This window comes from Thermincola ferriacetica (assembly GCF_001263415.1).
GTDB classification, from domain to species: domain Bacteria; phylum Bacillota; class Thermincolia; order Thermincolales; family Thermincolaceae; genus Thermincola; species Thermincola ferriacetica.
Genome location: NZ_LGTE01000013.1, coordinates 1 through 96,627 on the forward strand (window position 1 = coordinate 1; position 96,627 = coordinate 96,627).

Here is a 96,627-nt window from a genome sequence, read left to right on the forward strand (position 1 = left end):
TTCTAATAAGTCAGGCCGCCTCCCGTCCGGACACGCAATCTGCGTTGAGCGCCGGACTTCCCGGCGGCCTTCGCCATCTGCAAACATGCGGGAACTTCCTGCCTGCCCGGCTGCGGTTTTGCGGGCGCAGTCGCTCCCAAACGGTAGCCGGAGAACCCTGCCCACCCCTCCAATTGACTGGCATGGGAATTGGAACGGAGGAATAATTTAAACTTCCCAGCAGGGCACATTATTCTGGAGCGGGGACTTAAATCGTCCTCCGGCCCGCGACCCACGCAGTGGGAGCGGCTGCCGGAGGACGATTTCGTCCGTGAGCGGAAGAATAATGTGCCCTCCATTTCTTGAAAGGTTTATGTACTAACCTGACTGCCGGAGGCATAAGAATTAATTTAGATAAAAAGGGACGACGAGGAGGAAAATTATGAAGGTATACTTTTTCGAGTATTCCAGGATAGTGCGGAAATTGGCCTGGGTAGTGGGATTGTTCCTGGCCTTAACGCTGTTATATAAGTTTGTGCAGTATAATTTTCTGTCTACTGTATCAACTCAGTTCAAGCCTATTTATCAGGGTGATAACGGTAAAAAACAGATTGCTCTGACCTGCAACGTGGTCTGGGGAGAAGAATTTGTACCGGAAATGTTAAAAATACTGGAAAAGAACAAAGTGCACATTACCTTTAACATGGGCGGGCAGTGGGCCGAAAAGTTTCCTGAGCTGACCAGGCAAATAGCGGAGCAGGGGCACGAAATGGGAAACCATGGTTATTCACATCCTCACCCCACTTATCTGTCAAAAAAGCAGAATATCGATGAAATAAAAAAAACCGAAAAGATAATTTATCAACTGACAGGGAAAAAAACGAACCTGTTTGCTCCGCCATATGGGGAATATAACGACATGGTGCTGGAGGCTGCCGGAAGCATTGGCTACAAAACTATTCTCTGGAGTATTGATACTATCGACTGGCAGCGGCCGGCTCCTCAAGTCATTGTAGACCGCGTCATGAGAAAAAGCCATAATGGGGCTATAGTTTTAATGCATCCAACAGCCCCTACTGTAAAAGCTTTGCCTGAAATAATTCGGCGGTTATCGGACGAGGGATATAAATTTGTAACGGTTTCAGAAATTATTGGTATAAAGTAAATGTGGAGGTAATATGAAAAGGTTTCGCGCAGGGATCATTTTTTTCACAATATTTTTGTTAAAAGCGAATACCTGCCTGGCCTGGCAACCGGCTGTTTCGGCCGATGCTGCCGTACTAATGGATGCCAATACCGGTCAGGTATTATATGCCAAAAATGCTCATAAAAGAAGGCCGCCTGCCAGTACAACAAAAATTCTGACCGGCATTCTCGCTTTGGATATGGGAAACCCTGCAGAAACAGTGGTAGTGAGCCCCAGGGCGGCCGCCGTGGGAGAGTCAAGTATCTACCTCTCGGCAGGCGAAAAATTAACCCTGGATGAATTAATTCAGGGAGCTTTAATGAAATCAGGCAATGATGCATGTGCAGCCATTGCAGAACATATAGGCGGCAGCATTGAGATGTTCAGCCAGCTTATGAATTTAAAAGCCAAAATGTTGGGGGCATGGAACTCAAATTTTATTAATCCTCATGGCCTACCAGCTAAAAACCATTATTCTACGGCTTATGATTTGGCTCTCATTGCCAGATATGCTATGCAGAATCAGCGTTTTGCCGAAATAGTAGCCCAGAAAGAAAAAGAGATAGATTGGTATGGGCAGAGTTGGAACAGACATTTGAAGAATACAAATAAGTTATTATGGAGATATATATGGGCTGACGGTATCAAAACCGGCACCACCAAGGCGGCCGGACAGTGCCTTGTATCGTCTGCCAGCAAAGATTGTCGTAAGTTGATTGCTGTCGTTTTAAAAAGCGGTGACCGTTACGGTGATTCTATACAACTTTTTGAATATGGGTTCAATAATTATTATTACCAGCAGGTTGCTGTTGCCGGTGAATATTTTGGTTATGCCGATGTGCAAAACGGTTTATATCCCAAAGTGCAACTGGCTTTTAAATCTGACCTGGGCGTACTTGTACCTAAGGACCGGCCAGGCAGTTTAGAAAAGCGGCTGGTTCTTGAACGGAAACCGCAAGCCCCTGTGAAAGCCGGACAGACTTTGGGCTGGATGGAAGTAAACATTGACAGACAAAGGGTTGGCAGGGTAGAACTGGTTGCCTTAAATGAAGTACCGGAAAATTCACTGAAAAACCGGGTGCTTTCATGGATACAGAAGATTATTGGCTGAAGTCGGCCATAGTTTCGACATTTTAAAAAAAAATTAAAGGAATTTCGCTTGCTTTCGCGAATGTAATTTAGGTATTTTAAAAAGTCTTTTTCCACCTTACCTAAGGAGGATTTTTTAATGTATATTAAAGAACAATTGCCGAACGGTATCAGAGTTGTTACAGAAGAAATACCTCATGTGCGTTCAGTTTCCATAGGACTGTGGGTTGGCGTCGGTTCCCGTGATGAAACAGATGAAAACAGTGGCATTGCTCATTTCATCGAGCACATGATGTTTAAAGGGACCAAGAACAGGTCTGCCAAACAAATAGCTGAGGAACTTGACGCAATAGGCGGCCAGTTAAACGCTTTCACTGCCAAAGAGTATACCTGCTATTATGCCAAGACCCTGGACGAGCATTTTCCCAAATCACTGAATCTGCTGGCAGATATGTTTTTTAATTCTCTTTATGACCCTCAGGAAATAGATAAGGAAAGGAATGTTATTATTGAAGAAATCAATATGTATGAAGATGCTCCCGATGAGTTGATCCACGACCTTTTTGCCAGCACGCTTTGGAACAACCACCCCCTTGGCAGGTCAATAATAGGTACCAGGGAAGTGGTGGAAAAGATAAACCGGGCAGATATAATTTCCTTTTTAAAAACCTTTTATACCCCGGATCAATTGGTCATAGCTGTGGCAGGTAACGTGAAACATGACAGGGTAATGGAACTCATTACTCCTTTATTTGACCGGATGGAAGGAAAGAGCACGGCCCGTAATTATGCAAAGCCGGTCCCTGTATACCAGGTAGCCACGAAGAAAAAAGACACGGAGCAGGTTCACCTGTGTATTGGCGTCCCCGGACTGCCATTGGACCACGAACAGATATATTCCCTCTACGTGCTGAACAGTATTCTGGGCGGAGGGATTAGTTCCCGGCTGTTCCAGGAAATCAGAGAAGAACGAGGATTGGCTTATTCTGTTTATTCTTATCATAATTCCTACAAAGACGCTGGTCTGTTTTCCATTTACACTGGACTGAGTCTGAAAAACATTGGGCCGGTAGTGGAACTGATTTCCAGAGAACTTAAACAGATTAAAGCAGGTAAGGTAACGGAAGAAGAAGTTTTTCGGGCCAAAGAACAACTGAAGGGAAGTCTGTACCTGGGCCTGGAAAACGTTAGCAACAGGATGAGCAGGATAGGAAAATCGGAGTTGTGCCTCGGTCGTATTATTACCCCTGAGGAAGCCGTGGAAAAAATCAACCGTGTCGGGATAAAAGATGTCCAGTTACTGGCTGAACAGCTTTTTGCCTCGGATAAAATGGTATTGACGTCTATTGGCCCCATGGACCATAAAATTGATATTGTACTTTAGTTTTTTGCGGAGGAAATTATGAAAGAAATAAGGCTGGCGATAAAAAGACTGGAGCATGCCCGGGACCTGCCCCTGCCCAGGTATATGACAGAGGGTTCAGCGGGAATGGACTTATATGCGGCTGTTGAGGAAACTCTGGTACTTGAACCAGGGGAAATAAGGCTTATCCCTACGGGCATTGCTATTGAATTACCGCCCGGTTATGAGGCGCAGATCAGACCGCGAAGCGGTTTAGCCTTAAAATACGGCATTTCTTTTGTAAATACTCCCGGAACTATCGATGCTGATTATCGGGGGGAGATAGGGCTCATTATGATTAATTTCGGTAACCGGCCTTTTACCATCAACCGTGGCGACCGGGTTGCCCAAATGGTCATTAATGAAATAGTGAAGGCTCATATAACGGAAGCGGAAGTACTGACTGAAACGGAAAGAAATGCCGGAGGTTTTGGACACACAGGAAAATAATAACGTCATAAATTACCACCCCTCACATATTATTTAGTGGGGGGTGTCCTATTTGATTCAACTGGCTGTTATATTCGGCCTGATAGGGTTATCGGTTTATCAACGGGTTAAGATCAGGGCACAGTCACAAACAGGTATCGGTGAGATTCTCGGAAACAGCAAGGCTTCCATGCTTTCAGAAGCTATCGGTAATCTAATCGCCACAGCCGGTGGAATATACTTGTCATTGATACTGTTGGCGACTTTTCTTGGACTGGAGCTGCCTTCCACGGTGGAATTATACAGTATAAGATTTGAACCGGTAGCCGGCACCTCGTTAATGTTGGCCTTGATACAGCCCTTTATCCAGAGAATCTGGAGTTTGTTATTTAAATAATTATGGGGTGTTAATATGAGGCTTAGTGATTTGGAAGGTAAAGAAATAATAAATATAAACGACGGCTCCAGATTGGGAGTCATCGGCGAAGCTGACTTGATCATTGACCCCCGGACGGGGTTAATTCAGTCAATCATCCTGCCGCAGAAAAATAACCTGATCAGTTTCTGGGTTGATAAGCAGAACATTATTATTCCCTGGGAAGCAGTGAGAAAGATAGGCCAAGAGGTTATTATTGTAGACCTGGACAGCACAGTGCCGAATTTATCGAGCTATTTAGGGTAGGAAGCTTTCTAAAAAGGCAGTCCCAATGTATTACAGGTACAGGGATAGGTTAAACGCCTGTCCCTAGGATTGAAGAGAAAATTTTTCAGAACTGCCTTTGTCAACAGGATGAGGGATAGGTGTTAAATACCTATCCTTTTATCTTTATGAAAGGACTGCCTTTTTAGAGCCGGATCGGGCGCGAAAACTTGAGTATACATTATACCAATCGGCCATAACTTGACATATTCAGCCATTTATAAGAAAATAAAATTTAAGGTATTATGAGGCATTAAAGTTTCAGACCATAAAGGGGTTGGTTTTTATCAACAAAATAAAGGTGGTTGTAAACGGAGCTTGCGGTCGGATGGGCCGGGAGGTTGTAGTAGCTATTCACAAGGAACCGGACATGGAATTGGTCGGTGCCATAGACATACGTAACAATGGTTTTGATATTGGCCCGTTAGTAGGATTGGAACCTACCGGAGTACTGGTAGTCCGCAACCTTAATAAACTGTTACAGGAAACAGATGTAGACGTAGTAGTGGATTTCACCGGACCCGATACTGTATATAAAAATATGAAAACTGTTTTGGAGAACAAGGTAAATTTAGTAGTTGGTACAACGGGAATTTTACCTGAACAGCTTGAGGAAATCAAAAAAATAGCGGAAGCACAGGGGTTAGGCGTACTCATTGCCCCTAATTTTGCCATAGGCGCTGTATTAATGATGAAATTTGCTGCCCAGGCTGCACGATATCTGCCTCATGTGGAGATAATTGAACTTCATCACGACCAGAAACTGGATGCACCCTCAGGGACAGCTTTAAAAACGGCAGAACTAATCCAGCAGAACAGAGCTGTTTTCCGGCAAGGTCATATCAACGAATATGAAAAAATAAGCGGAGTCCGGGGCGGAGAATTTGAAGGTATGAGGATTCACAGCATTCGGCTCCCGGGCTTAATAGCCCACCAGGAAGTTATTTTCGGTGGGTTAGGACAAACCCTGACTATAAGGCATGATTCATTAAACAGGGAATCTTTTATGCCTGGAGTTATTCTTTCCATTAGAAAAGTAATGGATATGAAAGGAGTGATTTACGGCCTGGAAAATTTAATAACAGAATAACCGTAGTCTTTCAGACAAGCACCTCCCCATCGTATGATTCATATATTGAAAGTAGTTGGTCGTACGAAGGAGGTCGTCTACTGCATGTGTTCAGAGCTTAAAGGGATACCCATAGCTGTAATCGGCGGGGATGACAGGGAATTGTATCTTGTTCCCGAATTGCTGAAACTTGGGGCCATTGTGAGGGTTATCGGCTTACCACAATTCGGACAACACTCTATGATTCAGAACTGCGAAAGTTTGCACGAGGCTGTCCGGGATGTAAGGTTTATCATTTTACCCATGCCGGGGATTGACGAAAACGGAAGGGTCAGAGCTCTTTATTCGCCTGTACCGCTGGTTCTCGATGAGAATGTGATGTCCGGCATATCGCCGGAAACCGTTATATTTGTAGGTGTGGCAAAGCCACGACTTAAGGAATTGGCGCAATATCGAAACTTAAAACTGATTGAACTGGCAGACATGGATGAGGTGGCCATTCTAAATTCCATTCCTTCTGCGGAAGGAGCAATTCAGATGGCCATGGAGGAATTGCCGATTACCATCCACGGCAGCCGTTCTGTAGTTTTAGGTTTCGGCAGGACCGGCATGACGTTGGCCCGTGTACTTGCAGCTATGGGGGCAAAAGTAAGTGTAGTGGCACGGAAAGCTTCTGACCGGGCCAGAGCTTATGAAATGGGATTTGAACCCCTGACGTGCCTCCAGCTTGGTGAGTGCCTTGCAGTAGCAGATGTAGTATATAACACAGTTCCGGCGATGGTTTTGGGTAGAGATGTTTTGGAATGTGCCAAACCTGGCCTACTGATTATTGACCTGGCTTCTGCACCTGGCGGGACCGATTTTAGCGCCGCTGAAGAACTGGGTATCAAAGCAATCCTTGCGCCAGGATTACCGGGAAAGGTAGCGCCAAAAACCGCAGGGCTTATTTTGGCTAAGGTTATACCGGATCTCATCAGGCAAGAAATGCTGACTGCTACAAAGGCCTGTAACGGCTCTGGAAATTAGTCGGAGGTGCTAATATGCGTCTGAAAGATAAAAGGATTGGTTTTGCTGTCACAGGTTCTCACTGCACCTTAAAAGAAGCACTGGCACAGGTTGATGTTTTTATAAAAGAAGGAGCCACGGTTGTTCCCATCATTTCCAAAACGGTAGCCGAAGATGACACTAGATTTGGAACGGCTGAGCACTGGAAAGAATTCCTCAGAAAAACATGCCAAAAAGAACCAATAAATTCTATAACCGATGCTGAACCTATAGGTCCCCAAAGACTTCTTGATGTCCTCGTAGTAGCTCCCTGTACAGGTAATACCCTGGCTAAACTGGCTAATGGCATTACCGACGGCCCGGTACTTATGGCCATAAAGGCCCATTTACGTAACCAGCGGCCCGTCGTACTGGCTATAGCAACCAATGACGGATTGGGTATGAATGCCAAAAATATTGGACTTTTGTTAAATATGAAAAACATTTATATGGTACCTTTCGGGCAGGATAATCCGAAGGCGAAGGAGAATTCTTTGGTTGCGCATATGGATTTGTTGCTGGACACAACCCTGGAGGCGCTGAAGGGTAAACAATATCAACCTGTTCTCATAGATTACCTGGATTAAAATGTAAAAGCTTGTGGTGCGGGTGTTAGCCTTAAAATAGATCTTGCAAAAAGACGGAGGGGAAGTTATGAAAAAATTTAACGTAGCAGTTGTAGGCGCCACTGGCGCAGTAGGACAAGAACTTCTTAAAATCCTGGCCGAACGCAATTTTCCGGTAAAAAGCCTGAAACCTCTGGCTACTCAGAGGTCAGCCGGAAAACAGATACCTTTTGGCGGAAATACTTATACTGTTGAAGCTACTACGGCCCAGGCTTTTGACGGCGTTGATATCGCCCTGTTTGCGGGCGGGTCGGCAAGCAAAGAGTTTGCTATTGAAGCCGCCAACCGAGGAGCTGTGGTTGTTGATAACAGCAGCGCCTTCAGAATGGACCCGAAAGTGCCTTTGGTAGTTCCGGAAGTAAACCCTGAAGATGTGAAAAACCATCAGGGGATAATTGCCAACCCGAACTGTTCAACCATTCAAATGGTTGTTGCCTTAAAGCCCATTCATGACGCAGCCAAAATCAAACGGGTTGTCGTATCTACTTACCAGGCTGTGTCGGGCGCCGGTAAAGAAGCCATCGATGAACTTACTGAACAGGTAAAAGAGTTGGCAGAAGGTAAGGAAGTTGTCCCGAAGGTTTTTCCGTACCAAATTGCCTTTAATCTGATTCCCCATATTGATGTGTTTGCTGATATGGATTATACAAAAGAAGAATGGAAAATGGTTAACGAAACCAAAAAGATCATGCATGACGATTCTATTCAAGTAACTGCAACCACGGTACGGGTTCCTGTTTACCGCAGCCACTCTGAATCTGTCAATATAGAAACCGAACGAAAAATTACTGCCGAAGAAGCTAAAAAAGTACTGGCTTCTGCTCCTGGCATAATCGTATTGGATGACCCCCGGGAAAAAAAATATCCCATGCCACTGTTTACTTCTGACCGCGACGAGGTGTTTGTCGGGCGGATAAGAGAAGACAATTCTATAGAAAACGGCTTAAACATGTGGGTTGTAGCAGACCAGTTGAGGAAAGGGGCTGCAACAAACGCTGTCCAGATAGCTGAATTGTTAATCAAATATAACTGCCTGTAAGAGGTGAATGACTTGAAATACCTGGTCCAGAAATTTGGTGGCACATCTCTGGCAAACAGTGAGCTGCGCGAAATGGTGGCGCAAAAAATAATCCGTGCTAAAAACGAAGGTTATAGTCCGGTGGTAGTTGTTTCGGCAATTGGCCGGCAGGGAGACCCCTACGCAACAGATACCCTACTTGAATTTGTGGAAAACATTTCCCCGGATATTCCTCCCCGGGAATTGGATACACTGATGTCCTGCGGTGAAATCATTTCCGGAGTGGCTATGGTTGCCACCTTAAGGGCCAAGGGGTATAATGCCGTATTTCTGACCGGGTCCCAGGCAGGCATAATTACTGACGACTGTTTTACCGACGCTCATATCCAGGAGATAAACCCGGCTTTGATCCACAAGTATGCCCACCAGGATACTATAGTTATTGTAGCAGGTTTTCAAGGAGTGACGAAGGACGGGGATGTCACAACTCTAGGCCGGGGCGGAAGTGACACCACTGCCGCTGCTTTGGGAGTCGCTTTAAATGCGGAAGCTGTTGATATTTATACCGATGTGGACGGTATTATGACAGCTGATCCACGCATAGTGGATGATGCCAAGACTCTCAATGTAGTTACCTATAATGAAATTGTCCAGCTTGCTCATGAGGGGGCCAAAGTAATTCACCCACGGGCAGTGGAAATCGCTATGCAAAAAAATATTCCCTTAAGGGTGAAATGTACTTTTTCCGATGCGCCCGGTACCTTAGTTACTGCCCAAAGCGAAAACGGCCCCATTGAAATACAAAAAGACAAGGTTATAACAGGCATTGCTCATATTCCCAACGTAACCCAACTGAAAATTATTACGGCTAATTACCCGGAAATTGAGGATGCTCACCTGAAGATATTCAAGGCTATGGCTTTGGCCGGTATAAGTGTTGATTTTATTAATGTTTACCCGGAAGAGGTTATTTTTACCGTAAAGGACCAGGTCAGCGCCAAGGCTATAGAGATTCTGCAGAACATGGGGTTTGCCGTGGAGGCAGTTCCCGGTTGCGCCAAGGTATCGGCTGTCGGGGCAGGCATGGCCGGGGTTCCGGGAGTAATGGCCCGCATAGTGGAGGCATTAGCAGAAGAAAAAATTAAGATTTTGCAAACTGCTGACTCTCATTCTACCATCTGGTGTCTGGTAAAACAGGCAGATATGGAAAGAGCGATCCGGGCGTTGCACAAAAAATTTAAGTTAAACGAATAAATAACAGTGGTGTATTTTAAAAAAGTAGGAAGGTGAAAGATTTTGGAGACATTCGGACGGGTTATGACAGCCATGATTACGCCTTTTGACAAGGATCTGGCTGTGAACTTCGGAGAGGTCAGAAAAATTGCCCGGTACCTGGCAGATAACGGTTCCGATGGCATTGTTGTCGCCGGCACAACGGGAGAATCGCCGACCTTGACTAAGGAAGAAAAGCTGCGACTTTTTGAAGTAGTTATGGAGGAAGTAGGAGACAGGGTTACAGTAATCGCCGGAACAGGATCTAATGTTACTGCTGATTCCGTTAAACTGACCAAAGAAGCCGAATCCATAGGTGTTCACGGGGTTATGCTGGTGACCCCTTATTATAATAAGCCCCCGCAAGATTGTCTGTATAACCACTTTAAAACCATTGCTGCGAATACAAGTCTTCCGGTGATGTTATATAATGTTCCCGGGAGGACTGGCTGCAACCTGCTTCCCGATACGGCAGCCAAACTTGCTAAGATAGATAATATAGTTGCTTTAAAAGAGGCCAGCGGTAGTTTGGACCAAGTAGGTGAAATAAGGCGGAAGACCCCTGACAATTTCATGATTTATAGCGGCGATGACGGGTTGACGCTTCCTCTTCTGGCTGTGGGATGTTGCGGTGTGGTAAGTGTAGCAGCTCATGTTGTCGGAAAGGAAATGAATGAGATGATTGCCGCTTTTCAAAGAGGAGATGTAGAAAAAGCCAAAAGTATTCACCTCGATTTATTACCGGTATTCAGAGCCATGTTTATCACCACCAGTCCTATACCGGTAAAGGCAGCCATGAATATGTTGGGCTTTGCCGCCGGCGAACTTCGGCCGCCACTGGGACCTGCGGGTCCTGCTGAAAGCGAGGTCATCAGAAAAACGCTGCTACAGAAGGGTATATTGAAGTAAAAAAAAGCGTACAACAGTGCGCTTTTTTATTTAGGAAATTATGCTTTGATGCAATGGATGCTTTTGTTCATTAAGCCTGTGCTGTCTTTGTATTAAAATACCGGGACAAGGTTATAATATTTGATAGTCTTGGCGGGAATGTTAAGTAAAATTACCTTGTTAGTAATTAGGAAATCAATTATAATATTAACAGGTGTTTATGGTCGGCTGTTATTATTAAAATCTGAATCCAGAACGGGTTGACAACCGGATATTTTCCTCTGCTTCTCCTGGTTTTCTCATGTTTTTTGTTTGATGTTTGCGAACAGGAGGTGTAGAGATGGCCAAAGAATTGAAATTAAATTTGATACCACTAGGTGGTTTAGGTGAAATTGGTAAAAACATGATGGTGGTGAAGTACGGGGAAAATATTTTGGTCATTGATTCAGGTTTAATGTTTCCGGAAGAGGAAATGTTAGGGATTGACGTTGTAATTCCTGATATTACCTACTTGCTTGAGAATAAGGATATTGTTCGGGGAATAGTTCTAACTCATGGACACGAGGATCATATCGGGGCGTTACCCTATATTCTGAAGGATTTAGACGTTCCCGTATACGGTACCAAGTTAACATTGGGACTTTTACAGGGAAAACTGAAGGAAAACAATATGTCTAACTGCGTTACTCTTGTAACGGTTAAACCGCGTGACGTTGTCGATATCGGGCCGTTTAAAGTTGAATTTATAAGAGTTAGCCACAGTATTCCCGATGCAGTGGCTATTGCAATCCACACTCCGGTTGGAACGGTTTTACATACTGGAGACTTTAAACTGGATCAAACACCGGTAGACGGCGATGTAACGGATTTTCACAGGATTGCCGAGCTGGGACAAAAAGGTGTACTCGTACTGCTATCCGACAGTACGAATGTGGAAAGACCGGGTTATACTATGTCAGAGAGAGTAGTAGGCGCTACCTTTGACGAAACCTTCAGGATGGCAAAAGACCGTATAATTATTGCCACCTTTGCATCTAATGTCCACAGGTTGCAGCAAGCCATTTCCACGGCTTATAAATACGGGCGGAAAGTAGCCATAGTCGGCAGAAGTATGCTGAACGTGGTCAGTATAGCCAGTGAATTAGGTTATATTAAATTCCCCGAAGATATTTTAGTTGATTTAGATGAGATCAATCGTTTGCCAAGCAACCAGGTAACTATCCTTACGACCGGCAGTCAGGGTGAACCCATGTCTGCCCTGACCAGGATGGCATTAAATGACCATCGGCAGGTAGAAATTATACCGGGAGATACAGTAATAATCTCAGCCACACCGATTCCGGGAAATGAAAAACTTGTTGCCCGAACCATAGACCACCTTTTTAAACAAGGCGCCAATGTAATATACGAATCTTTTTCCGGCATTCATGTTTCCGGACACCCCAGTCAGGAAGAATTAAAAATGATGATCAACCTGGTAAAACCCAAATTTTTTGTCCCAGTGCATGGAGAATACAGGCATCTGATAAAACATGCGCAGTTGGCCGTGGATATGGGTATTCCCAGTTCAAACGTTTTTGTCGCGGAAAATGGACATGTTTTGGAATTTTCCAGGCATCGCGGCCGGATAAGCGGTAGGGTTACTGCCGGTAAAGTGCTTGTAGACGGTCTCGGGGTGGGGGATGTAGGAAATATAGTGTTACGTGACCGGAAACAACTGTCACAGGACGGTATATTAATTGTCGTTGTGACCATTGAGAAAGAAACGGGGGGAGTAGTTGCCGGCCCGGATATTGTATCCAGGGGCTTTGTTTATGTAAGGGAATCCGAAAAGCTCATGGAAGAAGCCAAGGAAAAAGTAAAACTGGCGCTGGAAAAATGCGAGGAGAAAGGGATTACCGAGTGGGCATCCATTAAGTCCAACGTGCGGGATGCCATCGGTAAATATCTGTACGAGAAAACCAGAAGAAGACCGATGATTTTGCCCATCATCATGGAAGTGTAAAATACGCAGCTTTGTGCTGCGTATTTTTTTTGGGGGTTTAAGCATACTAAAAAGGACAATTAATGCGGGAGCGTGATTGCATGTCTAATCATGACTGGGAAACAAACAGTGAAAGTACAACTATCCCCGATGAACCCTCTGTTTCTCCGGAAACTTTGCCGAATACTTCTCCCCAGTCTCCGCCAAGAACGAGAAAAACGATGGCAGGGACTGTCAAGGGAAATGACATTAACGCCATCAAGGAACTGGGGCAAATAAATGTACCGCAGATGAAAAGCAATATTCATGTGCTGCCCATCGTTGGGCAGGTAGAAGGGCATCTGGTATTGCCGCCGCAAAACAAAGCAACGAAGTATGAACATATTATCCCTCAATTGGTTGCTTTGGAGGAAAACCCCGAAATAGAAGGCGTGCTTGTTGTCTTGAACACTATCGGTGGAGATGTGGAGGCCGGACTGGCTATAGCGGAAATGATTACCAGCATGTCAAAACCTACCGTTTCTCTTGTGCTGGGGGGTGGGCACAGTATAGGAGTACCTATAGCCGTAGCCACAAATTATTCCTTTATCGCCGAAACGGCGGGTATGACCGTGCATCCAATACGATTGACAGGTTTGGTCATAGGGGTACCTCAGACTTATGAATACCTTGATAAGATGCAGGACCGGGTGGTAAATTTTATCATCAAGCATTCGAAAATATCGGAAACCAAGCTGCGGGAACTGATGTTCAGAACAGGGGAATTAGCCAGAGATATCGGCGCTGTATTAATTGGTAAAGACGCCGTGGACGTGGGATTAATAGATGAAGTTGGCGGGGTCTCCCAGGCCATGAATAAGCTGAGGGAATTAATTGAAGCGCGTCGTAATAACCAGGGGAGGCCTCTGCAATGATAATTTATATGCCCTGGCCGGCCCAGGATATATTTAAACAAGATAATGAACAATATAAATATCAGGAGATTGAGGTGCAGGGAACTAAATTGCTTGTTGAACCAATAGCTATGGACCAGTGCAGGGTAGTACGCGTACTAAGCACCGACCCACAGGATTACCTAAAAACCGAATTTCAGCCAGGCAGCGAATTAACCTTTACCCCTGTACTCAAATCATGAGCCGCTGTTTCTTCTCTTGAAGTCCTCATTGTTGACATTGGCAGGGAGCGGAGGAATCCTCTGCTCCTTCTCACCAAATTAATCCTGACAGTACCCTCCGGAAAAACCATTGATGAAATTGATTTAAAACTGTGTTATAATAACATTGTTTGCACAGAATAATAATTTGTCTATAAGGAGATGTAAGCATGACAGTTTTACAGGCTGCTATTCTCGGATTGATTCAGGGGTTAACCGAATTCCTGCCCATCAGCAGTTCCGGGCATTTGGTTTTATTTCAGAGATTCTTTGGGTTATCTAAAGGGGTACTTACCTTTGACGTCTTTGTTCATTTAGGAACTCTTGTAGCGGTATTTGCCGTCTTCTGGCAGGACATCCTGGCTTTACTGAAAAAACCTTGGCAGCGGTTGACCGCCCTAATTATTACAGGCACAATCCCGACAGGCATTATGGGACTGGGCTTGAAAGATTTTTTCGAAAAAATATTTGCTTCCGGCAGTACACTGGGTGTTGAATTTATTGCCACAGGGGTAATCCTCTGGTGGGCAGAATCTATTCGCCAAAGAAATAAAGGGGTTGACCAAATTACATATGCAGATGCAGCTTTTGTCGGATTTATGCAAGGTGTGGCTATTCTTCCGGCAATTTCCAGGTCCGGGCTTACCATAGCCGGGGCATTATTTAGGGGAATAGATAGGGATACAGCTGCCCGGTTTTCTTTTCTGATTTCCATTCCTGCCATATTGGGCGCTGCTCTTGTTGACGGCAAAGATGTTATCCAAGCCGGAACGGTAGGAGTGGGGACCATACCGCTTATAGTGGGCACTGTTGTCTCGGCAGTAGCCGGATACTTTGCGATTAGAATTATGCTTCGTATCTTACGGCAGGGAACCTTGAAGGTTTTTTCTTACTATGTATGGGCTCTGGGCATTTTGGTGATTATCTTGCAACTAACAGGTATTTTGTAAAAATATCATTAATTTTATTTCCGGCCCTTGCTTTGCAAGGGTTTCTTTGTTGATGAAGAACTGAGGCCGGCGGACCTAAGGCCTGAAATTTAACAAAGGAATTTACCGAAAAACGTAGAACATATATTTGGGGAAGGTGAGAAAATGGCCAAAAATAAGGTAGCTGTAAACGAGGAAATAAAATTCGAAATAATGGGTATTTCTTTTCTGGCTTTTTCTGTTCTTTGCCTGGTAAGTCTGTTTTCCAAAACGACCGGAGCCGTGGGTGAGTTTGTTGATATGGCGCTACAGCGGTTGGCCGGTGAAGGCAAGTACATATTTCCTTTTATAGTTGCCTTTTATGGCTTTAAACTAATCAAAGAAAGAAGAAAGACAAAGTTTAGCCACCAGTTACTGGGCGCTGCTGCGCTGCTGGCCATGGTATTGACATTCATACATATCCAGTCGGAAGAAAAAAGCCTTTTTCAGGCCGGTTGGGAAGGGCGCGGCGGCGGTATTATCGGAGGCGCTTTCAGTGCCGTGTTCATTAACCTGTTTGGTAAAACCGGTACATATATAGTATTAATTACCTTGTTTATTATTAATGTGATCCTGATTACCAATATATCGGCAATTACCCTTTTTAAACGTTTTACGGCCAATGTGCTGGCGTTTATGCAGCGGCTTAAGGAAGGCATTGCTGATTTTATTTTTACTGAAGAGGAAGAGGTGGAAGTACCCGACCAATCACCGGTCGGCGAGCCGCAACTGCCTATTTTTGCGAACAAGAAAAAGGCGCCTTTATTTCTGGATAACGGAGTGCTCCAATACGAAGACGGCGTTTCCGGACAGGGCAGGGAAATTAAGTTTGCTGACTATGCAGATGACGGTGATGAACCACAGGTTAATATTTATTCCGAGCCAATTGAAAAACTGGCGGAAAGCGGCAGCGAACTGGCGCGGATTGACGCCATTATTGAAAAAAGAGGGAAAGGGAAAAACAAGGTAAATGCTGAACTGGAAACACCTGAGCTAAAGGTGGGGGGAGGCGGCGAAGACGGGTATAACCTACCTCCTCTAAGCCTATTGACCAAAAATGTAAAACTAAAAAGTACAAGGATGAGTAAGGATATTACCGACAATGTCAGAATTCTGGAAGAAACGTTGGCCAACTTTGGAGTCAAGGCCCGGGTTACACAGGTTTCCAGGGGACCGGCTATTACCAGGTACGAACTGCAGCCAGCGCCGGGCGTGAAAGTAAGCAGAATTGTCAGCTTAGCTGATGATATCGCCCTGAGTATGGCTGCTTCTGATGTCCGTATAGAGGCGCCGATACCAGGCAAAGCGGCGGTAGGGATTGAAGTGCCCAACAAAGAAATATCCATGGTCCATGTACGGGAGCTTTTTGAAAGCCCTGAATTTATGAATTCCTCTTCCAAACTTACTGTTGCATTGGGTAAGGATATAGCCGGCAACACTATTATAGGCGACCTGGCCAGCATGCCGCACCTCCTGATTGCGGGCGCTACCGGGTCAGGAAAAAGCGTTTGTATGAATACTTTAATTGCCAGTATTTTGTATAAGGCCAAACCTAACGAAGTCAAGCTGATTATGATCGACCCTAAAATGGTTGAACTAACTACATATAACGGGATTCCCCACCTGATTGCGCCGGTGGTTACAGAAGCAAAGAAAGCTGCCGGTTCGCTCCGCTGGGTGGTCAGAGAGATGGAGAAGAGGTATGAAAAATTTGCTCAAGCTGGAGTAAAAGATATAAAGAGATATAATAACCTGATTCAGGGTGAAGGTTATGAAGGAGAAAAGGAGCCGTTACCTTTTATTGTAGTAGTCATAGACGAGCTGGCAGATTTAATGATGGTGGCTCCGGCCGATGTGGAAGACGCTATCTGTCGGCTGGCCCAGATGGCCAGGGCTGCGGGCATCCACCTGGTTGTGGCCACCCAGCGCCCGTCGGTTGACGTTATTACGGGCCTAATTAAAGCCAATATTCCTTCCCGTATCGCTTTCGCTGTTTCTTCTTCGACGGATTCCCGGACTATCCTTGATATGAGCGGTGCCGAGAAGCTCCTGGGTAAGGGGGACATGCTGTTTTTCCCTGTTGGGGCACCGAAGCCTGTCAGAGTACAGGGAGCTTACTTATCAGACAAAGAAGTGGAAGCCCTGGTTGATTACCTGAAGAAACAGGGACAGCCGGAGTTTGCCGAAGGTGTTATCCAGAGCGATACCAGCGGCAGTGCACCTAATATGGAGGAGGATGAACTTTTTATTGATGCCGTAAAAGTACTGCTGGAAAGTGGACAGGCTTCTATTTCCATGCTGCAGAGACGTCTGAGAATAGGTTATGCCAGGGCGGCAAGGTTGATCGACATGATGGAAGAACGGGGCATTGTCGGTGGTTATGAAGGGTCCAAGCCCCGAAATATCCTGATTACTATGGAGCAGTTTCAACGCATGTTGGAAAACAAAAAGTCATAATTCACCGGTTCCCTGACAAAGTAAAGATGTGGAGGTTTATAATGGGAAAAAAGATTTGCACTGTATTAGTTTTCACTTTACTGGCGATTTTAATTACCGGTTGTGTCAGAAACGGTGAAAAAATGCCTGCATCGCTGGGAAGCAAGGGAACCCCGAAAAGCTTCAAAGTAGGCGTTGTATTGGGTATGCCCGGCAGGGGAGGCCAGTGGCCTGGAAGTAGTGCCGCAGCCGGTATGAAAAAAGCTGAGGAAGAACTGGGTATTGAATATAAGGTGCTGAACCAGGGCGATTTGGTTGATGATGTGGAGTCCTTGCGTTATTTTGCTGAAAACGAGTACGATCTGGTAATTGCGGTAGGACCGCAGATGGCCAAGTCTTTAAACCAGGTGGCCGAACAGTTCAAAGATATCCGCTTTGTAATAATAGATGATGTGGTAAACCAACCTAATGTAACCAGCGTTATCTTCAATGAAGAGCATGGCGGTTTCCTGGCCGGTGCTGCCGCAGCGAGTCTGACCAAAACAAATCGTGTGGGTTTTATCGGCGGTTCCCAGATGGATGAAGAAGAAACCAGGTATCAGGCAGGGTTTCTGAAAGGAATACAGTATATAAATAGCTCCGAAGGTAAAAGTGTCAAAGCATACGTTTCCTACGCCGGGGTTTTTGCCGATGCCCTGGTAAATCCCGAAAAAGGTAAGCAGCTTGCTTATCTCCAATACAGTAATGGAGCTGATATAATATTCCAGGTGGCAGGGCAGACCGGTAACGGGGTTTACACGGCTGCCAAAGAAGCCAGAAAATTTGTTATCGGCAACGATGCCAAACAGGCGGAAGCAGCCCCCTGGAACAGTTACGGCGTTACGGCTAAGAGGGTAGATTACGCTGTTTACAGCATTGTGAAAGCGGCATATGCCCAAAAACTGAAACCAGGTGTGGTAATTTACGGAATGAATAACCAGGGGATGGATTACGTAAACAGTTCCGCGGTGCCACCGGAAGTAGCCGGTAAGATTAACCTTGTCAAGGCTGGGTTGGCTAAAGGCAGTATTAATTTGGAAAAAATAGTCGTGGCCGGCGATTTACAGTTAAAATTACCAGAGCCGGGCGCTGCACCGCAGAAATTGCCGCCTGTCCAGGGGCAGCCGGGCCTCGGTTCAAGCGGCAATGGTCAAAGCAGGACAAAGGCAAATTCGGGAACGGGTAGGAACCAAAAAACAAAACCGGAAAGGAACGGTGGTAACGGCAGCAATAGCGGTCAGCCTGCCGGAGGTGGCGCTCTTCCAACGGGTCAGAAACAGCCCGTTACTCCCAACCAGAGTCAGACCAGTACTCCCGGCCAGAGTCAGACCGGCACTCCAAACCAGTCCGGAGGGTTAACAGGGGAAGCAAGCCAACCTTCCACCGACAATCAGACCGGTGGAGGAACGGAGGCAGGTATTTATCGATAAGTGGCCAAATATACCAAAGGAGAAAATCATCGGAGGATTGGCATGGGCAAAAGGGTGGAATTACAACATGTTATATTTGCTGTCATCTTCCTGCTATTTGTTATGGTCAATGGGCAGCCTGTCAATGATACGGATTTCTGGTGGCACCTGAAGGCTGGAGAGTATATCTGGCAGACCAAAACAGTTCCCCATGCGGATGTTTTTTCTTATACCATGTCCGACAAACCCTGGATAGCTCATGAGTGGCTGGCGGAGGTTATTTACTACCTCGCGTACAGCCTGGGTAATTTTCGGGGATTATTTGTACTGAATTTATTGTTGCTGGCTTTAACTTATTATTTTTATTATCAATTGCTGCAGTTGAGAACGGGAAAAAACTCTATCCTTTCGGCTTTGCTCATGCTGGCAGGGGCCTTTTTTACCTATTTCTTCTGGGGTTTTCGACCTCACATGTTCCTGCACCTGTTATTTGTTATCTTTCTTTATGTTATGGAATGTTTTTACCGGAACAGGGATTACCTTTGGATATTGCCTTTGCTTATTATCGCCTGGGTTAACCTGCACGGTTCTTTTATCATGGGGCCGGTAATTATAGGCTTGTACCTGATTAGCGGGATTTTTGCGATTCAATTGCCTACCCTTGTTAATAGATTATGGACACCGGCCCAAAAAAGAAAACTTCTGGCTGTTTTATTAATGTCGTTTTTAGCTACCCTTATTAACCCCAATTCGTACCACATGCTGTTCTATCCGTTACAAACAGTAAATAGTGATTTTATTGTAAACCAGATAAATGAATGGGCTTCGCCTGATTTTCATGAACCATATTTCATGGTTTATCTGGGTTACGTTCTGGCGGGTTTCGCGCTCATGGGCCTGGGGCAAAGGAAACACAGGGCGGTAGACCTCCTGTTGGTGGGTACATTTTTCCTTATGAGCCTGTATGCCGTTCGCCACATTGCTCTTTTTGTTTACGGCGCCGGGCCTGTGTTTGGTTACTATCTGGCCGCTTTGCTGCCGAAAAATTCGCTATATAAACATGAACATATTTTTAACGGAGTTTCGGCTGTAAAACATTTGTTAAACGGAGTTTTGGTCGTAGGGACGTTAATTGCAGCATTCCTGGTGTGGCCGCCGGAAGTACCTTTGGAAAAACATGTTGAAGCGCGGGTTTTGCCTGTTGGCGCTGTCAACTACATGAAACAACACCGCCTCTATGGGAAAGTTTTGAATGATTACAACTGGGGTGGGTATATTCTCTGGACTCTTTATCCTGATGTTCGCGTTATGATCGATGGACGAACAGATTTATATGCGGCAAAGGTATTTCCCGATTATCTGAAAATCGCTAATTTGCTGCCCCAAACTCCGCAATTACTGCAAAAATACTATCCCGATGCCATCATCATCAGGGAAGGAACTTCGCTGGATGCCTATTTAAGCAAATATCGTCACTGGCAAAAGGTATATGCCGATGAAACGGCCGTAATCTACACCCCGGTTGTAAAGGGGAGACATGGGACATGAGCTGGATTAAAAAGTTGCAGATACAGCATGTGGCCCTTATTGCCTTGCTGATAATGTTTATCGTTGGGCATGCCAAACCTATTGCCGACCCCGACGTTTGGTGGCATTTAAAAACAGGGTTAGATATCATCGACACGGGCCAAGTACCCCGTGAGGACAGGTATACTTTTTCCAATATGGGACATGAATGGATAGCCCACGAATGGCTGGCCGAGGTTATTTATGCTTTTCTATATAAAGCCGGCGGTTATCACGGGCTGGTCGTAATAAATATAATTGTGCTCGGTCTAATTTCAACGATGGCTTTCCATGTGTGTTACCGGCGAACAAAGGGCAACCTTACCTGGAGTGTTATTGCCGTCCTTTTCATCGCCGTTATCCTTTCGAATTTTTGGACCTTCAGGCCACATATGTTCGGGTACCTGTTTTTTACCGCCTATCTGTTTATTCTATACCAATATGAAAAAGGGCAGGATTACCTGATATTCTTGCCGTTACTAATGCTGCTCTGGGTTAATTCCCACGGTTCCTACATCATCGGAATAATTCTCATGGGTTTTCACCTGGTGGCCCACCTGGTAGACTTCCATTTAGGCAGGTATCGAGGGAAAAAATGGCCTGCCGGAAAAAGAAAAAAGTTTTTGTTTGTATTGGGGACAGTAGTGCTAGCCACTTTGCTAAACCCCAATACTTACCATATATGGCTCTATCCTTTTACTACCGTTGACGCAAAAATGATAGTGGAAAATATCGAGGAATGGATGGCCCCCAATTTTCACCATATCCGTTTTCAGGTGTTTGCTCTGCTGTTGGCAGGGGTCATTTTCAGTCTGCTGTTATCCTCGAAGAAAATTTCTGTAAACGACGGAGTTTACCTGCTTGCTTTTACGGCGTTGACCATGTTCGGCGGGCGCAACATGGCCCTCTTTGCTTTGGCTTGTTTTCCTATAGGGGTAGAGCATGCTTCTGAAATATGGCCTTTCGAGGGACTGAAGACGGTGAAATTTGCCGCTTTAAACTGGGTCCTGGTGGCTGTATTGCTGGTGGTGGGTATTCTTAATTGGCCTGTTTTTGCCTCCATCGAAGATTATGGCGACCCGCTGGAATATCCTGTCGGGGCGGTGGAATTTATCATCCAACATCAGTTAAATGGCCGAATTTTTAACGACTATAACTGGGGCGGATACATACTATGGAAGTGTTTTCCGGAAAACCGGCCCTTTGTTGACGGCCGGACCGATATTTTCGTGGACAGGGTTTTACCCGATTACGTGAAAATAATTGAGGCCCGCCAGGGAGCCTATGAAACACTTATGGATTACGACCCGGATTATATTCTCGTTCCGCCTGATGTTCCACTCAATACCCTGCTGAAGGATAAAGAGGATTGGCGGCTTATTTATCATGACCCGGTAGCAAATCTATTTGCGCAAGGGAGATGAGGTTTTGGAAGTAGGTATTAACCTGCGGGAAAAGTTTTTTTCCTGGCGCACCCTGGCATCATTTGGCTTGGCTTTTGCACTTATTTACCTCATGGTCACCAGGATGGAGCCTGACAGGGTATGGTCGGCCCTGAAAAACACGCAACCTGGCTGGTATGCAACAGCTTTTCTGGTGTATTATACCGCATTTCCCTTAAGGGCATTGCGGTTTCGGTTGATGTTGAAAAATAACGGCCTTGCAACCAAAACGCCGGACTTATTGAATATTATACTTATATCCTGGTTTGCTAATTGTTTGGTACCTGCCAAGATCGGAGATTTGTACAGAGGATACCTGGTTAAAGTACGGTACTGCTTGTCTTTACCGAAAACCATAGGCGTTATTTTCGTGGAAAGGGTTTATGACCTGTTTATTTTGTACCTGCTCATCGGCGCTACCGGGATTGCGAGTTTTCAGGGCCGTATTCCTGGCAAGCTGATGCTTGTTATGGAAACAGGCTTTATCGTGATATTAATTTTGATAATCCTTACCTTTGGTTTAAAACGTTTCGGTCAACGGGTGGCAAGGTTGCTGCCGGTTAAGTTTGCCGAATTGTACAGCAAGTTTCATACGGGAGCTGTGGATTCTTTGCAAGACCATGGCCCGGTAGCCCTGTTCACCGTTGGCATTTGGTTGTTAGAAGGGATGAGTTTTTTCTTTGTCTGCCGAGCTATGGGCCTGGGCATACCCACCGTTACAGTGGTGTTTATAGCGTTGGTGTCGGCGCTGATGACGGCGCTGCCTGTTACCCCTGCGGGTCTGGGCCTCGTGGAAGCCACCAAGGTGGGCGTACTTTTGTTCTTTGGACAACCTGAGGGTGTGGCAGTTACGGCGGCTATACTGGATAGGATAATCAACTACTGGAGCCTGTTAGTGCTGGGGTTTGCTGTTTACCTGAAAACGGGCAGGACATGCAAAAGGGGAGGGGTTACCGGTGAAGGCGCTGGTTGTGATACCGACTTACAATGAAAAAGAGAACATAGCAAAACTAATCGGCGAATTGATGAAGGTTAACGGGGAGTTGGAAGTACTGGTCGTAGACGACGGTTCTCCTGACGGCACCGGCGAAATTGTCCGGGCCCTGGCCAGGGAAAATGAACGGGTCCATGTCATACATCGCCCGGGCAAGATGGGGCTGGGTACCGCCTACATTGCGGGGTTTCGTTACGCTTTGAGCCGGTCTGATATCGAATGCATTCTGGAAATGGATGCCGATTTTTCACACCAGCCAAAGTATATCAAGGATTTTCTGCGAGAGATAAAGGAACATGACGTGGTTTTGGGGTCGCGTTATATTCCGGGTGGCGGGGTGGAAAACTGGGGCTGGCCGCGGCGACTCCTGAGCAAGGGTGGCAGTTTGTTTGCGAGGCTTGTCCTGGGTTTGCCGTACCGCGACTGCACAGGCGGGTTTCGTTGTTACAGGCGGCAGGTTCTGGAACAAATTGACCTGAATACCATTACTTCTGAAGGTTTCGGCTTCCAGGTGGAAATGCTTTATGCTTGCCACCAAAACAAATTCCGCATCAAAGAAATTCCGATTATTTTTCCGGACCGCCGGGAAGGAACCTCTAAAATATCCAGAAAAATTGTGCTTGAGGCTTTTTGCATGGTGTTAAAACTGCGTGTCTTGCACAAACAGTCCTTTCGGAAGACTTTGCCGGAATCGCCGGTTCAGGCAAGGGGGAAATAAATTCGGATGATGAAACAGTTTTCTGTACATATTGTTCCCTATTTGGTAACCGCTCTTAGCCTGACGGCGAAGTTTTTGTACTTGAATTGGGTTACAGGTTCTTACGTGGACATACCCTGGACAATTTCCCTGGGAACTTTATTGATGTTAACCGCCCCCAGCATTGCCTTAAATTCGGGGAAGCGGTTGTGGGTATTAATTGTTTTTGATTTGATTATCTCTGTTGTATTGTTTGCTGATATTCTTTATTACCGTTACTACGGCGATATAATTTCAGCGCCGGTGTTGGTTCAGATAGGTTTGGTGGGGCCGGTGCTGAGTTCAGTGATAGGTCTCATAAAGTTTTCTGATTTGTTGTTATTTCTTGACTTAGCGATTTTTTTGCCGTTTTTTGGCCTAATTTCCACAGGTGCTGATAATAAATCCTGCCGAGATATCTGTATGAGGACTGTAGCGGCTGTTGCCGTGATGTCAATCGGTTATTCAGTCATTTTTTTCTCCGGGAATAAGTTTGATGCCAATAACAGATTGCAGGTAATCAATCGGGCCGGCTTGCTTTATTACCATTTCGCGGATATCAGCAATTACTTGGATGGAGTGGTGTTGGGTGAAGAACCCATGCAAAAAGGCGACATGGCCATGATTGAGAAAAGGTTTGCCGGGAGGAAAATGACAGAGGGAAGACTTACCGGTTATGCCAAAGGAGCCAATGTGTTGGTATTGCAGGTGGAAGCCCTGCAAAGCTTTGTTCTGAACCTTAACATCAACGGTCAGGAAATCACGCCAAATCTCAATAAACTGATGAAAGAAAGCCTGTATTTTCCCAACTTCTACAGCCAAACCGCCCAGGGCAACACTTCAGATGCCGAATTTCTGGCCAATGTATCTCTTTATCCTCTGCAGAAAGGGTCAGTATATTTTTTGTATACTAAAAACGACTACCGGTCATTACCCCAGGTTTTGCGGGAAATGGGTTATTCAACACTGGTAATGCATGCCAACGAACCGGAGTACTGGAACAGGAAATACATGTATCCTTCACTTCATTTTGCTACCTTTTACAGTGGAGAAAGTTACCTTTTAGACGAAAAAATCGGTCTGGGGTTGGGCGACAGATCGTTTTTGCATCAATCGGTAGAAAAGATCAAGCAAGCCAGACAGCCTTTTTACAGTTATTTGATTACCCTGACAAGCCATTTTCCATATAATTTTCCCGACAAATTAAAGGTATTAAATCTTTCTCCCTATGAAGGGACAATGGCAGCGAACTATCTTCATGCCATTCATTATGTCGACCAGGCTATTGGTTCTTTTCTGGCTGAAATGCGAGAACAGGGCCTGTTGGACAAGACCCTGGTAGTCATCTTTGGGGACCATTTTGCTTTGCCTGAAAACGAACTGGCCCGATTTGGCAAACTGCCGGATGTGAAACAGGCTTTGCAGGTTGAAAAAAACCGGGTTCCTTTAATTATCCGGGTTCCCGGGGGAAAACAGGCTGGAGTAATAAATACCCCCGGGGGCCAAATAGATATATTTCCCACACTGGCTAACCTTTTGAATCTCAACCCCGGTGACTTACTTACAATGGGGCGTGACCTGGTCAATGCCAGGGAGGGGTTTGTAGTGTTTCGTGACGGTTCTTATATAGATAAAACTAATAACTACCACAATATAGCGAAAGAACCTCAAACTCCTGAAGCTGCGTTGGCTCTGCAGGAACTTCGGATCTCCGACCTGCTAATCAGGTACAACCTGACTGACCGGTTGCTGAACAAAAAGGGTGTCAGGCCTTCAAATCGGTGAAACCATGACGAGAGAAGTGGAAACATGAAGGAAATGAGAGCTAAAATCCTATTGTTTGTGTTTTGCGTTTTGCTGGGCTGTGTTATATTATTTTTCGGTTCTAAGCAGGAGGCTGTTCAGTGGGATTTTAATACTTACTACTATGCGGGAAAAGCCTGGTCAGAAGGTTTCAATCCTTATAATAAAGACGTGTTGTCAATGGTATCAAAAGGTGCAGATGTCTTTGATTATGTTTATTCTCCCATAACACTGCCGGTGTTTAGCCTGATAGCTTTAATAGACTTCAGACAGGCCTTCATCTTTTACCTGGTGCTGAAAATAGCTGCCTGGGTTGCCCTGAACAGGATATGGGTAAATGCTTTTCTTGGCAGGGACACGAACTTTCTTTTTTATTTATTTGGACTGGTGGCTTTTAACTGCTCCTTTCTTGCTGATTTACTGGCCGGGAACATTGCCGTTTTTGAGCAGCTTTTACTATGGGTGGCCTTTTTCTGTTATTTACAGGGATGGTTAATGTTGTTCTGTTTATTTATTGTGGTGGTTTCTCTTTTTAAAATCACACCTCTGTTTTTTCTGGTCCTACTCCTGTTTGTGCCTGACAGGAGGAAATATCTTTACTTGGTCGGGTCCCTGGCAGGTTTTGCTTTGGTCATGGCTTCGTCGTACGCTGTACAACCATGGCTTTTCCAGGGATTTCTCGACAACATGCAGAAACTTAATAACTTGGCTTATGAGAGAGGCCTGGTTAACCCTGCTGTTTTGCCTTTGCTCAAAGACATTGTTAGGGTATGGGAACAGAAATTAAATATCTCAATACCTGGCCAGGTTAGCTGGCTATTGTATTTCTTTTTTGTGTCAACAGTATTGTACATTAGCTGGCGGTCAATTGTCCTGTTGCTGAAAGACGAACAGATTGGGAATGAACAGAAAGGTCTGGTTTATATTTTCCTGGCCTGTTTTGTTTTTGCCTTGATTGCCCCCCGATTTAAAAATTACTCCTATATTATGCTGATTCTGCCGGCTTATTATGTGCTGAAAAATATCGGGCAATCTATAAAGGTCACTTTCCTTTTCATCATAACCTTGGTTCCCTCTTTTTCCGTAACACCGCTATATTCCGGTCTCCTGTCGGAATACTACGTATTCTTTGTAGCTTGTCTATACTGGTTTTTATACATCAGACTGATAACAGAAAAGAGCCCTTCTTGGCAGAATCGTCAATTTCTTTTAAAGGGCCTGGTAAACAAAGCGACCAGGAAAATCAGTGACACATACCCAAACAATGGATAAAGAAAACCTACTAACCGGGAAAAGCCCACCTGGCTAAAACATACAGCCAACAGCATTATTACTGTTAAAGTTCTTTTGTAAGAGAGATTAAATCCCTCGACAATGCGGGTTGTTACGCCATAAACATTGCCGATGATGGTGGTAAAAATCTCTGCCCACAGGATGATTGCATAAAATAACTGGAATGGTCTCCCCACAGACGCTGCCAGTTGCAGCATAGGTACTTCTGGCAGCTTGGCCAAGGAGCCCGCCAGATTGGATAATATAGCCAGGTTGATAAGGGAAGCCAGGGCGCCTAAAAGCAAGCCACCAATTAGCCCTCCGGCCAGGAGAGCATTCTTTTTGCCAATCTCATGCCCGAGAGGGGCCAGTACTCCAGTGGAGAGGGTGAGGTTATAGGCAACATAGGTGAAAGCTGACAAAAGCCAGTGAGGGGTCGAGGAAGCGGGTACGGCTATTTGGTTGACATTAAGACAAATAAGTGAACTTATGCTGATGGTGGAAAAGCCGACTATGAGGCAGCCGACAGTGAGCAGCGGCACAATAATGCTGTTGGCCCGGATTATGCCCTTTATTCCGGAGAGAACGGTGATAATGGTCAGGACTACCGTCAATAAAGTTCCCAGCAGGTAGGGCACATTCAACTGCTGAGCCAAAACAGCTCCGGAACCGGCCAGCAATACACTTAAAGTGGCGAAAAGAAAAAGGGTAATTAATTTTTCTAAAATAAATCCCAGCGGCCGGCCGCATATGTATTCAAAGATCTCTTTGTAGGATACCGCCCGTAGGGCCCTTCCACTGCCGAGGACCAGAATACCGCTGACAGAAAAAAGCAAGGCGCTTAGGCAAACGCCGGCGATACCGGGTAAACCGTGGCTGCTGAAAAACTTCAGCACTTCCTGGCCCGATGCAAAACCGGCGCCCACAACTGTGCCAATATAAGTAACAGCCACTTTCCAAGAGTCCTTCGGAACAAAGTTCATGGAGTTCCTCCTTATGTAATAGCCTTTGAAATTATTTATTCTATAATCAAATTAAGTTGTTTAAGAATTACAAAAATGATGAGGAAATTGTGGGCTTGATGTTGTATAATAGTTGTTAGATTCAGTATTAAATCAGGGAACAAAGGAGGGCTGAACAAAGATGACTATCACTAAAGATATGAGTATCATGGAAATAGTGATGAAATACCCAAAGACTATTCCGGTATTTCAATCCTATGGCATGGGATGTTTCGGTTGAGGCGTCGCCAAGTTTGAAAATGTTGCCGCAGGTGCGGCCGCTCATGGCATCGATATAGACAGTCTGATTAAAGATCTGAATGATGCAATAAAAGAATAACAATATTTAGCTAACCAAAGGGGTCTAAAACATTGATCGGCTGCGATTTGATTGCCTGGTTAATGGTTTAGACCCTGTTTATGTTTTTCTACCCATTCCTCAAAATAGAATTTTGTGTTGATTAAGTTTTTCCCATATATGTTTATGAATTTTACAGGGTTAAAATGCGGTCCGTTGACCAGGTAAACCCTTTGTTTTTTTCCGTTCATACGAAATGCTGTATCAAGCATTTGATATGTTAATAGGTCATTGTCGGGCAGAGAATACCCGATGAAACAAATTTGTTCACTACTGATAAGCCTTATTAAGGCCGCATACCAAATATCCCTGATGGCAGGTAATTCGTAGGCTTTAAAAAGGGTCGGGGCCACCAAAAAATTATTTAACAGGCTTCCGCAATCAAGGCAGTATTGGTCTTTTGCATAAATGTGCATGAAACGAAAAATAGTTTTACATTGTGGGCAAAATTTGAGATTTATACTGCCATGCAATTTTAACAAGGTCCGCGATGATTTGGCTTCTCTACGGACTGAAACTGGATGATCAGTTAAATCAAGGTGTAGGTCAATTGTTTCCCCAAGGTCCGCCAAAACTTGTTCCAGGACCAGGTCATAATTAAAAGATAAAAAATCGGCATTGCCGGCCAAATCATGCACAAAAAGACGATATAAATCCTGGTTTAAACCTGTATTATCGGGGTGCAGTATCCCTACCATCTCTTGCAAAAGGCGGTTTTCACATTGGTCAATCAAATTGTAATCTATATTGGGATATGGCTGGTAATAACGGATAAGATCCAGCCGGCTTATTACTTCTTGAAAGGAGACTTTGGCAGGCCAATCAGCCGTATCAGGATAGAGAACCTCAGTCAGAATTTTCGCCAATGGCTTGTTTTTTGGCTGGGAAAATATTCTCGGCAGTATTTCTGTCTCTCTGGGAGCACCACTTGCTGCGGAAAAACCTGCCCCTACGACATAAAGGTCGAACATTGCTCAATACCTCCGGCAAAGATTAGGATAAAGTATTTAAACAAATTTTATACTAAAAGAGTGGTTTTGATAGAAAATTTTGTTCATATGTGGTTGAAAAGGGGCTGTTTTTGGGGAAACTTGACCCCAAAATATGTCAATGATATACTGAGGTTGGCGTGAGTCAAACAATAAAAGGCAGTTGTCCTAAAATGAGGTTGTCAGGACCAAGCAGGAAGAATTACAGTTTATGTCGAATGTTTTCATATTGGAAAGGTGACCAAAATGCAGAAAGAAATTAATATAGAAGAAGCATTAAAACTGCCCAATGTACAGTTTGTTGACGTGAGGTCTCCGCAGGAATACGCCGAAGCATGCATTCCGGGCGCTATTAATATACCTGTTTTTAATGACCGGGAAAGAGAAATAATCGGTACCATATATAAGCAACAATCGCCTGAAAAGGCCAAGATAGAAGCTCTGCGTCTTGTCAGCCCCAAGTTGACTGATATTGTTGAACGATGTCAGGACATGGCCAGGGACAGCAACCTAGTACTATATTGCTGGCGAGGTGGCATGAGGAGTAAATCTATTGCTACTGTGCTGGACATTATGGGTATTCCGGCCTTGCGTTTGACGGGAGGTTTTAAGGCTTACAGGAGGTATGTGAACAGCTACCTGGCCCGGGAACTGAAGCATAAGGTAGCTGTCCTCCATGGTTTAACGGGTGTTGGGAAGACAGATGTCATTAATATTCTACGCCAAATGAGTGTGCCGGCTATCGATTTGGAAGGTTTGGCCAATAACCGGGGTTCTGTTTTTGGCAACGTTGGTATGGAACCCCAGCCTTCGCAAAAGATGTTTGAAGGAATGCTTGTTGATGAGCTAAAAAGGTTTGAACCTCTGGGATATATTGTAGTAGAAGGGGAAAGCAGGCGGATTGGCCGGATAATTTTGCCGGAAGTATTGTTTAAGGCTATGAATGAGGGAATAAACATATTATTATACTGTCCTCTAGAATGCCGAGTTGAGAGGATTAAGCGCATTTATACCGAAGGTCCGAACCAAAATATTGAATCATTAACTGGCTCGCTGCAGTCTTTAACAAAAAGGCTCGGCAAAAACAAAGTTGCTGAATTAACCAGGCTGATTGAAAACAAACAATTTGACGAGGTTATAACGACTTTGCTGGTGGATTATTATGACCCGTTATACAGGTATCCTGAAAAACCTGATGATAACTTTGATTTAAGTATTGACAGCAGTGATCCTGTACAGGCGGCCAAAAAAATCAAAAAATTCCTGGCGGTCCAAAAATTAGGCGGGAGGTGATCGAACTTGGCAAATACCGGAGAGATGCTTAGAGAGGCCAGGGAACGAAAAGGTGTCAGCCTTGAAGAGGCAGAAGAGGAAACCAAAGTTCGAGCCAGGTATCTGGCTGCTTTGGAAAACGAAGAATATGACGTGATACCGGGAAAAGCATACGTGAAAGGATTTTTAAAAATTTATGCTAATTACCTTGGTTTAAATCCGGATGAGGTTATTTTGCAATACAAGTCTTCCCAATTTGCTTTGTCAGACCAGGCGGTACCGGAGCAGCCACCTCAACGAAAAAAATATAAAAGAACGGGTAACTATGTAAAAAAGAGAACAGCTCCGAAGTGGAAGACCTATACTGTCACAGCTCTTTTAGCTATGGCCGCTATTGTTACTCTGGTGGTATTTAACGGCCAGTGGAGTAAACAGCGGGTGGGAGGAGAAAATAATTCGGCCCTGCAGGAAAATAACATTAATTTAGGCAATGACCAGGGGAAAAACGCTTCTCACCAAAAACCGGGTGAAAAAAGCGCTACACCGCAACCTAATCATGCCGCTAACAATACGCCGGCCGGCAATCCGGGCAACAAAACGAACAACCAGATACAGAAGAACTACCCCCAGGTAAGTCAAAATCAGCCGAACAAAAACAATAACGGACAAGCTACCGACGGAGTGAATGTTGTTCTTAAAACAAAAGACCAGAATTGCTGGGTAAAGGTTGTTATTGACGGACAGACGGCTTATACAGGAACATTGATGCCGGGGCAAATAAAATCCTTTGACGGAAAAGAAGAAATTCGTCTGGTATTAGGTAATGCCGGCGCTGTGGAAGTGATATATAATGGTCAGAACCTTGGTACCCTTGGGCCAATCGGTCAAGTTGTCAAAGATAAATTCCCCAGAAGTATGTAAAATATTATGGGATCCCTTACCAGGGATTCTTTTTTGTATATGGTAAACAATAACAAAAAAATTGCGAAAAGTTAAAATATCTGTAATCCTTTTGTAATGGTAAAAAAATGGTTTCAATGGTACAATAAACATAACGAAGAGTGATTATGTATACTTATAAATTTTTATATTCGTGAGTGAGTTGCCGGCAACATAAAAGATACTGCAATTAATTAAAATGTAGAAAACAGAAGCAAATATAACAGTATTTGTAAGGAATGCATTGGGTAGCACCTGATGCTCCCCGGGGCAACGCATCTGTTATTGTTATTAAGTAGGCTAAGGCTTGGGATAACCCGGTTCTTAGCATATTATTTTTTGGGGCTAAAAATTTATGGAGTGACACTTATGAGCAGGCTAAGGGAGGTACTGGATGCCAAGATTACAGTTAACCTTGATGCTGAAATAGATAGACATAAAGCGCTTATCTCACTGGTACTTATAACTTTGCTGATATTTTTCGTGGGTTACGGGTTTTTACGTTATTTGTCCGGAGCACAGGACAGCTATTATAAAGAACGGGTGGAAGAACTAAGATTAAAACTGCAGTTTCACCCCGATGATCGGATATCGGCGCTGGAACTGGCTCTAAACTTATACTTGAGTGGAAATGAGGGAAAAGGCATCAATCTGGCCCAAAAAATTTATAAAGAGCAACCTGATGACCCCAATGCCATGTTTTACCTTGGTGTTATGTTGTCTGACAAGGGGGCTTATGCAGAATCGACAAAGTTGCTGGAAAAACTGAGTTATAAGTTTTCCGGATTCGAACCGGCTCGGGTGAACTACTTTTTAGGTATAAATTATTTACAGCTAAAAAACTATAAAGCGGCTGAACGGCGTTTGCAAAAATCTGTAAGTATTGATGGGAGTTATCCGGTTGCTTACTATAATTTGGGTTTGGCTCGTGAGAAACTGGGTAAAGTGCAACAGGCTTTGGATGCCTACCATAAAGCTCTAAAGTTAAATGGAAATTACCCTGAGGCAAAGGAAGCAATAGATCGTTTAACCAATTGAGATGCAGTACAGATTCAGGTGATTAATTTGTCTGAACGAAAAAAAGTTACAATTAACTTAAGAACTTATCTGGCTTTATTGACTGTTATAGTGATTATTACTGCCGCGCTTTTTACATATCTCTTTTATAATCGCCGTAGTACCCTGCCTGCAATTTCTGTAGGACCAATACCCGGCAATTTTAATTTTGTCTATAACATCTATGGTTCAAAGGACAGAAAACTGCTTCGCCCTATGAGTGCGTTTTTTGAGCATAACTCCCAAAAGATATATGTTGCCAATACTGAGGGTCATTCCATAGATGTGTTTGATAATAAGGGAAAATACCTGTATTCATTTGGCGGTTTTGGTAGCATACCGGGGAAGCTTTCGTATCCTTACGGTGTTGCCAGGCTTTCCGACGGCAACATTGTGGTAACAGAGGCGGGAAACCGCCGGGTGCAGAAGTTTTCGCCCCAAGGGGACTTTTTGGGTTTTATTGTACCGACTGATAATGCTGTGGGGCTGGATAAGCCTGGACCAGTGCGTGTTGATGCAAGGGGTAATATTTATATAGGTGATTTATCGGGCAACAAAGTTATTGTTTTAGATGCGACGGGAAAGCTGATCAGGACAGTTGGGAATGTACAATACCCCCATGGAATAGCTCTTGATGAGAAGAATAACCGATTATATGTAGCCAGCGCCGGGACCGGAAATATAAAGGTATTTCCATTAACCGAGAACAAAAAAGAAGATAACAATGCGCCTGAATTTTCCGGATTGGGTTTAGTCAGGGGGATAGATGTGGACGAGCACGGAAACCTTTATGTGGTAGACAGTATTGCAGGTATGGTGAGGACCTTTGATTTTAACGGCAAACCAGGGTTGTCATTTGGGGGGAGCGGTAATGACGATGGCAGTATGTTGTACCCTAACGGAATAGATGTCGGTGAAGACGGCAGAGTATATGTTGCTGATTGGGGGAACAACAGGATTGTTGTTTGGGGTAATTAAATCTAAAGTGGGTCGGTATTATGCTTGGGAGCACGGAGCAAAACGTAAATTTAAGCAAAACTCCAGTAAAAGGGATAAAAATAGACTTGCTGAAGGCAGTTCTATCGGTTGCCGGATTGCTCTTTGGAATTTTTGGCATGATTGGCCTGAGTATACACAGTGCATATGCTGGTGCAGATTCGCCGGAGGCCTATGTGCGATATGAAAACAATGGTTCTTTTGTAGCCATTACCGTCTACTGGGATGATACGGGCGGTGGGTCCTCAATTTCATGGGCGAACGATGTGACTGTCAGCGGGACGGCCCTGAACTGGCAGACCGGACTGACATTAAGGGGACAGGGGACAGCCGCTGCCTCTGCCACGCTTAGTAACGGGGAAAAGTATAAGAACTATTATTTTAAATTAACTAAAGGTGGCAAGTCTTCCATCATCCGGGCTTTTCCCGTTGATTTCGATGCAAGCGCCGGCCCCCGTTACCAAAATGATTATGCGCACGGGAATTATCAACCTGGAACGGCCATGTGCGCAGCCTGCCATGTCACTCACGCCGGGTTAAAGGCATATCTGTTAACACAAGCCACCTATTATGAACTTTGCCTTTTCTGTCACGGCACGGCAGCCACACAAAGCAAATATGATGTGCAGTCAGGAAAGGTAAAAACTGCAGACGGTTGGAAAGATTCTTTGGCCGGGCCCATCGGAACCGATTATGGCACATCCAAGCATAATGTCGATGACCGGTCCAATGTAGACACGACCGTGTACGGCAGTGCGCCCGGAAAAATCCTGACTTTTACATGCCTATCATGTCATAAAGCACATGGCGGTACAAATGATAATTATCGCTTGCTGCGCGATGTCATCTACCCATCCAACGATAAGTTTATAGCTACTACTGTCAGTTATACGGCATATGCTGTAGTGAAGGATCAGACTGTCGGAGAAGAGGTTTATATGGTGTCGGGGAATACGGAATTTTGTACTGCCTGCCACCTGGATTATGATGACGGCAATGCAAAAGAGCGGGGCGGAACTTATTCCATGTATTACCGGCACCCGGTGACGGTTGGCAGTAAAGTTTACAGTGTTTACAGTACCTCCCCCCCAAAAAACCTTTATCCTAAACCGGGGGATAAACTTCCCCTGCAAGCCAGTGCCTCCAGCGAGAGCATTGGCGCAGATAAACGAACTGCAGTAGTTTGCAGTACCTGCCATTATGCACACGGTACATACAAACAGTTCAACGTGGGTTATCCCAGACCGGGCAGCACAAGGGAATGGGTGACCAATCAGAAAATGCTGCGATTGGATAATTATGCGGTTTGTGAATCCTGCCACAAAAAATAGGCGTTGTGGAATTTTCACTCTTTGCCGGGCTGAAAAGAAAATGGAGGAGAGAACGGGTTGCAGCAGGGCAGGTGATAAAGATGAAGGTCAAACATTTGTTGCTTATAATACTGGTATTATTGATTGTTGCGTTTTTGGGCTTTGCTTACCTGTTTTACAGGGAGCAGCAGGATAACCTGAAGTTTCAGTCGGTGGCTGTAAACCAGGAGAATAAAATAATCTATTATGGCCCACAGGAGGACCCCTTTTCGTGGCCGGTGGGAATCGCAGTTCATAAAGGCCAAATTTATATAGCCGATGCTAACCGGCACAGGATCAGGATTTTTACACCTGAGTGGCGTCTGGTCAAAAATATCGGACATTATGGAAAGAAAAAAGGGGAACTGGGCTATCCCGTAGGGATTGCTGTAAATTCTGAAGGAGAAATATTTGTATCAGAAGTTGTTAATAACCGAATTCAGGTATTTTCACCGGAGGGCGCTTTCAAATCATTTTTCCCGCAAAGGAAAGTAGATATCAAGAGCCCAACGGCTATTGCTATAGATAAGAGTGATAATGTGCTGGTCTTTGACCGGGGAGATCACTTTATCAAGGTCTTCGACCGGACCGGAAAACTGCTTTTCAAATTCGGCGGCCCGGGCAGCAGTCCGGGTCAACTTAAGTTTGCCATGGGGATTGCTGTTTTGCCCAATGGGAATATTTGCGTTTCGGATTCCGGTAACCGGCGCATACAATTTTTTGACAAGCAAGGCAAGTTCCTGGCTCAGTTCGCAGGTGGAACGGATGGCCTTAACGGGTTTGCCTTACCAAGGGGCATAGCCGCCATAAATAATGAAAAGGTAGCGGTTGTAGATGCCCTTGCACGGCGTGTATTAGAAATAAGCCGTAAAAAAGATGCCTGGGAATCAAAAATTTTAGGAAAGGACTTTGTAGTACCTGATGGGGCGTTTTATGCCGATGGCAGATTATATGTTGCCGACCGCGGCGATAACAGTGTTGCTGTAATTGGGAGAGTCAGATAGACTGGCAAGGCGGGATACTTATGAGAATAACGGTAACGACAACCGGGAAAAAATTAAACTACCGCAAGTTTGGCAAGCGTATTGGATTATTGGCCTTAGTTATCGTCACTGCCGTTGCTGCCTTTTTCTATTTCAACAGCAGCACCGTAGCTGTAACATCGAAGCCAACAGTATATATTGTAGATGTAGATTACGCTGCTAATTCTTCCGGCGACCGTATGAGAAGCTACCTTACCAGTCAGGGATATACTGTTAACTGGGTGAATGCAACTACTACTTTACCTTCTCATGCAGAGGCTAATGGCTATGATGTCATTATCTTTAGCACAGGCGATTTAGGTACAACTAGTTTGAACGATACAGATTTGCAGTGGGTTTATGACCAGTTGAACGACCCGGCCAACAATCACAGGGTTATTGTGGAGGGTGATGCTCTGCCCTCGGAAATAAATGGCAGTGCTAACTCCGCAACATTTCGTGCCGGTATTTTACATGCTACTGCCATTGGATCACTTCAGACCAATTCAACCTATACTTTTAACAGACTGAACAGTACTCATTATGTGGTTTCAGGCGGCGGTGCCGGAGGCACGGGAATTAACATTTCTGGTACCAACCCAACTTATTCTAATTTTACAACTAATGATTTCAGACCTATTACGGAAGATGCTAACAGTACACCCCTTTACAAATATTCTACAACCACAACGCAGCCATATACCGTTCTGTCCGCCTGGGAGGGAACCAACAGGGCTTCAAGGTCTGTTGTCATGAGCTTTCTTTGGTATAACGGCACCCAGGGAATCACCACCCAGTCATGGCGTGAAGGTTTGCTCAAAAATTCCGTGGACTGGGTCGGCGAGTTTATGGAGGCGTCTTTTACATCGATGGCGCCTGCGAATGTCAACCCCGGTACAACGGGGGTACAAATGGGTCGCTTGTTTTTACAGAACAATATTAGCGGGGAAAACACGACCCTGACAGGTTTCAGCGTGCAGCAGACGGGAACGGCGACCAAAGACAGCAATGTAACTACCGTGAAAATATACGCTGACGCCAATAATGATGGAACTATTGATACCCCGTCCACTCCTTTGGCAACGGCCAATTTTTCCGGTGGTACTGCTACCTTCAGCGGCCTTAATTTTACCGTGGATTCAACAGGGAAATCTATAATCATAACCTATGATGTTGCTGCTGGGGCCGAACAGACCAAGAGTCTGCGGTTAAAGGTACTTACCAATACATTTACAAACCAGGAAGGATCTTTGATCAAGACAATAGGTACCTTTGAATCCAATGCCACCCTTATCAACGATATTACTCCTCCTTCCGTACCCCAGGGAGTCTATACTACCAATCTGGGAACGGGAACCGGTCTAAAAATCAGTTGGAGCCCCAATACTGAACCAGACCTGTCCGGCTATAAAATTTATAGAGACACTTCCCCTACAGGAAGTTTCAATACCCTGGTGGGGAGCGTACCTGCCGGGACTACAAATATTACCGATAGTGGGCTTACGGAGTTTACCCGTTATTATTATAAAGTTACTGCTTATGATACCAGCAGCAACGAATCTGATAAAGCCAGTTCCACGGCTGTAGTCGGTATACCGAACAGACCGCCGGCTACTCCGGCGGGTTTAAATGTAACAGATCCTGCCGTTGGCCGGACCCTGATAGTTTCCTGGAGCGCTGTTACGGACGAACCGCTTGATCCTTTCAACGGCAATACTCCGGATTTAGCGGGATATAACCTTTATGTTGCCGGCGATCCGGCCGGGCCTTACGGAAAAGTTAATGCTACTCCGATTACTGATACTACATACACCCATATAGGTTTAAAGGATGGAAACACCTATTATTATAAGGTAGCTGCCGTGGACCGGTATGGGGCGGAGTCTGTTTTATCGGCAGCAGTTAGCGGTACCCCATCGGATAGCACACCGCCGCAGATAACAAGTGTATATCCGGCGGAAGGCCAGGATTTGGTGCCGCGGAACATAATTGTTAAAGTAACTTTTGATGATCCCCTGGACCCGGCTTCAGTCAATTCGGCAGTTTTAAGGATTGTCGATCAAAATAACCTGCCCGTTCCGGGCACAGTTTCTTATGATGCCATTAACGGGCAGATTAGGTTTACTTTTGATTCCGTACTTCCGGCAGCCGGTTCATTCAAGGCAATTCTTGACGGAACTGCGCCTGACGGAGTTAAAAATGCCGCCGGTCTGTATCTTGGTTTTGATAAGGAATGGACATTTGGCACTTTAATTAACCCGCATGCTAATTTTACAACAAATACAACATTGTGCGGTTATTGTCATTCGGCCCATTCAGCGACAGGCGTAAATATTATCCGGGCGCCGAAGATTATTGATTTGTGCCTTTTATGCCACGATGGTACGGGTAGCAGTTACGATGTTAAAGCAGGCATCTATTTTAACGGGGATGTACCAACTCCTTTGTTATCGGGCGGGTATGACCTGGCTATGGGCAGCACATCTACCCACTTTACCGATTTGGCCAACTCCGTATTCGGCGGTTCGGCTGACCCGATGACCGTTGACTGCAACAACTGCCATGAACCGCACGGTACATCTAATTACCGCAACTTACGGACGACCGTGAACGGCCGGCAGGTTACCGTTACCGGTGTTGTTTACGGTCCGGCTTATGCCGTCAAAACAACTTCCGGTCGGGAAGTGGCCACTTACGTGTATGGCTTTAACGATTTTTGCGGCGCCTGTCACTTTGATTACCTTGTCTACAACTCAGAAAATACAGCCGACAAGGTAATCAACTGGCGCCACAGGGTAGGCGTAGGTATGACAGGCGGGTCGCCGGGAGGGGATTTTGTGGTCAGTTACCCGGCGCCGGGGCTTTATACCACGTTGCCTACCGAAGGCGCGCCTACAGGAGCGAATTTGACCAATTATGAAATTTTAGACGGCGGGTCCCTGGGACCGGCTACCTATAATTATATTGTGACAGCCAGGAATGCAGTCGGGGAATCGGTTTACGGCAGCATATTACAAGTAACAAACGGTGCAGCCGGGCAAAAAATCAAGATTTTCTGGGAGCCTATTACCAATGCATACAAATACAGAATATACCGGTATGTTGGGCCATTAGATGTGAAAAAAGCTGATGTCAGCAAGTTTAGCTTCCTGGCCGAAGTAGGGGATGCCCCCACCAGTTTCGTTGATGATGGCAGTTATACACCCGATGTGGCCGTACATCCGCCTACTACCTCCAATGCAAAAATAAACTGCCTTACCTGTCATTACTCCCATGGAACAACGGCTGTAGCAGACGGACCTACCCGGTTAAGGAGGCTGGATTACAATGGAGTCTGTGAGGATTGCCATAAAAAATAAGGCATATATGACAAGAAATTTCCTGTTTATCCTGACTGTCATGTTGCTGTCATTTCTTTTTACTATTGCTTACTGGGCTTATTCCAGCCATATCGCCAGGGGAGCGCGGCTATCCACGGCCAAGGTGGTAAGCACCTCGGGCAAATATCGCCTGAACCGGCCGATGGGGATAACGGTAGACAAGGAGGGCAGGATATTTGTCGCCGATAGCGGCAACAACCGGGTTGTTGTATATAAGTTGGGGAGCTGGTTCAAAAAGATAATCGGTGGCCCTGACGGGAAAATGAAAACCCCGACTTCTGTGGCTTTATATAAAAACAGGCTTTATGTGGGAAGTTACGGGACCGGTGAAATACAGGTATACGACAAATCCGGCGAGTTGAAAGATTCTCTGCCGCACCAAAAAGACAGATTGAACCTGCCCGATATCAGAACGCTGGCCTTGACCGTTGATTCGCAGGGCAACCTTTATGCCAGTGATGCCAAGAGACAGCAAATCGCTGTTTTCGACCAGGAAGGGAATTTAAAGCTGATTTTTGGCAGACCCGGCTATTTTCCCGGAGAGCTGAGCTATGTTAACGGCCTGGCAGTGGATGAAGAAAACCGGCGCATTATAGCCTTGGATTCTAATAATTTACGATTGCTGTATTTTAATTTTGAAGGTAAGTTTCTTGATTACCTGCAACTGGACAAGATTGCGAAAGAGTTGTTCGTCGCGCCCAGGGGCTTAGCTTATGACCCCGAAAAAAAAGCGATTTACATAGCTGATACCCTGTCCGATAATGTGGTTATTTTGAGCGAGCAGGGGAAGATTTTGGATAAATCAGGGAAAATAGGCTTGTCCTATCCTCATGGTCTTTTCCTGGGGCCGGATAAGTTTCTTTATATTACCAATAGGGAAAACTCTGATATTTACTTGCTGAATTCATAGTAAAGGAGGAAGCTGCTATGGCCATGGTAACAATTACCCCAAATCGGGTCGGAAAAAAGAGAATCAGATATGGCATTAAAGCTACAGTGATTGTTCTAGCTGTTATTTTGGCTGTTTTTGGGGTAGTTTTCTCCTTTTTCTATGGCGAAAGCCAGGAAGTGAGGGCCGGTGTGACTGCTTCCAAAATACTGATTATTTCCAATGATGATACCTATTTACCGAGCAGTTACACCAAAGGGACGTCGGCAACGAACATGCAAAGCTTTTTGCAGGGACAGGGTTTTGTTGTTGATGTACACAGTGAAAAACTGAACGGGGCAGTAAACGCAAACTTTGTCACTATTGCTGATAATTATGACCTGGTAATTTTTACTCAGGGTGTCGGTTACAGGTCCACGTCGAACAACGCTCCCGGTCTGGATGGAAACGATATAGCATTTTTAAAGGAATATCTGAACCTGACCAATACGGTACCCGGTACAAGCAAAGCGAACCTGATTATTGAGGGTGAAGACATACTATATGATATGGGTCGGTCCGGTACATCAACAGACCAAAGGGATATTCTCGAAATCAACACATCCAGTTCCCGCGGCGACCGGGGCAGGATCACAGAGCTGCGGGTTTTGGATACCAACCATCCGGTCAACCAAGGGTTGGCCTCCTCAGCAACAACCAGTTATCAGACCAACTGGCAGGATTCCCTGGTGGCCACTACCGGGGCCAAAATAATCACCAACAGTATTATAGGCGGTAATACTTACGGCGCTATTAATACTTATGACGATGGAAAGGGAAACCGCCGGGTTTTTATGCCTTTTGCCTGGTATGCCAACAATAACAACCGGATTAATGACCAAACATGGCGTGAGATGTTATTGTTAAATGCCGTGAAATGGGTCGGGGAAAGAAAGGTGACTGTGACCAGTACAAATTTGGCCCCGGCGGACGTAATGCCGGGAGCTACCCAGGAGATGCTGAAGGTAACCCTTACCGCCGCCTGGGGAGATCCGGGAATCAGTGGTTTAACTATCAATGAAACGGGTTCGGCTGTGGCGGCCAGCGCTATTGCCAAGGTCATGGTTTATGATGATGCCAATAATAACGGGGTAATAGATACAGGGGAACAAAAACTAGGTGAGACAACAACCTGGACCGGCGAAAGTGCTACTGTGAATTTTTCCTCTCCTCTTGCTGTTGCTGACGGCACAAGTAAAAACCTGATCGTGGCTTATCAATTAAACAGTGGCAACGTGGGTACTACTGTCGGAGCAAGCCTGGCTGACAGTAATGCAATTATCTTATACGCGCAGGATATACTGGCTAAAACTTACGGTACGTTTCCCCAGAGTTCCGGCAATACGTTAATTACCAGCGCCGGCACAGCGCAGATTATCTCTCCTTCCAACAATGCAACAATACACGGGAGTTACAATGTTATAGGTGTAACTTCCGGTGAATATTACCTGGAGTATTCGCCAGGATACAACAGCGCCGGGCCGTGGACCCAGATTAATTATGGCGCGGCTGCTGTCAATCACGGCAGCGTGGGTACGTGGAACACGACCGGTGTTACTGACGGAGCCTATACTTTAAGGCTTAGGGTAACTACAGGTACAGAAACAACGGTAAATGTAACGGTAGACAATACAGCTCCGACTGTAACTTCCGGTCCTTCCGTTTCTGTTGGCAGCACCACCGCTACGGTGACATGGACAACTGACGAATCCTCGACTTCAGAAGTCGTCTATAAACCGTTTTCCAGCGGCACATGGAGCACTATTACCAACAGCGCTTACGTATTGAACCATTCCGTTCAGTTAACGGGTCTGAACAGTGCCACTCAGTATGATTTTTACATTAAATCTACCGATGCTACCGAAAACACTGTCACCACTCCCACCCAGAACTTTACCACCGAACAATTGGGTGCCATAGCGACCATAACTTCACCGGCCATTGTGGGAGAGGTTATACCGCGTGTAGGCGGGATATTTGACATTACCGGTACCGCCAGAACAGACAGGCCTGGCGGGCGTGTGCAATGGTCTGTATATTATGGGGCAGGAACCAGCAGAAATTCTGTGACAACCTGGAACCTGCTGCATAATTCCACTACGCCTGTTACTAATGGGACGCTTTATTCCTGGGACACAAATTCGCTGGCCAACGGTTCCTATGTGTTAAAACTGGTAACTGTAGACCCCGACTTGACAGGAAGCACAGCTTCCATGGAGGCCTATGTGGAGGTAATTGTTGATAATACGCCCCCTGTTATTTCCAATGTACATGTGATAAGTGTAAGTAATATTTCTGCCGATATAGCGTGGAGCGTCAATAAAAGTACCAATGGACAGGTATCATATGGCAAATCACCGGGAGCTTATTCAAATACAGTACAGGATGATAATAATGATAACCAGGTCTTTTTATCCGGTTTAACACCGAACACAACCTATTACTTCAGGGTAACAGTAAATGATACGGCAGGGCATGTAGTGAATTCCGGTGAATATACTTTTACCACTTCCAATGTTAATGACACCACTGTGCCGGCTACTGTATATAACTTACGGGCTACTGGGCGTACTGATACAACAGTGGACCTCGCATGGAGTGCGGCAGTCGATAACACCGGTATTTCTTCGTATAATATTTACCGCAGTATCGATGGTACCAACTTTACAAAAGTGGCAACCATATCCGGAGCCGTAACGCATTATACCGATACGGGTTTAAATGCCAGTACTGAATACTGGTACAGGGCTACAGCCACTGACCTGGCAGGTAATGAGTCACTGCCTTCCGAATCTATCAAAGTTCCCACGGTTGCTCAGTTCCGGGTCAACCCCCATGGCTCTTACCCGAAACTGACCAATATGTGCAGCAAATGCCATACCACGCACCGGGGAAAAAAATCCATGCTGTTCAATGACACCCAGGAGCAGAAGGTTTGTTTCTCTTGCCATAATGGCACGGGCAGCAAATATGACATTCAGAACGAATACAATGTGGACCCGAATAACCCGGACAAGTCACGGCATCCGCTGCCCATGAGCCATACGCAGAAAGAGTGTGCCAGTTGCCATAACCCCCATTTAAGCGACTCCGGGACACCGTCCCTGTTAGCAGCGGCACAATATGATGCCAACGGCAATCTTATTGGCTACGCCTCTTCGGGCAACCAGTTCTGTTACGCCTGCCACGGCGATGTGGAGGTCAGCAAGGTCATTTATGCCATTGGCGGGTCCCATGCACCTTTTGAGAACTCTGTACATAACGGCAGCAACTTTCCGCTGCCTGAGTCGGGCAGTAAGATAAAATGCGTCATGTGCCATAACAACCATGCCAGCCCCTATGTCCGGCTGACCAAGGCCAAGGAGGAAGAAAACTGCTACCACTGCCATGGGGATACCGCTAATTCGGGCACTTACGGACTGACTGTAAATATTAAAAGCTTGTTCCAAAAAAGCTCTCATCATAAAGTGGAAAGCAACGGAGTAAATGATACACGCGTGGAGTGTGTAAACTGCCATAACCCCCATTATATTACCAAAACAAATATTGTATCGAACCCTTACGATACTAATGATAACTGGAACTGGAGCGTGACACCGGAAAAGAGCAAGTTCTGTATACAGTGCCATGACGGGGATGCGCCGCCTGCGAAAATGGTCAACGATACAACGGTGGTTCCCTATTCCGTCTATTTCCCGGCTTTTTCAAACCAGACCACGGCTGATTATAGCGGTCCCAACGGCTCCTGGAACAAGTCTGGCTTTACTGCCAACGGTCACTATAATGCCGGGGTACAATGTACAAACTGTCATGACCCGCATGGTTCAGACAATTCGTGGATGCTTAAGTATCCGGAAGACCCCAACAGTACCCCCGGCAGTACCAGTGGAGTATGTTTACGGTGCCATGGCGGAGGAGCCACACCTGCCGGCCCTGATGTGTGGACAAACGGTTTCAGCCAGTCAAACAGTCACCCCACCCTGGCGATGACCGGAAAACACAGTAATACGGAAAACTATAGCAGCATTTCTATAGCTGATCGCCATGCCGAATGTTACGACTGCCATGACCCGCATTCAGTAAAAAATACGCCAACCGGTAATTTAGCAGGAGCCCTAAATAATGTTTCCGGGGTGACCAGGTCTGGCGGTAGCCTGGTATGGAAACAAAAAGCTACCGAGGAATGGGAAATCTGCTACAAATGCCATTCCAGTTACTGGAATAATCTCAGTGCAGCAGGAAAAAGGGATATTGCTGCCGAATTTTACAGAACTACGGGGACTTACTCCTACCATTACGTGGAGTTGTCTAACAACCCAAACCTTGACACTACTCGGGTTAACGCTCACTTAATTAACGGATGGACTGCTACCAGTAAAATGAAATGCACAGATTGTCATGGCAGTCCCACCGGAGCAAAAGGTCCGCATGGATCTCCTTATCCAAATATTCTCAAAGGAAGTTATGATACTTCTATTAATACGAGAACTGGACTTCCCTCGGATTTTATTTGCTTCAGGTGCCACGAGGAAAACTACTATAAGACCCAACACATGAACAACAAATCCGATCATATGCAGGTATCCTGCAAAAGGTGCCATGGTACCAGGTTCCACGGTTCTAACAGAGCGCATTTTATAGCGGTTAATGACGGCGGCGGCCCGGATGTGGACCCGGAATCTTATTTAAACAGTGGGACTTACGCACACCCTCAATATAACAGCAAAAGCAGTTGCAGTTCCACTGTTAGTCAGTGTTCTGACCATCGATAAGTTGGACCCTTTAACCCGTTATAGGGTTAAAGGGTCCTGAAATTTTATTTAATTTTATTTCATGTTTATTAAGGCGGGGGGAGGGGTTAAGTGATTAAGAAACTGTATCAAAGTCTTTTATCTCCTTTTTTAACTATAATTATCTTTGTGATATTGACAGTTGCCATATCTGTCGGAACTATCCTGGACTCTTCTCTTGTCAGGGTTCAAGCCCCTCGTATGAATTCCGGTCAGGTCTTTTCCAGTACATGGTTCCTGGTATTAAACATTTTTTTGTTGGCAGTTACAATGTTATGTACGGCAAGGCAATTTATCATCAGCAAAAAGAGGTGGCATAAATACCGGAAAATTTTTAGCGCAGGCATTTCACAACAGGTGCAAAATTTACCGGGCATATTTAATTTGGCAAAAAAATACAAGTACCGAATTTGGCAATTATCAGATGAAACCCTGGCGGGACAAAAAAACAGGATTGGGTTCTGGGGCGCCCCTTTATTTCATTTGGGTATAGTAATTTCGATGTTTGGTATTATGGTAGATATTTTTGCCGGTTTTACGGGCTACCTGATTTTGCCGCCCGGCAAAATTATTGATGACCGGCGCCATAATTACGCCATTATTGATGAGAGACCTTTGCATCCTAGCAAATATAACCGTTTTCAGCTATTACTGGATAAAGTTGAAATGAAATATGAAAAGGATGGGGTAAGCGCTTCAGGTAAGGTTAGTATAATTAAAGACGGACAGGTGATAAGCGAGGGTATTCTTGATAGGGATTCTCAAATGAATATGGGACTGCTGTCTTTGGTTCGAGATACCTACGGATATTATGTTAAATTCAGGATTAGAGACCAAAAGAATAAAGTTATTATTGACCATCTACAGGGATTGAACACTTTAGACCACGGGACAAGTACGGAGTATTCATTCAAAAACTTTGTTCAAAAGGGGACGCCGTACCGGTTGACCTTTAATTATTACCCCGATGTGAGGAAAAAGGAGGGAAGGTATTTTACTGCCACCTATCAAGAGAAAAACCCGGCTCTTCACCTGGTAGCCCGGTATGAAAATAAGGTAGTATATAACGGGCTGGTAAAAGCCAGACAGGAAGTAACCATGCAAAACGGGCATAAGTTCCGGTTCGTTGGAACCATACCTTATCTAATGGTACGGGTGCAGTGGATGACAGGGGCTTATATATTGGCAGGAGGATTCCTTTTGTTTTTACTGGGCCTAATCATATACTACCTGTTTCCTCCTGTGGTAATTTTTATAAAAAATACTGAAAGGGGATACCGGGTAGATTATCTGGCCTGGACAGGCAAAGAAGTTGTCAAACGGGAAGTAGCCAGTATTTCCCAAACATTGTCCGGAGAATTTAGATTTAAAGGGAGATGATATAACCTTGGATGCAATAAAAGTTCAGGTAATTTTATTCTGGGCGGCAGTTACCGTTTATGTTGCAGCTACTTGTCTCAACCTTATCGCAATAATTTTTAGAAAACCAAATCTTACCAATTTTTCTCCTTATCTGGCCGTAATTGGTTTTTTGCCTCATACAGCCGGGATAATATTGCGTTGGATGCAAACTGGGCACTTTCCTTACTGGGGGAAGTACGAAGTTTTTAACAGCTATGCTTGGGCGTTTATATTACTGTACCTGGTATTGTTTTTGATAAAAAGGGAATTGAAGGTAACGGGAACAGTTTTGTTTCCAGTGGCCTTTTTTATGATAGGGATTGCTTTAACAGGGTCAAAAGAAACTACTGAAATCCCGTCTACCTTTTTGACTTACTGGTTGGGGGTACATGTGGCCTTTGCCAAGCTAGCTTACGGTTCGGGATTGATTTCGGCTTTTTTTGGAGGGTTGTACCTGTGGCGGGCCGGTAAATCCAACACTGATTCAGGCGAAGATGTGCCCGGGTGGGTACCTTCTCTGGATTTTTGTGATTTTTATACTTACCGGTTTGCTGTCTTTGCATTCATCTGTATGAGCATCATGATTGGTGCGGGAGCTGTGTGGGCCTATAAGGCCTGGGGTCGCTACTGGGGTTGGGACCCTGTAGAAACATGGTCATTGGTTAGTTGGTTTGTTTACGGCACCTTATTGCATCTCCGGGTAACTATGGGGTGGCGGGGAAAACGAGGCGCCTGGTTATCTATCATTGCTGTCTTTATAGTTCTCTTTTCGTATTTCGGCATGCCTTTAATCTATGATACGGTTCATGAACACCTAGAGCTGTAGTTTTTCCAAAATAATAATGACTTGGTGGTAAGAATGTTGGTAAGAAGGGTAATAATTATATTGAATATTTTCATAATGACATTCCTGACAGGTGGCTGCACCGGCAAAACGGAAGAGAAGGCTCTGCAGGATGCCGTAAATAACTATAACCGCACTCTTAAGGTTGTATTGCGTACGGGAGATGTTAGCTTACTCAACAATGTAGCATTGGAGAATGAAGTTCGCCGGATGGAACTTTTCCTAACTTATATGAACGAAGAAAAAAAGGTTTTATCGGCAGAACTGGATAGCATAAAGTTTATTTCCGCACAGGTGGACAACGACCAAGGAAAGGCTGTGGCTGACGAATCGCCAAATAAAGGGAATAAACAGGCCAAACAGGCTGCAACCGCAAAAAAGCAGCGTGCCAAAGAACCCACTGCTCAGGTGAAGACAGAAGAGATATGGACGTATGAATATCTTCACCCAGAAACGGGGGCCAAGATTGAAGGACCCTTCCTTATAAAGTACAATACCACTTATAAGCTGATAAAGCGGGATAGGTGGAAGGTTTATGAGGTGAGTTTTAAGGAACAGGTCTTAAAGAGATAAAAACCTCTCCGGCAGGGAGAGGTTTTTTACCTATAATTTGTAAACTGCAGGGGAATGCCAAAGTCGTGTTCCCGTACGGCCTTGATAACAGCCTGTAGATCGTCGCGGCTCTTGCCGGAAACCCGGACCTGGTCTTCCTGGATTTGGGCCTGTACCTTGAGCTTGGTGTTTTTAATGAACTTAACGATTTCCTTAGCTGTTTCTTTGTCAATACCCTGTTGGATAGTGACCACCTGCCTGACGGTATCACCGGCTGCCGGTTCAATCCTGCCGTACTTCAGAGCCTTTAAATCTACGTTCCTTTTTACCATTTTCGATTCCAATATGTCAACCACGTTTTTTAACTTAAATTCATCGTCGGAAATCAGGGTGATGGTATTGCCGTCATGCCTGACTTCACTTTTACTGCCCTTAAAGTCGAAACGGTTTTCAATCTCTCTCATGGCCTGGTTGACGGCGTTATCTATTTCCTGCTTATCCACCACGGAAACGATATCAAAACTGTTGTCCTTGGCCAATTTCCATACCTCCCATGCGTATTTTTCTATTATTATACAACAATGGCCAGTCGAGAGCAAACAGAAATGGTGGCCAGAAGCCAATGGCCAGTTAATCCCAATCGGTCTCCGGCAATGATAAAACAACCATGCCAGTATCCGACAATTTTTATTTTTGCCCGGCGCTGTGATATTTGATATAATTTCATTAAAGGTTTGTTCCGGAAGGCTAATGAGAGGGGGTATTTTTATGACCGGGACCTTATCAGTGGCTGTAGCCAGAATTAAAAAGGAATTAGTAAATTTGGAGGAGCTTGAAAAAGAACTCGTAGCAATGATAGAACGTGGGCCAGCGGAAGATGATTTTGAGAGAAAAAGGGCATTCGCCTCATTGCTGCACGATTTTTATACCTGTACAGAAAAAATATTTCAAACGGTTGCCAAAAACATTGATCAATATGTGCCGGAAGGTGAAAACTGGCATAAGGCGCTGCTTGAGCAGATGGCTTTGTCTCTGGATGATAAACGGCCCCCTGTCATAAGTGAAAAACTTATGCATGTTTTAACAGGTTATCTTGTCTTCAGGTACAGAGTGCGCAATATTTATGGTTTTCAACTTGAATGGGAAAGAATGGAACATTTAATCAGGGGTCTACCCGGTACTGTCCACAATATTAAAACAGAAATTAACCTTTTTATTAAAATAATTGAGGAAATTGCTTTATCCGGTTAATTTGTGGATATGTTGCCTGGTGTTGTAATGATTGGTATTATATAGTAAGTTGTTTGCTGGAGGTACTGCTATGCTTTTAACCCCTGAGGAAAGAAAAAAATATGTTACCGGCTGGCGCCGGCGGGAAGAGGCCAGAAGAGAGGCCTTGGAAAAAAGAAAGTTGGACGCCCTGGATAAAACAAAGAAAGCTGCGGGATTTCTCAAAGAAAAATACGGGGTAAAGGTATTTTTGTTTGGTTCTTTGGCCTGGGGTGGTTTCTGGGAAAGGTCAGATATTGACCTTGCGGTTGAAGGTTTTAGCGATACAAAAAACTACTTCAAGGTACTCGGAGAAGTTTGGGATATAGTTTCACCTTTTAATGTGGATCTGGTTTTACTTCAGGATATTGATGAATCATTCAGAAAAAAAATTCAGGCCGATGGGATTATCTTGTAAGCACCGGTAAGGCCAGCGCTTCGCCGGTGTTTTTACATGCGAAATTGCGGGAAATACAGCTTGATGTTCGGAATAATTAGGCTAAAGCCCGTTCACCGTGTTATAATTAAGAAGCTAACTATAATGTGGGGGTATTTATTTGAAGGACTTTTTGCCTGTGTCAAAAGAAGATATGGAAGCGCGAGGGTGGTATTATCTTGACTATATCATTGTTACGGGCGATGCCTATGTGGACCACCCCAGTTTTGGGGCGGCTTTAATAGGCAGACTACTGGAAAGCAGAGGGTATAGGGTCGGCATAGTTGCCCAGCCCGACTGGAAAAACACCATGGACTTTGCGGCGCTGGGCAGGCCCCGGTATGCTTTTTTAATAACAGCCGGAAACCTTGATTCCATGGTAGCTAATTATACGGCAGGTAAACACAAGAGGACAGAAGACGATTACTCACCGGGCGGCAAAGCGGGACTCAGACCGGACCGGGCCTGTATAGTATATGCCAATCGTGTGCGAGAGGCATTTCCCGATGTCCCCGTTGTCCTTGGGGGTATAGAAGCCAGCTTGCGGCGGCTTGCTCATTACGATTACTGGGATGACAAGGTGCGCCGCTCCATACTTATTGATGCCCGGGCCCCGCTGCTGGTTTACGGAATGGGTGAACAACAGATTCTGGAAATTGCCGAACGCCTGAAAAAAGGTGAGGCCATAGAGGAACTTAATGATATCAGAGGTACTGCTTTTGTGACCAGGGATTTGAGCGGAGAAAAAAACATGCTCTTTTCATATAAAACACTGCCGTCTTTTCAAGAAATGGCTGAAAATAAGTTAAAATACGCTGAGGCTTTCAGAATTCAGTATCTTAACCAGAATCCCTACACAGGGCAGGCTCTGGTACAGGAACATGACGGAGGTTACGTGGTACAGAACCCGCCCGCCAGACCTCTTTCGGAAAAGGAAATGGATGAGCTATACAGCCTGCCCTTTATGCGTGCAGCTCATCCAAAATATGCGAAGCAGGGTGGAGTGCCGGCCCTGCAAGAGGTGGAATTCAGTATCACCAGCCACCGCGGTTGTTTTGGCGGTTGTGCCTTTTGTGCCCTCAATTTCCACCAGGGCCGCCTTATTCAAAAAAGGTCCGCAGAATCCATTCTGACGGAAATAAGGCAAATGACCAAAAGCGAAAATTTTAAAGGTATAATTCACGACATTGGCGGGCCGACGGCCAATTTCCGCAACCCTGCCTGCCGGGGCAAAAGGTGTACCGAACGACTCTGCCTGTATCCTGAAAAGTGTAATAATCTGCAGGTTGACCATGCAGAATATATTGACCTGCTCAGGAAAGCCAGAAGCATACCCGGTGTTAAAAAGGTTTTTGTCCGGTCGGGAGTCAGGTTTGATTATCTGATGGCTGACAGGAAACGAAAGGAAATCCTAAAAGAGCTATGTGAACACCATGTCAGCGGCTTGCTGAAGGTTGCGCCCGAGCATGTTGCTGCCGGAACGTTACAGGCCATGCGGAAACCGCCGAAACAGGTTTTTACTGCTTTCAGGCAACTTTTTTATGGTGTGAACAAGTCTATCGGTAAAGAACAATACCTGGTTCCTTATTTTATCGCCGGCCACCCGGGAACAACCTTAAAAGATGCAGTGGAACTGGCTGAGTATGTGCGCGACCTGGGGTATAATCCGGAACAAGTCCAGGATTTTACGCCTACCCCGGGAAGCCTGGCAACCTGCATGTATTATACGGGAATTGACCCGCTGACAGGCAAAAAAGTCTATGTCCCGAAGAGTGAAAAGGAACGAAGGATGCAGCGGGCTTTGCTGCAATACAGAGACCCGAAAAACCACCCTTTGGTCCGGGAAGCCTTACGGAGAGCAGGCCGGGAAGACCTGATCGGATACGGGCCAAAGGCTTTGGTGAGGCCGGCCAAAGATACGGCAAAGGAGAAAGCCATTCAAAAAAGAAAAGGCAAGGGACGGGAAGGCAAAAAGGCCTTTAGCGGCGTCGGCAAAAGGACGGAGGGTAAGCGGAACGGACACCGGGAAAGGGCTACCGGCAGGGGAAAAGGCAGAAAATAAACGGTTATCTGCCGTTTATTTGTTTTGACACTGTTGTAAGCATAAATTATACTAAAATTTAGAGTTTTACAGTAGAAGTTAGTATGGGAGGAATAGAATTGCTGAAGGTGGGATTTACCAGTTTAGGGTGCAACAAAAATTTGGTAGATACCGAAGTAATGATGGGTCTCCTGGCAGAAGCAGGGTTCAAAATAGTCGAGGAAGAAAAATCTGCCGATATTCTTATAGTAAACACCTGCGGCTTTATCGATGAGGCAAAAGAGGAATCCATTAATGCGGTTTTGGAATTAGCCCGGTATAAAGAGGAAGGTAACTGTAAAGCCCTCATTGTTGCCGGTTGTCTGGCCCAACGTTATAAAGACGAACTGCTGAAAGAAATGCCGGAAATAGATGGTATAATCGGCACCGGAGAAATTGATAAAATTGTGCAGGTGGTCAGGGATGCTGCGGCAGGCATGCGCCCGGAACTGGTTACTGACCGGGAATTCATATATGATCATACGCTGCCCAGATGGCAGTCAACGCCACCTTATACGGCTTATGTAAAGATTGCCGAAGGGTGTGACAATAGGTGTTCTTATTGTGCCATACCCGGTATTCGCGGCGGATACCGCAGCCGTCCCAAAGAGTCCATTCTGCAGGAAGTAAATGATTTAGTCCGACGCGGGGTAAAAGAAGTTATTCTGATTGCTCAGGATACTACCAGGTATGGAACCGACATATATGGCAGATATGCCCTGACCGAATTAATACAGGAAATTGCCAGTCTACCGGTTCATTGGATCCGGATACTGTACGCTTATCCAACCAGGATCACTGATGACTTGATTCAAATTATAAGGGGTGAACCCAAGGTTTGCAAGTACTTGGATATGCCCATACAGCATGTCGATAAAGACATAATTAAGGCCATGAATAGGCAGGGCGACCGGGAAGAGATAATGAAACTAATTAACCGTCTAAGAAAAGAAGTTCCCGGTATTACTCTGCGTACTACACTGATAGTCGGTTTTCCCGGTGAAACAGAAGCCCAGTTCCAAAACCTGCTTGAGTTTGTGCGGGAGGCCAAGTTCGATCGCCTCGGCGTATTTACATATTCGAGGGAAGAAAGCACTCCAGCGGGGATGCTGGCAAACCAGGTGCCGGAAGAGGTAAAAATTAAACGCCGGGATATTATTATGCGGGAACAGCAGAAGATTTCTCTGCAAAAAAACCGGCAAAAGATTGGTTCGACTATTTTAGTCATGGTAGAAGGAATTTCTGCAGATAATCCAGAAATATATGTGGGCAGAAGTGATGCCGATGCTCCGGAAATTGACGGTTTGGTCTATTTTTCCGGCCCCGCTCTGAACCCGGGTGATATTGTGCAGGTCAAGATAACAGATGCCAGTGAATATGATTTGATAGGAGAGGTATGAGATGAACCTGGCCAACCGCCTGACATTGGCGAGAATTATTTTGGTACCCGTTTTCCTTTTGATATTGTCAATTAAAGTAAAATACGGGCAGTATATAGCTGCGGGAGTTTTTATTTTGGCAGCCAGTACCGACGGGCTCGATGGGTATATAGCCCGTAAGAGAAATCAGGTTACCCGGCTGGGTAAGTTCATGGATCCTCTTGCCGATAAGCTCATGGTGTCTGCCGCCCTGATTTCCCTGGTTGAATTGCGCATGATATCTGCTTGGGTGGCTTTTATCATTATTGCCCGTGAATTCGCCGTAACCGGCCTACGGGCGGTAGTAGCCGCCGATGGAGTGGTTATATCGGCAAGTTGGCTGGGTAAGATAAAGACCGTTTCGCAGATTATCGCCATCGTCTTTTTATTTATCCACGATTTTCCCTTCAACTTATTAAAACTTAATGTTTCCATCGGCCGGTTGGCTATGGGGGTAGCTGTATTCTTTACCGTCTGGTCGGGCCTTGACTACTTCAGAAGAGCCCGTCATTTGTTGAAAACATCACAGAAATGACTTTTTCAGTGGCGGAAGCCACTTTTTTTATACCAATCATTACATAAGGAAAGGTATAAAAGACTATGTTATAATGACCCTAGCAGAAAGAAAGGAGGAGGAAAAAGTGCAGATAAAAGGATTCAGAGTAATAGTCATAGCAACAGCCATAATTGTCACACTAGCCCTCCTTTTTGGCATTAAATATGTCAATGAAAGGTTTAATATTGAAAAACCTCTTTTTAAAATGTATTCCGAGACCAAGCTGGTGCTCAAACCGAGCATTGATAAAGAGGGAGATACTACCACCATTACCCTGACTTTGAAGAAAACCGACAACCTGTACAGCGCTTATCAGGATATTAAAAGTGACACAGAAAAGGTGCTGGGAGATAAAAAGTTTCAAATCAAGATTTTGGACAAGCGCTCTCCGGAATTAGAAGAAGCTTACAGAGACAGCCAGTTTGTGGTTTATGAGGCTTTGGCCAAGGGCAACTATACCAGTATCCCTGCCGAGGTAGCCAGGTATGCCGCGGCCAAAGGGGCGAAAGCCAAAGTTTATATTGACGGGGAAAATATCTATGTATCTTTGTATAAAGGCGATAACTACCTTTATGAGATTATTTCGCGCAGGAATTATCAGATGAGCGGAGATGTTGCCGATACGATGGGAAGTGATAATAATGCTCAAAGAAATTAGTATAGGAGCTGTCATCGCTGTTCTTATATTTCTGGGCATACAGGGATATGATATAGTACCTTTTATATTTTTGATTATGTTCGCCGGAGCCATGTACTTTTTAGTCGGGGCCAGAGGGTTGGTGAAACCTTTGGCTCTTCATAACGGTGGAACTTCAGTTAACAGCGACAGAATTACCTTTGATGATATTGGGGGGCAGGAGACTGCCATCAATGAGTTAAAAGAAGCCTTGGATTTTATCAAGAGTTACGAGAAGATCAAAGAACTGGGAATAAGGCCTCTCAAAGGTATTCTTCTGACCGGGCCGCCGGGTACGGGAAAAACCATGATGGCAAAGGCAGCGGCCACATATACCGACGCTGAGTTCCTTGCTACCAGCGGGTCGGAATTTATCGAGATGTATGCCGGTGTCGGAGCGCAGCGGGTCAGGAGATTATTTGCCGCAGCAAGAGAGAAGGCGAACAAAAATAACAAGTCCAATGCCATTATTTTCATTGACGAAATAGATGTCCTTGGCGGCAAAAGAGGCCAGACAACCAGCCACATGGAGTATGACCAAACCCTTAACCAGCTTTTGGTGGAAATGGATGGCATGAAAACCGATGATTCCGTGCGAATTCTACTGGTTGCTGCCACCAACAGGATAGACATGCTGGATCCAGCCCTTTTAAGACCCGGTAGGTTTGACCGGCATGTGAAGGTAGACCTGCCAAGTCGCGAAGGAAGAAAGCAGATTCTGCAGATCCACACCCGTAACAAACCCTTAGCCGGCGATGTTGACCTGGATGAACTGGCCAGGGAAACCTTTGGTTTTTCCGGCGCTCACCTGGAAAGTTTGGCTAATGAAGCAGCTATTTATGCTTTCCGCCAGGGTGCATCAAAAATAAGCATGGCACATTTTAAGGAAGCTATAGACAAGGTAATTATGGGTGAGAAACTGGACAAGAGGCCGAATAATGAAGAGCTATACCGGGTTGCCGTTCATGAAACGGGCCATGCCCTGGTCAGCGAGATTCTGCGTCCCGGTTCCGTATCGACTCTTACCATCACTCCACGGGGAAATGCCCTTGGTTACATCAGGCAGACTCCTGAAGATGATGCTTACTTGTACACCAAGGAGTACCTGGAAAAACAGATTAGCATCATGCTGGGCGGCGCTATAGCCGAAGAACTTGTTTTGGGCGGCAGAAGTACCGGCGCGGCCAACGATTTTCAACAGGCTGTTAATGTGGCCAAGAAAATTGTCTATTCAGGACTGTCGTCACTGGGCGTTGTTTCTGAAGACAGTATTCCCAAGGACTTGCTGCATAATGAAATTTCCTCCATCATTGGTTTGCAGGAACAAAAGGTGAAACAGATTCTCAGTTCTTACCGGGAAAAGATCAAAGAAGTGGTGGAAATCGTCCTGGATAAGGAACGATTATCCGGAGAAGAATTCAGAAAACTGATGTTTACAATGGAAAGTACAGCAGTGTCAATATAAGGGCAGCGTTAGGTTGCCCTTTTTTTAAATAAAATTTGCGGGTTATTGAATTTTCTACTATAATAAAAAGGGTTATGCTTAAATTTTCCCGCACGGGTTGAAATTCTATTAATATCACAGATGGTGAAATATGAAAACAGAAATCATTAATACAGGCACGGAATTGTTGACCGGTCGTACCCGGAACGCTAATGCCCATTATCTGGCCAGGGAGTTAATGCTATTGGGTATTCGGACCTGGCGGCAGACAACAATTGGAGATTATGAGAAAAACCTTAAAGATGCACTTAAATCAGCTTTGGCTGAATCAGACCTGATTTTTGTCACCGGAGGTTTGGGCCCTACGGTAGATGACATTACAAAAGAGTCCCTGGCCGCTGTACTGGGGCTGGAAATGCAGTTGCACGAAGCATCTCTGGAAAGGATCAGGGCTTTTTTCGCCGCCCGGGGTGTGGACATGCCGGAGGCTAACAGGAAACAGGCCCTCCTGCCAGTGAGCGCTCTGGCTTTGACGAATGAAGTGGGGACAGCGCCGGGATTTATCCTGGAGGCCAGAGACAAGATTTTTGTAGTCTTGCCCGGCCCTCCCTGGGAATTGCAGCCCATGTTTGAACAATACGTAAAACCCTATTTGCAGAAAAAAGGGTTGACAGGCGCAGACCGGTTAAAGCAAAAAACCATTAAGTTATGGGGGATAGGCGAGTCTGCGGTACAGGATTTGCTGGCAGACCTGCACCGGAAGAACGGGAATGTGGAAATAGCCTACCAGGCTCAGCGCGGAGAAGTATGGGTTAAGCTGTTGACTGAAAACGACGCGGCAGACGGGGATGAGCTGGAGCAAATCACCTGTGAAATAACCACGCGTTTGGGCAACAAAGTATTTGGTTTTGATGAAGATACCATGGAGATGACGGTGGCGCGTCTCCTGGTAAAACATAACCTGACTGTATCTCTGGCTGAATCTTGTACCGGAGGCCTTATTGCCAAGAAGTTGACGGACCTGCCGGGAAGTTCGGAATACCTGATGTATGGTGTGGTATCTTACAGCAACGAGGCCAAAGAAAAAATATTAGGGGTGTCCCCTGAGACCCTGAAGCAATTTGGCGCCGTTAGCAGTGAAACAGCCCTGGAAATGGCCAGGGGTGTAAAAAAACTTGGTAATACAGATGTGGCAGTTTCAGTTACGGGAATTGCGGGGCCGGGCGGTGGGAGTCCGGAAAAACCTGTGGGCCTTGTTTATACCGGTTTGGCACACAAAGACGGAGCCTTTTCCCAAAAACACCTGTTTTACGGAGACAGGGAAAACATCCGGGAACTTTCAGCACGCGCAGCACTTAACATGCTCAGATTGTACATACTGGAAAACTACTCTTAGAGAGGGTGTTGGCGATGAAAAGGTTCCTGGCGTTTCTTCTGGTTTCTTTCGCAATAATAGTCGGTGCTGCTTTTGCCCTTTATGCTTTTGGAAATACTGAGTTCCGGATTGCCGCATTACAGGCTCAGTTAAAACTGGACCTGACCAAACCAGGAGTGACGGAGATCCAGGTTCCCCCGCTGGGAAAAATTAAAGCGTACACCCATAAATCACCGGTGGGCATTGTCATTACCCTGGAGAGTATTGACTTAAACCAACTGAAAAAGATGGTAGAAGACACTCCCAAAACCACGGAATTACTGAATGAAGTCCGTCGGAATGTAGAGAAAAATTTTCAGGCCCTTATTTACAAATCCCTTTTATTAGGTGGGTGTGGCGGTTTGCTGGGGGTTCTTCTGCTACAGAGAAAAAAATGGTATGAGTATCTGTATGGGGCCCTGTTAGGGCTGGTTATAGTGACCCTGGCCCTGAGCTTTACCTATAAATCATACAATTTTCAAGCCTTTGAGAACCCCGAGTATGAAGGTATGTTAAAAACAGCTCCCTGGATGATCGGGTTGGTGCAAAACGGTATTACCAAATTTGATTTATGGAGCAAACAGTTGCAAACCGTTGCCGACAACCTGTACGATATGTTCCGTCGGGTAGACACTCTTGAGGCTATGGGACCGGCAGCCAATGGGGACCTACGGGTCCTGCATGTCTCCGACCTCCACAACAACCCGGCTGCTTTTGATTTTATTGAACAGGTTGCTACTACTTTTAAGGTTGATTTGGTTATTGACACGGGCGATATTTCTGATTTCGGCACACCGGTAGAAACTGTGCTGCTGGACCGGCTAAAACGGATGGGAATACCTTACGTGTTTGTACCGGGGAATCATGAAACAAGAGAGGTTATTAATGAATTGAGAGGCCTTCCCAACGTAACTGTTTTGGAAGGACAGCCGGTCAACGTCAAAGGGTTAAAAATCATCGGCTTTCCTGACCCGTCTGCCTATGAACAGTCAATAACAGCTCCGGATGACAAAACAGCCGGCCTTTTAGCCCAAAAGTTCACAAAATCATTAACTAAAATGCCTGAAAAACCCGATATACTTGCCGTGCATAACAATAGAATCGCGCTGCGCATGGCAGGAAAAGTCCCGGTAATTTTACACGGACATGACCATGCTTACAAAATAAACATCAGAAACAAATCAGTGATTATTGATGCCGGGACTACGGGTGCCGCAGGTATAGGCGGGTTTAAGTCAAAAAACGATATTCCATATTCCTTGGTGGTGCTGCAATTGAAAAAAGAGCTATCGGATTACCATCTGATTGCCGCAGATACGATCAAGGTTTCCAATCTGCAGAGCGGATACAGTTTGGAGCGCAGGATATTTCCCGAAATTTATCAACAGGTTAAAAAAGAATAAAAATCATAACAGAATAGGGTAGAGGAGAGAAAAAGATTGATGCTGGAAACGAAGACTTTCGAGAGTCTCAACTTAAGCAGGAGAATTTTACAGGCCGTTAAAGAAATGGGGTTTGAAGAACCGACACCGATTCAGGCAGAGGCTATTCCTGTTCTATTGAACGGCCATGATGTAATTGGTCAAGCCCAGACGGGCACAGGTAAGACGGCAGCTTTCGGCATTCCTATTTTAGAAAAGTTAAATCCCAGGTACAGGGCCGTCCAGGCGCTGGTGGTCACTCCCACCAGAGAACTGGCTATCCAGGTGGCCGAAGAAATAATGAAACTGGGTAAGTTCAAAGATGTAAGAACTTTAGCTGTCTACGGCGGACAGTCCATTGACCGGCAAATAGGGGCTCTCAAACGGGGAGTGCAGGTAGTAGTTGGAACGCCGGGACGCCTGTTGGACCATATAAACAGGGGAACGCTGCGGCTGCAGCACTTAAAGATGCTGGTTTTGGACGAAGCTGATGAAATGTTGGATATGGGCTTCATCGATGATATAGAAGCCATAATCAAAGAGACTCCTGAGACCAGGCAGACCTTACTGTTTTCGGCCACTATGCCGCATGAGATTCAGCAACTGGCCAGGAAATATTTAAAGAACCCCAGGTTGGTCGCTGTCAGTAAAGACGAACTCACCGTTCCTTCCATTGAACAGGTATATTATGAGGTCAGAGAAAAGACCAAGCTGGAAAGCCTGTGCCGGGTCCTGGAAACCATCGATGTAACCCTTGCTATTATATTCTGTAAAACCAAAAGAGGTGTGGATGAGTTGGTCGCCAGCCTGGAAACAAGGGGATACCAGGCAGAAGGGCTGCATGGCGATTTAACCCAGGCCCAAAGGAATAAGGTGATGCGAAAGTTTAAAAATGGGCAGGTTGATTACCTGGTAGCTACCGATGTGGCGGCCAGGGGTCTGGACATTGAAAATGTCAGCCATGTTATAAACTACGATATTCCGCAGGATCCGGAGGTTTACGTCCACAGGATAGGGCGTACGGGCCGGGCCGGTAGGAGTGGTAAAGCTATTACCTTCATAGTCCCCGAAGAATACAGGCAGTTAAGGTTGATTGAAAAAATTATTGGGGCCAGGATAGCCCGAAAAAACCTGCCTTCTATTGCCGATATATTTGAACGGCAAAAGGTGCAAATGATTGACAAGGTGGCCAACACCATAAACGGCGGACAGTTGGACATTTACCGGGACATTGTGCAGGAATTGGCTGCAGATTATAATCTCATAGACATAGCCAGCGCAGCCTTGAAACTGGCTTTGGATCTGGAACTGCCCGCCAAGGAAATTGAAATAGACGAGGCAGACTTTGGTGAGACAGGAGCCCGCCCGGGGATGGTCAGGTTGTTTATGAACATAGGACGACAGGAGGAAATGAACCCGCCGGAAATTATCAAACTTATAGCGGAAGAAGCTGCTATTCCCGGCAAATCAATCGGGGCCATCAGGATATTCGACAGGTTTTCTTTTGTGGAAGTTCCCCAACAGGTAGCAGAACAGGTGATGTATTCGCTGCACAAAACCGAAGTCAAGGGGAAGAAGCTTTTTGTTGAACCGGCAAAGGTGCGCAAGTAAAAGACAATTCTTAATTTGCAAACCTTATTTTGCAAAAAACGCTCGCTTAAAATTTACGGACGGGAAAGCTACAATGGAGGTGAGACTGTTTTTACCTTGAAAACAGTCTAACCTTTTTTTATTGCGGGGAATATCAGTGGCCAGAGGCAGTAGTTGACAACAAGCGGATTTTCGTTATAGAATATTAACAAATACCCACTGGGGGTATGAGTGCTCGTTATCAGATATACTGGGGAGGGGGACCAATGGTAAAGAAAACTGAATCAGCAATTATGATAGACCTGACTCAGTTTAACAAGGACTTGGCAACCCTGGGAATAAAAGTTACATATACCATGGTAGTCTACATTGGTGATACTTACCGGATAATAACTTCCAAGGGTGAAGAAATAGGAGGCAGCCGGGAGGAAAAAGAAAAAATTATAGCCCACCTTTTATCAAAGCAGCCTTTTTTACCAATAACCGGGGAAGAAATGAACCATGGTTATTTGTTCATCGAAACAGGGCTGGCGGCGGACGTTATGGAAAAACTAAAAATACTGCTGCGGTCAATATCATTCAGTATGGACAAATATATGCTGGAAGAACGTATGCAAAGTTGTTCCTTGGGTATACTGGACAGCGCCGTAAATGCCATTGAAGCTAAAGACGTGTATACTAAGGGCCATTCTGACCGGGTGGCCGGGTTGGCCCAATTAATAGCCGAACGCATGGATTTACCATATAGCGAAAAAGAAGTTGCCCAGGCGGGACTGCTGCACGACATAGGTAAGATCGGGATCAGTGAACGGATACTGACCAAGCCGGGCAGTTTAACTGATGAAGAGTATCAAATAATAAAAAGCCATCCCGAAAAAGGGGCGCAGATATTGGAACCGCTGGTTATGTTTAAAAAATCAGCGGCGGCTGTGCGCCATCATCATGAAAGATATGACGGAAAAGGGTATCCTGACGGGCTGGCCGGAGAGGAAATACCGCTCCTGGCCCGGGTTATTGCTGTTTCCGATGCCTTTGACGCAATGACTTCCGATAGGCCTTACCGGAAAGCCTTTTCATATGATATTGCCCGGCAAAAAATACTTAGTGCGTCAGGCACGCAGTTTGACCCCACCGTTGTCGAGGCTTTTAACAGCATTGAAGAGAAAAAAATATCATCTGTCATCGGATCAAGAGCATAGGAGGTGGTGACCATCAATTTGCTGCCATCAGTTAAAGCCAGAGTTAACCTGGATATATGCCGAAATGACCACAGGTGTTTGCCCCGCATGCATTGCCCGGCGGCAGCCATATCACCGGCGGAAGGCAAAATATCTATGAAAATTGACGAAGAAAAATGTATCGGCTGCGGTAAATGTATAAAGGTCTGCAAAAACAACGCTCTGTTTTTGGTACGACAGGAAGTAAAATTTGGTTAACCGGACTTTACAAGAAGTGGTTTGACATCTTATAATTGAATTTGAGAACAGAAATCACTTTAACAGAAGTCAAAACCGAATACAGCAGTATGCATTCGCCTGGGGGTGCTTCTGGAAGAAGCTGAGAAAAAGGCTGCAGCCTTTTACCCTTATGACCTGATCTGGGTAATACCAGCGGAGGGAAGGTAGAATCAACTGGGGGTTTTTCCTTAGTGGTATTCACGGTTCCGTTTCCGTAGGGACCGTTTTTGTTTTTCTAACATACACAAGGAGGAATGGGTAAATGCATCTGGATGAAACAGTTATTTCGCGGGGAATTGTACAGAAGTACATGGAAGAACTGATGGATTACATGAATACAGAAGTAGCCATTGTGGGTGGAGGTCCTTCAGGGATGGTAGCTGCATACTACCTGGTCAAGAGAGGATGTAAAGTGGCGCTTTTTGACAGGAAGCTGGCCGTTGGCGGTGGCATGTGGGGTGGCGCCATGATGTTTAATAAGATTGTGGTACAGTCTGCCGGCAAAAGGATTTTGGACGAATTCGCCATAAGTTGCGAGGAATATGAACGGGGATACTATGTGGCAGATGCGGTAGAATCAGTTACAACTATCGCGTCCATGACAGTGAAAGCGGGCTGCAAAATCTTTAACCTCATAGGTGCCGAAGACGTTATGGTGGAAGATGGCAGGGTGACGGGTTTAGTACTGAACTGGACTCCTGTTCAGGTGAACAACTATCACGTGGATCCGCTGGTAGTCAGGGCTAAATATGTTATTGACGGAACCGGACATCCGGCAGAAGTGACGCAAACCCTGACGCGCAAAATGGGGGTGCGCCTGAACACTCCGACAGGGGGAGTAGCCGGCGAAAAACCGATGAATGCATTAAAGGGCGAACTGGACGTAGTTGAGAATACCAGGGAAGTATTTCCCGGCTTGTACGTGACGGGGATGGCGGCGAATGCCGCCTTTGGCAGCCACCGGATGGGCCCTGTATTTGGGGGTATGTTGCTGTCTGGAGAAAAGGCGGCCATGGAGATTGCTGCCAGGTTGGGGAAATGATATGGCCGAAGTATGGCTGGTGACCAACCGGAAACTGGTGAAAAACCGGTGTTTGCTGAAAAAGGTGGAGTCCCTGTGCCGACGGGGTATTGACGGCGTAATACTCAGAGAAAAAGACCTGCCAACGAAAGAGCTTTATCATCTGGCCAGAGAAATAAGGGCCGTTACAAAACAATACGGGGTAAAACTGATTGTGAACAAGAGTATAGAAACTGCCCTGGCCGTAGAAGCGGAAGGGATACATCTGGGGAGTGATGCCTTGCCTCTGCACAATGCGCGGCTAATTGTTCCGGCTTATATGAAAATCGGAGTTTCCGTGCATTCTGCGGAGGAAGCAAAGACAGCCGCCGCAGAAAGAGCAGATTATATCCTGGCCGGCAATGTATATGCTACCGCAAGCAAACCTAACCTGGCAGGCCGCGGGACGGCGTGGCTTTCCCGTGTTGTGCAGACGGTTTATCCTTTGCCTGTATTGGCTATCGGCGGCATAAATGAAAGCAATGCTGGAGAGGTTTTAAAAGCGGGGGCAGCAGGAGTCGCTGCGATATCCGGTCTGCTGGTAAACAACAATCCCGGAAAATTAATAGAAATAATCAAAGGTCAAAGGACCTGATATTTAGAAGCAGAGTTACTTTAAACCGGTTGTTATGACAACCGGTTTTGTGCGTTATGTCACACTTTTTTGTTAGGCAGGTCATGGCAAGAACAGGCATAACAGGGTAAAATGTTCAAAAAGGTTAAAATGTACGACTTGAAAGGTGGAGATATTATGACTTTAAAGGGAAATTTACAAACAACAGCCATGGGAATATTGCCGCATACCGATATTGACGAGGCAATGCGGCTGGCCTTGTCGGTGGATATTCCTTTTTGGCCCCAACTGCCGAAGATGAGTTTCTTTGAGGACATGTATGCCCAGGCTACGGAACACTTCCCGGGAATTACCGTTGATGAAGCCGCCCAAAAGATTTACTTTGAATTTGAACAGTTTATGGAAGAACTACCGGAATTTTTGGAAAAAGCCGAAGAGAAAGCCACTTTTGCATTAACGGAACAGTACTCTCTTGTATACAGGAGCTTTTTGCAGCAACCGGGACTGGAGAAATACAGCGCTATCAGGGGCCAATTTATCGGTCCGGTCAGCTTCGGGATGAAAATCACCGATAAAGATAAAAAACCGATTATCTATAACGACGAAGTCAAAGTGTTTTTATATGACTTTATGGCCAGAAAAATCAACATACAGTATGAAGAATTAAGGGAGAGAAACAAAAATGCTTTTGTATGGGTTGATGAGCCGGGTCTGGAAATAATTTTCGGTTCCTTTACGGGTTACTCCAGTGAAGTGGCCAAGAATGACTATGCCGCTTTTTTGAGCCAACTGGAGGGACCCAAAGGGGTACACCTGTGCGGTAATCCGGATTGGTCCTTTCTCTTGAACCAGAACCTTGATATATTATCTGTGGATGCCCTCGGGGTGGGCCATATCTTTTCCAGGTTTACCGCCGAAATAAAGGCATTTCTTGACCGCGGAGGTATTATCGCCTGGGGGATTGTGCCTACCCTGACGGAAGAGGTGAACAGGGAATCGGTGCAATCGCTGGTAGACCACCTGGAGAAACTGTGGAACCACCTTGAGCAATACGGAATAGAGAAAAAACAGGTTCTGCAGCAGGCATGGCTGGCGCCCGCCCGGTGCTGTTTGGTCAACACGGATGGGGCAAAATCGGTGGAAAAAGCATTTGATATATTGAAAAAAGCAGCCGATGAACTGAAAGACCGATATGCCAAATTTTTTACTGAATAAGCCGGTTGCGGACCATAACCAGGGGAAACCGGATCAACAGGAGCATGGCCGCTGTAAGCCAGACAAAATTGGCCAACGTAGCCATGTTTATTTGCCCATAAAAAAGGTTGCGGATCACTTCTACTTCATGGTAAAGCGGCGTTAACCAGGAAAACGCCTGAACCCCGGCAGGCAGGTTGTTGACGGGGAAGAAAATCCCGGCCAGGAAAAACATGGGGGTAATGATCAGAGTAAAGAAGTAATTAAAGGCATCGTAATTAGGCGCCATACTTGTCCAAACCATGGAGAGGGAAGAAAATATCAAGCCCCCAATGAACAAGGGGATGGGCATTAAAAAGACCCACCATGATTTTACCAGGCCGAATAAAACTGTTACCAGCAAAAATACAGAACCGTATAGAACACTTTTTAGTGCGCCGTATATAAGCTCCGCCATGACCACGTCATCCATGCTGGCCGGGGTTGAGACAATAGCGTAAAATATTTTATGAAAAGACATCCTGGTATAGCTGTCATAAGTGGCTTCATAGCAGGTGGCAAACATCGCGGACGAAGCTATCAGGCCGGGAGCGATAAATTCAAGGTAACTATATCCCTGAATATTTGCCACGTAGACTCCCAGACCGAAGCCCATGGCCCAAAGATAAAGAACAGGCTCGACAAAGTTGAACATGATATTGGCTTTCCACGTTTTGGCAAATACCAGCCAGTGACGGTACAAAATACGAGATACCAACGCAGGAGATATATCCAATGAAGTAAAAAAGCCTTTCAGCAGAGGTTTGGGATTAAGCACAGGGAATATCCTCCTTTTCTTCAAGGCTGGGGACCTGGTCATCTTCCAGGCTCCGGCCTGTCAGTTTCAGAAAGACATCTTCCAGAGTTGCCGGCCTTAGCAACTGGTATGAGAAATCAATTGACAGACCTTTTATCCATTCCTGCAACTGCGGACCATGGTTGGAATAGATGTATAACGTATCGCCAAAAAGTTTAAAGCCATTTATCAGATTTGTTCCCGGAAGTCTCCGGCATATGGCGGTAAAATCTCCTCCTGCCAGTTCAAGAACGTGGGAACCTATATGCGCGGATACCAATGCCGCAGGTTGGCCTTCATCAATGATCTTTCCGTTATGCATAAACACCAGCCGGTCACATAATTGACTGGCTTCTTCCAGGTAATGGGTGGTTAGAAGCACAGTTGTCCCATTTTCCTTCAGTTGCCTGATTTTCTGCCATACTATGTGCCGGGCATGGGGGTCAAGGCCTGTCGTAGGCTCGTCCAGGATAATAATTTTAGGTTTGTTGATCAGGGCCCGGGCAATAGTCAAACGTCTTTTCATTCCGCCCGAAAGGTGGTCAACTTTAGTCCCGGCCTTTCCCTCCAATTCCATGAATGAAAGAAGTTCCTCTGCCCGCTGCCGGGCTTCTTTTTTGGGAATACCGAAGTAGCCGGCATAGACGATGAGGTTTTCCAAAACAGTAAGTTCGGGGTCCAGGTTGTCATCCTGGGCTACCACTCCCAGGTGAGCTTTAATCCTGCGGGCATCGGTTACGATACTTAAACCGAAGACTTCCAGAGTCCCTCCGGTGATAGGCGAAAGCCCGGTGATCATTTTCACCGTAGTGGATTTGCCGGCCCCGTTGGGCCCCAACAAGCCAAAACATTGGCCGGGCATGACAGAAAGGTCAATGGCATCAACGGCAGTAAAACTGCCAAACCTTTTGACCAGTTTGTGTGCTTTAATGACCGGATCAGCAGATGCAGCCATATTTAGCGTATTCACTCCCGTTTACTTAATTGCAATATACTACCTCCTCTATTATAACTGAATAAAATAATAAATTCCAAACCGATGGACAATTTTCATGTGTTTTTGAAGAGATGTCCCATTCTGCATATGACCCGCTGAAAGAATATGTACCAAAGGAAACAGAAAACCCAGGAAAATGCAAAGATAATTATGAGAAAGGTTATGGGACCCTTGGCATAAGAGAGGGCCGGACCAAGCACCGGAATACCCAACGGGCCGGTCAAAACCAGGGTACCTATAGTTAAGACCAGGCTGGAGCTAAGTACAGAAATATTTTTGCCAAGTTTTACGGTTGCGCCGAGGGATAACCCCAACAGGCCTGTACTGAACAGGAAAAGGGGCAGTTTTATCGGCATGATTATACCGATCAGTCCCGCCGCGGCGGCATAAACCAAAAGACCGCCCAAAGGTTTGCTGTATGCGGCCAAGGCCACAAACAGGGTGGTAAAACCTGCGGCCAGGGCCCCCACGCCGGGAAGCAGACCGGCAAAAAGCTGTAACATTACTGTTACAGAAGTCAATACACTTAAGGTGGACAGGTACTTGACAGAGAAATTCAACAGAGTCATGACCTCCTATCGGGCGGAGCATCCTTATCCTTTTTAATAGATATGTTATGCAGGTCCTTTTTTAAAAGGGAAGTAAACATGTCAAAAAAATTCTTGCACATTATTAGGCAGGCAGTTATGATAATTAAGAAGACAGTAGTACAAACGGCTTTTTATTAGTAAAAATACCAATTAAAGCCAGACAGGCACAGGGAGGAAATAATGAAGCAAAAGGAGAAAATAGCCATCGTAACTGACAGCACCTGCGATCTGGAACGGGAGTTCATTGAGAAGAACGATGTGCATGTATTGCCTTTAAGGATTATTTACCAGGGTAAAGAGTACAGAGATAAAATCGATATAGAACCACAGGAAATATATGAAAGAATGCCCGGGGAAATACCGAAAACATCCATGCCGGGCTTTGGAGAAATAACGGAGGTTTTTACGAAGTTAAAAGAACAGGGGTTTAACAGGATTCTGTCAATGCATATTTCCGGAGGGTTGAGCGGAACTGTCAACGCTGTCCAGATGGCCGCCAGGCAAATAAGTGAAATGCATATCGAGGTACTGGATTCCAAAGCCCTTTCTCTGGGCCTGGGTTTTCTGGTAAATAAAGCTGTCCGGCTTAGAGATGCCGGTTGTGTTTTTGATGAAATAGTGGAAAAAGTAAAAAAAACGCGGGATGAAATCAAAGTCTTTTTTGTAGTAAAAACACTGGAGTATTTACGTAAAGGCGGTCGAATCGGCCTGATTGAAGGGACTTTGGGTGACCTGCTGAATATCAAACCGATTGTATCAATTAATGAAGAGGGAAAGTATTTTACCTATGCCAAAGTTAGGGGAAGGAAAAAGTCCATGGAAGAGTTGGTAGAAATTGCCAAGGAATATATCAGAGAAAAAGCGGTCAACCTGGCGGTGATGCACAGTGGAGCGGAAGCTGATGCCCGGGAAGTCAGGGAAAAGCTCTTGAATACAAATTGCGCCGATATCAGGGAGTTTTTCTGGGGACAGATTGGTCCTTCCATGGTAGTTCATTCCGGACCGGGACTGGTTGGTATAGGTATTCAACCGGTTGACTGAGTTTTATAAATTTTTAAAAAAATGGGGGTTGGGAGAATGGAAAACACTGAGACGAAAAAAGATATCATTGAACAAGTAGCGATTGTGCAAAGGGACAAAGAAACATATGCTATTGCACCGCATATTCCCGGTGGCATTACTGATGCTGCCACTTTACGGAAAATTGCCGACATATCAGACAAGTATAACTGCAAAGCTCTAAAGCTTACTTCAGCGCAGAGAATTGCCCTGGTAGGTATTGCAGCCGAAAATATTGAAGATGTTTGGCGGGACCTTGGCATGGAAAAGGGACAGGCCATCGGCCTTTGCGTCCGGAGTGTCAAAATCTGCCCCGGAACTACTTTTTGTAAAAGAGCCAAACAGGACTCGGTTTCTCTCGGGCTCGCTTTGGATAAAAGATACCATGGACGTTCTTTACCAGGCAAATTAAAGATAGGTGTCAGTGGTTGCCCGAATAATTGTGCGGAAAGTTGTGTCAAAGATATCGGTTTTATGGGTAGTAATAATGGCTATACAGTTATGGTTGGCGGGTATGCCAGCGGTACAGGACGCCTGGCCGAAGTTATTTGCACAGAAAAATCGGAGCAGGAGTGCCTGGAGTTAACGGAGAAAATCATTGACGTTTACGAGAAAGTTGCCAAAAGGGGACAAAGGCTTGGGCGCTTGTTAAATAAAATAGGAACAGAAAACTTCCGGCGAGCCCTGGACTGTTCCGGGGATGAATACGAGCAGATTATTCAAGAATTAATTGAGGCAAATGCTTAATTTTGCAATACCAGCTTGAGAATCGCTAAAAAGGCGATTCTTTTTTTATGCATAAAAATGGGCCAGTACGTCTAATATAAGCTTTATTGGGCATATAATTAAATGTTGGCGGTTGTAAGAAATCAAAATTCTCGAAGGGATGGTCAGCAATGAAGTTCAGTTCTTTGAACCCTACAATGGATAAGCTTTTTGAGTGTTTTAAACTGGATGTCGCCTATGTAAAAGGGGAAGGAACATACCTATACGATCAGGCCGGTAATAAATACCTGGATTTTATTGCCCAATACGGCGCGGTTCCCTTCGGATACAACCCACCCGAACTTGTGGCTGCGGCCAAAAAATACTTTGACCTGTCACTGCCTTCTATGGTGCAGCCCTCAATTCCGGTTAAAGCTGTGGAATTAGCAGAAATGCTGCTTCAATTGGCCCCAGGTGAAATGGCCCAGGCCACATTCTGCCAGAGTGGGGCGGAAGCAGTAGAGGTAGCTATTAAATTGGCCAGGTCGACAACGGGAAAACCCAAAATTCTTTCTACAAAAAACAGCTTCCATGGCAAGACCATGGGTGCTTTATCTGCCACAGGCAGGGATGTGTACCAGAAACCCTTTTTCACCCCTGTTCCCGGGTTTGAACATATACCCTTCGGTGATTTGGATATGCTTGAAAACAAAATGCGGACGGAAGGAAAGCAAATTGCTGCCTTTCTGGTGGAACCGATTCAGGGGGAAGGAGGTATAATCGTCCCACCTGAAGGTTATTTAAAAAATGCCGAAATTATCTGCAGAAAGTACGGAGTTCTGTTAGCAGTTGACGAGATCCAGACAGGTCTCGGCAGAACCGGGGAATTGTTTGCCTGTGACAGGGAAGGAGTAGAACCAGATATTTTACTCTTATCAAAAGCTTTGGGGGGCGGGCTGGTTCCTCTGGGCGTCTGTCTCAGTACAAGGCAGGCATGGAATGAAGAATTTGGCCGGCTGCACAGTTCCACCTTTGCCAACAATAATTTTACCTGCGCCATTGGCCTGGCCGTATTGAATAAACTTCTGGAAAACGGCAGGCAATTGATCAATAATGCAAAAAGCGCCGGAAACTACCTGTTAAAAAACTTAGAAGATATCAACAGGCAATATCCCGGTGTAATCAAGGAAATCAGGGGCAGGGGACTGATGCTTGGACTGGAGTTCAACGAATTTGACGGGTCAGAATCATTTAGCATGAAGTACCTGGCGGAACAAGGAGGGTTTTCTCCTCTTTTGGCCGGGTATTTACTCAACGTCCATAAAGTAAGGGTAGCTCCGTTCCTGAATAACCCGATGACGCTGCGTCTGCAGCCTTCATTAACAGTCGCCACTGTTGAAATTGACAGGGCTTTGCATGGTTTGGAACGAGTAGTGAAAGCTTTGTACTATCAGGACCACTGCGAACTGTACAGTTATATCATAGGTAAAGAGCCGGGTCCGATCAGGGACTTCAGATCGGAGAAAAAAGCTGTCACAGGGTCTGAATTACTGCCTGAGGAAAAGCCAACGGAAAAGTTCGCCTTTTTAATTCACTACCCCTCATCTGAAGATGTCATTAAAAACAACCCGTCCTTTAAAAAGGCGTCTAAAGACATCCTGGAAAAACTCATAGATTGGGAGGCATCTTTGGATGCCGAGCCGGAAGTAATTGTACATTTACCGGCTATTAAGTCAAAGGCGGGGAAAATAGCGGAAGGATGGCTGATAGGCATTCCATACAGCGGCCGGCACATGATGGAAATGCCGAGAAAGGATGCAGTAAAAGTATTGGTTACTGCACTGGATAAAGCCAAGGCATTGGGAGCGCGGATAGTTGGCCTGGGCGCATACACTTCGGTGGTTAGCCGGGGTGGCAGCGACCTGCAAGGAAAAGGCATTGCGGTGACTTCCGGTAATAGTTATACCATTGCTACGGCTTTTGATGCCTTAATCGAAGGGGCCCGGTTGATGGGCATAGACCCGGCGGAATCAACGGGTTGTGTTATAGGAGCTACGGGTTCCATAGGCCGGGTATGCGCCATATTACTGGCGGAAGAAATTGATAAGCTGGTCCTGGTGGGAAACCCCGAAAAAGAGAAAACCAGCCTACGCAGGATGGAACAATTGGCAGATGAGATATATACAAGGGCTTTTAGGGAAATTCTGGCCTATAAAGGCAAGGTAGCCAAAATAAAAGGCATAGCCAAATGGTTAAAAGGATTTCTGGACCGGAAACGCAAAGACGACCCGGAGGTATGGAATAAACTGTTAACGGCTTTGGAAAACCAGGGTTTTTCTATAAACGGTTATATCCATGAAAACCTGGCTGCCAAAGGAAAATACAGTAATCCACCGGTGAAAATTACGGTTAATATTAAACAGGCATTATTACAGAGCGACTTAATCATTTCGGCCAGTAACTCAACGAATCATCTGATTGGACCGGGGCATTTAAAACCGGGGAGCGTTATATGTGACGTGGCCAGACCTCCGGATGTATCGGAGGCAGTGCTGGAACAAAGAAAAGACGTCCTGGTCATTGAAGGCGGGCTGGTACAATACCCTGACGACATATGTTTTGGCCAGAACATGGGTTATGAACCCGGTGTAAACATGGCCTGTTTATCGGAAACGATGCTTTTGGCGCTGGAAGGAACATACAGGGATTTCAGCATCGGCTTAAAAATACCGGTAGAAAATGTTTACTACCTGCGTGAGCTGGCCCAAAGGCATGGTTTTAAGCTGGCTACCCCCTGGAACAAAAACGGCGGAGTAACACCTGAAGTGGCCCGAATGATTAAAGAGGCTGCCTTAAAGAACGAAAACGTTGAGAAAATAAAAACCCCAAAAAGCAGTTAGCAAAAATAGGATTGTATCTGTACGAAGCAATGATGCTCTGTTTATGATAGTTTCAGGTTTTGCAGGTTTAACAAATTATAATTAATTCTGCATATGGTGAAAATGCTATATTCTACCGGAATGGGGGTTTCCGGAAGACGTAGAACGGAAAGGAGGAACAGGGATAAAGAAAATTTTGTGCTGCGACGTGTTTAAAAAAACTTAAGGTTCTCGGCCCGTTGACCGAGTTTGATGTCGAGTTTGTGTCCATGGGGCTGCGCCTCCACCCGGCAAAATTGCACCGGGAAGTACAGGCTGTTCTTGACAGGATAACAGGTTATTCGCTGGTAATCCTGGGCTTTGGATTATCTGGAGGGGCCTTGCGCGGAATAAAGGCGCCCTGTACATACATCCATACCGGACACCCCAGGACTTGAAATAACTCTGGCCAAAACCAGGGGTTTTGCCGAATATTCTGGAACTCCCGTGTCATGAAACAGCCGGGAATTTGGATTTCCTCAAAGAGGTTGGTCAGCAGGCCATGGGATAAAGAGAGTTTCGTGATCATTCCGCCTGGCGGGATAATCGATGAAAGTGAGTTTCTCCAAGACGCAGAAAAAGACCATGTACAGGGGACCGGAATAATCCGGGGACAGCCATAAAATTGATAATAAAAGATTGAGGAGGGGGGGTTTTGCCGGCTAAAGCTTTAGCTGAACTGCTTACAAAAGAGAATACGGATTACCAGAATTAGGGATTCCCTTTGATATTTTGGAGATTACCGTAGGAGAAAGGGTCCGCCTGAAGTGTATGGTCCCACCCTGTCCCAACTATGGAAGGAATAAATTCTGTCCGCCCAATCTTCCTGACCTGGAGTTTATCCGAAAAGCCCTGGCTGCATACAGAGGCTGGGTGTTAGTGGTTTTGACCGTTCCGTACAATGAGAAAACACTAAATGAAATCAGGGTGCTTAAACAGCAGAATAAACTGATGAAAATCATCAGTTCTTTTGAGAAAACAGCTTGTGCCAATGTTAATCACCTGGCCTTCGGACTGACCGTTGGTGGTTGTAAGCTGAGCGACGACTGCCCCCCGCCGGGTGAACGATGCCGTCGGCCGCTGGAGGCCCAATCCAGGTATAACGGGCTTTGGCATAGATATAACCACCCTGGCCAGAAAACTTGGGGTAAATGTGGAATGGCCCGTGAAAAGTGAATTGAATTTTATGGGTATGATATTTATTTAATGTTACGCACAGAAAGAAGGCTATTTTTTGCTGAGAACACTAAAAAATTAGTAACAGAAAAAACAAAATGAACCAAGTAAACTATTCGGGTGGGGATACAGGCCACTCAGCCCCAAATTATTACCAATCAGAGAAGAGTTTTTGAGTTTGCAGGTTTAACAAATTATAATTAATTCTGCATATGATGAAAACGCTATATTCCGCCGAAATGGGGGTTTCCGGAAGACATAGAACGGTTAAGGAGGAACAGGGATGAAGAAGATTTTGTGCTGCGACGTGTTTAAAGAAGAACTTAAGGTTCTCGGCCCGTTAACCGGGTTTGATGTCGAGTTTGTGTCCATGGGGCTGCACCTCCACCCGGCAAAATTACACCGGGAAGTACAGGCTGTTCTTGACAGGACAAGAGGTTATTCGCTGGTTATCCTGGGCTTTGGATTATGTGGAGGGGCCTTGCGCGGAATAAAGGCGCCCGGCTGCCCAATGGTTATTTCCCGGGTTCATGACTGTATTCCTCTTTTACTGGGCGGCATGTCCAGATATAATGAGCTGCAGTCAAAGGATAACAAGACTTTTTATTTTTCGGGCGGCTGGGTCGAGGGAGACCGCATGATGATTCCGGAGTATGAGCGGAGCGTCATCCAGTTCGGGCCTAAAAAAGCGCTCCGTATTTATAAGATGATGTTTGAAAACTATAACCGGCTACTGTACATCCATACCGGACACCCCAGGACTGAAATAACTCTGGCCAAAACCAGGGATTTTGCCGACGATCTTCAGCTGCCGTGCCATGAAACCCGTGGAAGCCTGGAATTCCTGAAAAGGTTGCTGACCGGCCCATGGGACAATGAAGAATTTGTGATTGTCCCGGCACACGGGGTGCTGGAAGAAGATGAATTTTTGCAGGAAGGCCAATTGGTCATGGTTCAGGGAACTTAGTGGAAAATGCCAGAATTGGGATGAGATTGCAACTATTTTCAAAGGGAGGGGTTTGTATGCCGGCAGAAGCGTTGGCAAAACTGCTTAGGGAGAATAATGATGATCCTAGAATAACAATAATCCCTTTTGATATCTCCAAGATAAAAGTTGAGGAAAGAGTGCGCCTGAAATGTATGATTCCTCCATGCCCAAACTATGGGCGCAATAAGTTCTGTCCTCCCAACCTGCCTGATATTAACTTTATCAGGGACGCGCTGGCACAGTATAAAGGCGGTGTCTTAGTAGTTTTAACCATCCCGTACAATGACGATGCCATGGCGGAAGTGAGGAAATTTAAACCACAGAACGAACTCATGCGGTTAATCGGCAATTTCGAAAAAACCGCCTGGGCCCACATTAACCACCTTGCCTTTGGGCTGACAGTGGGAGGGTGTAAACTATGTGATGAGTGCCCACCTCCCGGAGAACCATGCAGGCGTCCTCTGGAGGCACATCCGGGAATTACAGGATTTGGCATTGATATAACTACCCTGGCACGAGAACTGGGTGTCAAAATCGAATGGCCTGTCAGAGAAAACCTTAATTTTATGGGAATGATATTTGTGTAGGTTGAGTTAATTATTGCCTTGGGTTTGCCAAAAACGTTGTTGAATGAATAAAGCTATAGGAAAAAAGACTACCCGCGAAGAAATTGACTGAGCAGCGTAGCTGATAAAGGAAATAATTGGGAATAATAAAGAAAACTAACAGCGATAATGGATATTAAGGAAAAGAGCATTTAATGTGAACCACATAAACTGCTTAAGGTATCATTTTCACCATTTAGGCGCAAATCATTACCGATTGGGGAATAGTTTTGGGTATTCAAGGTTTAACAAATTATATTTAATTGTAACGAGGGTGGATGAATATTTTTGAGGTATTTTTTTTAAATAGACATTTAGTATTTGAAAAAGATATTTTAACAAAACCTGGTATGCAAAGAAAACCATAACTATAGTAATTGCTTAAATACTTTTTGGGAGAGTTGAAGAAAACATGGCAAAAAGACTTTTAGAACATAAGATTGGGGAGTTTTTCATAGAAGAAGAGCCGTTTTATATACCACTGGGCAAAGAGATAGAAATGTTTGAGAAGGCTTTTAAAAGCAAATTGCCGGTTATGCTCAAAGGGCCGACGGGATGCGGTAAAACCAGGTTTCTCCAGTACATGGCTTACTGCTTGAAGCGGCCCCTGATTACTGTGGCTTGTCACGAAGACCTTACAACCAGTGACCTGGTGGGAAGGTATTTATTAAAGGGTTCGGAAACCGTCTGGACAGACGGGCCGCTTACCACGGCAGTGAAGATAGGTGCAATATGTTATCTTGATGAGGTAGTAGAGGCCAGAAAAGATACAACAGTCGTTATTCACCCCCTGACTGATGACAGGCGGGTTTTACCGATCGAAAAAAAGGGTGAAATAATAACGGCCCCTGATGAATTTATGCTGGTGGTATCATATAATCCCGGGTATCAGACCTTTCTTAAGGACCTGAAGCAGAGCACCAAGCAGCGATTTATTGCCATGGATTTCGATTATCCGAAACCCGAACTGGAGCAGCAGATCCTGATCCGGGAATCGGGTGTGGACAACGCGACGGCCGGGAAGTTAATAGAACTTGCCCAAAAAATCCGGAACCTGAAAAACAGGGGTCTTGAAGAGGGAGTGAGTACAAGGTTGCTGATCTATGCGGGACAGTTGATTGTCAATGGGATAGATGTAATGGAAGCAGTACGGGCAGCCATGATTAAACCAATCACTGATGATGCCGCTATGCAGATGAGCCTGGAAGAAATCGCCGTCTCGATATTCATTTAGGGTCTGTTCAGGATAGGTGGTGGAGCTATGGGCGGTATAAAGAACCTGGAACTTACCGGGTTTGCGGACCGGTACTTGAAGGCTTTGTCCCTGGAAGAAAGGCAGGATTTCCTGGATTTTATAAGTGGTCTCCCGGAAACGGTAGCCGGGTTGGTCATTGATACAGGACTGCAATTCCACAAATCAAGCGCTGTAAATGGCACCTGGTTTTGGAGAACAGTATCGGTTTTAGCAGGCCGTCTGGAAATACATGAACTGAAACAGTGGCTTGAAGAAGGTACGCGGATATGCCGCGGTCAATGGGATTGTGCTTTATCCTATCTGAAGGAAAGCCCCGCAGTTTTAGAACAGGTTGGAAATCAGGTATTTCTAAACTGGCTGCAAATTGGAAGGTTTCTGGCCAGGTTCAGCAATCATGATACAAACTGGTTTTTTAAGTACAGCGGAAGCATCTTGGAAAAACTTGAAAAGTCAGACCAATACCTCTTAACCTCCTGGATTTTAAAAATTGTTCAGTATTCCTGGACTGCTGCAATTGCCTGTCTGAAATCATGGCCGGAGATAGAACGGTACGGAAAAGGCCTTGACAAAGCAGGCTTACTAGAACAGGGTTATAAACTTGCTATCGAAAAACCGGATGATGCAGATGTTTTTTTTAAAGCATTGCCGAATTTTTTGCAGGTGGCAGGGAGCAAGTATATTTATCAATGGCTGGAGGCAGCCTATGAAGTTACCAATGCTAAACGTGGTACTCTTTCCGCTTTTTTCAAAGCTTCTCCTGAGGTTGCCGTATTTACGGGCAAGGACGTGTTTACAGGTAAAATTAAACATTGGGCACTTCTTGGCAACAGGCTTGCTGCAATAGACAATGAATTGGCCATGGAGTTTTTTGACAAGACTCCTCAGGTGCTAAAAAAAATGGAGTGGAATGAGTTAGAAGAGTGGGTAAGGCTTATAGAAAGAGTAAGCCGGGATTATTCCACCGAAGGTGCCGCTGAATTTATTAAATCCACCCCCGAACTGTTACAGCAACTGGACATAAAGGAGGCTGCCCAGTGGGTTGAATACGGGCTTAAATCCGAACTAGGCGGCAAAAAACTGGCTTATTTTACCATGAAATCTCAGGAAAGCAGGGATGTAATTTCCGGATTGAGGAGCGGCCTACATATAGAGTCCGTGAAAAAGGTGCTTCACATATATTGTGAAGGCTTGACAGGAGAAACGGTAATTATCAGAAATTCATCGGACCTTCCAACTAGAATCCACAGTGATGACCAATTGTTCGGATCTCTTGATACCCGGAGAATTTACTTGCCTGACCTGGTCAAAGTGTTTGAGAACGAACGTGACAACCTTCGATTTTACCGGGTTATGATGATGCACCTGGTTGCCCACCGGAAATTCGGCACCATGGAATTAAGCAAAGCTGAATTCAAAGAACTTGCATTGGACAGCAAGCTCGGCATGCTGTTTGAATATATTGAGGACAACAGGGTAGACTACCTGGCTATGCAGAAATTCCCGGGGCTTGAAAGAGACATGCGTTTATTGGTCAAAGCCTCTGTACGTGAAATTCAAAAAAGAACTCCTAATCTGTATGCGTTTTTGATACATTACCTCTGGTCTGATAAGGCTGATGTTCCTGAGAAAATAAAAACCGAATACCTTCGGTTTTGGGATAATGTACTGAAAAACGGAGCTTCATCCCGGGAATCTCTAAATCTTGCCCGCCGGATTATTAACATTTTATCGTGGCAGGAAATATTTGAGAAGGAATTTTCCCCACATTACGACGGTGAATATAAGAACCTGGCATATAGGGGAAAACTGAAGTTTGATCTGATTTATACTTCGATGAAAGCAGACGAAGAGATTGACGGTTCCCCGGCAGAGGGTTCAAAGGTAAATAACGGGATTGGTCAGGAAGAGGATATTGAATTAGACAAAAAGTTTTTTAGTCCCCAAAACCAGGCACTAAACCTTAGTGATGAATTCTACCTTTGGTTGAAAAAACTTTTGCACAGGTTCCGTGAAGATGAGGAAAATCCTTACCGGATGGTTGTGTATTACGATGAATGGGATCGCACTCTTAATGATTACAAGAAGGACTGGTGCAGGGTCAGGGAAATTTTACTGAAACCCAGTACGGCAGCTTTTGTTGATCGCACTCTTGAAGAAAACTATGGGATGATTAATACTATCAAGCGATATTTCGGTATGCTGCAGCCTGAACGTTTCCGTAGGTACAACAGGCAGGAAGAAGGCGAAGAGGTTGATATTGATGCAGTTATCGAGGCGATGGTAGAAATAAAGGCAGATGTTTCCCCGGGGACGGGTTTTTATGTCAGGCGAGACAAAAGAGAACGTGATGTGGCTGTCGGCTTTCTCCTGGACCTGAGCTATTCAACCGATGAAGTTATTTCGGAGAATGGGAAAACCATTCTGGATGTGGAAATGGAATCAGTTATTGTAATGGCTGAGGCCTTGGAGGTGCTGGGAGATAAATATGCGATATACGGTTTTAACAGCGACCTCAGGGATAAGATTAACTTTTATGTGGTCAAGGATTTTGAGGAGCCGTATACCTTTGAAGTCAAGCAGAGGTTCGGCGGCCTGCAGAGTTACGGGATGACCCGGCTTGCTTCGGCAGTGAGGCATGCGGTGTTTAAGATGGAGAAAGTGCAGGCGGCAATTAAAATCCTCATCATCCTTAGTGACGGCCGTCCCTTTGATTTCGATTATCACAGCCAGTTAACAAAAGACTATGAAGAATTCTATGCTGAAACTGATACCAGGATGTGTCTTAGGGAAGCTAAAATGAAAGGAATCAATCCGTTTTGCATTACTGTAGATCGTAAGGGACAGGATTATCTGGAATATATATTCGGAAATGTTAATTATATCATTATCGATGACATTAACGCCCTACCTACCAAGCTGACTGAAACATATAAGAATTTGACAACATAGAAATCCGCAGAACTCGTTAAATTTATAAATTTACATAACATGTTAAATAAGGAAGGTGAACAACTTGCAGGCTGAACGATATAAATCTCTCGAGGATTATGCGCTTGAACAGGGGGCATTCAGGGCAAAGTTTATCCCGGCGGGCCAGGTGGTGATTGACGAACGGGTTCGCCTGAAATGTCAGGTGCCGGTTTGCCGGGACTACAACAAACACCTGATGTGCCCACCTCATAACTATTCAGTTGAGCATTTCAAGTCACTTTGCACACGGTATTCATCCGCATTGCTGGTCCAGGTCAGAAGTGAAGGGTTTGAGCCAAACCAGTTAACAGAAGCGGAGATAAAACTGCATCTGATAATTAATAAAGTTGAAGGTAAGGCGCTTACCGACGGGTATTACCTGGCAGCCGGTTTTATTGCGTCATCATGCAAGCTTTGTCCCGAATGTGTAGGGTACCATTCCGGAGAACCCTGCCGTCATCCGTATGAAGCACGTCCGAGCATTGAATCAATGGGCGTAGATATCTTTAAGACATCAAAAAATGCCGGGCTTGATTTCCAGTTTGGATTATCAACGGAGGTGATTTATACCGGCTTACTGTTGATTGATTAGGAATTGCCGTACGCCATCAGGCTGAAGGCAAAAAATAATAAAAATATTTAGGAGGGATTTGAGTTGGGAAATGAGTTCAAGAGTGAAATGACAGGTTTGGAAAGGGCTCTGGCGGCGCTTAGTTACAAAAAGCCGGACAGGGTACCGGTGGCTTCTCTGGTTTGCGGGGCAGCCCGGCGGGTATTAGGTGTTACATATGACAAGTGGTCTCAGGATGCTGACCTTATTGCTGATTCATTGTTACAGACACACCAGATTATGAATAATGAATTTGACATTTTTGTAATGTTGGTTGACCTCTCAGTAGAAGCGGGATCATTTGGGCAAAAGGTGATTTTCCCTATAGAAAGTACTGCATATGCTGATCCCGATGATCCGTTGATTAAAACAGTAGATGATTACAGGAGAATTCCCAGGATAAACCCGCGCGAGACCGGACGGATGAAGGTTGTTATCGAAGCTACCGCCAAAGTCGCCAAGGCGAAAGCCAAAGAATACGGCGTCTGCGGGTTTGTGTATGCTCCCCTGGGTGTAATCGGGGCTATGAGGGGCCACGAAAAAATGTTTATCGATTGTATCAAGAACAGGGATGCCATCATTGAAGCCTGTGAAATAATTACCCCTGTTCTTGAGGAATATGCTGTGGCTCAAGTTGAAGCAGGGGCTCAGGCAATAGTAATAGATACCCTTTATGCTTCTGCCACTATCATGAGTCCAAAGATGTGGGAAGCTATTGAAGCTCCTTTTGCCAAGCGGATCGCCGATGCCGTAAGAAAAGCCGGAGGAGCTGTTGTTCTCCATAACTGTGGCGGAGGTATTTACTTTGATGTACAGCAGAAATGGACTAATCCAGTTGCCATCTCCCACGCATATCCAGCGGCCGACTGCAAGACATGGGAAGAGCATGCCGCCAAATGGGGCAAGAAAATAGTGTCCATTGGGTACCTTGAGCCTGCCAAAGTCGGTATGTTCTGGAACGAAGAACAGGTTATGGAAGAAGCCCGCAAATGTATTGAGACCTATAAAGACTGTGACGGCGGTTTTATCCTATCAACCGGCTGTGAATTCCCCCCGAACGGTACATTAATTAATGCCATGGCAATAATTAAGGCTGCCAAGGCTTACGGTTCGTACAAGTAATTATTTTAGTTCGCCTCCGGTATTCATTTCAAACAACCTACTATATAAGTCAGTTGAAGCTAATTAAAAGTTAACAGTATGATCAGGTGCCTTCCGGATTTTTCATCCGGACCGGTCATGGGGAACTGAGGGGGTGAGAAGGTGAAAATAAAAATAATCAGCGGTTTTTTAGGCGCCGGTAAGACAACCTGTGTCAAAAACGTGATAAAGAAGGCAGGCGGTGATATCGCTGTAATCGTGAACGAGTTTGGTGATGTGGGAATTGATGCTGAACTGGTCAGCAAGGGAGATGCCGTTGACATGGTGGAACTCCCCAGTGGTTGTATTTGCTGTACTCTTGCCAATGACCTCGTTTCGGCGGTCAAAGAGATCAAAACCAAATATAACCCCAAAAGACTTGTCATAGAGCCATCGGGGCTGGCCGTACCATCGGGAATCCTGGAGGCCCTGGAACCCATTAAGGAAGAATATGGGCTGGAATTTGAAGGCATTATCGGAATTATAGACGCCGATAGTTTTCTGGCCAATATTCACTCCGGGTTATTTGGCGATTTTTATACTGACCAGCTTGCAAATTCCGATATTATACTGATCAACAAGATTGACCTGGTTAACGAGAACACGGTGAAAGCTATAGAGGAAGAACTGGCAAAACATAACCAGCATGCAATCCTGCTTCAGACCGTAAACTGTGAGACCGACCTTCCTGACATTATAAGGGAACACGGGGCCGATTATCTGCACCTTCATTTTTACCATGATTTTGACTCCCTGGCAATAACTTCTGACAAGGCATTTAACAGCAACCAGCTGGAGGAGATTTTGAAGGAAATGAAGGCCGGAAAATACGGTAATATTTACAGGGCCAAGGGAATCTACAAAACACCGGACGGCGGCGCCGCAAAGATGGATTATGTACAGGGTAATTACGGTTTTGAGAAGTTTCCCGAGACAAATGAGAGTAAATTAATTTTTATTGGTAAGGAATTCGACAGGAAAGCATTGGAACAGCGGTTGGATGTCTTGTGAGAATGGTTTAACCAAAAGCAAACATTTTAAGGAGGAGATTGGAAAATGGCAACTGCGGAAAGAGAGAAGGAGTTGTTTGAGGCACTGAAACAGGGAGTTATCGATTATGATGAAGATGCGGTAAGGGAAACCGCCCAGGCCTGTGTGGATGAGGGCGTTGATGCTTATACCGCCGTGTTCGAGGGCCTGGTAGAAGGCATGAACGAAGTCGGCAGGCTTTACGAAGAGCAGGAGTATTTCGTTCCCGAAATCCTGATGTGCGCTGACGCTCTTTATGCGGGCCTGGATATCCTTAAGCCCCATATCGAGAAAAAGGATATGGGCGTAAAGGGTACGGTTGTCATGGGTGTTGTCCAGGGTGACGTGCACGATATCGGCAAGAACATCGTCAAGATGATGTTTGATGTGGCCGGATTTGAGGTTCATGACCTGGGCCGGGACGTTCCCCTGGAAAAATTCGTGGAGGAACAGCTCAGGGTTGACTCAGACCTGCTCTGTCTTTCGGCCATGATGACCACCACCATGGTAGGGATGCCTGAGGTTATCAAGAAGGTCAAGGAGAAGAACCCCAAGTGTAAGATTATGATCGGCGGCGCGCCTGTATCCGAGGACCTGGCAGACAAGTGGGGCGCAGACGGGTTTGCCAAGGACGCCAATAATGCCCTGAAAGAGGCTCTGAACATGGTTAAAGCTTTGAAAGACATGCAGTAATTCATAACGGGTTTAACATTAATTTAAGGGTTTGCACCGGGCAAACCCTTAAATTAATTATCATTCCACTAACTTATCCTGGTTTTGCTTGAGTTAGCATGTTTTTAATTTATATAGGTCTCTTGATTTTAAATAGGTGAGGGTTGCGAACTTTTGTATAGATATTGGTTGTAACAATAATGGTATGGCCGAGTAAATTCTGGACGTAACCGATATCAGTTCCAGCTTCCAAAAGGTGTGTAGCAAAACAATGGCGAAGAGAATGGCAGGTCACCGTTTTATGGATGCCTGCTTTTTTTACTGCTTTTTCAAAAATCTTTTGCACAGCACGTGTGGTGTATTTGCCACCTCTTTGGCAAAACAGGAATTTTTCGGTCAGGCCTGGGACGGGCAATTTCTCCAAAAGAAAAATCGGACTGATATAATTCAACATAAAGAAATCTTAAAGCATTGATGGTTTGATTGACTGTAGCGGGAAACGTAATAGCATAACCCACTCCTCGAACATTTGTTCTTTTACTTTTCTTCTATAATATGGTAAAATATAATAAATATCAACAATTTTTTATTCAGCGAAAAAATTTCATATATGGTTGATTTTTATAATTTTATTTTTACTTAGTTCACATATAGAAGTGTTAGGCGAAATGGGACCAACTTAGGAGGGTAACGAAATCATTATGAGTCTATCCGCCGAACGTGTATTAGAAGACTTAGTAAGTTACGTAAAATGTCAAGGCTAAGTCTTATCATCAGAAGCTTTAAAAGTTTTTACAGAAGTTGAATACTTATGTCGAGAAAACAATGTCTGCCTTTTTCAGATGAATTCTTTTTTGTGTTACTTAAGGAAACGCCTTTACTTCAACAGATTATAAAAAAGTATGGTGGGGATCCAGACTTAGCCTTACCGGTACTTTATAAAAAATTTGAAGAACGTGACGAATCGAACAGCGGGTTTGACTATGATTCATCGGAATTGTATTCTAATGAACATTTTAGAAAAACTGTAACTAGGTCACGAATTCTGGATTTTGCTATAGAAAGTGCAACTAAAAGGAGAAGCAAAGAAATTGGAGTTATTGAACTTATCGAAGCAATTTTAAATTATCATGAAGAAAACTGGCCAGTATGGGAGAACGGAAATTACTTTGACGAACGACTTCATACTCCTTTTAATACAATTTCTCATGTCGCTGGTGTTTATTGCGAATATTTATGGGTGAATTTAGAAGATGTTCGCAAAGAGTTAAAAGAAATTGAAAAATATGACTTAGCGATATCGTTTGCTGGTGAGGATAGAGAAATAGCAAGAAATATTGCCGAGTTAATGTCACAACAAGAATTTAAGGTTTTTTTCCATGAATACGAAAACGCCGAACTATGGGGTAAAGATTTGTACTCGCACCTTTCCGAAGTCTATTCAAAAAAGGCCAAGTTTTGCTTAATGATTGTTTCAAAAAATTATGCTTGTAAACAGTGGACAAATATTGAGAGAAAAGCCGCACAGGCTAAAGCCTTTCAAGAAAACTCAGAATACATTTTACCCCTAAGACTAGATGATACAGAAATCCCTGGGCTATTACCAACAATAGGTTATATAGATTTAAGACAGCATACAATTACTGAAGTGGTAGAGTTATTAAAAAAGAAAATTAGGTTTGGTCAGCACATCGCCTAAACCAGCTAAGTTAGTGCGCCAAGCAAAGCTTGGTTCTTCTAGCAGGGTGAAAGTCGCTGTCGGGTAAGGCCTAACCAGCCACCCGTATCGAGTGTTGCGCCGAAACTGGTAACAGTTAGGTGAAGCGTACACAGAGAACCATATAGGCCATAGGGAGAACCGTAGCTCCCGAAGCATATACAGCCCCGTCAATGGCGGAAAATGCAGGCGGCGACGTGTTTAACGCCACGGAAGCCAACACAAAGGAATCGTTAGAGTGAGATTCCGGAGGGTTTGCCGGGGTCCAAGCACATGGCATGTATGGAGAGAAGTACCAGGAACTTGGGAGGCCCTGTCGGTTCCAACCAACTCGGTTTCTACCAAAATGCCGAAAGAATCCTAATATAAATGGCTAAATCGAAGGAGCCAAAGGCGGAGCTTCAACTGGATGGAATTTCGGAAAACCCTGGACAGATACAAAATATTGCGGCCTCGAATAATGGAGAGTCGTAACTGCCAGTTAGAACTTGAATTTGATTTTGTCTGATTACGGAAGTGAGTATTACTGAAGAGTCCGGTGCGGTAGTTCCGCACGCCGGGATCTGTGCGGGGGTTGGCGGGGGATTAATAAAGATTCCGGTAATGTATTTGTTGATGGGTGTCCCCCTAAAAGTGGCTGCCGCCACCAGCAACTTTATGATCGGAGTTACCGCAAGCGCCAGTGCGTTTGTATATTATCTGAACGGAAACATAGATGCAGCGGCGGCAGTCCCCGTGGCCCTGGGAGTGTTTGGCGGGGCTGCCGTAGGAACCCGCATTAATGAGCGAATTTCCACACGGTCCCTGAAGAAAGTGTTTATATTTGTGTTTATCTATATAGCAATTCAGATGTTTATCAAGGGTTTCAGGGGGTAGCCGATGAATCAGAAGAGTATTGATATCAACCGGATACTGGCAATGCTGCTGCGGGCTGGTTCAGCTTTAAGCGTAGTCCTGATGGCCGCCGGAATGGCACTTGCATTGGCAGCAGACGGAGGCCTGGAGGGACAACGGGCGGTGGGCCTGGGCTTTTTTCAGGTAATTGCCGGGGTAATGGAATTGAATCCCCCGGCCGTAATGACACTTGGCATCCTTGTCCTGTTATTTACTCCGTTTCTCAGGGTAATAGGCGCCTTCCTTTCATTTCTCCTGATTGAAAAGGATATCAAATACAGCCTGATTTCTTTTGGGGTCCTGCTGATTATGACACTAAGTCTGCTGGTCCCCGGGCTGCACTAGGTTATGATAAAGGAGCGGGTTCACAGGAACCTCTCCTTTTTTGCAATCTTATGGAGAATAAATAAGATTGTAACATTAGTGGAAAAAGAAGGGATTATGGAGGTTTGTGTAGAATTAGAAATTATTATTGCAATTTTCAGTATTTAAGATTTGCTTTGATTTCAACTCACTACCGTTCCTCCTGCTCCTCAACATTCGTTAACCAGCCTTCCTGAATACTGTGGAGGAAAGAACGTGGAGGAGTTCTCGGAGGAAGGAGCGGGCTTGGTCTTCGGAGGGGAAGAGGTACAGTTCCCTCCCGAGCCACTCACCAGACAGGCCCTTCCGCTTCTTCACTGTCTGTCTTAAATGCTCCCGAGCAGTCTCCGTAAGTTCGAACGGTGCTTGGAAGCCTACACCGTAGGAGTAGCCTTTAGCCTCTGGCGGAAGGCTTGACTTGCTTAAGCGAACGAGGTAGACCTCAGGCACTCCAAGAATACGGCAGATCGCTGCGTAACGAGTCATCGTGCTATCTCCAGTCTCAAGAGAATCCACCCACGAATGTGACGCTGTCTCTAGATACCCGTCTAGTAGTGCCTCAGCTAGCTCCGGAGCGAGCTGTCCGGTTGCCACCTCAAGAGCCATCTGCCGGCGTTCCATGTCTGTCCAGCTGATGAACACAGGTTTCACCTCCCTCAATGGGTTTTTTTGTCTTGTACGGAAATTATCTTTAAGCGTTGACGGCAGCTGAAGGAGTCGGAGACTCTTCCACTTGACCGTCTACGAGGTCTAGAAACTCATCTGTAGACATCGCCTTATACTCCTCCCACGTCAAAGTTGGAACTCGCTTCAAACCGAGTTTCCTAGCGCATGATTCACATAGGCCGTCTCTCCGTGGAACCGAAGTTACCATAGGTGCACGGTGTCCATCCGGATAGATTATCCAGCAAAGAGTTCTTGGTAGGCGGTAACGGAGTGGAAGACCACACCTCTTACAGAAATCAAACATCGTCGGACGCTCATCAACTCTCTGACTCAACTGAGAAACCTCCTTTCGAGAGTTATGATTTAATTATAATGGAAGGAAAAGGAACTTAAAAGTTGAAGAAAAGTGAGGAAAACCATCGAACCAACGAAAAATCGAAATCGGTTTGTCCTCAGTTTCCGGCGCAGGAGGAAGCCCTACGTTGCTGCTCTAAGCGAGCAACGTAGGCCTCCTACGCCTCGTAGGTAAAACAACCAACGAAAAATCATATTTATATAGGCCCCGGGGTTTTCGTTGGTTGTTTCTTCGTTAGAGCTTGTTAACGCCGGACGTTGTTTACTTGTACGTCCGTGCGAAGATAGACAGTGGCCTTCTTCCCTCTTCCACCGGATGTACCCTCAACGACAATTTCCTTAGGAGTGTTAGCCCGCAGCCACTGTCCGTTTAGCTGGTTGATGTCGTCTTGAAGAGTCTCCTTCTTCACCTCTACACCTTTAGCTGCCACCCGCGTAATTAGTTCATCCCACGTCAGAGGCTCTACCGCTTCCTCCAAGACCTGTACAAGTAGCCGACGACGTGCTTGTATTGTCTGCTGCTTCTTACTTCCTCCATCTGACTCCTCCCAACGCTTCTCTGTCTCCTGCTTATCGTAAATGAATCTTCCACTATCAGCACGTACGCAGTAATACGGTTTTTTAGCCGTTTCCTTGACTAAGTTACCGGAGATGCCGATTGCGAAGTATCCGAGAGGGTCTCCGGTTGACTGAGGCCCGTAGATTCCAATCTGAAAACGGCTTGCAGCGAGTAGAGCAGTTGATCCACGTAGACCTGAGAGCGTGGAGAGTTCCTCCAGCCAGTCAGCTCCAGCAGGTGGCTTACGAGAGTGATGGAGGATTATGTCTGTCCGGTTGTCTCCATATGCTTGAAGGTCTCGTAGGTTGTTGATGACGATAGCCATCTCCGATGGGCTGTTCTCTTCCTTGCTGTGTATCGAACGCAACGCATCATAGATAACAACGTGAGGCCAGAACTCTTCTAGAAGCTCTACAAAGTAGCGGTAACCAGGACTGTTTTCATCATCAACCCTGAGGGAGAGAGACGCGATGCGAAGGTCGACACCGAAGCTCTGATATGCATACTCAACTTCTTCGTCCGTCGGACTTGGCTTGTTGGTCAGTATCGCTCGGAACCGTGGGAGGATCTCATTCTCAAGAGATGCGTCCTCCTCAATGAACAGGATGTTTAGTGGACGTGGGAGGTCTGATGCTGGACGAAGTCCTTCAATACCTGCAAGAGGTTCTCCAGTCGCCAGACTGTAAATGAGGTTGAGAGCTAGAGTTGTCTTACCGTTCTGAGAAGGACCCCAGAGTAGTCCAATCTCTCCACGTGGAATTGCATTCTCAACTACCCAACCAGCAGGTTTTGGTGGGTGGATAATGTGCTCTGCAGTGTAGATAACTCTCCGTGGTCTTGGAACGTTCCGGAGATACTTTACTAAGCGCGCGTCAACATTGAAGTCCGTCAGTCCGAAGTTGTCCGTCCAGTACCGCATATCCTTACACCATTCGCAGATGTCCTTGTTCGTCGGAGAGACCACGACCTCGTCGGTAAGTTTTACTCGTGTAGGTAGACTAACGGTTTTGAAGCGCTCGCCTAATCCTTCCCTGACGGTGTTTGCGATTTTCTTTGACGTCTCATCTCCTTGACGGTAGAAAATAATGCGGTCAAAGTTCCGAGCGTAGTCTAGCCACTCTTCAGGGAAGGAACTTCCAGGCCAACCAATCACTGGGATATCTAGACCACACTTTTCAACGGCTTGAGAGAGGCGTAGGTAGTCACTTCCTCCCTCCGCAATTGCGACTACCGACTCACCGGAGCGAATTGCATCGTCAAGACCGATAGGCCAGACACTTGAATCTGGGAGATTCCTTTTGCCACGTTCTCCACGGAGACCGACTCCTACACAGATTCCAGATCGAATCATCGGAAAGACGACCGCTGCTCCAACCCTCGTGTAATCACGGTAACCCACACCACACCGAAGCAAGGTTTCAAGCTCGAGGTCGTGAGAGTCGAGATACTCTTGCAGGTACGGAGGTACTTGACCAGACTCGACAATCTCCTCCAACCGCTGCCGACTCTTCTCAACATAGTCCTCAAAGTACTGACAGAGCTCTGGAGATGGTCTCTTCACTTTCGTCATCGACCGTTCTTGTGCCTCAATGCTCGGACCGTAGGTGAGGTTGAACAGCCACTGGTCTTTTTCTCTGTTGTCCGCTGGTTCTCCATGCTGCCTTACTATTCCGTAGTAGTCGTTCTCAAGCTGCTTGAGTTTTGACCAGGAAAAGGAGCCACATACAAAACAGTTGAGGGTTCCGGTCCGAACATTGAATCCTGCTGACGCGTTCTCGTCATCGTGGAACGGACAGTGAATTGATGAGACCCACCCAGATGAGTTTTCAGGACGCCGCAACTCTTGTGCGTAGTCCCTAACGCAGGAATTTACACTGAGCAGGTTAAGAATCCGCCCTCCTTCCTCGCGGAAATAGTCAGTTCCAAAATTGACCTTCATAGGTAAAACCTCCTCTCTAATGCTTGATTTTATTTTAAGATAAAGCTACGAAACTTTCAATATGTAGTTTCGATAATTTTAGTTCCGATGTTTAGACGTGTTAACATATTCGACTCTTGTAGGGAGTCTCGTAATCTGTTATAATGTCTATGAAAGTACACGAGTTTGGAGGAGTTTCTATGAAAGACAAGAAACCTGAGCCACGCACGAAGATGGTATCGGCAACCTTCACCACAGAAGAGTTTGAGGCGATTCAACGAGCAGCATTGCAAACAGACCGAAGACCAGCCGGACTCGTTAGATACGCGACACTACTGTACTTGAAAGAGCTCGGACTTTTACAAGAGGAGGGAATCACTGATGAAGAAAGCTAAGTTCCTCCCACTACTACTCATAGCTGTACTGCTTCTCACTTCCTGTGGGAAGGAAGTTGGACCAAAGAATGTCGACGCCGCGGAGAAGGCAGTTTCCAGCATCAAGCCGGAAGACCTTCAAAGCGTGAAGGGTGCTGTCCATCAACTCCATTTCGTCCTCAACGACTTGGTATCCTGGGGTCACTCCAGACGGTTTACGGAGAACACGGAGTGGTACTCAAGTGAAACAGCGTGGAAGATTGTTAATGAGTACCTAACTGAGCAGAAGATTGCTGACCGTGCCAGAGAAATAGCGAAGACGGTCGAATCGGAGACACTCAAACAAGACCTCGAATCGTTTGCCAATTCCTTAGAGCAGGCATACGAAAAGCGAGATGTCAACCTCCTGATACACGCACACCGTATCATCCACGACTTGGACTACTGGGTGTTCGGTAATGAGACGTTCTATGATAAGGGTAGTGAACCTCCAAGGGGTTCTCGCGACTACTGGGGAGTGACAGTAACGCTGGAGGGTAAGAAATAAGTTTCCTTCATTGAAAGTTCCTACCAAGTATCTTAAAATATAATCAAGACAGAGTCAGGAGTAGAGCTCCGGGAGCCTCAAAGAGGCTCGCTCGTCGAGTTCCTAGGTGTTTTTCAAGTCCAGACTGTCCAAGGAGTCTCTAGCAAACAGTGGCAAGTAAGACAGTCCTCAGTTCTCTCCTCTCGGTGGATCTCAGAGAACAATGAGAGACGTCTCCTCCTAAAGGTAGTGCGGAAGTGAGTTTGCAGTAGAGAGTGTCGATGAGGAAGTTGACCAAGACCAAACGGAGAGTCCTCCACAGAACTACTCCCTGGAGAGACCTCTGGTACTGGTAGCGGATGAGAGTTCCCTCTCATTCGTTTCCCTCAGATGAGGAGTACTGGCAATAGCTGGTACTCCTCATTTCATGAAAAGTTCCCTTCTTTGGTTGAAGTAATAAAATAGTTGATGAAAAAAGTTCCTAGGTGCATAGAGGAAATATGCAAGGTATGAAACCAAGAAAAATGGGAAGCTCGTGGAGCTTCCCTATTATATTGAGACAAGGAGTGTGTTTACTTCTTGGGTCTGTTTTCCTGTACCAGTTTCCTCCGAAGTGAAAGGAACTTTCCCACAGAGATAGTGAGGGAAGCATCGTAACGGATTCTCTTGGTGGCAAACTCGAAAACGTCTGTCCCATCTTCTCTGTTCGCAAAGGTAAACTCTGTTCCTCTCTCAGTCTGACGTGCCGTGTACGGGAACTTGAAGTAAGCAAGGACTGTGGCGACATTCAGGTCACCAGTTACAAATCCAGTTTTCTCCTGAGCAGGAGCTTTTTGTTTACTCTCTGCCATCGAAATCAACCTCCTTTAGAAATTGATTAGCCTTTCAGAGCTTCCTTGCGGTACATCTGAAAGGCTTTGTTCGCTTCCTCGCTGGCTTCTCGGATGTCTTCCTCCTCAGGGTCATAGACCGGTTCCTCTAAGTCTGTGGTGAAGAGGCCAGTTCCGAGCAGGTACTCAGCTTCGTTCATGGGAACGTCGACGACTTCTCCGGCGTTGATGATTTTCCTCAGCTTTCGGTTGCTCGCATCCCATAAAGTGAAGGACTTCGCTTTGACGAGTTTCAGTTTCATGTGGCTCACCTCCGGCTAAACTGCTGCTCGACTTTATCAATCATCTGTTCAATCTCGCCCATTGGCATCGTCTCAGCTTGAGCGGTCAACTCTTTATACTTGACGGTTCTCCAAATCTCCAGACCTTCGGGAGTTTGAGAGAGAGCAGTGTTAAGCTTTTTCAAGAGTGCGTCTCTAACTTTTTGGTAGGGCAATCTGTCAATCGTTGCGTAGAGCTTTGCTACGTCGTGGATGTCCAGCGGTCTCTCGGACTTCCTCGCGTTCTCCAGCATCGCATTTGTGAGAGCAGCAGCAGTAGCCTGCTTTCTGGCAAGGTCTGTGGTAATGCCGAGAGCGTCCATCGCAGCCTTCCGGTTCTCCGCTCTACGGCTCTGCTCTTCGAGAGCTTCCTGCTCTTTTCGTTGTTTGAGAGCTTGCCATTCAGGTGGTTGCATTGACTTGAAGAGTTCCTCCCGCTCTTCACGCTCTAGTTCCTCTCTCACTCTCTGTGGATTCGTTAACGCACGTAGCAGGTCTTTACGTAGCTGGGCAAGTTGTTCTGGGTTCATCTCCTCATCATCCTCCTTTCTTTTTTCAATGGGAGCCTTCACCAGTTGACCGTTATAAACTCCCACAGCGTAGCCTTCCTCTCGAAGCTCCTCGAGTGCCTTTCTAATGCCTTGAACTACACCATCCGCAAGATTGTTAACAGCTTTGAGTTGCTCCTCAGTCAAAGACTCCTGAGCACGTTTGACTAACGGCTTTGCGAGTAGAGGAATTGTTGGAGGTTTGTAGGAAGGCGCCTGTCTTTTGAGCGTTGGTTCATGTCGCTCCGCAATGACTTGTCCACCAGGAGTTCGAATCTGAGCGACGCCGGTTTCCAAGTCGACCACCTCGGTAACCAGACCGTACGGTGTTGCGTAATCCCGTGCTACTGTCCTCTCATCTAATTTTCTCTCGTGGTAAGGTTCTCCGAGTTGACTCATCTTGCAATCACCTCCTTATACAGTTTGTCTACGTCTTTATTGGTAAGAGTGACTGCAGTTGCTACTAAGGACTGCATTTCCAACAGTTGGTCAAAACGTGCATCGTTAGGAAAGTCCTCAGCGAAGTGGAGACCATCCCCTCTACCATAACGGTTCTTTTTCACAGGCAGGCTATCAAGTGCCACAGCTGTAGTGGAGAGTTCGAGTAACAAGTCCACAGCAGTGCAAAACTTTTCCCACCAATCTTCACGAATGACGATAGGTGCCCCTGGTCTCCTACTCTTCATCGCAGGTAGTCGCTTGCTGTAGATGAGGTATTTGAGGAAGTCGGCACTGTAACCCCAACTCTCTTCAATCTCCTTCAGTGTGAGCCACTGCTTCACCGTAGTTCCCTCCTCTCTGTCGAACATTTGTTCTTGTATGAAAAAATTTTATAGGACTTCTTAGCAACTTTATAGAGGTGTCGTTAAAATTTTTCGACAAAACTTAACAAAATTTTACAAAACCTCTTTATTTTTCTATCGAAGTCTATTATAATATTAGCATAAGGAAATTGGAAATATCTGGAAAGGAGAGATGAGTAAGATGGCTCGTAATCAAAATCAAACTGAGGTAAAGGAGGTTCCGACCACAGTGGAAGTGAAGTTTGTCGTTGGTGAGAAGAAAGAAGTTGACCCGAAGATGGAAGAACTCCGGAAGAGGAGAGACACCTACAAAGCCAATCTCGCTTATGCGATTTCTCAACAAGACAAGTACGGAACAGACTACGCTGAGGCTCTCAAGAACGGTGCTGACCAACTTACACTTGACCGATTGGAGTTGAAACTACGGGAAGTTGACCTACGCATTAAATTCTATAGTGAGAAGCTCAGTCAAGTAGAGGTTGAGTTAACGAAGTACAAGTTGGAAAGGAAGAAGGCGGTGGTCAACCAATGACACACCGCTTTGCTGTCTTCGCCATCCGTGGAAGAGAAGAGATACTCTGTGGTAACTGCACCTACGCGAGTAGAGAGGAGGCTGAGCACAAACTCGGCCTCTTCAAACTACTGTTCGAAGTCCGAGGCTACCGACTCGAAATCAGACCATTCTGAGGGAGGTGAGATGATGCCATTCTACAAGAAGGGGACACCTGAGTATGAGGCTTGGAAAAACTCTCCACAGTATGAGGAGTACCGAGAGAAGATGCGTCAGTCAATACAGAAAAGCGAAAAGCATCGTCAAGTAGTCCAGTCCGAAGAATACCGCGAGAAGCTCCGTCAATCAATGCTACAGAGTGTGAAGTATCGTCAGTCTCGAGAGAAAGTTCGTCAAGTTATACGGGAGCTCTGGCAAGATGAGGTGTTCCGTGAAAGGGCGTATAGAGAGATGGTAGACGCATGTACAACTGAAGAATACAGAGAGCGGAAGAGTCAGATAATGCAAAAAGTCGGACAATCTAGAGAATTCCGAGAGAAGCAACGACAAGACAAACTCAGGCTCTGGCAAGACCCAGACTTCGCACGCAAGGTCCTCGAGGGACTTCACCAGCAAACTAGACCAGAGCAACTCATGGAACAACTTCTCAACGAACTTTTCCCTGGAGAGTACAGATACGTTGGAGATGGACAACTCACCATCGGAGGTAAGGTACCGGACTTCGCAAATGTCAACGGACAGAAAAAGCTAATCGAAGTCTTCGGAGACTACTGGCACGAAGGTCAGGACCCACAGGAGAGAATTGACTTCTTCCGTCAGTACGGTTTCGACTGCTTGGTCATCTGGGAGTCTGAGTTAGAAGACTTGGAAGAAGTTGCTGAAAAACTTCGCCAGTTTCACAGTAGAATATAGGTAGGAGGTGGTTGCATGAAGCACGCAGCAATCTTAGCACGTGTCTCCACAGAGGACCAAGTAGAGGGTACCTCGCTCGAAACTCAAGTTGAGTCGTGTCTTGCGGAAGCAAAGAGGAGAGGTTACATAGTTCTACCGTCGGACATCTACAGAGAGGATGGGTACAGCGGAGCTCTAGCCATTGACAAGAGACCGATTCTCCACCAGCTTTGGGAGAAGTACCAGAATGGAGAGTACGACGCTATCTTTGTCTACAGGCAGGATAGGCTCTCTCGCTCGTTAGCGGTCTTTGCAGCTTTACGAGATGAAGCTCTAAAGGTTCGTCGTTGCGGAACAAAAGGAGACGGCTTCATCTTTGTGCAAGGAGGGTTCGAGGATACTCCGGAGGGTCGTCTCCAGTCTAACATTCTTGGCTCCTTTGCTGAGTATGAGAGGGAAGTAATCCGCATTCGTACCATCACCGGTAAGAAGAAGGTTGCTCGACAGGGTAAGTATGCTGGAGGTGCTCAACTGTTCGGATACAAATGGAACCGAGAGACTCAAAAGTGGGAGATACGAGAGGACGAGGCTAAGATAGTCCGACTCATCTTCAACTGGTACGTCTACGGTGACGGCAAGTCCGGTCCGATGGGCATGGTACGAATTGCTGAACGACTAAACCAACTTGGAGTACCCACACCTTCCCAAGCTCGTGGGACTCGTAGAGGAAAGGACAGCACCCACTGGACTGACACCACAGTCCGAAGTATTCTCACTCATACGGCGTACGTCGGTACGAACTACTTTTGGAGAGGTGGAGGTGTCGCTGTCACTCCAGAGGTGGTGGAGAAGATGAAGGACGCTGAGACAGACGGTTGGTATGAGGTAGAGTTCCCACCAATCGTTGACAAGCTTCTGTGGGAAAAAGCACAGGAGAAGAGAGCAGGTTCCAGAGGAGGGTTCAACAGGAAGAGACCTAAACCACTCCTTGCTGGTCGAATCCGTTGCGGTGTCTGCGGAGCACCCTACGGTGATGCCTACTACAACAAAGGAGCGACGCTCGTCTTCAAGTGCTACGGTAGGACGAAGCTCTACCACCAAGACGGTAGCCCGAGATGTACCTCTCCCATCCTCTACGGTGAAGCGTTAACGGAAGAGGTGAAGAGGAGAGTCATCGAACTCCTCCACAGACCAGAACAGTTACGACAAGCAATTGAAGAGTACGTGCGGACTCTCGAACGGAGGAAGGAAGAGCTGGAGACACTCCTACTGCCAGTGACTGAACAGCTCACCAAGATTCAGGAGAAGCAACGAAGACTTGCAGATGCCTACATTGACGGAATGCTTCCACCGGAGGAGTACAATAGACGCAAGATGGAACTACAAGAACAGGAGAGAGCTGTCAAGAGTCGGTACGAGCAGTACTGGCCAGAGCTCGATACACTAAAGAAGCTGGAGCAGAGCGTCGAAGCTCTCAAACATGCAATTGCCGAAGAGCAATTCGACGCCCTCTACCAGCCTCACGACTCCACAGTGACAGAGGAACTAGCCTTTGCAGCGGTGAAGGATAGGACTCACCTAACCGTTGGATTCCCACAGAAGACACTTACTTGGGAAGAGCTTCTTGACAGGTTACAGATTACGCTGTGGGTGTATCAAGACCGTGTCGAAGTTAGAGGAATTGTCCCGATTGAAGACATAGCAAATCTGGAATACTGTTGGAATTAAAAGGCCTTCTGGGATGGTTTTGTGGAGAGGGAAGTTTTGTTGATATATGGCATAAACGAAAGTTTTGTGCGTGAATGCGGGAGATAATCGGACATCGCTCGCTGCGCTCGCTCGTCTTATCGCGGCGCCGATTTCCCGAGGGCACGGCAACGTCATAGCTCGCGCAGAACGCTCGCGACGTCGCCTATCAGCCGGGTTCCCGGCTGATGCCCAAATGCCCACTGCGTGGGCACTTCGGGAACCCGGCGCCGCGTTAGGCGAAATTGCCAGTTTTTATGTGACGAAAAGCAACAAAAATCAACAAAATTTGGCGGTTGACTAATCCAAGCGTTCAGGGTTATAATATGGAAACAGATAACAAAAAAGGGGGACAAAGGAAGAGAATTTTTTACTATTAAATTTATGGGAAGGGGATGTTCTTGTGTTGAGATTTAAAAGAATGATTGGAACTATGTTAATTCTGAGCGTATTAATGATGTCAACAATTGCAAATCTTGCATATGCTTCAGAAACTGGTACTTGTCCAGAGGAAATTATCAGCTTTGCTCAAGACGAGTTAGGAATGAGTGTTAAGCTTCTTGAAAAGAAAGAAGCCAATAAATATCTAACTCTTTTACATAAGTTCAAAGCTACAAAAATTCGTAAAAATATGCTATCAGATAATGTGCAGGTAATGCAAGTAAATCCGCAGAACATTATTTATGTTGCAGGCACATTTAAGAACAATGATAACAAGACCATATATGCTATAATTAATGGAGATACAAATAAAATAGAAATGATTACCATATCGACGTTTGCTGGAGATGGTCAAGTAAATATTCGAACATTCGATAGTAGTGGTTTCAAAGAAGAAGTAACAACTACAGAAGAAGAAATTATGCAACTGTCAGAGAAAAGTAAACAAGAAATGCTCGATTTTATTGAAAAGTATAATTCTGGTGAAATAAGCATGAATCAGATTCTGCCCCCGATGCGGTAACTGCATTAGTAAGTATTCCTACCGATTGGGAATACTGGGTTTGTAAGTTTGCGGGAGCTTTGGCTTGCAGCATGGCTTGCGTAATCTTTATAGAATTACCTCCTGTAATGTTAGCATGTAGATGGGCATGTAGTTATTTCTGGGGTATGGGTGCTTGTAGTTAATCACTATTTATTACAAATTAATAATATGATATATTAAAAATGAAATTAAATCTTAGCTGGTCTATAAGACCAGCTAAGATTGTTAGATGAGAAAGTGGAGGTTCTTTTGTGGGGAAAGAGACCGATGATAAAAAACAATGGCAGAAAATAAAAGATATTGAATATGCAGGTTTCATAGCGTTAGGTTTGGCTTCTACTTCTGAGGCCATCAACAACGATGTTGGTTTTCCACTTGTTGCCTTTGGAGTTTTCTGGATTATAGTCGGCTTGATTCAGGTTAGATCTTGGAACAGTTTCTATGAACATAGAATCGCTTTAATTAAATGGGTCATTCTTTTTTTAATGGCACTAATGGTCATCCAGGCAATACTATTTTATATTAGTACTCAGCCGTTTTTCTATAAAGGTATTATTTTAGCAGTAAATCTGATATTAGAAATAGCACTCATTATCTTTTTTTTAAAGAAAAGAACTAAAATAGAAAAATTGAAATAATTAAGCAAATTAAATGTTAATTATAACGCTAGGGAAGTCTAGTGTTTTCTTTGTTTAAAAAAGGAATAGTGGGTAAAACTGGCAACATCGTCTAACATAAAGCCGTGTTTCCGCAGTTGAGCATGCAAAAACACCGGCAAAGCACTGGCCCTGCCGGCGTTAAACCATTACTCAATATGCTCAATTGCGGCAACACGTGTTGGACGAAGCCGCGTTTATAGAAGAAGTTATGGGGATTCAAAGTTTTATAATCCCTGCCAGAAATCCGTTTGTGGCAGGAAATGCAGGCTAATAAAACATATAAAGCAAAATATACCAAATAATGTCATTATACAGGCTGTACCTTCCCACTCCCCAAAAAAATCACAAACCGTTATGCAGTTAAGCGCACGGGTGGCGGAGAGCAGTTCCGGGGCTCCAGTTTCATTCTTCTTATCATCTTGCCTTTGCCGCAGCAAGGGCAAA

89 protein-coding genes and 1 riboswitch are annotated in these 96,627 nt (G+C 45.5%); of the genes, 75 read left to right on the forward strand and 14 right to left on the reverse strand.

All coding sequences use genetic code 11. The features are described from left to right. Nucleotides 1–421: 421 nt before the first annotated feature. The 24 genes from Tfer_RS09275 to Tfer_RS09390 all read left to right on the forward strand — a co-directional run bounded on the left by Tfer_RS09275 (nt 422) and on the right by Tfer_RS09390 (nt 26,504). A complete protein-coding gene (locus tag Tfer_RS09275) occupies nt 422–1,144 on the forward strand; it encodes a polysaccharide deacetylase family protein (RefSeq protein ID WP_013120264.1) in 723 nt (240 codons plus the stop codon). Between the two features lie 13 nt (nt 1,145–1,157). Beyond that, nucleotides 1,158–2,276, forward strand: coding sequence for a D-alanyl-D-alanine carboxypeptidase family protein (locus Tfer_RS09280; RefSeq protein WP_052218154.1), 1,119 nt, complete (start codon nt 1,158–1,160; stop codon nt 2,274–2,276). Nucleotides 2,277–2,393: 117 nt separating this feature from the next. Then, nucleotides 2,394–3,638 carry a M16 family metallopeptidase gene (locus Tfer_RS09285; protein WP_052218155.1) on the forward strand — a complete coding sequence of 415 codons (1,245 nt, stop codon included), beginning with the start codon at nt 2,394–2,396 and terminating at the stop codon, nt 3,636–3,638. Between the two features lie 18 nt (nt 3,639–3,656). Continuing rightward, entirely contained in the window at nt 3,657–4,106 is a 450-nt protein-coding gene (dut, locus tag Tfer_RS09290; protein ID WP_052218156.1) for a dUTP diphosphatase, read from the forward strand. A 52-nt stretch (nt 4,107–4,158) separates the two neighbouring features. Continuing rightward, entirely contained in the window at nt 4,159–4,482 is a 324-nt protein-coding gene (locus Tfer_RS09295; RefSeq protein WP_013120268.1) for a hypothetical protein, read from the forward strand. 15 nt (nt 4,483–4,497) lie between these two features. Further along, nucleotides 4,498–4,767, forward strand: a complete 270-nt coding sequence (locus Tfer_RS09300) for a YlmC/YmxH family sporulation protein (protein WP_041587731.1) — start codon at nt 4,498–4,500, stop codon at nt 4,765–4,767. A 304-nt stretch (nt 4,768–5,071) separates the two neighbouring features. Continuing rightward, nucleotides 5,072–5,875, forward strand: a complete 804-nt coding sequence (gene dapB / locus Tfer_RS09305; protein ID WP_152909025.1) for a 4-hydroxy-tetrahydrodipicolinate reductase — start codon at nt 5,072–5,074, stop codon at nt 5,873–5,875. An 84-nt stretch (nt 5,876–5,959) separates the two neighbouring features. Continuing rightward, nucleotides 5,960–6,880, forward strand: a complete 921-nt coding sequence (dpsA, locus tag Tfer_RS09310) for a dipicolinate synthase subunit DpsA (protein ID WP_052218157.1) — start codon at nt 5,960–5,962, stop codon at nt 6,878–6,880. A gap of 14 nt (nt 6,881–6,894) precedes the next feature. Then, nucleotides 6,895–7,485: a dipicolinate synthase subunit B gene (locus tag Tfer_RS09315; RefSeq protein ID WP_052218158.1), complete on the forward strand. Its 591-nt coding sequence runs from the start codon at nt 6,895–6,897 to the stop codon at nt 7,483–7,485. A 67-nt stretch (nt 7,486–7,552) separates the two neighbouring features. After that, complete coding sequence (locus tag Tfer_RS09320; protein WP_052218159.1) at nt 7,553–8,563, forward strand: aspartate-semialdehyde dehydrogenase; 1,011 nt, start codon at nt 7,553–7,555, stop codon at nt 8,561–8,563. 12 nt (nt 8,564–8,575) lie between these two features. Then, entirely contained in the window at nt 8,576–9,796 is a 1,221-nt protein-coding gene (gene dapG / locus Tfer_RS09325; protein WP_052218160.1) for an aspartate kinase, read from the forward strand. A gap of 42 nt (nt 9,797–9,838) precedes the next feature. Further along, nucleotides 9,839–10,723, forward strand: a complete 885-nt coding sequence (gene dapA / locus Tfer_RS09330) for a 4-hydroxy-tetrahydrodipicolinate synthase (protein ID WP_052218161.1) — start codon at nt 9,839–9,841, stop codon at nt 10,721–10,723. Nucleotides 10,724–11,042: 319 nt separating this feature from the next. Then, nucleotides 11,043–12,707 (forward strand): ribonuclease J, encoded by a 1,665-nt coding sequence (locus Tfer_RS09335; RefSeq protein WP_013120276.1) that lies wholly within the window; start codon nt 11,043–11,045, stop codon nt 12,705–12,707. A gap of 80 nt (nt 12,708–12,787) precedes the next feature. Next, complete coding sequence (locus Tfer_RS09340) at nt 12,788–13,600, forward strand: ClpP family protease (RefSeq protein ID WP_152909019.1); 813 nt, start codon at nt 12,788–12,790, stop codon at nt 13,598–13,600. Beyond that, the gene (locus Tfer_RS09345) at nt 13,597–13,821 is read left to right on the forward strand and encodes a YlzJ-like family protein (protein WP_052218163.1); all 225 of its coding nucleotides are present in this window, start codon (nt 13,597–13,599) and stop codon (nt 13,819–13,821) included. Before Tfer_RS09340 ends, Tfer_RS09345 begins: the two co-directional genes overlap by 4 nt. Before the next feature lie 188 nt (nt 13,822–14,009). Continuing rightward, complete coding sequence (locus Tfer_RS09350) at nt 14,010–14,789, forward strand: undecaprenyl-diphosphate phosphatase (protein WP_052218164.1); 780 nt, start codon at nt 14,010–14,012, stop codon at nt 14,787–14,789. A gap of 144 nt (nt 14,790–14,933) precedes the next feature. Beyond that, complete coding sequence (locus Tfer_RS09355; protein ID WP_052218165.1) at nt 14,934–17,264, forward strand: FtsK/SpoIIIE family DNA translocase; 2,331 nt, start codon at nt 14,934–14,936, stop codon at nt 17,262–17,264. A gap of 41 nt (nt 17,265–17,305) precedes the next feature. Continuing rightward, entirely contained in the window at nt 17,306–18,712 is a 1,407-nt protein-coding gene (locus tag Tfer_RS09360; RefSeq protein ID WP_052218166.1) for a BMP family ABC transporter substrate-binding protein, read from the forward strand. 42 nt (nt 18,713–18,754) lie between these two features. After that, nucleotides 18,755–20,239, forward strand: a complete 1,485-nt coding sequence (locus Tfer_RS09365) for a hypothetical protein (RefSeq protein ID WP_152909020.1) — start codon at nt 18,755–18,757, stop codon at nt 20,237–20,239. Next, nucleotides 20,236–21,681, forward strand: coding sequence for a hypothetical protein (locus Tfer_RS09370; RefSeq protein WP_052218168.1), 1,446 nt, complete (start codon nt 20,236–20,238; stop codon nt 21,679–21,681). Before Tfer_RS09365 ends, Tfer_RS09370 begins: the two co-directional genes overlap by 4 nt. A gap of 4 nt (nt 21,682–21,685) precedes the next feature. Further along, a complete protein-coding gene (locus Tfer_RS09375; RefSeq protein ID WP_052218169.1) occupies nt 21,686–22,690 on the forward strand; it encodes a lysylphosphatidylglycerol synthase transmembrane domain-containing protein in 1,005 nt (334 codons plus the stop codon). Next, the gene (locus tag Tfer_RS09380; protein WP_052218170.1) at nt 22,656–23,411 is read left to right on the forward strand and encodes a polyprenol monophosphomannose synthase; all 756 of its coding nucleotides are present in this window, start codon (nt 22,656–22,658) and stop codon (nt 23,409–23,411) included. Before Tfer_RS09375 ends, Tfer_RS09380 begins: the two co-directional genes overlap by 35 nt. Nucleotides 23,412–23,417: 6 nt before the next feature. Continuing rightward, nucleotides 23,418–25,214, forward strand: coding sequence for an LTA synthase family protein (locus tag Tfer_RS09385; protein WP_052218171.1), 1,797 nt, complete (start codon nt 23,418–23,420; stop codon nt 25,212–25,214). Between the two features lie 24 nt (nt 25,215–25,238). Continuing rightward, nucleotides 25,239–26,504, forward strand: a complete 1,266-nt coding sequence (locus tag Tfer_RS09390) for a glycosyltransferase family 87 protein (protein ID WP_052218172.1) — start codon at nt 25,239–25,241, stop codon at nt 26,502–26,504. Here the strand turns inward: Tfer_RS09390 and Tfer_RS09395 are convergent. After that, a complete protein-coding gene (locus Tfer_RS09395) occupies nt 26,432–27,487 on the reverse strand; it encodes a YkvI family membrane protein (protein ID WP_052218173.1) in 1,056 nt (351 codons plus the stop codon). The genes Tfer_RS09390 and Tfer_RS09395 overlap by 73 nt on opposite strands. Nucleotides 27,488–27,647: 160 nt before the next feature. Here Tfer_RS09395 and Tfer_RS17310 point away from each other — a divergent pair, with 160 nt between their 5' ends. Then, on the forward strand, nt 27,648–27,746 hold the full coding sequence (locus Tfer_RS17310; protein ID WP_013120289.1) for a DUF1858 domain-containing protein: 99 nt from the start codon (nt 27,648–27,650) through the stop codon (nt 27,744–27,746). A 158-nt stretch (nt 27,747–27,904) separates the two neighbouring features. Here Tfer_RS17310 and Tfer_RS09400 read toward each other — a convergent pair whose 3' ends face one another. Then, entirely contained in the window at nt 27,905–28,834 is a 930-nt protein-coding gene (locus Tfer_RS09400) for an SIR2 family protein (RefSeq protein ID WP_052218174.1), read from the reverse strand. Nucleotides 28,835–29,098: 264 nt separating this feature from the next. Between Tfer_RS09400 and mnmH the strand changes: the two genes are divergently transcribed. The 12 genes from mnmH (at nt 29,099) to Tfer_RS09460 (ending at nt 47,402) form a co-directional block, all read left to right on the forward strand. Further along, complete coding sequence (gene mnmH, locus Tfer_RS09405) at nt 29,099–30,145, forward strand: tRNA 2-selenouridine(34) synthase MnmH (protein WP_052218175.1); 1,047 nt, start codon at nt 29,099–29,101, stop codon at nt 30,143–30,145. 6 nt (nt 30,146–30,151) lie between these two features. Next, nucleotides 30,152–31,045 carry a helix-turn-helix domain-containing protein gene (locus Tfer_RS09410; protein WP_052218176.1) on the forward strand — a complete coding sequence of 298 codons (894 nt, stop codon included), beginning with the start codon at nt 30,152–30,154 and terminating at the stop codon, nt 31,043–31,045. A gap of 387 nt (nt 31,046–31,432) precedes the next feature. After that, the gene (locus Tfer_RS09415; protein WP_052218177.1) at nt 31,433–32,101 is read left to right on the forward strand and encodes a tetratricopeptide repeat protein; all 669 of its coding nucleotides are present in this window, start codon (nt 31,433–31,435) and stop codon (nt 32,099–32,101) included. Between the two features lie 27 nt (nt 32,102–32,128). Then, nucleotides 32,129–33,097, forward strand: a complete 969-nt coding sequence (locus tag Tfer_RS09420) for an SMP-30/gluconolactonase/LRE family protein (protein WP_052218178.1) — start codon at nt 32,129–32,131, stop codon at nt 33,095–33,097. A gap of 20 nt (nt 33,098–33,117) precedes the next feature. Next, a complete protein-coding gene (locus Tfer_RS09425; protein ID WP_052218179.1) occupies nt 33,118–34,446 on the forward strand; it encodes a cytochrome c3 family protein in 1,329 nt (442 codons plus the stop codon). A gap of 80 nt (nt 34,447–34,526) precedes the next feature. Beyond that, the gene (locus Tfer_RS09430) at nt 34,527–35,468 is read left to right on the forward strand and encodes an NHL repeat-containing protein (RefSeq protein ID WP_052218180.1); all 942 of its coding nucleotides are present in this window, start codon (nt 34,527–34,529) and stop codon (nt 35,466–35,468) included. Between the two features lie 20 nt (nt 35,469–35,488). Continuing rightward, complete coding sequence (locus Tfer_RS09435; protein WP_052218181.1) at nt 35,489–38,845, forward strand: Ig-like domain-containing protein; 3,357 nt, start codon at nt 35,489–35,491, stop codon at nt 38,843–38,845. Further along, nucleotides 38,814–39,776, forward strand: coding sequence for a 6-bladed beta-propeller (locus tag Tfer_RS09440; protein WP_052218182.1), 963 nt, complete (start codon nt 38,814–38,816; stop codon nt 39,774–39,776). The genes Tfer_RS09435 and Tfer_RS09440 overlap by 32 nt, the downstream gene beginning before the upstream one ends. A 17-nt stretch (nt 39,777–39,793) precedes the next feature. Further along, a complete protein-coding gene (locus Tfer_RS09445) occupies nt 39,794–44,566 on the forward strand; it encodes a cytochrome c3 family protein (protein WP_052218183.1) in 4,773 nt (1,590 codons plus the stop codon). A gap of 90 nt (nt 44,567–44,656) precedes the next feature. Next, the gene (locus Tfer_RS09450; protein ID WP_052218184.1) at nt 44,657–45,964 is read left to right on the forward strand and encodes a cytochrome c biogenesis ResB family protein; all 1,308 of its coding nucleotides are present in this window, start codon (nt 44,657–44,659) and stop codon (nt 45,962–45,964) included. 7 nt (nt 45,965–45,971) lie between these two features. After that, nucleotides 45,972–46,811, forward strand: a complete 840-nt coding sequence (gene ccsA, locus Tfer_RS09455; protein WP_052218185.1) for a cytochrome c biogenesis protein CcsA — start codon at nt 45,972–45,974, stop codon at nt 46,809–46,811. A gap of 33 nt (nt 46,812–46,844) precedes the next feature. Continuing rightward, entirely contained in the window at nt 46,845–47,402 is a 558-nt protein-coding gene (locus Tfer_RS09460) for a hypothetical protein (protein WP_052218186.1), read from the forward strand. Nucleotides 47,403–47,428: 26 nt separating this feature from the next. On the opposite strand, the gene Tfer_RS09465 is transcribed toward Tfer_RS09460, so the two are convergent. Continuing rightward, on the reverse strand, nt 47,429–47,920 hold the full coding sequence (locus tag Tfer_RS09465) for a YajQ family cyclic di-GMP-binding protein (RefSeq protein ID WP_052218187.1): 492 nt from the start codon (nt 47,918–47,920) through the stop codon (nt 47,429–47,431). A gap of 229 nt (nt 47,921–48,149) precedes the next feature. On the opposite strand from Tfer_RS09465, the gene Tfer_RS09470 reads away from it, so the two are divergent. The 15 genes from Tfer_RS09470 to Tfer_RS09540 all read left to right on the forward strand — a co-directional run bounded on the left by Tfer_RS09470 (nt 48,150) and on the right by Tfer_RS09540 (nt 63,991). Beyond that, the gene (locus tag Tfer_RS09470) at nt 48,150–48,632 is read left to right on the forward strand and encodes a ribonuclease toxin HepT-like protein (protein ID WP_052218188.1); all 483 of its coding nucleotides are present in this window, start codon (nt 48,150–48,152) and stop codon (nt 48,630–48,632) included. Nucleotides 48,633–48,702: 70 nt separating this feature from the next. Then, nucleotides 48,703–49,068, forward strand: coding sequence for a nucleotidyltransferase family protein (locus Tfer_RS09475; RefSeq protein WP_013120305.1), 366 nt, complete (start codon nt 48,703–48,705; stop codon nt 49,066–49,068). Nucleotides 49,069–49,207: 139 nt separating this feature from the next. Further along, entirely contained in the window at nt 49,208–51,148 is a 1,941-nt protein-coding gene (locus Tfer_RS09480) for a YgiQ family radical SAM protein (protein WP_052218189.1), read from the forward strand. 98 nt (nt 51,149–51,246) lie between these two features. Continuing rightward, nucleotides 51,247–52,566, forward strand: a complete 1,320-nt coding sequence (gene rimO, locus Tfer_RS09485; protein ID WP_242843575.1) for a 30S ribosomal protein S12 methylthiotransferase RimO — start codon at nt 51,247–51,249, stop codon at nt 52,564–52,566. A 1-nt stretch (nt 52,567) separates the two neighbouring features. After that, nucleotides 52,568–53,119 carry a CDP-diacylglycerol--glycerol-3-phosphate 3-phosphatidyltransferase gene (gene pgsA / locus Tfer_RS09490; RefSeq protein WP_013120308.1) on the forward strand — a complete coding sequence of 184 codons (552 nt, stop codon included), beginning with the start codon at nt 52,568–52,570 and terminating at the stop codon, nt 53,117–53,119. Nucleotides 53,120–53,225: 106 nt separating this feature from the next. Next, the gene (locus tag Tfer_RS09495; protein ID WP_052218191.1) at nt 53,226–53,798 is read left to right on the forward strand and encodes a hypothetical protein; all 573 of its coding nucleotides are present in this window, start codon (nt 53,226–53,228) and stop codon (nt 53,796–53,798) included. Continuing rightward, complete coding sequence (locus tag Tfer_RS09500) at nt 53,782–55,281, forward strand: AAA family ATPase (RefSeq protein ID WP_052218192.1); 1,500 nt, start codon at nt 53,782–53,784, stop codon at nt 55,279–55,281. Before Tfer_RS09495 ends, Tfer_RS09500 begins: the two co-directional genes overlap by 17 nt. A 130-nt stretch (nt 55,282–55,411) precedes the next feature. After that, on the forward strand, nt 55,412–56,656 hold the full coding sequence (locus Tfer_RS09505) for a competence/damage-inducible protein A (protein ID WP_052218193.1): 1,245 nt from the start codon (nt 55,412–55,414) through the stop codon (nt 56,654–56,656). 14 nt (nt 56,657–56,670) lie between these two features. Then, a complete protein-coding gene (locus Tfer_RS09510) occupies nt 56,671–58,077 on the forward strand; it encodes a metallophosphoesterase family protein (protein ID WP_052218194.1) in 1,407 nt (468 codons plus the stop codon). A gap of 39 nt (nt 58,078–58,116) precedes the next feature. Then, nucleotides 58,117–59,706 carry a DEAD/DEAH box helicase gene (locus tag Tfer_RS09515; RefSeq protein WP_052218234.1) on the forward strand — a complete coding sequence of 530 codons (1,590 nt, stop codon included), beginning with the start codon at nt 58,117–58,119 and terminating at the stop codon, nt 59,704–59,706. Between the two features lie 245 nt (nt 59,707–59,951). After that, nucleotides 59,952–60,884 carry an HD-GYP domain-containing protein gene (locus Tfer_RS09520; RefSeq protein ID WP_052218195.1) on the forward strand — a complete coding sequence of 311 codons (933 nt, stop codon included), beginning with the start codon at nt 59,952–59,954 and terminating at the stop codon, nt 60,882–60,884. 18 nt (nt 60,885–60,902) lie between these two features. Continuing rightward, nucleotides 60,903–61,121 (forward strand): ferredoxin family protein, encoded by a 219-nt coding sequence (locus tag Tfer_RS09525; RefSeq protein ID WP_152909022.1) that lies wholly within the window; start codon nt 60,903–60,905, stop codon nt 61,119–61,121. 91 nt (nt 61,122–61,212) lie between these two features. Then, nucleotides 61,213–61,321, forward strand: a riboswitch (TPP riboswitch). Between the two features lie 83 nt (nt 61,322–61,404). After that, the gene (locus tag Tfer_RS09530; RefSeq protein WP_052218197.1) at nt 61,405–62,184 is read left to right on the forward strand and encodes a sulfide-dependent adenosine diphosphate thiazole synthase; all 780 of its coding nucleotides are present in this window, start codon (nt 61,405–61,407) and stop codon (nt 62,182–62,184) included. Nucleotide 62,185: 1 nt separating this feature from the next. Beyond that, nucleotides 62,186–62,797 (forward strand): thiamine phosphate synthase, encoded by a 612-nt coding sequence (gene thiE / locus Tfer_RS09535; RefSeq protein ID WP_052218198.1) that lies wholly within the window; start codon nt 62,186–62,188, stop codon nt 62,795–62,797. A gap of 156 nt (nt 62,798–62,953) precedes the next feature. After that, nucleotides 62,954–63,991 (forward strand): uroporphyrinogen decarboxylase/cobalamine-independent methonine synthase family protein, encoded by a 1,038-nt coding sequence (locus Tfer_RS09540; RefSeq protein ID WP_052218199.1) that lies wholly within the window; start codon nt 62,954–62,956, stop codon nt 63,989–63,991. Here Tfer_RS09540 and Tfer_RS09545 read toward each other — a convergent pair. The 3 genes from Tfer_RS09545 to Tfer_RS09555 all read right to left on the reverse strand — a co-directional run bounded on the left by Tfer_RS09545 (nt 63,981) and on the right by Tfer_RS09555 (nt 66,371). Further along, entirely contained in the window at nt 63,981–64,787 is an 807-nt protein-coding gene (locus tag Tfer_RS09545; protein WP_013120319.1) for an ABC transporter permease, read from the reverse strand. The two genes, Tfer_RS09540 and Tfer_RS09545, sit on opposite strands and share 11 nt — an antisense overlap. Then, the gene (locus tag Tfer_RS09550; RefSeq protein ID WP_052218235.1) at nt 64,780–65,760 is read right to left on the reverse strand and encodes an ABC transporter ATP-binding protein; all 981 of its coding nucleotides are present in this window, start codon (nt 65,758–65,760) and stop codon (nt 64,780–64,782) included. Before Tfer_RS09550 ends, Tfer_RS09545 begins: the two co-directional genes overlap by 8 nt. Nucleotides 65,761–65,855: 95 nt before the next feature. Next, complete coding sequence (locus tag Tfer_RS09555) at nt 65,856–66,371, reverse strand: hypothetical protein (protein ID WP_152909023.1); 516 nt, start codon at nt 66,369–66,371, stop codon at nt 65,856–65,858. Nucleotides 66,372–66,572: 201 nt separating this feature from the next. Between Tfer_RS09555 and Tfer_RS09560 the strand changes: the two genes are divergently transcribed. The 13 genes from Tfer_RS09560 to Tfer_RS09620 all read left to right on the forward strand — a co-directional run bounded on the left by Tfer_RS09560 (nt 66,573) and on the right by Tfer_RS09620 (nt 81,540). After that, complete coding sequence (locus Tfer_RS09560) at nt 66,573–67,433, forward strand: DegV family protein (RefSeq protein WP_052218201.1); 861 nt, start codon at nt 66,573–66,575, stop codon at nt 67,431–67,433. Between the two features lie 36 nt (nt 67,434–67,469). Beyond that, complete coding sequence (locus Tfer_RS09565) at nt 67,470–68,198, forward strand: nitrite/sulfite reductase domain-containing protein (RefSeq protein ID WP_052218202.1); 729 nt, start codon at nt 67,470–67,472, stop codon at nt 68,196–68,198. Between the two features lie 149 nt (nt 68,199–68,347). Next, nucleotides 68,348–71,056: an aminotransferase class III-fold pyridoxal phosphate-dependent enzyme gene (locus tag Tfer_RS09570; RefSeq protein WP_052218203.1), complete on the forward strand. Its 2,709-nt coding sequence runs from the start codon at nt 68,348–68,350 to the stop codon at nt 71,054–71,056. A gap of 218 nt (nt 71,057–71,274) precedes the next feature. After that, the gene (locus Tfer_RS09575) at nt 71,275–71,472 is read left to right on the forward strand and encodes a DUF1638 domain-containing protein (protein WP_052218204.1); all 198 of its coding nucleotides are present in this window, start codon (nt 71,275–71,277) and stop codon (nt 71,470–71,472) included. Between the two features lie 334 nt (nt 71,473–71,806). Further along, entirely contained in the window at nt 71,807–72,250 is a 444-nt protein-coding gene (locus Tfer_RS09580; protein WP_152909024.1) for a DUF2284 domain-containing protein, read from the forward strand. 283 nt (nt 72,251–72,533) lie between these two features. Beyond that, nucleotides 72,534–73,217 carry a DUF1638 domain-containing protein gene (locus Tfer_RS09585; protein ID WP_052218206.1) on the forward strand — a complete coding sequence of 228 codons (684 nt, stop codon included), beginning with the start codon at nt 72,534–72,536 and terminating at the stop codon, nt 73,215–73,217. A 56-nt stretch (nt 73,218–73,273) separates the two neighbouring features. After that, a complete protein-coding gene (locus Tfer_RS09590; protein WP_052218207.1) occupies nt 73,274–73,825 on the forward strand; it encodes a DUF2284 domain-containing protein in 552 nt (183 codons plus the stop codon). Between the two features lie 430 nt (nt 73,826–74,255). After that, the gene (locus tag Tfer_RS09595; protein WP_052218208.1) at nt 74,256–75,077 is read left to right on the forward strand and encodes a CbbQ/NirQ/NorQ/GpvN family protein; all 822 of its coding nucleotides are present in this window, start codon (nt 74,256–74,258) and stop codon (nt 75,075–75,077) included. Nucleotides 75,078–75,104: 27 nt separating this feature from the next. Further along, nucleotides 75,105–78,047 (forward strand): nitric oxide reductase activation protein NorD, encoded by a 2,943-nt coding sequence (locus tag Tfer_RS09600; RefSeq protein ID WP_052218209.1) that lies wholly within the window; start codon nt 75,105–75,107, stop codon nt 78,045–78,047. A gap of 64 nt (nt 78,048–78,111) precedes the next feature. Beyond that, nucleotides 78,112–78,660 carry a DUF2284 domain-containing protein gene (locus tag Tfer_RS09605; RefSeq protein ID WP_052218210.1) on the forward strand — a complete coding sequence of 183 codons (549 nt, stop codon included), beginning with the start codon at nt 78,112–78,114 and terminating at the stop codon, nt 78,658–78,660. A 63-nt stretch (nt 78,661–78,723) separates the two neighbouring features. Then, nucleotides 78,724–79,800, forward strand: a complete 1,077-nt coding sequence (locus Tfer_RS09610; RefSeq protein WP_242843576.1) for a uroporphyrinogen decarboxylase family protein — start codon at nt 78,724–78,726, stop codon at nt 79,798–79,800. 141 nt (nt 79,801–79,941) lie between these two features. After that, nucleotides 79,942–80,829: a CobW family GTP-binding protein gene (locus tag Tfer_RS09615; protein WP_052218211.1), complete on the forward strand. Its 888-nt coding sequence runs from the start codon at nt 79,942–79,944 to the stop codon at nt 80,827–80,829. Nucleotides 80,830–80,874: 45 nt separating this feature from the next. Beyond that, a complete protein-coding gene (locus Tfer_RS09620; protein WP_052218212.1) occupies nt 80,875–81,540 on the forward strand; it encodes a cobalamin B12-binding domain-containing protein in 666 nt (221 codons plus the stop codon). 109 nt (nt 81,541–81,649) lie between these two features. On the opposite strand, the gene Tfer_RS09625 is transcribed toward Tfer_RS09620, so the two are convergent. Continuing rightward, nucleotides 81,650–81,973, reverse strand: coding sequence for a tyrosine-type recombinase/integrase (locus tag Tfer_RS09625; protein ID WP_052218213.1), 324 nt, complete (start codon nt 81,971–81,973; stop codon nt 81,650–81,652). 357 nt (nt 81,974–82,330) lie between these two features. Here Tfer_RS09625 and Tfer_RS09630 point away from each other — a divergent pair, with 357 nt between their 5' ends. The 3 genes from Tfer_RS09630 (at nt 82,331) to Tfer_RS09640 (ending at nt 84,475) form a co-directional block, all read left to right on the forward strand. After that, nucleotides 82,331–83,218 (forward strand): toll/interleukin-1 receptor domain-containing protein, encoded by an 888-nt coding sequence (locus tag Tfer_RS09630; protein WP_052218214.1) that lies wholly within the window; start codon nt 82,331–82,333, stop codon nt 83,216–83,218. Between the two features lie 534 nt (nt 83,219–83,752). Next, entirely contained in the window at nt 83,753–84,112 is a 360-nt protein-coding gene (locus Tfer_RS09635; RefSeq protein ID WP_242843577.1) for a sulfite exporter TauE/SafE family protein, read from the forward strand. A gap of 3 nt (nt 84,113–84,115) precedes the next feature. Continuing rightward, on the forward strand, nt 84,116–84,475 hold the full coding sequence (locus tag Tfer_RS09640) for a DUF1634 domain-containing protein (RefSeq protein WP_052218216.1): 360 nt from the start codon (nt 84,116–84,118) through the stop codon (nt 84,473–84,475). Between the two features lie 198 nt (nt 84,476–84,673). On the opposite strand, the gene Tfer_RS09645 is transcribed toward Tfer_RS09640, so the two are convergent. Next, entirely contained in the window at nt 84,674–85,135 is a 462-nt protein-coding gene (locus Tfer_RS09645) for a hypothetical protein (RefSeq protein ID WP_052218217.1), read from the reverse strand. Nucleotides 85,136–85,758: 623 nt separating this feature from the next. After that, on the reverse strand, nt 85,759–88,011 hold the full coding sequence (locus tag Tfer_RS09655; RefSeq protein WP_052218219.1) for an AAA family ATPase: 2,253 nt from the start codon (nt 88,009–88,011) through the stop codon (nt 85,759–85,761). A 179-nt stretch (nt 88,012–88,190) separates the two neighbouring features. On the opposite strand from Tfer_RS09655, the gene Tfer_RS09660 reads away from it, so the two are divergent. Both Tfer_RS09660 and Tfer_RS09665 read left to right on the forward strand, forming a co-directional pair. Next, the gene (locus tag Tfer_RS09660; RefSeq protein ID WP_052218220.1) at nt 88,191–88,385 is read left to right on the forward strand and encodes a hypothetical protein; all 195 of its coding nucleotides are present in this window, start codon (nt 88,191–88,193) and stop codon (nt 88,383–88,385) included. After that, nucleotides 88,372–88,911, forward strand: a complete 540-nt coding sequence (locus tag Tfer_RS09665) for a hypothetical protein (RefSeq protein ID WP_052218221.1) — start codon at nt 88,372–88,374, stop codon at nt 88,909–88,911. Before Tfer_RS09660 ends, Tfer_RS09665 begins: the two co-directional genes overlap by 14 nt. 551 nt (nt 88,912–89,462) lie before the next feature. Here the strand turns inward: Tfer_RS09665 and Tfer_RS09670 are convergent. Genes Tfer_RS09670 through Tfer_RS09685 form a run of 4 tightly spaced genes read right to left on the reverse strand, consistent with a single transcriptional unit; the run spans nt 89,463 to nt 91,370 of the window. Then, entirely contained in the window at nt 89,463–89,741 is a 279-nt protein-coding gene (locus Tfer_RS09670; protein ID WP_052218222.1) for a hypothetical protein, read from the reverse strand. Between the two features lie 26 nt (nt 89,742–89,767). Beyond that, nucleotides 89,768–90,022 (reverse strand): hypothetical protein, encoded by a 255-nt coding sequence (locus tag Tfer_RS09675; RefSeq protein ID WP_052218223.1) that lies wholly within the window; start codon nt 90,020–90,022, stop codon nt 89,768–89,770. Between the two features lie 5 nt (nt 90,023–90,027). After that, nucleotides 90,028–90,987, reverse strand: coding sequence for a hypothetical protein (locus tag Tfer_RS09680; RefSeq protein ID WP_052218224.1), 960 nt, complete (start codon nt 90,985–90,987; stop codon nt 90,028–90,030). After that, on the reverse strand, nt 90,984–91,370 hold the full coding sequence (locus tag Tfer_RS09685; protein WP_052218225.1) for a hypothetical protein: 387 nt from the start codon (nt 91,368–91,370) through the stop codon (nt 90,984–90,986). The genes Tfer_RS09680 and Tfer_RS09685 overlap by 4 nt, the downstream gene beginning before the upstream one ends. A gap of 202 nt (nt 91,371–91,572) precedes the next feature. Here Tfer_RS09685 and Tfer_RS09690 point away from each other — a divergent pair, with 202 nt between their 5' ends. The 5 genes from Tfer_RS09690 (at nt 91,573) to Tfer_RS09715 (ending at nt 96,162) form a co-directional block, all read left to right on the forward strand. Beyond that, nucleotides 91,573–91,923, forward strand: coding sequence for a hypothetical protein (locus Tfer_RS09690; RefSeq protein ID WP_052218226.1), 351 nt, complete (start codon nt 91,573–91,575; stop codon nt 91,921–91,923). Nucleotides 91,924–92,091: 168 nt separating this feature from the next. Further along, nucleotides 92,092–92,814: a hypothetical protein gene (locus Tfer_RS09695; RefSeq protein ID WP_052218227.1), complete on the forward strand. Its 723-nt coding sequence runs from the start codon at nt 92,092–92,094 to the stop codon at nt 92,812–92,814. Nucleotides 92,815–92,829: 15 nt separating this feature from the next. After that, the gene (locus Tfer_RS09700) at nt 92,830–94,521 is read left to right on the forward strand and encodes a recombinase family protein (RefSeq protein ID WP_052218228.1); all 1,692 of its coding nucleotides are present in this window, start codon (nt 92,830–92,832) and stop codon (nt 94,519–94,521) included. Nucleotides 94,522–94,942: 421 nt separating this feature from the next. Next, nucleotides 94,943–95,503, forward strand: coding sequence for a hypothetical protein (locus tag Tfer_RS09710; RefSeq protein ID WP_052218230.1), 561 nt, complete (start codon nt 94,943–94,945; stop codon nt 95,501–95,503). A 272-nt stretch (nt 95,504–95,775) separates the two neighbouring features. Next, the gene (locus Tfer_RS09715; protein ID WP_052218231.1) at nt 95,776–96,162 is read left to right on the forward strand and encodes a hypothetical protein; all 387 of its coding nucleotides are present in this window, start codon (nt 95,776–95,778) and stop codon (nt 96,160–96,162) included. A 245-nt stretch (nt 96,163–96,407) separates the two neighbouring features. Here Tfer_RS09715 and Tfer_RS16800 read toward each other — a convergent pair. After that, nucleotides 96,408–96,627: hypothetical protein (locus Tfer_RS16800; protein WP_207642444.1), on the reverse strand; the 220-nt coding region annotated here is incomplete at its 5' end.

Coding starts and splice junctions, on each gene's coding strand:
- Tfer_RS09430 (WP_052218180.1), top strand. CDS start 34,527: ATGAAGGTCAAACATTTGTTGCTTATAATACTGGTATTATTGATTGTT.
- Tfer_RS09640 (WP_052218216.1), top strand. CDS start 84,116: ATGAATCAGAAGAGTATTGATATCAACCGGATACTGGCAATGCTGCTG.
- thiE (WP_052218198.1), top strand. CDS start 62,186: ATGGCCGAAGTATGGCTGGTGACCAACCGGAAACTGGTGAAAAACCGG.
- Tfer_RS09360 (WP_052218166.1), top strand. CDS start 17,306: ATGGGAAAAAAGATTTGCACTGTATTAGTTTTCACTTTACTGGCGATT.
- Tfer_RS09315 (WP_052218158.1), top strand. CDS start 6,895: ATGCGTCTGAAAGATAAAAGGATTGGTTTTGCTGTCACAGGTTCTCAC.
- Tfer_RS09345 (WP_052218163.1), top strand. CDS start 13,597: ATGATAATTTATATGCCCTGGCCGGCCCAGGATATATTTAAACAAGAT.
- Tfer_RS09505 (WP_052218193.1), top strand. CDS start 55,412: ATGAAAACAGAAATCATTAATACAGGCACGGAATTGTTGACCGGTCGT.
- Tfer_RS09670 (WP_052218222.1), bottom strand. CDS start 89,741: ATGGCAGAGAGTAAACAAAAAGCTCCTGCTCAGGAGAAAACTGGATTT.
- Tfer_RS09555 (WP_152909023.1), bottom strand. CDS start 66,371: ATGACTCTGTTGAATTTCTCTGTCAAGTACCTGTCCACCTTAAGTGTA.
- Tfer_RS09500 (WP_052218192.1), top strand. CDS start 53,782: ATGCTCAAAGAAATTAGTATAGGAGCTGTCATCGCTGTTCTTATATTT.
- Tfer_RS09620 (WP_052218212.1), top strand. CDS start 80,875: ATGGCAACTGCGGAAAGAGAGAAGGAGTTGTTTGAGGCACTGAAACAG.
- Tfer_RS09355 (WP_052218165.1), top strand. CDS start 14,934: ATGGCCAAAAATAAGGTAGCTGTAAACGAGGAAATAAAATTCGAAATA.
- Tfer_RS09460 (WP_052218186.1), top strand. CDS start 46,845: ATGTTGGTAAGAAGGGTAATAATTATATTGAATATTTTCATAATGACA.
- Tfer_RS09595 (WP_052218208.1), top strand. CDS start 74,256: ATGGCAAAAAGACTTTTAGAACATAAGATTGGGGAGTTTTTCATAGAA.
- Tfer_RS09565 (WP_052218202.1), top strand. CDS start 67,470: ATGGAAAACACTGAGACGAAAAAAGATATCATTGAACAAGTAGCGATT.
- Tfer_RS09390 (WP_052218172.1), top strand. CDS start 25,239: ATGAAGGAAATGAGAGCTAAAATCCTATTGTTTGTGTTTTGCGTTTTG.
- Tfer_RS09300 (WP_041587731.1), top strand. CDS start 4,498: ATGAGGCTTAGTGATTTGGAAGGTAAAGAAATAATAAATATAAACGAC.
- Tfer_RS09700 (WP_052218228.1), top strand. CDS start 92,830: ATGAAGCACGCAGCAATCTTAGCACGTGTCTCCACAGAGGACCAAGTA.
- Tfer_RS09680 (WP_052218224.1), bottom strand. CDS start 90,987: ATGAGTCAACTCGGAGAACCTTACCACGAGAGAAAATTAGATGAGAGG.
- Tfer_RS09435 (WP_052218181.1), top strand. CDS start 35,489: ATGAGAATAACGGTAACGACAACCGGGAAAAAATTAAACTACCGCAAG.
- Tfer_RS17310 (WP_013120289.1), top strand. CDS start 27,648: ATGACTATCACTAAAGATATGAGTATCATGGAAATAGTGATGAAATAC.
- Tfer_RS09365 (WP_152909020.1), top strand. CDS start 18,755: ATGGGCAAAAGGGTGGAATTACAACATGTTATATTTGCTGTCATCTTC.
- Tfer_RS09440 (WP_052218182.1), top strand. CDS start 38,814: ATGGAGTCTGTGAGGATTGCCATAAAAAATAAGGCATATATGACAAGA.
- Tfer_RS09400 (WP_052218174.1), bottom strand. CDS start 28,834: ATGTTCGACCTTTATGTCGTAGGGGCAGGTTTTTCCGCAGCAAGTGGT.
- Tfer_RS09475 (WP_013120305.1), top strand. CDS start 48,703: ATGCTTTTAACCCCTGAGGAAAGAAAAAAATATGTTACCGGCTGGCGC.
- Tfer_RS09320 (WP_052218159.1), top strand. CDS start 7,553: ATGAAAAAATTTAACGTAGCAGTTGTAGGCGCCACTGGCGCAGTAGGA.
- Tfer_RS09630 (WP_052218214.1), top strand. CDS start 82,331: ATGTCGAGAAAACAATGTCTGCCTTTTTCAGATGAATTCTTTTTTGTG.
- Tfer_RS09510 (WP_052218194.1), top strand. CDS start 56,671: ATGAAAAGGTTCCTGGCGTTTCTTCTGGTTTCTTTCGCAATAATAGTC.
- Tfer_RS09675 (WP_052218223.1), bottom strand. CDS start 90,022: ATGAAACTGAAACTCGTCAAAGCGAAGTCCTTCACTTTATGGGATGCG.
- Tfer_RS09585 (WP_052218206.1), top strand. CDS start 72,534: ATGAAGAAGATTTTGTGCTGCGACGTGTTTAAAGAAGAACTTAAGGTT.
- Tfer_RS09550 (WP_052218235.1), bottom strand. CDS start 65,760: ATGGCTGCATCTGCTGATCCGGTCATTAAAGCACACAAACTGGTCAAA.
- Tfer_RS09520 (WP_052218195.1), top strand. CDS start 59,952: ATGGTAAAGAAAACTGAATCAGCAATTATGATAGACCTGACTCAGTTT.
- Tfer_RS09560 (WP_052218201.1), top strand. CDS start 66,573: ATGAAGCAAAAGGAGAAAATAGCCATCGTAACTGACAGCACCTGCGAT.
- dut (WP_052218156.1), top strand. CDS start 3,657: ATGAAAGAAATAAGGCTGGCGATAAAAAGACTGGAGCATGCCCGGGAC.
- Tfer_RS09415 (WP_052218177.1), top strand. CDS start 31,433: ATGAGCAGGCTAAGGGAGGTACTGGATGCCAAGATTACAGTTAACCTT.
- Tfer_RS09370 (WP_052218168.1), top strand. CDS start 20,236: ATGAGCTGGATTAAAAAGTTGCAGATACAGCATGTGGCCCTTATTGCC.
- Tfer_RS09340 (WP_152909019.1), top strand. CDS start 12,788: ATGTCTAATCATGACTGGGAAACAAACAGTGAAAGTACAACTATCCCC.
- Tfer_RS09600 (WP_052218209.1), top strand. CDS start 75,105: ATGGGCGGTATAAAGAACCTGGAACTTACCGGGTTTGCGGACCGGTAC.
- Tfer_RS09335 (WP_013120276.1), top strand. CDS start 11,043: ATGGCCAAAGAATTGAAATTAAATTTGATACCACTAGGTGGTTTAGGT.
- Tfer_RS09275 (WP_013120264.1), top strand. CDS start 422: ATGAAGGTATACTTTTTCGAGTATTCCAGGATAGTGCGGAAATTGGCC.
- Tfer_RS09695 (WP_052218227.1), top strand. CDS start 92,092: ATGCCATTCTACAAGAAGGGGACACCTGAGTATGAGGCTTGGAAAAAC.
- Tfer_RS09470 (WP_052218188.1), top strand. CDS start 48,150: ATGACCGGGACCTTATCAGTGGCTGTAGCCAGAATTAAAAAGGAATTA.
- Tfer_RS09660 (WP_052218220.1), top strand. CDS start 88,191: ATGAAAGACAAGAAACCTGAGCCACGCACGAAGATGGTATCGGCAACC.
- pgsA (WP_013120308.1), top strand. CDS start 52,568: ATGAACCTGGCCAACCGCCTGACATTGGCGAGAATTATTTTGGTACCC.
- Tfer_RS09590 (WP_052218207.1), top strand. CDS start 73,274: ATGCCGGCAGAAGCGTTGGCAAAACTGCTTAGGGAGAATAATGATGAT.
- mnmH (WP_052218175.1), top strand. CDS start 29,099: ATGCAGAAAGAAATTAATATAGAAGAAGCATTAAAACTGCCCAATGTA.
- dpsA (WP_052218157.1), top strand. CDS start 5,960: ATGTGTTCAGAGCTTAAAGGGATACCCATAGCTGTAATCGGCGGGGAT.
- Tfer_RS09515 (WP_052218234.1), top strand. CDS start 58,117: ATGCTGGAAACGAAGACTTTCGAGAGTCTCAACTTAAGCAGGAGAATT.
- Tfer_RS09655 (WP_052218219.1), bottom strand. CDS start 88,011: ATGAAGGTCAATTTTGGAACTGACTATTTCCGCGAGGAAGGAGGGCGG.
- Tfer_RS09570 (WP_052218203.1), top strand. CDS start 68,348: ATGAAGTTCAGTTCTTTGAACCCTACAATGGATAAGCTTTTTGAGTGT.
- Tfer_RS09690 (WP_052218226.1), top strand. CDS start 91,573: ATGGCTCGTAATCAAAATCAAACTGAGGTAAAGGAGGTTCCGACCACA.
- Tfer_RS09530 (WP_052218197.1), top strand. CDS start 61,405: ATGCATCTGGATGAAACAGTTATTTCGCGGGGAATTGTACAGAAGTAC.
- Tfer_RS09280 (WP_052218154.1), top strand. CDS start 1,158: ATGAAAAGGTTTCGCGCAGGGATCATTTTTTTCACAATATTTTTGTTA.
- Tfer_RS09665 (WP_052218221.1), top strand. CDS start 88,372: ATGAAGAAAGCTAAGTTCCTCCCACTACTACTCATAGCTGTACTGCTT.
- Tfer_RS09395 (WP_052218173.1), bottom strand. CDS start 27,487: ATGAACTTTGTTCCGAAGGACTCTTGGAAAGTGGCTGTTACTTATATT.
- Tfer_RS09425 (WP_052218179.1), top strand. CDS start 33,118: ATGCTTGGGAGCACGGAGCAAAACGTAAATTTAAGCAAAACTCCAGTA.
- Tfer_RS09625 (WP_052218213.1), bottom strand. CDS start 81,973: ATGTTGAATTATATCAGTCCGATTTTTCTTTTGGAGAAATTGCCCGTC.
- Tfer_RS09385 (WP_052218171.1), top strand. CDS start 23,418: ATGATGAAACAGTTTTCTGTACATATTGTTCCCTATTTGGTAACCGCT.
- Tfer_RS09445 (WP_052218183.1), top strand. CDS start 39,794: ATGGCCATGGTAACAATTACCCCAAATCGGGTCGGAAAAAAGAGAATC.
- Tfer_RS09350 (WP_052218164.1), top strand. CDS start 14,010: ATGACAGTTTTACAGGCTGCTATTCTCGGATTGATTCAGGGGTTAACC.
- Tfer_RS09540 (WP_052218199.1), top strand. CDS start 62,954: ATGACTTTAAAGGGAAATTTACAAACAACAGCCATGGGAATATTGCCG.
- Tfer_RS09285 (WP_052218155.1), top strand. CDS start 2,394: ATGTATATTAAAGAACAATTGCCGAACGGTATCAGAGTTGTTACAGAA.